General features: G+C 70.4%; 101 protein-coding genes, 1 tRNA gene, 4 pseudogenes and 1 riboswitch (1 of these 107 only partly in view). Of the genes and pseudogenes, 66 read left to right on the top strand and 40 right to left on the bottom strand.

The genetic code is table 11. The annotated features are described in order from the left end of the window. Positions 1-154: 154 nt before the first annotated feature. Positions 155-1,564, bottom strand: coding sequence for a phosphomannomutase/phosphoglucomutase (locus ABD264_RS06235; protein ID WP_344204993.1), 1,410 nt, complete (start codon positions 1,562-1,564; stop codon positions 155-157). Between the two features lie 116 nt (positions 1,565-1,680). Between ABD264_RS06235 and ABD264_RS06240 the strand changes: the two genes are divergently transcribed. The 8 genes and pseudogenes from ABD264_RS06240 to ABD264_RS06275 all read left to right on the top strand — a co-directional run bounded on the left by ABD264_RS06240 (position 1,681) and on the right by ABD264_RS06275 (position 8,192). Further along, complete coding sequence (locus tag ABD264_RS06240; RefSeq protein WP_145010199.1) at positions 1,681-2,964, top strand: type I phosphomannose isomerase catalytic subunit; 1,284 nt, start codon at positions 1,681-1,683, stop codon at positions 2,962-2,964. A gap of 87 nt (positions 2,965-3,051) precedes the next feature. Next, positions 3,052-3,672: a TetR/AcrR family transcriptional regulator gene (locus tag ABD264_RS06245; protein WP_344204995.1), complete on the top strand. Its 621-nt coding sequence runs from the start codon at positions 3,052-3,054 to the stop codon at positions 3,670-3,672. Positions 3,673-3,849: 177 nt separating this feature from the next. Beyond that, entirely contained in the window at positions 3,850-4,512 is a 663-nt protein-coding gene (locus tag ABD264_RS06250) for an SDR family oxidoreductase (protein WP_144941091.1), read from the top strand. Between the two features lie 93 nt (positions 4,513-4,605). Next, entirely contained in the window at positions 4,606-4,944 is a 339-nt protein-coding gene (locus ABD264_RS06255; protein ID WP_144941089.1) for an acylphosphatase, read from the top strand. A 312-nt stretch (positions 4,945-5,256) separates the two neighbouring features. Then, positions 5,257-5,373 (top strand): annotated as a pseudogene (locus ABD264_RS06260) (hypothetical protein); the annotation flags it as partial. Positions 5,374-5,657: 284 nt separating this feature from the next. Continuing rightward, a pseudogene (locus tag ABD264_RS06265) lies at positions 5,658-6,371 on the top strand (pyruvate kinase). A 76-nt stretch (positions 6,372-6,447) separates the two neighbouring features. Beyond that, on the top strand, positions 6,448-7,287 hold the full coding sequence (locus ABD264_RS06270; RefSeq protein WP_290500035.1) for a di- and tripeptidase: 840 nt from the start codon (positions 6,448-6,450) through the stop codon (positions 7,285-7,287). A gap of 236 nt (positions 7,288-7,523) precedes the next feature. Then, positions 7,524-8,192 carry a glycerophosphodiester phosphodiesterase gene (locus ABD264_RS06275; RefSeq protein ID WP_344205000.1) on the top strand — a complete coding sequence of 223 codons (669 nt, stop codon included), beginning with the start codon at positions 7,524-7,526 and terminating at the stop codon, positions 8,190-8,192. 134 nt (positions 8,193-8,326) lie between these two features. Here ABD264_RS06275 and purB read toward each other — a convergent pair whose 3' ends face one another. Beyond that, a complete protein-coding gene (gene purB / locus ABD264_RS06280; RefSeq protein WP_425554294.1) occupies positions 8,327-9,760 on the bottom strand; it encodes an adenylosuccinate lyase in 1,434 nt (477 codons plus the stop codon). A gap of 189 nt (positions 9,761-9,949) precedes the next feature. Between purB and ABD264_RS06285 the strand changes: the two genes are divergently transcribed. The 6 genes from ABD264_RS06285 to ABD264_RS06310 all read left to right on the top strand — a co-directional run bounded on the left by ABD264_RS06285 (position 9,950) and on the right by ABD264_RS06310 (position 17,807). Beyond that, positions 9,950-10,399 (top strand): WXG100-like domain-containing protein, encoded by a 450-nt coding sequence (locus ABD264_RS06285; RefSeq protein ID WP_144941078.1) that lies wholly within the window; start codon positions 9,950-9,952, stop codon positions 10,397-10,399. 206 nt (positions 10,400-10,605) lie between these two features. Beyond that, positions 10,606-12,651, top strand: coding sequence for an alpha/beta hydrolase family protein (locus tag ABD264_RS06290; RefSeq protein ID WP_144941076.1), 2,046 nt, complete (start codon positions 10,606-10,608; stop codon positions 12,649-12,651). A gap of 42 nt (positions 12,652-12,693) precedes the next feature. After that, positions 12,694-13,863, top strand: coding sequence for a histidinol-phosphate transaminase (locus tag ABD264_RS06295; protein ID WP_303104595.1), 1,170 nt, complete (start codon positions 12,694-12,696; stop codon positions 13,861-13,863). A gap of 171 nt (positions 13,864-14,034) precedes the next feature. Then, complete coding sequence (locus ABD264_RS06300; protein WP_303104593.1) at positions 14,035-15,207, top strand: thiamine pyrophosphate-dependent enzyme; 1,173 nt, start codon at positions 14,035-14,037, stop codon at positions 15,205-15,207. Further along, a complete protein-coding gene (locus ABD264_RS06305) occupies positions 15,204-16,178 on the top strand; it encodes an alpha-ketoacid dehydrogenase subunit beta (protein ID WP_144941071.1) in 975 nt (324 codons plus the stop codon). The genes ABD264_RS06300 and ABD264_RS06305 overlap by 4 nt, the downstream gene beginning before the upstream one ends. Before the next feature lie 54 nt (positions 16,179-16,232). Then, a complete protein-coding gene (locus ABD264_RS06310) occupies positions 16,233-17,807 on the top strand; it encodes a dihydrolipoamide acetyltransferase family protein (RefSeq protein WP_303104590.1) in 1,575 nt (524 codons plus the stop codon). Positions 17,808-17,816: 9 nt separating this feature from the next. On the opposite strand, the gene ABD264_RS06315 is transcribed toward ABD264_RS06310, so the two are convergent. The 5 genes from ABD264_RS06315 to ABD264_RS06335 all read right to left on the bottom strand — a co-directional run bounded on the left by ABD264_RS06315 (position 17,817) and on the right by ABD264_RS06335 (position 22,832). Further along, entirely contained in the window at positions 17,817-18,533 is a 717-nt protein-coding gene (locus ABD264_RS06315) for a DNA-3-methyladenine glycosylase I (RefSeq protein WP_145010184.1), read from the bottom strand. A gap of 107 nt (positions 18,534-18,640) precedes the next feature. Then, a complete protein-coding gene (locus ABD264_RS06320; protein WP_145010181.1) occupies positions 18,641-19,669 on the bottom strand; it encodes a hypothetical protein in 1,029 nt (342 codons plus the stop codon). After that, complete coding sequence (locus ABD264_RS06325; protein WP_145010178.1) at positions 19,666-20,973, bottom strand: sensor histidine kinase; 1,308 nt, start codon at positions 20,971-20,973, stop codon at positions 19,666-19,668. The genes ABD264_RS06320 and ABD264_RS06325 overlap by 4 nt, the downstream gene beginning before the upstream one ends. Positions 20,974-20,992: 19 nt before the next feature. Continuing rightward, the gene (locus tag ABD264_RS06330; protein ID WP_144941061.1) at positions 20,993-21,709 is read right to left on the bottom strand and encodes a LuxR C-terminal-related transcriptional regulator; all 717 of its coding nucleotides are present in this window, start codon (positions 21,707-21,709) and stop codon (positions 20,993-20,995) included. A gap of 58 nt (positions 21,710-21,767) precedes the next feature. Then, the gene (locus ABD264_RS06335; RefSeq protein ID WP_344205007.1) at positions 21,768-22,832 is read right to left on the bottom strand and encodes a hypothetical protein; all 1,065 of its coding nucleotides are present in this window, start codon (positions 22,830-22,832) and stop codon (positions 21,768-21,770) included. Positions 22,833-23,006: 174 nt separating this feature from the next. Between ABD264_RS06335 and ABD264_RS06340 the strand changes: the two genes are divergently transcribed. Continuing rightward, positions 23,007-24,716, top strand: coding sequence for a long-chain-fatty-acid--CoA ligase (locus ABD264_RS06340; RefSeq protein ID WP_295108355.1), 1,710 nt, complete (start codon positions 23,007-23,009; stop codon positions 24,714-24,716). A 146-nt stretch (positions 24,717-24,862) separates the two neighbouring features. After that, positions 24,863-25,744, top strand: coding sequence for a LysR family transcriptional regulator (locus ABD264_RS06345; protein ID WP_344205010.1), 882 nt, complete (start codon positions 24,863-24,865; stop codon positions 25,742-25,744). Positions 25,745-26,113: 369 nt separating this feature from the next. On the opposite strand, the gene ABD264_RS06350 is transcribed toward ABD264_RS06345, so the two are convergent. Both ABD264_RS06350 and ABD264_RS06355 read right to left on the bottom strand, forming a co-directional pair. Beyond that, positions 26,114-26,599, bottom strand: coding sequence for a MarR family winged helix-turn-helix transcriptional regulator (locus ABD264_RS06350; RefSeq protein WP_055082744.1), 486 nt, complete (start codon positions 26,597-26,599; stop codon positions 26,114-26,116). Between the two features lie 56 nt (positions 26,600-26,655). Beyond that, on the bottom strand, positions 26,656-27,435 hold the full coding sequence (locus ABD264_RS06355; protein ID WP_055082746.1) for a hypothetical protein: 780 nt from the start codon (positions 27,433-27,435) through the stop codon (positions 26,656-26,658). 153 nt (positions 27,436-27,588) lie between these two features. Here ABD264_RS06355 and ABD264_RS06360 point away from each other — a divergent pair, with 153 nt between their 5' ends. Both ABD264_RS06360 and ABD264_RS06365 read left to right on the top strand, forming a co-directional pair. Then, positions 27,589-28,683: a glutathione S-transferase family protein gene (locus ABD264_RS06360; protein ID WP_344205014.1), complete on the top strand. Its 1,095-nt coding sequence runs from the start codon at positions 27,589-27,591 to the stop codon at positions 28,681-28,683. A gap of 266 nt (positions 28,684-28,949) precedes the next feature. Next, positions 28,950-29,795 carry an HpcH/HpaI aldolase/citrate lyase family protein gene (locus tag ABD264_RS06365; RefSeq protein WP_055082748.1) on the top strand — a complete coding sequence of 282 codons (846 nt, stop codon included), beginning with the start codon at positions 28,950-28,952 and terminating at the stop codon, positions 29,793-29,795. A gap of 21 nt (positions 29,796-29,816) precedes the next feature. On the opposite strand, the gene ABD264_RS06370 is transcribed toward ABD264_RS06365, so the two are convergent. Continuing rightward, a complete protein-coding gene (locus ABD264_RS06370) occupies positions 29,817-30,527 on the bottom strand; it encodes an HAD family hydrolase (RefSeq protein WP_094395167.1) in 711 nt (236 codons plus the stop codon). 123 nt (positions 30,528-30,650) lie between these two features. On the opposite strand from ABD264_RS06370, the gene malQ reads away from it, so the two are divergent. The 11 genes from malQ to ABD264_RS06425 all read left to right on the top strand — a co-directional run bounded on the left by malQ (position 30,651) and on the right by ABD264_RS06425 (position 42,897). Then, a complete protein-coding gene (malQ, locus tag ABD264_RS06375; protein ID WP_344205017.1) occupies positions 30,651-32,897 on the top strand; it encodes a 4-alpha-glucanotransferase in 2,247 nt (748 codons plus the stop codon). Between the two features lie 563 nt (positions 32,898-33,460). After that, positions 33,461-33,697, top strand: a complete 237-nt coding sequence (rpmB, locus tag ABD264_RS06380) for a 50S ribosomal protein L28 (RefSeq protein ID WP_012397434.1) — start codon at positions 33,461-33,463, stop codon at positions 33,695-33,697. 1 nt (position 33,698) lies between these two features. Next, on the top strand, positions 33,699-33,866 hold the full coding sequence (gene rpmG / locus ABD264_RS06385) for a 50S ribosomal protein L33 (RefSeq protein WP_012397435.1): 168 nt from the start codon (positions 33,699-33,701) through the stop codon (positions 33,864-33,866). Between the two features lie 4 nt (positions 33,867-33,870). Further along, on the top strand, positions 33,871-34,176 hold the full coding sequence (gene rpsN, locus ABD264_RS06390) for a 30S ribosomal protein S14 (protein ID WP_012397436.1): 306 nt from the start codon (positions 33,871-33,873) through the stop codon (positions 34,174-34,176). Between the two features lie 78 nt (positions 34,177-34,254). Next, a complete protein-coding gene (locus tag ABD264_RS06395; RefSeq protein WP_055082754.1) occupies positions 34,255-34,539 on the top strand; it encodes an HU family DNA-binding protein in 285 nt (94 codons plus the stop codon). Between the two features lie 208 nt (positions 34,540-34,747). Further along, the gene (locus ABD264_RS06400; protein ID WP_144941047.1) at positions 34,748-35,344 is read left to right on the top strand and encodes a hypothetical protein; all 597 of its coding nucleotides are present in this window, start codon (positions 34,748-34,750) and stop codon (positions 35,342-35,344) included. A gap of 111 nt (positions 35,345-35,455) precedes the next feature. Continuing rightward, the gene (locus ABD264_RS06405) at positions 35,456-36,181 is read left to right on the top strand and encodes a copper resistance CopC family protein (protein ID WP_244944735.1); all 726 of its coding nucleotides are present in this window, start codon (positions 35,456-35,458) and stop codon (positions 36,179-36,181) included. 263 nt (positions 36,182-36,444) lie between these two features. Continuing rightward, positions 36,445-37,236: a copper chaperone PCu(A)C gene (locus tag ABD264_RS06410; RefSeq protein ID WP_344205021.1), complete on the top strand. Its 792-nt coding sequence runs from the start codon at positions 36,445-36,447 to the stop codon at positions 37,234-37,236. After that, positions 37,226-38,497 (top strand): Dyp-type peroxidase, encoded by a 1,272-nt coding sequence (locus ABD264_RS06415; protein ID WP_344205023.1) that lies wholly within the window; start codon positions 37,226-37,228, stop codon positions 38,495-38,497. The genes ABD264_RS06410 and ABD264_RS06415 overlap by 11 nt, the downstream gene beginning before the upstream one ends. A 97-nt stretch (positions 38,498-38,594) precedes the next feature. Then, the gene (locus tag ABD264_RS06420) at positions 38,595-40,766 is read left to right on the top strand and encodes a bifunctional copper resistance protein CopD/cytochrome c oxidase assembly protein (protein WP_344205025.1); all 2,172 of its coding nucleotides are present in this window, start codon (positions 38,595-38,597) and stop codon (positions 40,764-40,766) included. Positions 40,767-41,007: 241 nt separating this feature from the next. Beyond that, entirely contained in the window at positions 41,008-42,897 is a 1,890-nt protein-coding gene (locus ABD264_RS06425) for an NHL domain-containing thioredoxin family protein (protein WP_344205164.1), read from the top strand. Positions 42,898-43,015: 118 nt separating this feature from the next. On the opposite strand, the gene ABD264_RS06430 is transcribed toward ABD264_RS06425, so the two are convergent. Next, a complete protein-coding gene (locus ABD264_RS06430; RefSeq protein ID WP_290500072.1) occupies positions 43,016-43,996 on the bottom strand; it encodes a hypothetical protein in 981 nt (326 codons plus the stop codon). A gap of 292 nt (positions 43,997-44,288) precedes the next feature. Here ABD264_RS06430 and ABD264_RS06435 point away from each other — a divergent pair, with 292 nt between their 5' ends. Beyond that, entirely contained in the window at positions 44,289-44,948 is a 660-nt protein-coding gene (locus tag ABD264_RS06435) for a hypothetical protein (RefSeq protein WP_144941037.1), read from the top strand. Positions 44,949-45,137: 189 nt separating this feature from the next. Here ABD264_RS06435 and ABD264_RS06440 read toward each other — a convergent pair whose 3' ends face one another. The 7 genes from ABD264_RS06440 to ABD264_RS06470 form a co-directional block, all read right to left on the bottom strand. After that, entirely contained in the window at positions 45,138-46,475 is a 1,338-nt protein-coding gene (locus ABD264_RS06440; protein WP_290500074.1) for an ABC transporter ATP-binding protein, read from the bottom strand. 46 nt (positions 46,476-46,521) lie between these two features. Beyond that, entirely contained in the window at positions 46,522-47,358 is an 837-nt protein-coding gene (locus ABD264_RS06445; protein ID WP_145010142.1) for a carbohydrate ABC transporter permease, read from the bottom strand. Positions 47,359-47,363: 5 nt separating this feature from the next. Then, positions 47,364-48,332: a carbohydrate ABC transporter permease gene (locus tag ABD264_RS06450; RefSeq protein WP_144941033.1), complete on the bottom strand. Its 969-nt coding sequence runs from the start codon at positions 48,330-48,332 to the stop codon at positions 47,364-47,366. Then, a complete protein-coding gene (locus tag ABD264_RS06455) occupies positions 48,329-49,645 on the bottom strand; it encodes an extracellular solute-binding protein (RefSeq protein WP_303104559.1) in 1,317 nt (438 codons plus the stop codon). Before ABD264_RS06455 ends, ABD264_RS06450 begins: the two co-directional genes overlap by 4 nt. 147 nt (positions 49,646-49,792) lie before the next feature. Further along, positions 49,793-50,713 carry an AEC family transporter gene (locus ABD264_RS06460; RefSeq protein ID WP_344205031.1) on the bottom strand — a complete coding sequence of 307 codons (921 nt, stop codon included), beginning with the start codon at positions 50,711-50,713 and terminating at the stop codon, positions 49,793-49,795. Positions 50,714-50,816: 103 nt separating this feature from the next. Beyond that, entirely contained in the window at positions 50,817-51,269 is a 453-nt protein-coding gene (gene panD / locus ABD264_RS06465; RefSeq protein WP_290500082.1) for an aspartate 1-decarboxylase, read from the bottom strand. Positions 51,270-51,419: 150 nt separating this feature from the next. Continuing rightward, positions 51,420-51,490: transfer RNA gene (locus ABD264_RS06470), tRNA-Gly, on the bottom strand. A gap of 114 nt (positions 51,491-51,604) precedes the next feature. On the opposite strand from ABD264_RS06470, the gene dcd reads away from it, so the two are divergent. Continuing rightward, complete coding sequence (gene dcd / locus ABD264_RS06475) at positions 51,605-52,183, top strand: dCTP deaminase (protein ID WP_344205033.1); 579 nt, start codon at positions 51,605-51,607, stop codon at positions 52,181-52,183. Positions 52,184-52,202: 19 nt separating this feature from the next. Here the strand turns inward: dcd and ABD264_RS06480 are convergent, their stop codons facing one another. Beyond that, entirely contained in the window at positions 52,203-53,612 is a 1,410-nt protein-coding gene (locus ABD264_RS06480) for an MFS transporter (protein WP_344205035.1), read from the bottom strand. Positions 53,613-53,863: 251 nt separating this feature from the next. Between ABD264_RS06480 and ABD264_RS06485 the strand changes: the two genes are divergently transcribed. The 10 genes from ABD264_RS06485 (at position 53,864) to ABD264_RS06530 (ending at position 64,187) form a co-directional block, all read left to right on the top strand. Next, positions 53,864-56,965, top strand: coding sequence for a Na+/H+ antiporter subunit A (locus ABD264_RS06485; RefSeq protein ID WP_344205037.1), 3,102 nt, complete (start codon positions 53,864-53,866; stop codon positions 56,963-56,965). Next, positions 56,962-57,492 (top strand): Na(+)/H(+) antiporter subunit C, encoded by a 531-nt coding sequence (locus ABD264_RS06490; protein ID WP_126875084.1) that lies wholly within the window; start codon positions 56,962-56,964, stop codon positions 57,490-57,492. The genes ABD264_RS06485 and ABD264_RS06490 overlap by 4 nt, the downstream gene beginning before the upstream one ends. After that, a complete protein-coding gene (locus tag ABD264_RS06495; protein ID WP_344205041.1) occupies positions 57,482-59,119 on the top strand; it encodes a Na+/H+ antiporter subunit D in 1,638 nt (545 codons plus the stop codon). The genes ABD264_RS06490 and ABD264_RS06495 overlap by 11 nt, the downstream gene beginning before the upstream one ends. Continuing rightward, complete coding sequence (locus ABD264_RS06500) at positions 59,116-59,763, top strand: Na+/H+ antiporter subunit E (RefSeq protein WP_344205043.1); 648 nt, start codon at positions 59,116-59,118, stop codon at positions 59,761-59,763. Before ABD264_RS06495 ends, ABD264_RS06500 begins: the two co-directional genes overlap by 4 nt. Next, positions 59,760-60,029, top strand: a complete 270-nt coding sequence (locus ABD264_RS06505) for an MrpF/PhaF family protein (protein ID WP_145010127.1) — start codon at positions 59,760-59,762, stop codon at positions 60,027-60,029. Before ABD264_RS06500 ends, ABD264_RS06505 begins: the two co-directional genes overlap by 4 nt. After that, positions 60,026-60,391 (top strand): monovalent cation/H(+) antiporter subunit G, encoded by a 366-nt coding sequence (mnhG, locus tag ABD264_RS06510; protein ID WP_145010124.1) that lies wholly within the window; start codon positions 60,026-60,028, stop codon positions 60,389-60,391. Before ABD264_RS06505 ends, mnhG begins: the two co-directional genes overlap by 4 nt. Before the next feature lie 130 nt (positions 60,392-60,521). Further along, complete coding sequence (locus tag ABD264_RS06515; protein ID WP_144941014.1) at positions 60,522-60,794, top strand: DUF4235 domain-containing protein; 273 nt, start codon at positions 60,522-60,524, stop codon at positions 60,792-60,794. Positions 60,795-60,890: 96 nt separating this feature from the next. After that, positions 60,891-60,997: riboswitch (TPP riboswitch) on the top strand. 57 nt (positions 60,998-61,054) lie between these two features. Further along, the gene (locus tag ABD264_RS06520; protein ID WP_290500101.1) at positions 61,055-61,681 is read left to right on the top strand and encodes an ECF transporter S component; all 627 of its coding nucleotides are present in this window, start codon (positions 61,055-61,057) and stop codon (positions 61,679-61,681) included. Then, positions 61,678-63,387, top strand: coding sequence for an ABC transporter ATP-binding protein (locus tag ABD264_RS06525; RefSeq protein WP_344205045.1), 1,710 nt, complete (start codon positions 61,678-61,680; stop codon positions 63,385-63,387). The genes ABD264_RS06520 and ABD264_RS06525 overlap by 4 nt, the downstream gene beginning before the upstream one ends. Beyond that, positions 63,384-64,187, top strand: coding sequence for an energy-coupling factor transporter transmembrane component T family protein (locus ABD264_RS06530; RefSeq protein WP_144941005.1), 804 nt, complete (start codon positions 63,384-63,386; stop codon positions 64,185-64,187). The genes ABD264_RS06525 and ABD264_RS06530 overlap by 4 nt, the downstream gene beginning before the upstream one ends. A gap of 27 nt (positions 64,188-64,214) precedes the next feature. Here ABD264_RS06530 and ABD264_RS06535 read toward each other — a convergent pair whose 3' ends face one another. From ABD264_RS06535 to ABD264_RS06550, 4 genes are all read right to left on the bottom strand, one after another. Next, the gene (locus ABD264_RS06535) at positions 64,215-65,129 is read right to left on the bottom strand and encodes an aminotransferase class IV (RefSeq protein ID WP_344205048.1); all 915 of its coding nucleotides are present in this window, start codon (positions 65,127-65,129) and stop codon (positions 64,215-64,217) included. Further along, entirely contained in the window at positions 65,126-65,758 is a 633-nt protein-coding gene (locus tag ABD264_RS06540) for a uridine kinase family protein (RefSeq protein ID WP_144941000.1), read from the bottom strand. The genes ABD264_RS06535 and ABD264_RS06540 overlap by 4 nt, the downstream gene beginning before the upstream one ends. Beyond that, positions 65,755-66,246, bottom strand: coding sequence for a low molecular weight protein-tyrosine-phosphatase (locus tag ABD264_RS06545; protein WP_094395141.1), 492 nt, complete (start codon positions 66,244-66,246; stop codon positions 65,755-65,757). The genes ABD264_RS06540 and ABD264_RS06545 overlap by 4 nt, the downstream gene beginning before the upstream one ends. 233 nt (positions 66,247-66,479) lie before the next feature. Beyond that, positions 66,480-68,465 (bottom strand): BCCT family transporter, encoded by a 1,986-nt coding sequence (locus ABD264_RS06550; protein ID WP_344205051.1) that lies wholly within the window; start codon positions 68,463-68,465, stop codon positions 66,480-66,482. 335 nt (positions 68,466-68,800) lie between these two features. Here ABD264_RS06550 and dnaK point away from each other — a divergent pair, with 335 nt between their 5' ends. The 6 genes from dnaK (at position 68,801) to ABD264_RS06580 (ending at position 75,140) form a co-directional block, all read left to right on the top strand. Further along, positions 68,801-70,672, top strand: coding sequence for a molecular chaperone DnaK (dnaK, locus tag ABD264_RS06555; RefSeq protein WP_144940994.1), 1,872 nt, complete (start codon positions 68,801-68,803; stop codon positions 70,670-70,672). Between the two features lie 2 nt (positions 70,673-70,674). After that, on the top strand, positions 70,675-71,319 hold the full coding sequence (locus ABD264_RS06560) for a nucleotide exchange factor GrpE (RefSeq protein ID WP_425554296.1): 645 nt from the start codon (positions 70,675-70,677) through the stop codon (positions 71,317-71,319). A gap of 83 nt (positions 71,320-71,402) precedes the next feature. Beyond that, complete coding sequence (locus tag ABD264_RS06565; protein WP_144940988.1) at positions 71,403-72,428, top strand: DnaJ C-terminal domain-containing protein; 1,026 nt, start codon at positions 71,403-71,405, stop codon at positions 72,426-72,428. 1 nt (position 72,429) lies between these two features. Continuing rightward, positions 72,430-72,939: a heat shock protein transcriptional repressor HspR gene (locus ABD264_RS06570; RefSeq protein WP_144941587.1), complete on the top strand. Its 510-nt coding sequence runs from the start codon at positions 72,430-72,432 to the stop codon at positions 72,937-72,939. A gap of 141 nt (positions 72,940-73,080) precedes the next feature. Beyond that, on the top strand, positions 73,081-73,362 hold the full coding sequence (locus ABD264_RS06575; RefSeq protein ID WP_313960143.1) for a hypothetical protein: 282 nt from the start codon (positions 73,081-73,083) through the stop codon (positions 73,360-73,362). A 26-nt stretch (positions 73,363-73,388) separates the two neighbouring features. Then, a complete protein-coding gene (locus ABD264_RS06580; RefSeq protein ID WP_344205057.1) occupies positions 73,389-75,140 on the top strand; it encodes a BCCT family transporter in 1,752 nt (583 codons plus the stop codon). 35 nt (positions 75,141-75,175) lie between these two features. Here the strand turns inward: ABD264_RS06580 and trmB are convergent, their stop codons facing one another. Next, on the bottom strand, positions 75,176-76,126 hold the full coding sequence (gene trmB / locus ABD264_RS06585; RefSeq protein WP_238694045.1) for a tRNA (guanosine(46)-N7)-methyltransferase TrmB: 951 nt from the start codon (positions 76,124-76,126) through the stop codon (positions 75,176-75,178). Between the two features lie 146 nt (positions 76,127-76,272). On the opposite strand from trmB, the gene ABD264_RS06590 reads away from it, so the two are divergent. The 4 genes from ABD264_RS06590 (at position 76,273) to ABD264_RS06605 (ending at position 81,888) form a co-directional block, all read left to right on the top strand. Then, the gene (locus ABD264_RS06590) at positions 76,273-77,523 is read left to right on the top strand and encodes a multidrug effflux MFS transporter (RefSeq protein WP_290499207.1); all 1,251 of its coding nucleotides are present in this window, start codon (positions 76,273-76,275) and stop codon (positions 77,521-77,523) included. Positions 77,524-77,770: 247 nt separating this feature from the next. Further along, entirely contained in the window at positions 77,771-79,237 is a 1,467-nt protein-coding gene (locus ABD264_RS06595) for an alanine/glycine:cation symporter family protein (RefSeq protein ID WP_145010104.1), read from the top strand. A gap of 141 nt (positions 79,238-79,378) precedes the next feature. Next, a complete protein-coding gene (locus ABD264_RS06600; protein ID WP_344205062.1) occupies positions 79,379-80,839 on the top strand; it encodes an amino acid permease in 1,461 nt (486 codons plus the stop codon). A gap of 176 nt (positions 80,840-81,015) precedes the next feature. Beyond that, a complete protein-coding gene (locus tag ABD264_RS06605) occupies positions 81,016-81,888 on the top strand; it encodes a D-hexose-6-phosphate mutarotase (protein WP_144940977.1) in 873 nt (290 codons plus the stop codon). Between the two features lie 161 nt (positions 81,889-82,049). Here the strand turns inward: ABD264_RS06605 and ABD264_RS06610 are convergent, their stop codons facing one another. Continuing rightward, positions 82,050-83,582: an alanine/glycine:cation symporter family protein gene (locus ABD264_RS06610; RefSeq protein WP_344205064.1), complete on the bottom strand. Its 1,533-nt coding sequence runs from the start codon at positions 83,580-83,582 to the stop codon at positions 82,050-82,052. Positions 83,583-83,731: 149 nt separating this feature from the next. Beyond that, entirely contained in the window at positions 83,732-84,127 is a 396-nt protein-coding gene (locus ABD264_RS06615) for a hypothetical protein (protein WP_144940972.1), read from the bottom strand. A 212-nt stretch (positions 84,128-84,339) separates the two neighbouring features. On the opposite strand from ABD264_RS06615, the gene ABD264_RS06620 reads away from it, so the two are divergent. The 4 genes and pseudogenes from ABD264_RS06620 (at position 84,340) to ABD264_RS06635 (ending at position 88,637) form a co-directional block, all read left to right on the top strand. Further along, a complete protein-coding gene (locus ABD264_RS06620) occupies positions 84,340-85,122 on the top strand; it encodes a type 1 glutamine amidotransferase domain-containing protein (protein ID WP_344205067.1) in 783 nt (260 codons plus the stop codon). Then, positions 85,119-85,931 (top strand): SDR family NAD(P)-dependent oxidoreductase, encoded by an 813-nt coding sequence (locus ABD264_RS06625; protein ID WP_344205069.1) that lies wholly within the window; start codon positions 85,119-85,121, stop codon positions 85,929-85,931. Before ABD264_RS06620 ends, ABD264_RS06625 begins: the two co-directional genes overlap by 4 nt. Positions 85,932-86,118: 187 nt before the next feature. Beyond that, positions 86,119-86,867 (top strand): annotated as a pseudogene (locus ABD264_RS06630) (SDR family NAD(P)-dependent oxidoreductase). Positions 86,868-87,047: 180 nt separating this feature from the next. Beyond that, positions 87,048-88,637, top strand: a complete 1,590-nt coding sequence (locus ABD264_RS06635; RefSeq protein WP_144940964.1) for a DEAD/DEAH box helicase — start codon at positions 87,048-87,050, stop codon at positions 88,635-88,637. Positions 88,638-88,859: 222 nt separating this feature from the next. Here ABD264_RS06635 and ABD264_RS06640 read toward each other — a convergent pair whose 3' ends face one another. Together ABD264_RS06640 and ABD264_RS06645 are read right to left on the bottom strand one after the other, a co-directional pair. Further along, positions 88,860-89,510, bottom strand: coding sequence for an HAD family hydrolase (locus tag ABD264_RS06640; RefSeq protein WP_144940961.1), 651 nt, complete (start codon positions 89,508-89,510; stop codon positions 88,860-88,862). Positions 89,511-89,679: 169 nt separating this feature from the next. Next, positions 89,680-90,354 carry an HAD family hydrolase gene (locus ABD264_RS06645; RefSeq protein WP_144940957.1) on the bottom strand — a complete coding sequence of 225 codons (675 nt, stop codon included), beginning with the start codon at positions 90,352-90,354 and terminating at the stop codon, positions 89,680-89,682. Between the two features lie 88 nt (positions 90,355-90,442). Between ABD264_RS06645 and ABD264_RS06650 the strand changes: the two genes are divergently transcribed. The 3 genes and pseudogenes from ABD264_RS06650 (at position 90,443) to ABD264_RS06660 (ending at position 92,121) form a co-directional block, all read left to right on the top strand. Next, complete coding sequence (locus ABD264_RS06650; protein ID WP_144940953.1) at positions 90,443-91,009, top strand: hypothetical protein; 567 nt, start codon at positions 90,443-90,445, stop codon at positions 91,007-91,009. Further along, positions 91,006-91,452: pseudogene (locus ABD264_RS06655) on the top strand (GNAT family N-acetyltransferase); the annotation flags it as partial. The gene ABD264_RS06650 and the pseudogene ABD264_RS06655, both read left to right, overlap by 4 nt. A 66-nt stretch (positions 91,453-91,518) precedes the next feature. Then, positions 91,519-92,121 carry a DNA-3-methyladenine glycosylase I gene (locus ABD264_RS06660; protein WP_344205166.1) on the top strand — a complete coding sequence of 201 codons (603 nt, stop codon included), beginning with the start codon at positions 91,519-91,521 and terminating at the stop codon, positions 92,119-92,121. A 116-nt stretch (positions 92,122-92,237) separates the two neighbouring features. Here the strand turns inward: ABD264_RS06660 and ABD264_RS06665 are convergent, their stop codons facing one another. Then, complete coding sequence (locus tag ABD264_RS06665; protein WP_144940950.1) at positions 92,238-92,462, bottom strand: hypothetical protein; 225 nt, start codon at positions 92,460-92,462, stop codon at positions 92,238-92,240. A gap of 178 nt (positions 92,463-92,640) precedes the next feature. On the opposite strand from ABD264_RS06665, the gene clpB reads away from it, so the two are divergent. Next, on the top strand, positions 92,641-95,304 hold the full coding sequence (gene clpB, locus ABD264_RS06670; RefSeq protein WP_144940948.1) for an ATP-dependent chaperone ClpB: 2,664 nt from the start codon (positions 92,641-92,643) through the stop codon (positions 95,302-95,304). A gap of 103 nt (positions 95,305-95,407) precedes the next feature. Here clpB and ABD264_RS06675 read toward each other — a convergent pair whose 3' ends face one another. After that, the gene (locus ABD264_RS06675; protein ID WP_344205072.1) at positions 95,408-97,240 is read right to left on the bottom strand and encodes a BCCT family transporter; all 1,833 of its coding nucleotides are present in this window, start codon (positions 97,238-97,240) and stop codon (positions 95,408-95,410) included. Positions 97,241-97,489: 249 nt separating this feature from the next. Here ABD264_RS06675 and ABD264_RS06680 point away from each other — a divergent pair, with 249 nt between their 5' ends. After that, positions 97,490-97,690: a DUF3073 domain-containing protein gene (locus ABD264_RS06680; RefSeq protein WP_068471186.1), complete on the top strand. Its 201-nt coding sequence runs from the start codon at positions 97,490-97,492 to the stop codon at positions 97,688-97,690. A gap of 215 nt (positions 97,691-97,905) precedes the next feature. On the opposite strand, the gene purM is transcribed toward ABD264_RS06680, so the two are convergent. From purM to ABD264_RS06705, 5 genes are all read right to left on the bottom strand, one after another. Beyond that, positions 97,906-99,066, bottom strand: coding sequence for a phosphoribosylformylglycinamidine cyclo-ligase (gene purM / locus ABD264_RS06685; RefSeq protein ID WP_144940942.1), 1,161 nt, complete (start codon positions 99,064-99,066; stop codon positions 97,906-97,908). Next, positions 99,063-100,604 carry an amidophosphoribosyltransferase gene (gene purF, locus ABD264_RS06690; RefSeq protein ID WP_145010092.1) on the bottom strand — a complete coding sequence of 514 codons (1,542 nt, stop codon included), beginning with the start codon at positions 100,602-100,604 and terminating at the stop codon, positions 99,063-99,065. Before purF ends, purM begins: the two co-directional genes overlap by 4 nt. A gap of 12 nt (positions 100,605-100,616) precedes the next feature. Then, positions 100,617-100,958, bottom strand: a complete 342-nt coding sequence (locus ABD264_RS06695; RefSeq protein ID WP_144940936.1) for a hypothetical protein — start codon at positions 100,956-100,958, stop codon at positions 100,617-100,619. A gap of 223 nt (positions 100,959-101,181) precedes the next feature. Beyond that, entirely contained in the window at positions 101,182-101,541 is a 360-nt protein-coding gene (locus ABD264_RS06700; RefSeq protein WP_145010089.1) for a sterol carrier family protein, read from the bottom strand. Between the two features lie 11 nt (positions 101,542-101,552). After that, positions 101,553-102,554 (bottom strand): asparaginase, encoded by a 1,002-nt coding sequence (locus ABD264_RS06705; RefSeq protein WP_344205077.1) that lies wholly within the window; start codon positions 102,552-102,554, stop codon positions 101,553-101,555. A gap of 71 nt (positions 102,555-102,625) precedes the next feature. Between ABD264_RS06705 and purD the strand changes: the two genes are divergently transcribed. Both purD and ABD264_RS06715 read left to right on the top strand, forming a co-directional pair. Further along, positions 102,626-103,990, top strand: a complete 1,365-nt coding sequence (gene purD, locus ABD264_RS06710) for a phosphoribosylamine--glycine ligase (RefSeq protein ID WP_094395111.1) — start codon at positions 102,626-102,628, stop codon at positions 103,988-103,990. Then, positions 103,987-104,958 carry a phosphoribosylaminoimidazolesuccinocarboxamide synthase gene (locus ABD264_RS06715; RefSeq protein ID WP_055082280.1) on the top strand — a complete coding sequence of 324 codons (972 nt, stop codon included), beginning with the start codon at positions 103,987-103,989 and terminating at the stop codon, positions 104,956-104,958. Before purD ends, ABD264_RS06715 begins: the two co-directional genes overlap by 4 nt. A gap of 52 nt (positions 104,959-105,010) precedes the next feature. On the opposite strand, the gene ABD264_RS06720 is transcribed toward ABD264_RS06715, so the two are convergent. Genes ABD264_RS06720 through ABD264_RS06730 form a run of 3 tightly spaced genes read right to left on the bottom strand, consistent with a single transcriptional unit; the run spans position 105,011 to position 106,823 of the window. Continuing rightward, positions 105,011-105,412: an MGMT family protein gene (locus tag ABD264_RS06720; RefSeq protein ID WP_244944733.1), complete on the bottom strand. Its 402-nt coding sequence runs from the start codon at positions 105,410-105,412 to the stop codon at positions 105,011-105,013. Beyond that, a complete protein-coding gene (locus ABD264_RS06725) occupies positions 105,409-106,563 on the bottom strand; it encodes a sensor histidine kinase (protein ID WP_344205081.1) in 1,155 nt (384 codons plus the stop codon). Before ABD264_RS06725 ends, ABD264_RS06720 begins: the two co-directional genes overlap by 4 nt. A gap of 50 nt (positions 106,564-106,613) precedes the next feature. Beyond that, the gene (locus ABD264_RS06730; RefSeq protein WP_055082287.1) at positions 106,614-106,823 is read right to left on the bottom strand and encodes a hypothetical protein; all 210 of its coding nucleotides are present in this window, start codon (positions 106,821-106,823) and stop codon (positions 106,614-106,616) included. A 22-nt stretch (positions 106,824-106,845) separates the two neighbouring features. Between ABD264_RS06730 and ABD264_RS06735 the strand changes: the two genes are divergently transcribed. Continuing rightward, on the top strand, positions 106,846-107,589 hold the full coding sequence (locus ABD264_RS06735; protein ID WP_055082289.1) for a response regulator transcription factor: 744 nt from the start codon (positions 106,846-106,848) through the stop codon (positions 107,587-107,589). Positions 107,590-107,913: 324 nt separating this feature from the next. Here ABD264_RS06735 and ABD264_RS06740 read toward each other — a convergent pair whose 3' ends face one another. Together ABD264_RS06740 and ABD264_RS06745 are read right to left on the bottom strand one after the other, a co-directional pair. After that, on the bottom strand, positions 107,914-108,642 hold the full coding sequence (locus tag ABD264_RS06740; protein ID WP_295108820.1) for a FadR/GntR family transcriptional regulator: 729 nt from the start codon (positions 108,640-108,642) through the stop codon (positions 107,914-107,916). A gap of 84 nt (positions 108,643-108,726) precedes the next feature. Continuing rightward, entirely contained in the window at positions 108,727-110,397 is a 1,671-nt protein-coding gene (locus tag ABD264_RS06745) for an L-lactate permease (RefSeq protein ID WP_144940918.1), read from the bottom strand. Positions 110,398-110,720: 323 nt separating this feature from the next. Between ABD264_RS06745 and ABD264_RS06750 the strand changes: the two genes are divergently transcribed. The 3 genes in view from ABD264_RS06750 to ABD264_RS06760 are tightly spaced (each overlapping or abutting the next) and all read left to right on the top strand, a layout consistent with a single transcriptional unit that may run on beyond the window. After that, on the top strand, positions 110,721-111,554 hold the full coding sequence (locus ABD264_RS06750) for a (Fe-S)-binding protein (RefSeq protein ID WP_055082335.1): 834 nt from the start codon (positions 110,721-110,723) through the stop codon (positions 111,552-111,554). Next, positions 111,551-113,530 carry a lactate utilization protein B gene (locus ABD264_RS06755; RefSeq protein WP_055082295.1) on the top strand — a complete coding sequence of 660 codons (1,980 nt, stop codon included), beginning with the start codon at positions 111,551-111,553 and terminating at the stop codon, positions 113,528-113,530. The genes ABD264_RS06750 and ABD264_RS06755 overlap by 4 nt, the downstream gene beginning before the upstream one ends. Further along, positions 113,527-113,601, top strand: partial view of a LutC/YkgG family protein gene (locus ABD264_RS06760; protein WP_055082296.1) — the beginning only. It continues 570 nt past the right edge of the window; the window shows 75 of its 645 coding nt (coding positions 1-75); it begins with the start codon at positions 113,527-113,529; its stop codon lies beyond the right edge, outside the window. Before ABD264_RS06755 ends, ABD264_RS06760 begins: the two co-directional genes overlap by 4 nt.

The following is a 113,601-nucleotide window of genomic DNA, read 5'->3' on the forward strand; positions in this document are numbered from 1 at the left end:
CGACCACGCAAAACGCTGGACTGGAAGAACCCAGCCCAGCGTCTGCGTGATCTACTAATCACTGACTAAACAACCAGGTGTTGCGAGGACCCCTGGAACCTGCCATCTGGTGGCGCGGCGTCGTCGTACCCGCGGAGCGGTGTGTGCTCGGGTCTCAGCCCTCGCGCACGATGCGCAGGACGGTGTCCCGCACGGTCTCCATGGTGGCGGCGTCTGGGGCCTCGACGTTCAGGCGCAGGAACGGCTCCGTGTTGGAGGGGCGCAGGTTGAACCACCAGCCCTGCTCGGGGTGGGTGAACGTGGTGCCGTCCATGTCCTCGACCGTGACGGCCGGGTCCTCGGCGGCGAAGTGCGCGCGCACGCGGTCCACCGCGGCGGCCTTGTCCTCGATCTCCGAGTTGATCTCCCCGGAGGCCGTGTACGGGTCGTAGCGGTCCATGAGCTCGCTCAGGGGCGCGTCCTGCTCGCCCAGGGCGGCGAGGACGTGCATGGCCGCGAGCATCCCGGTGTCCGCGTTGAAGAAGTCCTTGAAGTAGTAGTGGGCGGAGTGCTCCCCGCCGAACACGGCGTGCTCGGAGGCCATGACGGCCTTGATGAACGAGTGCCCCACGCGGGTGCGCACGGCCCGACCGCCGTTGGCCTCGATCAGCTCCGGGACGGCCTTGGAGGTGATGAGGTTGTGGATCACCACGGGGTGCTCCTCACCCCCGGCCTGGGCGCGGGCGATCTCGCGCTCGGCCACGATGGCCGCCACGGCGGACGGCGAGACCGGATCCCCGTTCTGGTCCACCACGAAGCAGCGGTCTGCGTCCCCGTCGAATGCGAGTCCGATGTCCGCCCCGTGCTCGCGGACCGCGTTCTGCAGGTCCACCAGGTTGGCGGGCTCAAGGGGGTTGGCCGGGTGGTTGGGGAACGTGCCGTCCAGCTCGAAGTACAGGGGCTCGATCTCCAGGGGCAGCGCCGGGAGCAAGGTGTCGCCGAGCACTGCGGGGGTGGTCAGGCCGGCCATCCCGTTGCCGGCGTCCACCACGACCTTCAGCGGACGGATGCCGCTGAGGTCCACGAGGGATCGCAGGTAGCGGGCGTAGTCGCCGAGCACGTCCCGCTCGGACGCGGTGCCCTGGTGCTCCGCGGCGGGGATCTCGCCGGAGTCCAGGTAGCCCTGGGCGGTGTCACGGATTTCGTACAGCCCGGTGTCCGAGGACACGGGAACGGCACCGGCCTTGGCCATCTTGATGCCGTTGTACGCGGCGGGGTTGTGGCTCGCGGTGAACGTGGCACCGGCGCAGTCCAGCGTGCCGCAGGCGAAGTACAGCTCGTCCGTGGAGATGCTGCCGATCACGGTCACGTTCGCACCGCGGCGCGTGGCGCCCTCGGCAAACGCCGCCACGAACTCCGGGGAGGAGGGGCGCATGTCCCCGCCGACCACCACGCCCGAGCCCGCGAGGCCCAGGACGTCCACGAACGCCGCACCGGTGGCACGCACACTCTCGGCGGTGATGCTCTCACCCACGATGCCGCGGACGTCGTAGGCCTTGAATGATGATGAAAGATCTGTGGTCACCGTTCGGATTCTACGGGAGGCGCCCCCACGCGCTCCTCAGGCGGGGCGTCCCCACTTGCGTCCCTGTGCCGCGCACCGCACGGTTTTTCCCCGGGCGCTGTGGTTACATGTGCGACATGGCCGAGTTCCTGAGGATGAGCAACCCGATCCAGCACTACGCCTGGGGGTCCTGCTCGGTGCTCGCGACCATGCAGGGTCGCCCCGCACCCACCGCGGACCCGGAGGCCGAGATGTGGATGGGGGCCCACCCGAGCGCGCCGTCCCACGTGGAGGTGCAGGGCGCTCGCCGCGGGTTGCACGAGGTGCTCCCGCACCTGCCGTTCCTGCTCAAGATCCTCGCCATCGCCGCGCCCCTGTCCATCCAGGTCCACCCCTCCACCGAGCAGGCGCAGGAGGGCTTCGCGCGCGAGAACGCGGCCGGGGTCCCGCTCGACGCGCCCCACCGCAACTACAAGGACGACCGGGCCAAGCCCGAGACCGTGGTGGCACTGTCCGAGATGTGGCTGCTCGTGGGCCAGCAGGACCGCGCCCGCCTCGCGCGGCTGGCCGAGCACCTCGACCTGGCCTGGCTCGAGCTCGCGGTGCAGACGCCGTGCCCCGTGCAGCACGTCCTCGAACTGCCGGACGACGACGCCGCAGCGGCCGTCCGCGCGAGCGTCGCCGCGGCCTCACGGACCTCAGAGCCCGACAAGGCGGAGTCCGCCGCTGCGGGGCAGTCCGGCCCCGGTTCACAGTCTGAGGCCTCCGCGACGTCTGGGCCGTCGGTGCACTCCGCCCCGTCCACCGGCCCGGAGGCGGAGAGCACAGGCGCCGCACCCCGTGCCCTCTCTCCGGAGATGGACCCGGTGCAGCGCGCCGTCGCCCTGATCCGGCTGCTGGCCCACCACTACCCGGGAGACCGGGGGCTGCTGGTGGCGCTGTGCATGAATGTGGTGCACCTTGCCCCGGGGCAGGCGCTGTTCACCCCGGCCCAGCAGGTGCACGCCTACCTCAGCGGCACGGCCGTGGAGATCATGGGATGCTCCGACAACGTGCTGCGCGCGGGGCTTACCCCCAAGCACGTTGACGTGGCAGAGCTGCTGCGCGTGATGTCCAGGACATCCGAGCCCGTGGCAGTGATGGAGCCGCGCGCGGAGCCCGGCGGCACCGTGAGCTACCCCCTGTGGGATCCTGCGGTCTCGCTCGTCTCTGCGCGCGTGTCCCCCGGGAACCCCGTGCGCCGGGAGCTCGCGGGAACCTGCATGGTGCTGGTGACGGAGGGTGAGGTCACCGTGGTCCCGGGGAACGTGCGGGCCTCCGCCGGGCAGTCCCTGATCTGTCTGGAGGGACCGGGCACCGCCACGATCGAGGGCGAGGGACAGGTCTTCCTGGTGGAGGCGGTGGCCGTCAGCGGCCAGTGAGCCTCCCGCCCGATCTCACCCCTAGGGCTGTCGCGACGATCCGGTCGGACGCGTTAAATGACAAGGCCACTTATTCTCGACCTCGTCATGGGAGGACGCATGGACCGGCGGATCGAACGGACCCGCACCGCGGTGGTCGAAGCCGCCGTGGCGCTGGCTGCGCGCGGCGCCCCGGCCGTGGGCATGACCGAGATCGCCACTGCCGCCGGTGTCAGCCGCAAGGCCGTCTACGAGAACTTCGGCTCCCGGGACGAGGTGCTGCGCAGTGCCACCGAGTGGCTGCTGCGCGACGCCGTGCCGTCCGTGGAGCCCGCCGGCACCCGTGAAACCACCGTGTGGGTGGCCGTCCTCGCACCGGTCGTGGCGCACATGACAAGCCACCGCGACTACTACCGCAACGTCCTCTCGGGTCCGGCGGGCACGGCGGCCCGTGACGCCGTGGTGGACCACGCCGTGGCCGGGCTGCGCGCCGAACGAGCCCGGCGCAACGAGTCTGGGGCGGACGGTGTCGGGAGGGTGGTGGGCGGCGTCGGCACCGTTGCACGGGACGGGGCGGTGGCTGCCGTGCAGTGCCGGCGGGACCGCTTCGCCGTGCACGGTCTCGTGGGCTTGGTCGCGGATGCGCTGCTGCAGCGCTCCGACGCCGATCTGGGGGGTCTGTTCCGCGAGCTCACGGAGGGTCTGTCCACCCTCGCGCCCGGCGGGTGAGGTCGAGTCCGGCGCAGGCGGAGGCGGCCCGTCCCCTGGGCTCCACCTGGGCCTCACTGAGGAGCAGCGTCCGGGGAAAGCACGGGGTGCCGGAATATCCACCCGCCCGTGATTGCTGTACTGGTCCCGGGGACGCAGCCGTTTCCCGCGGCATCGTTGCGACAGGAAGGACCAGCAATGTCTGAGATCACGATCATCGGCGGCCACGGCAAGGTGGCGCTGCAGCTGAGCCGTCTGCTCTCGACCCAGGGGGACACAGTGCGCTCCGTCATCCGCAAGGAGGAGCAGAGCGAGGACGTGGAGAACACGGGTGCCACACCCGTGGTCGCTGACGTCCAGAGCCTGGACGTGGCAGCGCTGACCGAGCTGCTCTCCGGCCAGGACGCCGTCGTGTGGTCCGCGGGTGCCGGCGGCGGGTCCCCCGAGCGCACCTACGCTGTGGACCGCGATGCCGCGATCCGCAGCATGGACGCCGCCGAGGCGGCCGGCGTGAAGCACTACGTGATGGTGTCCTACATGGGCGCGGGCCAGGACCACGGGGTGCCCGAGGACAACGACTTCTACGCCTACGCCCAGTCCAAGGCGGACGCGGACGACCACCTGCGCGCCAGCTCCCTGAACTGGACCATCCTGGGCCCGGGCATGCTCACGGACGACGACCCCTCGGGATCGATCGCCCTGGGCCGCGCCGGGGAGGACGAGAACCGGGACACCTCCCGCGGCAACGTGGCCCTCGTGGCAGCCCGGACACTCACGGACCCCAAGGGCACCACCGGTGCGTTCATCGAGTTCGCGGACGGGGAAACCCCGATCGCCGAGGCGATCGACGGTCTCGCCTGATCCCCTGAGCGAGCGGTCAGCCAAGCGGCCCGGCCCGTGCCCGTGCCCGTCACCGTGACGTGCACGGGCCGGGCCGTCTTCTAGGCTGGGAGCATGGAGATGCCCTCGATCCACCAGAACCCCGCGTCCGGGCGCCCTTCCGAACCCCTCGACCTCAACGAGACCATCGGGCTCAGCGCAGTGGTGCACGGCACCGTCCAGGGCGTTGGCTTCCGCCACTGGTGCTGGCAGCAGGCCCAGGAGCTCGGTCTCGTGGGCTCCGCGACGAACAACGACGACGGCACGGTGACCGTCGTCGCCGAGGGGCCCCGGTGGGCCGCCGGGGAGTTCCTGCAGGCGCTGATCTCCCGGGACACCCCGGGCGCCGTGATCACGGTGGACGAGCACTTCGGCCCCGCAACCCACTCCTACACCGAGTTCAGCACGCACTGACGGGCAGTCTCCCCTTCACCCGCCGTTGGCCCGGGTGAGCTGCCGTGGACGTGGCCGCGCGCCGTCGTGCCGGGGCCACGGCCGGAAGGGGAGCCCCATGACGGCAGCGAAAACCGGACAACAGAGGCAGCCGGTGCAGCGCCGACACCCGGCACAGCACAGGCACGCGCCGAACGGGCCGCCGCGTTCCTGTCGCGCGTGGTCGGGCTGCTCGGACCGACGCCGGAGGGACACGGAACCCGCACCATGGTCACGTTGCCCTGTGAGGTGGCCACGGACACCGGCCTCGTCCGTTGCCTGGTGGCCGCCGGAATGGACGTGGCACGGATCAACTGCGCGCACGACGGCCCGGCACGGTGTACGCGCATGGTCGAGCACCTGCGGGCAGCGGCCGCGGAGCAGGGACGGGACCTGCGCATTGCGATGGACCTCGCCGGGCCCAAAGTCCGTACAGGTCCGCTGCAGCCAGGTCCCCGCGTGGCCGGGATCAAGCCGCAGCGCAAGGCCACCGGTCACGTGCTGAGCCCGGTTCGGCTGTGGCTCGGCTCGTCCGCACCCGGGGACGACGGTGTCGCCTGCGTTCCTGTGGGCCCCGCACGGTGGCTCGCGCGGCACCGCCCGGGGGACCGCCTCCACCTGCGGGACGCCAGGGGCCCGCGAGCATTGGCCGCACCGTGCCCGAAGCCTTCCGCGACGCCCGGGTGGGGCACCGGGTGCTGCTCGACGACGGCAGGCTGGGCAGTGTCGCCACCGCCGTGGGCCCCGGGACGATGGACGTGGAGACCACCCGGGCGGCGCCCGGCGGCAGCAGACTCTCGGCGGAGAAGGGCATCGACTTCCTGGACACCGACCTCCTCATCCCCTCCTTGACGGCGCGGGACCGGGAGGACCTGCGCTTCGTGGCCCGTCATGCGGACATCGTGAACATGTCGTTCGTGCGCCGGGCACGGGACGTCGCAGACCTCCTGGCCGAACTGGAGGCGCTGGAGGCCCACGGCCTGGACGTGACCCCGAGGAACGAAACCGTGGGCGGTTTCGAGCAGCTGCCCATGATGCTGCTGGAGGCCAGGCACTGCTAGGACTGCGGGGTGATGACCGCGCGCGGGGACCTCGCGGTCGACACCGGATTTGAGCAGATGGCAGAGGTCCAGGAGGAGATCCTGTGGCTGTGCCAGGCCGTGCACGTGCCGATCGTGTGGGCCACCCAGGTGCTCGAAAGCCTGGCGAAGAACGGGATCCCCTCCCGTGCAGAGATCGCCGACGCCGCCCAGGGCCAGCGCACGGAGTGCGTGATGCTCAACAAGGGCACCTGCGTCGTCGAGGCCGTCCGGACGCTCTCCGTCGTGCTGGAGCGGGTGTGCGGGAACGCGTTTAAGAAGACGGACCTGCTGAGGGCGCCGCACGCGTGGGCCGATTTCGTGCGCTGAGCGAACCGCGCCCCGCGCAACGCTCAGGGCGCTGTGGAATAGTGGACGTGATGTTCTCGGCGGGATCCGCCGGGCAATGACTACCCGTGTCGAGGAGTGGACGTCGATGGGCCAGAATCCCCTGAACAAAGCATTTGACAAGGACGGAAAGCCCAAACCCGGGGTGAACAAGTTCCTGGACCATGCACTGCGCATCCAGCAGCCCTGGGTGGTCAAAATGCTCAAGCACGAGCGTCGGCAGCACCCGGACGCGACCCCCGAGGAGATCGCCCGACGCGCCCAGAAGATCTACGTCCGATCGGTGACCGTGGGCGGTGGGGCCGTGGGTGCGACCGCCGCCGTCCCCGGGATCGGAACCATCGCCTCCGTCGGGCTCTCCTCGGCGGCCGTGGCCGGGTACCTCGAGGCCACCGCACTCTACGCGCAGGCCGTCGCCGAGCTGCACGGCATCGAGCCCAGCGACGAGCAGCAGAACCGGACCATGATCATGGCGCTGATGCTCGGAGAGGACGGCAACGCTCTGATGGGCCAGCTGCTCGCCAACTCCTCCACGAGCAAGAACCTCACGGGCAAGTGGGGGCTGATGCTGGGCAAGTCGCCCGCCGACTCCAAGAAGTTCGACGTGGGCCGCACCATCCGCAGCATGTTTGTCAAGCGGTTCCTGGCCCGTCAGACCGGCGCAGTACTGGGCCGCGCCCTCCCCTTCGGCCTCGGCGCCGTGGTGGGTGGCGGTGCCAACCTCGCGATGGCCCGCCAGGTGGTCAAGGCCACCGACGAGGCCTTCGGGGGGTTCCCCGCCACGTTCCCGGCAAACCTGGAGGTGCAGGAGCGCGCCGAGAAGTTCAGGGACGGTGCCACGGCGTCCGATCAGCAGGCTCTGGACTCCGGGCCAACGGACCGCAAGAAGCGCAAGTAGTGCGGAGTTGAGCCTGTACGGCTGGCTCTGCGCGGCCTGCTGAACGTGCACGGTGCCCCGGGGCGGTCTCGACCTCCCGGGGCACCGTGCTGTCCGGGGCGGGGGTGTCTCCGTGGCTCGGTTCCTCCGGGGCCGCGAGCTGGGGACCGGGATCCGGCCCCGGGGCACCCGCTCGGGGCAACGGCGTCGTCGACCCGTTCGACACGGCACCCCGTGCGGCTCGTACGCTGGGACGCGTGGCACACGCACCTCTCCCGTCTTCCGCACCCCCGCTCCTGTACGCGCACCGCGGCTCCTCCGCCAGCTATCCCGAACTGACCCGGGCCGCCTTCGTCGAGGCGCTGGCGGACGGAGCGGACGGCGTGGAGTGCGACGTCCACCTCACGCGCGACGGGTACCTCGTCCTGCACCACGACGACCAGCTGGGGCGCACCTCGGACGGCAGCGGCGCGCTCGCCGAGCACACGCTCGAGCAGCTGCGGGCGCTGGACTACACGTCCTGGAAGGGAGTGGGGATCCCGGCCACCCACGGCCTCGCCCACGAGCAGCTGATGTCCCTGGATGAGCTGCTGGACCTCCTGCTCGCCGCCGGCCGACCAGTGGGGCTCGCCGTGGAGACGAAGCACCCCAGCCCCCGCGGGCAGGGTCTCGAGGAGGCGTTGCTCGTGCTCCTCGAACGCCGGGGCTGGGATCCAGACAGCGGCTGGCTCGGCAGCGTCCGTGTCTCGATCATGAGCTTCAACGCCGACGTAGTGCGTCACCTCCTGGAGAGGGTCGCACCGCAGAACGTGTGCCAGCTGCTGGACGAGGACTCCGGTGCGCAGGCGCGGGAGAACCTCGTGGCTGGGCCGCTCGTCGGGCCTGGAATCGCCTTCGTGCGGTCCCACCTCTCCGAGGTGGAGTAGTGGTTGCGCGACGGAGCGGTGCTGCGCGTGTGGACCGTCGACACCGTCGAGGACACGCGGGCGTGCCTGGGCCTGGGGGTCCAGCAGATCACCACGAACGTGCCGCGCACCATGAGGGCGCGGCTCACGGGGGATCAGTCGCCGAACTCGTCCACGAGCTCCTCTGCCAGGCCTGTGTAGCCGCCGGGGGTGAGCTCGCTCAGACGCCGAGCGGTCGCCTCGGAGAGGCCCAGTCCCGCGATGAACCCGCGCATGCGCGCTGCGTCCACGCGGTGTCCCCGGGTGAGCTCCTTGAGCCGCTCGTAGGGGTTGTCCATGCCCTCGCGACCCGCGATGGCCTCGGCGCGCATGGCGGTCTGAACAGCCTCGCCGAGCACCTCCCAGTTGCCGTCGAGGTCCGCGGCCAGGGTCTCCTCGGCCACGTCCAGGCGGTCCAGGCCCTTCACCACGTTGGAGATGGCCAGCAGGGAGTGGCCGAACGCCACCCCGATGTTGCGCTGGGAGGACGAGTCCGTGAGGTCACGCTGCCACCGTGAGGTCACGAGCGTGGCGGCGAGGGTGTCCAGCAGCGAGCACGAGATCTCGGCGTTGGCCTCGGCGTTCTCGAAGCGGATGGGGTTGACCTTGTGCGGCATGGTCGAGGAGCCGGTGGCGCCCTCCACCGGGATCTGCTGGAAGTAGCCGATCGAGATGTAGGACCACACGTCCGTGCACAGGTTGTGCAGGATCCTGTTGAACCGGGAGAGGTCCGCGTAGAGCTCGGCCTGCCAGTCGTGGGACTCGATCTGCGTGGTCAGCGGGTTCCACGTGAGCCCGAGGCCCCTGACGAAGGTCCGGGAGATCTGCGGCCAGTCGGTGTCCGGCGCGGCGGCGGTGTGGGCCGCAAAGGTTCCCGTGGCGCCGTTGATCTTCCCCAGGAACGTGGTGCCCTCGATGCGCCGCAACTGCCGCTCGAAGCGGTGGGCGAAGACGGCGAGCTCCTTGCCCAGGGTGGTGGGTGTGGCCGGCTGGCCGTGCGTGTGGGAGAGCATGGGAGTGGCCTTCGTCTCTCGGGCCATCTGCCAGACCGCCGCCACGAGACTGCGGGCGGCGGGCAGCCACGCCTGCTCGACGGCGTCCTTCACACCCAGTGCGTAGGAGAGGTTGTTGATGTCCTCGGAGGTGCACGCGAAGTGCACGAGCGGGGTCAGGTGCTCCAGGCCGAGCTCCGGCAGCCGGCGGCCGATGTAGTACTCCACGGCCTTCACATCGTGCACGGTCACGGCCTCGAGCTCGGCGAGCTCGGCCACGGAGGCGGCGTCGAAGGAAGTGACCAGAGCGCGCAGGCCTGCCTTCTGCTCCTCGCTCAGGGGCTCCAGGCCCGGCAGGGCGCGCTGCTCGCACAGGTGGATGAACCACTCGACCTCCACGTGCACCCGCTCGCGGTTCAGCGCCGCCTCCGAGAGGAAGTCCACCAGCACGGCGGTCTGCGGACGGTAGCGGCCGTCCAGCGGCCCCAGCGCGATGGCGGGTTCCTGCTGGCCCAGGGCCACTCGTCCGGACGGGAGGGTCTGCGCGGTGTTCGACATGGCCCTCATTCTTCCATGCCGGTTCCGCGCACGGCGGCGGCGATCGCCCTCCACAGCCACGTTCCACGGCCGCCGGGCTCCGTGCCCGTGCACACGCACCGGTCGCCGCCCAGGCCGTCCCGGCACGCTTCCTAGCCTGGGTCCTTGACGCCGTCCGGATCCGCGGCCGGTGCCGGAAAGGAACCGCTCATGACACCCCTCGCGAGCTCGGCGCCGCCCGGTGCGAGCCCCTGGACCCTCGCCGGTCTGGTCCACGAACGGCTCAGCAGTCTCGCCGCCCGGTACGAGGCCGCCGCGGAGCACCTCGACGCCCTCGCCGCCCGGCTCGCGGAACTTGCACGGGCGGACGGTTGGGCCGGTCCGGGTTCGCGTGCCTTCACGGCGTGGGTGCAGCGCCACGGTCAGGACACCCGGGGGAAGGCGGAGCAGTGCCGGGAAGTTGCCGATCTCGTGCGGCAGACGGCGAGCATGCTCGGGCAGCGGATCCAGGACGTGGAGTCGGTCCTGGATCTCGGCGGGCCCCTGACCGGTGCACTCACCGCGGTGCTCGGTCCCGTGGCTCTGGGCGCGGGACTGGGCTCGGGACTGGGCTCGGGAATGAACGTGGGAATGGGCGCTGGCCTCGGAGCGTCGACGTGAGCGCGCCTCAGCCCACCCGCGTGCCCGGGGAGGATGACACACGCCCGGGCACCTCGGCGGACACGGAAAGAGGCGCCGAGACGGGCACTGACACCAGCAATGAGTCCGGCGTCGGTACGGGCCATGAGCCGGGCACTGAAACCGGCGCTGCGGCCACCTCCGAACACCGCTCCACCCCGCTTCCCGCGCCGGACATGGCGGCGGGCGTGACCGAGGTGCACGGAACGGCCGAGGACCTCCAGGGCGTGCTCTTCGCCGAGGGCACGGGGCCACGTCCCGCGGCGGAGGGCTTCGAGGACGCCGACGCCGTGGCGGCGGCCGTGGAGGGGGCGGCCACGAGCATGGAGGTCTCCGGCGGGGTCGTCGGGACCGGAACCGACGGCGCGGGCGGTGTGCGGGTGGACACCACCGCGATCGCGGCGCTCGCCAGTGCCCTCTCCGGTGTTGCCACGGACCTGTGCTTCGCGCTCGCGGGCATGGCGCCCCTGGCCGCCGAACTGGAGCTGTGGTCGCTGAGCGGACAGCCCCAGGCAGTGCACGCCGCCGCGCTCGCGGGGCTGGTGGCGGTGGACCTGCTGGGCGTGGGCGAGGGCGTCGCCGCAACCGGGGGCAGGCTGCTGCTCGCCCAGCTGCGGTACGCGGCCCTGGAGGACGTCCTCACCGGGGCGTTCTCGCGTGCCGCGCTGGATACGCCGCTGGGTGCCGTGGGCAGCTCCGTGGTGCGCGAGGTGTGCCGCACCGCGGAGGACGTGGACGTCGCACTCGCCCGGGCGGGCATCGGCTCACCCGAGGAGTTCGGCCGCAAGGTCGAGTTCACAGCATTCGGAGTCGTCGTGCGGGGCGGTGGCCCCCGCGGTACGGATGCCCTGATCCGGGGAATCGGGCTGGACGACATCGCGGACGCCGCGTTGCGCGTCCCCCTCGGCGGGACAGGATCAGGGGTGGCGGACGACGCCCCGGACGGCACCGCCCCGGGCCCCCACCCACCCGCAACGGGAGCGGCGGACACTGGCGCCGCGGGCACGGAAGCCGGCCGGGCGACGTCGTCGGGCGGCCTGACACTGGGCCAGTACCTTCGGTTCCGGGCCGTCGAGATGCTGAGTGGGTACGGTCGCCCCGAAGGTGGTGCCCACCACGCAGCGGGCGGGGCAGTGGAAGGAACGGCAGGCGGGGCGGCGGGCGCGGGGGAGAAGGACGTCCTCGCGGCCGTCGGTGGGATCCTGGCGCCGGTGGTGGCCGCCTTGATGCTGGATGCCCCGGGCATCCCGCGCTGGTACACCGCGTGGCGCACGGGGCGGCGGCTGCGCCCCGCAGAGGTCGCGGAGCGCGCGGTCACGGACAACCTACGGCCCTGGCTCACCGCACAGGCGCTGAAGCCCGCCACCCGGGAGGTATTCACCGCGCTCACCCCGGCCAACGCGGCGGCGCACCGCATGACGGGCATGGACCGGCGGGCCCTGCCTGCCGGCATCGAGAACCCCGGGACGATCCCCACTACAGTCGCCGGAACGGCCGCAGCCCTCAAGGACGCGAAGAACATCGTCTCCGGCGCCGGTCCGGACGGGACGCCCGTGGAGAACAGCACCGTGATGGTGCAGAAGGCCGTCGACGAGCAGGGCCGCCGTACGTTCTCGGTGGTGCTCACGGGCACGGAGGAGTGGGTGGACAGCCCGGGCGTGCACGATCTCAAGGGGATTGCGGAGGGGATGACGGCCCGGGTGGACGCCCCGCTCACCGAGCTGCCGCAGGCTCAGCGGATGGCGGTGCAGGCCCTGCAGGACGCCGGGATCCAGGAGGGGGACGCCGTGGTGCTCTCCGGCCACAGCCTCGGCGGGATCGACGCCGCCGGGCTCGCCGCGAACACGCAGTTCCGGGAGCGCTACTACGTCGAAGCCGTGACCACATATGGCGCGCCGGTGGGGGACTTCGCGATCCCGGAGTCCACGTCCGTGATGGCGGTGGAGCACGTGGACGACGTCGTGCCCGCACTGGACGGGGTGGCGAACCCGGACTCGGGGCACCGCGCCACAGTGCGGCTCAGCACTGCCTACCCCTTGGCGCTGACCGGGGAGGCCGGATTCACCGGCGTGGGGGCGCACGACATGAACCTCTACGCCGTGGGGTCCCAGGGGATCTCGCAGTCCCACCACCCGGCGGTCGCCGCCCACGAGCAGCGGCTCGCGGACGTGGTCCCCCACGGGCCGGGCACGCGCACCGAGACCTACGTCTACGAGGGCTGGGAGGAGCACTGAGCACACCGGTTCCCGGCAGGGGCGGGCGCTAGCATGACAGCTATGGAACATTCCACGTCCGCCCAGGTACCGTCGGATCTCCCGCGGGACACCACGTGCATCACCCCGCGCGCGGCACTCGGCAGACTCCCCGCGTACGCGGCCGGCAAGCCGGCCAGCGAGGTGCCGGGGCTCGTGGCCTACAAGCTCGCGTCCAACGAGAACCCCTTCGGCGCCGTGCCCGCCGTGCGTGAGGCGCTCGCCTCGTTCGCGGACGTCAACCGCTACCCGGACCCCACCGCCACAGCGCTGAGGGAGGCGCTGGCCGAGCACCTGGACGTCCCGGCGGAGGACGTGGTGGCCGGAGCGGGCAGCCTCGGTGCCCTGAACCAGCTCCTCGCGGCGTTCGCCGGCACGGGGGAGGATGGTCAGCCGGATGAGGTCGTCTACGCGTGGCGCTCGTTCGAGGCCTACCCCATCTCGGTCGGGCTCGCCGGGGCCGCCAGCGTGCAGGTCCCCAACCTGCCGGACGGCTCTCACGACCTCGACGCCATGGCCGCCGCCGTGACCGAGCGGACCCGCGTGATCCTGCTGTGCACGCCCAACAACCCCACAGGCCCCAGCCTGCGCGACGAGGCCGTGCGGGAATTCCTGGCTAAGGTGCCCCCGCACGTGGTGGTGGTGGTCGACGAGGCCTACACCGAGTTCCAGCGCCTGGTCGGTCTCGCCAACGGGATCGACCTCTACCGTGAGCATCCCAACGTCGTGTCCCTGCGCACCTTCTCCAAGGCCCACGGGCTGGCCGGGCTGCGCGTGGGCTACACCGTGGCCCAGCAGAACGTCACGCGCCACCTGCGTCAGAGCGCGCCCGCGTTCTCCGTCACCGAGGTGGCGCAGCTGGCCGCTGTGGCGTCGTTGAAGAGCATCGAGCAGGTGGATGAGCGCGTCGAGCAGCTCGTGGCCGAGCGGGAAAGGGTGCTGCGCGGGCTCACGGAGCTGGGATGGCAGTACCCTGAGACGCAGGCGAACTTCGTGTGGCTGCCGCTCGGGGAGCACAGCGAGCAGTTCTCACGGGCGTGCGACGAGAAAGCCCTGTCCGTGCGCAGGTTCGGCGCGGAGGGGGTGCGGGTGAGTTTCGGGGAGCCGGAGGCCAACACACGGTTCCTGGAACTGTGCGCCTCGTTCCCGCACCTCAGCACCATGCCAGCCCCGCAGCAGACGGCGGACTGCTGAGGGCTGCGGCCCGCGAGGACCCCATGACCACGAAGACGCCGAGACCGTGACGAGCACCGAGTGCCCCCGGACCACCACGGGCGCCGGGACGGACGCGCACCGCGGCCACCCGCAGCCGTGGCCGGAACGGAAGGGCCGGGCGTGACGACAGCAGAAGGATCGAGACCCCAGATGGCACCACCCACCCCCACAAGCGAGGCGCAGGCCACGCTGCCGCGCCACCAGCTGCTGGATGAGCGCGGCGTCGTCCGCGAGGACCCGAAGCTCTCCCCGTACGCGGCGGACCTCTCGCTCGAGGACCTGCACCACCTGTACCGGTCCATGACCCTTGCCCGCCGTGTGGACGAGGAGGGCACCTCGCTGCAGCGCCAGGGGCAGCTGGTGCTCTGGGTCCCGCTGCGGGGCCAGGAGGCGGCGCAGGTCGGTTCGGTGTGGCCCACACGGCCCACCGACCGGCTCTTTCCTTCCTACCGCGAGCACGCGGCGGCCTTTGAGCGGGGGATCCGCCCAGCGGACCTGATGCGGCTGTTCCGCGGCATCACGGCCGGGGGCTGGGACCCGGAGGAGTACCAGATGAACCTCTACACCATGGTCCTCGCCGCCCAGGTTCCCCACGCGGTGGGCTACGCCATGGGGACCGCGCTGGACCGCAGGGCCGCGGGGAGCGCGGGAAATCCGCCCACCACGGCGCCGGAAGCGGTCGTCGCGTACTTCGGGGACGGCGCAAGCACCGAGGGCGAGATCCACGAGTCCATGGTCTTCGCGGCCTCCTACGACGCCCCGGTACTCTTCTTCATCCAGAACAACCAGTGGGCCATCTCGGTGCCCTTCACCACGCAGTCGCGCGTCCCCCTGGCCACGCGCGCCGCGGGCTACGGCTTCGAGGGGTTACGCGTGGACGGCAACGATGTCCTGGGGGTCGTGGCGGCCACGCGCTACGCGCTCGAGAAGATCCGCGCAGGGGAGGGCCCCGTGCTGATCGAGGCCGAGACCTACAGGATGGGAGCCCACACCACGGCGGACGACCCCACCAAGTACAGGGAGCGGGACGAGGAGGACGAATGGGGCCACCTCGATCCCATCGACCGGCTGCGGTCCCACCTCCGCACCCACCACGGGGTCGAGGACGAGTTCTTCGAGGCCGTGGCGCGGGAGAACGACGACGCCGCGCAGCAGCTGCGTGCCGAGGTCCTCGCCATGGAGCCGCCCACCTTCGAGGAGTCGTTCGGCAAGGCCTACGCCGAACCGCACTCGCTCGTGAGCGCCGAACGGGCCGAGTACCTGGACTACCAGGCCGGCTTCACCCCGGCGCAGGACACCGAGACCGGAGGGACCGGCGCATGACACAGCTGACCGTGGCCAAGGCCATCAACGCCGGGCTCGCACGGGCCATGGAGGAGAACACCAAGGTCATGCTCATGGGGGAGGACATCGGCTCCCTGGGTGGCGTGTACCGCGTGACGGAGGGGCTGAAGACCCGTTTCGGCGCCCACCGCGTGCTCGACACCCCGCTCGGCGAGGCCGGGATCGTGGGCACCGCCGTGGGGCTCGCGGAGCGCGGCTACCGCCCTGTGTGCGAGATCCAGTTCGACGGGTTCACGTTCCCGGCGTTCAACCAGATCACCACCCAGCTGGCCAAGATCCACGCTCGCTCGGACGGCAGGCTCACGGTGCCCGTGACCATCCGCATCCCCTACGGAGGGGTCATCGGCTCTGTGGAGCACCACTCGGAGTCCCCGGAGGCGCTGTTCGCGCACACTGCCGGGCTGCGGATCCTCGCCCCCTCCAACGCGCAGGACGCCTACTGGATGTCCCAGCAGGCCATCCAGTGCGACGACCCCGTGATCATCTTCGAGCCAAAGCGCCGCTACTGGCTCAAGGGCGATGTGGACGAGACGACCTCCCCGGGGGACCCGTTCAGCGCCGCCGTGATCCGTGAGGGCCACGAGGCCACGGTGGTCGCGTGGGGCCCGCTCGTGCCGGTGGCGCTCGCCGCGGCGCAGGCGGCCCAGGAGGACGGACGCAGCGTGGAGGTCATCGACCTGCGCAGCCTCTCGCCGGTGGACTTCGACACCGTGACGGCTTCCGTGCGCAAGACGGGCCGCCTGGTGATCGCCCACGAGGCCCCGACCTTCGGGGGGCTGGGCGGGGAGATCGCCGCGCGCGTCACCGAGCGGGCCTTCTACTCGCTCGAAGCACCCGTGCTGCGAGTGGGCTCCTACCACCTTCCGTATCCTCCCGCCGCTGTGGAGGACCACTACGTCCCGGACCTGGACCGAGTGCTCGAGGCACTCGACCGGTCCTTCGCCTACTAGAGCAGTCGCGCCGCCGGTTCCCGGGAGGGGGCCGCAGCGCACGAGGGAGAACTCATGTCACAGGTTTTCACGCTTCCGGACGTGGGCGAGGGGCTGACCGAGGCGGACATCCTCGCCTGGAAGGTCTCCGAGGGGGACCAGGTCACGGTCAACCAGGTGCTGGTGGAGATCGAGACCGCCAAGTCCGTGGTGGAGCTGCCCTCCCCGTTCGCGGGGACCGTGCAGGAGATCATGGTGGCCGAGGGGGAGACCGTGCAGGTGGGCACCCCCATCATCGCGGTCGCCACGAGTGACGACGCCCCCGCAGGCGCGACCGATCCCGGCTACACCGGCTCGGCACCGGAGGACGGGCTCGCGGACGAGCCGGTCCCCGAGGTGCAGCACGCGGAGGAGGACATCACCTCTGGCTCCGGCACGAGCCTGGACTCCGCCGGGGGCAAGGCGCTTGTGGGCTCCGGGCCGAAGGCGGACCCGGTGCGGCGGCGGCGTCGTACCCGCGTGGGAATGCGCACGGACGCCGAGGCGCCGCAGGGACTGAGCCAGAGCGGTGCAGCGGCCCAGAAGGCCGAGGCGGACACCAGTGTCGTGCGGAAGCAGGGCTGGGCGGACCGGCTCTCCCGCACGGGCATCGGCAGCGCCGCGGTGGACTTCGCGGAGAAGGCTGGGAAGATCCGGGACCGCAGCGAGACGTGGTGGAAGTCCCTGGACGAGCCCGCGGCGCAGCCCCCGGCCACCGCGTCCATCCCGCGGCGCCCCAACCTCGCCAAGCCCCCCGTGCGCAAGGCGGCGAAGGAGATGGGCATCGACCTCGCGGACGTGCGGGCCACCGGCGACGGCGGCCAGGTCACCAAGAGGGACCTGCTCGCCTACGCCGCCCACGAGCGGGAGGTGGAGGGCGGCCCGGACACGTTCTGGAGCGCGACCGCCCAGCCCGCGGACGCCCGTGAGGAGCGCATCCCCGTCAAGGGGGTCCGCAAGGCCACCGCGCGGAACATGGTGAAGTCCGCGTTCAGCGCCCCGCACGTGTCGATCTTCGTGGACGTGGACGCCACCCGGACCATGGAGTTCGTCAAGCGGCTCAAGGAATCCCCGCACTTCGAGGGAGTAAAGGTCACGCCCCTGCTGATCCTGGCGAGGGCCGTGATCTGGGCCGCCGCGCGCAACCCGCAGGTCAATGCCACGTGGACCGACACCGAGATCGTCATCAAGCGCTACATGAACCTCGGGATCGCCGCGGCCACGCCGCGGGGGCTGCTGGTGCCCAACATCAAGGAGGCCCAGGACCTCAGCCTGCGCGAACTGGCCATCGCGCTGCACGAACTGACGCAGACAGCTCGCGCGGGACGCACCCAGCCCGGGGACATGCAGGGCGGAACCCTGTCGATCACGAACATCGGCGCCCTGGGCATCGACACCGGCACTCCCATCATCAATCCGGGAGAGGCGGCGATCGTGGCCTTCGGGACCATCAAGCAGAAGCCGTGGGTCGTCGACGGGGACGTCGTCCCGCGCTGGATCACCACCCTGGGCGGCTCTTTCGACCACCGCGTGGTGGACGGGGACCTCTCCGCGCGCTTCATGGCGGACGTGGCCCGCATTCTGGAGGAGCCCGCGCTGCTGCTCGACTGAGCCCGGGCCTCAGCCCGTGGGCGCCTCCGGCACCGCTCGGAAGCACCCCAGCACATGACCGGGTGCGCGGCCCGTGCGCTCGAGCCACCGGTGTGCCGTCACCGGCCCCACCAGCCCGATGCCGTGTCCGCGCAGCACCAGTGCGAGACGTCGCGACGCCGCGGTGCTGTCCGGGAGGTCCAGCGCGGTCTCGGGTGCCGGGCCCGGCGCGGGGACCTCGGCCTCCTCGAGCACGTCCTGCCAGTCGGAGAACTCCCAGTCCTGGCACGCGCGGGCGTTGCGGACCACTGCCTCGATCTTGGCGCGGTTGCGGATGAGCTCTGGGACGTCGAGGAGGTCGTCCACGTCGTCGTCGTCGAACAGCGCCACTCGGCGCGGGTCCAGGCCGGCCATGTTCAGGTGCCACGCGTCGTGCCGGGCGGCCTGGGACCAGCGGGCGAGGCCCGAATCCACGAGTTCCAGGGTGAGGGCGGCGAAGTATCCCCTGGCGCTCGTGGGAGTGGTGCCCCAGCCCTGGTCGTGGTCGATCAGGGCGCCCACGGTGGCCGGTGACCACGGGCACCGGCTCACCCCGTCCCCGCACAGGACGGCTCGCAGCGCCGTCCGCGCCAGGCCCGCGGGCGCGAGGAGGTCCCCGAGTGCGGGGGGCTCCCCGGACGGGGGCAGGCCCACGTCCTGCGGCGGCAGGGACAGAGGATCGAGGGAGTCAGGCTGCGAAGTCGTCATGGCGCAACGCTAGGGTCGGCGCGCCCGCCAGCGGGCAGGGAGCGGGGCGCCTGTGGATCCAGCGCCCCGCGGAGGATGCCGCGGCGCCGCTGTGCAGTGCGCCCGCATCAGAAGACGGAGACCGTCCCGGTGCCGTCCGCGATCTCCACCGCCACGGGGTCGTCGTCCGGGTTCTCGGAGTCGTGCACGATGAACACCGCGGTCGGATCGCCTTCCGGCAGCGCGCGCACCGTGATGATGCCCGTCCGCGCCTGGGCGATGATCTCGGCGAGCTGCCGAGCAGTGGCCTCCATGACGGCGGGAGACGGTGCGCAGCCCCGCTCGTCCAGGATGTCCACGGTGAGACCGCGAGCACGGGCCGCACGGGTCATCTCGAGGACGTGGGGGGAGGCGATCGAACGGCCGCGGATGCTGTCGCGCAGCTGGGCCTCGGTGAGCCGGAACTGCTGGGCATCGTAGTCGGTGACGGGGGAGGTGTCCTGGGCGATCCGCTCCAGCAGCCCGCCGGCGAGCCTGCGGACCTCGTCCACACGCCTGCTGGAGGCCTGGCGCATCCCCGTCTCGGCCTCGTCGCGCGAGCGCGCGGTCTCGAGGATTCTGCGGGTGTCCTCCTGGCGGAGCATGAACTCGTTGTACTGCCGTTCCACCATCCAGGTCACGAGCAGCACGGCGGCACCAACCACGTGGTAGGCCTCCACGGGGCGAAGCACGCCGTCCGTCACGGGCCAGCGCAGCACCGAGAGGACCGTGACACCGAGCCACACGGTCCACGCCCATCCCGGGCGCAGGCGCATCCCCAGGGCGAAGAGGACCGCGATGAACCCCAGGTGGAACCAGGGGGCCTGCCCGGCGTCGAGCGTCACGGGGGTGGCCGCATACCCCTGCTGCGCCGCCAGCAGGAACAGGCCGCTCACGAGGGCGGTGGGCACCAGGGGGAAGCGGTGGCCGTTCCACGGGGGCAGGGCCACCAGCAGGCCGGAGAGGGTGTAGGCGAGCATCGAGACCACGAACGCCCCCTGACGTCCCGCGGAGGCCTCGAAGTGCCCCAGTGCGGCCACGAAGGGCGCGGAGAACGCGGCCAGGACGATGAGCCGCATGTAGCGGTGCGCGAAGGCCTCGCGCTTCACCGTGCTCATGCCGTGGCGTCCTTTGGCCACGTCAGTGTCACCCGCGTGCCCCGCCCGGGCGCGGTGTCGAGGTCCACGGCGCCGCCGATCGCCTCGATGTTCTCCACGATGGACACGCGCACGCCCAGCCTGCGGCCGGGGATGTCGTGGTAGTTGAAGCCCCGGCCGTCGTCGCTGATGGTGAAGCGCAGGTAGAAGCCTTCGGGGTTGATCCTGGTGGGCTCGCACAGCGCGCCCTCCATGGACACCGTGGTCAGTTCGCTGCCCGAGTGGCGGGCGCTGTTGGACACGGCCTCGGTGACCGCCTGGGTGAGCCCGTGCGCCACGTACGCGGGGACGAAAACCCGGGGCTCGCCCACCGGGCGCATGGGTCCTCGGAGGTTGGTGAACCGCACCCGGGAGCGCCAGGGGGCCAGAGCGTCCATGAGCTCGTCCATGAGCACGTGCACCATCACGGTGTGCGAACCGGTGGAGCGGCTGGACTCCTCCGCCAGCACGTCCAGCGCCCGGGAGGCGAGCTGGCGGGTCTGCCGGGACAGCGGGCCCCGGGACCGGGAGGCGTCGAGCAGGGCGGCCATGACGTTGTCGTGGATGAGCCGGTCGATGCGCTCCTGGTCCGCGGTCTCCGAGCGGTTGCGGCGCATGGCCAGGGTCTGGGAGAGGGCTTCCGCGTAGTCGATGTCCAACTTCTCCACACCCCGCTTGCCCACGGCAAGCACCACGACGAGCATGAACCCGAAGACCATCCGGGAGAGCCCTGCGGCGAGCCAGGGCTCCGCGCTGTCCTCCACGGTGATCACGCGTGAGGCGATCACCGCGTAGACGGACTCGAGCAGCACCATGTACAGCACCGCGGCTCTGGGGCTCCACAGCACCGCGGCGGCGCCCACGGCCAGGATGATGAAGCCGGAGATCCACGGGTTCTGCGGCATGGACCTGCCGGTCCATGCGAGCGGCAGCGCGAAGATCCCCGCCGCCACTACCGCGGTGTAGGCCACGAAAACCCAGGGACGCACCGAGTGCCGCAGGCCGTAGAGCAGGGTGAACCCGGTGAGCACCGCGAGCGCCAGCACGAACACCGCGTACCAGTCCCGCAGCGACTGCTGCTGCTGGGCGTAGATCGGCAGCACCTCGATGAGGTGGGCCACTCCGAAGACGCCGAACCCGATCATCGCGAGATAGTGGGCGCGGTACGTGTAAAGACCCAGCTCCCCCGGCGCGATGGTGGCGAAGAACCGCTTCCACCGCAGCCGGACGTTGACCCGCCGGTACGAGAGCGCCCTGCGCGTGACAGACCTCTCGCGTGCACTCATGCGGGGGGCCGGGCTCGGGTCACAGCTTCTTCTCGGCGCTGGTGACGTCGTCCTCCGGGTCCACCAGCCCGTCCTCGATCGCGCGGATGCGCAGGTCGATCTTGGTGGGTGCGGGCCGCCCGATGCGGGCGTACTTCTCCCGGATGCGGTCGATGTTGGTCTTCACCGCGGACTGCTTGATGCCCATCCGCCGGGCCACCTGGACCTGGGCGAACCCTGAGGCGTAGAGCCGCAGAGTCTCGCGCTCGCGCGGGGACAGCGCCGCCCTGGAGAACTCGACGTCGCCGTCGATCGCGGCGGCGAGCTCCTTGGTGATCACCGGTTTGCCGTCCGCGATGGCGCGCGCCTCCTCGATCGCGTGCTCGAGGGGGTCCGACTTGCGGACCAGCCCCAGCGCACCCGCGCGCAGCGCCTCGCGGATCAGACCGGCGTTCTCCCCGATGCTGAAGATCAGCACCTTCATGCCCGCGCTGCGCAGCCGCTCCACGTTGGTGGCGGGGCGCGACTTGTCCGCGAGCGAGAGGTCCAGCAGGACGACGTCGCACTCGATCCGCTTGGCCCCCTGTGCCGTGAGCGCGGGATTCTCCGGGTCTCTCCCCAGCTGGTCCAGCAGCGTGGACACGGAATCCGAGGACCCCACGAGTTTGACGTCCGCGAGTGATGTCATGGACACCAGCCGAACACCTTCGCGAACCACTTCATGATCGTCGACAACCGCGACGAGTGTTGAAGGCATAGCAAGTTCCTCCGTACTCCCCTGTGAGGACCCAGCCCAGGCCCTCGACAGGCAAAGTCTACTCGCTCAGTGCATTCGAAACCGTCCACGCGTCCACTTTGCGGTGGTACCGCATTCCCCAGATTCCGCCCAGGAGAGCGGCCACGAGACCGAGCACGAGCAGCCCCGCGACGGCCACGAGACCAACCCCCGGATCACTGCCGAGCAGCTCCTGGACCGTCCACCAGCCTGCACCGAGACCAGCGGTCCCCGCGCCGAGCAGGACAGCCACGGACACCACGGCGCGCGCGAGCAGCGCCCACAGCCACACGCCCATGCCCTGGGCCACCCCGGAGAACCTGCCCATGCGCCCGGCCGTGTATCCCCCGGCGAGCATGGAGAGGAACTCGACTCCTCCCGCCACGGCCACGGCGGCCCACAGGAGGCCCGTCCCAGGTTCGCGCCAGGCGCGGGAGAGTGCGTCCCCGGCGCCAGCGGTGGTGTCGACGCCGAAGCCGGGTGCCGTCAGCGCGGCGACGGCCAGGAGAACGGCCGCCAGGCCGACGGCCACGAGCAACCCCATGAGCCCCGGCAGCACCTGCAGGCCGCCGAAGCGCCGCTTCTGCCTTCCGCGCAGCTCCTCCGCACTCGGCCGGCGCAGCGCGGTGACACCGTCCGGGCGCACCGCCGGGCGCATAGTGTCCCACGCGGCCTCGGCCGAGATCCGCTCCTGCGGACGGGTCAGGTGGTCGTCGCCCACGGGCCCGGCCGCCGCGGAGTCGGCGTCCCGGGGGTGCAGCCTGCCGGAAGCCACGCCAGTGCGTCCGGTGCGCGGCGCGGTGGCCGACGTCGACGACGACGTCGCGCGGGCGGCGTCGTCGGCCACGGCCGGGACCGCCGCGGTGGGGGCGGTGTGCGCACCCGGCGCGTGCTGCTGCGTCCTCCGGGGTCGGGAGCTCGCAACGTCCTCACCAGCGGTTCCGCCGCCGGGGATCCCGGACCGTCCTGCGGCGGTGGGGCGGGGCAGGGGTCGAGTGGTGTCGTCCTCCGGGGACCGCCCCGCGGCGGGCGTCCGGTCCGTCCAGGGCGCCGCGCCGTCGTCGAACGGGTCGCGGGCTGAGGGGCGGGCTGAGGAGGGGGACATGCGGGGGCCTCGTTTCGGCGGGAGATCCGGTGGCGGGTTCCCCGAAGTCTACCGAGGTGGCCCCATCCTCGTGGGCCCACAGCGGAGCCCCGTGCGGCGGGAGCGGGCCGTCACGGAGGAGGACGCAACGCGGGTTCCATGCGCCCGAAAAGACGGACGGGTAACCTCGCACACATGTCTGTTGCGAATTCCCGAGACTTCCTGGCAGCCCGACCGTGGACAGCGAGCTACGACTCGGGGGTGCCCCGTGACCTGGACCTGCCCGAGACGTCGCTGGTGCACATGCTCGAGAAGTCCGTGGCCCGCCACGGGGCCAAGACCGCCGTGGAGTTCTTCGGCGCCGGGATGACCTACGCGCAACTAGGCGAGCAGGTCCAGCGGGCGGCCGAGGGTCTGCGGATCATGGGGGTCCAGGCGGGGGATCGCGTGGCACTCGTGCTGCCCAACTGCCCCCAGCACATCGTGGCGTTCTACGCGGTGCTGCGCCTGGGGGCGATCGTGGTGGAGCACAACCCCCTCTACACGGCACCGGAGCTGCGCCATCAGTTCGAGGACCACGGTGCACGCGTGGTGATTGCGTGGGACAAGATCGCCACCTCGATCACCCGGATGCCCAAGGACCTCGCCGTGGAGCACGTGGTGGCCGTGGACATCACCGAGAGCATGTCGACCCTGATGCGGCTCGGGCTGCGGCTGCCGCTGAAGAAGCTCGCGGAGCAGCGCCGGGAGCTGACCCAGCCTGCGCCGGGGGCGATCCCGTGGCGGACGCTGGCTTCCCACGAACCGCTGCGCGCGGACCACCCCCGTCCCGTGGCGCAGGACATCGCCCTGCTGCAGTACACCTCCGGCACCACCGGCACGCCCAAGGGCGCCATGCTGAGTCACCGCAACCTCGAGTCCAACGCGCTCATGGGCCAGCACTGGCTGGAGAGCTCCTCGGACGAGGTCGTCTACGGCGTGCTGCCCCTCTTCCATGCCTTCGGTCTCACGCTCGGTCTCACGTTCGCCATGTCCCTGGGCGCCAAGCTCGTGCTGTTCCCCACCGTGCGCGGAGACCTCATCCTGCGTGCGATGAGGAAGAGCATGCCCACGGTGCTGCCCGCCGTGCCGCCCGTGTACCAGAAGGTGCTCGACGCCGCCGCGGAGAAGGGTGCGGACCTCACCGGGATCCGCGTGGCCGTCTCCGGCGCCATGACGCTGCCCGTTCCCCTCGTGGACACCTGGGAAGATGCCACGGGCGGCATGCTCATCGAGGGCTACGGACTCACCGAGTGCTCGCCCCTGGTGGCGTGCAACCCCCTCAACGAGCACCGCCGCGCAGGCTCGATCGGCATCCCCTTCCCGAGCACCGACATCCGCATGGTCGACCCCGGCACCGGCGTGGACGTCCCGCTGGATGCGGAGGGCGAGCTTCTGGTCAAGGGCCCGCAGGTCACCCGCGGCTACTGGAAGCGCCCCCAGGAGACGGCCGAGCTGTTCACAGAGGACGGCTGGCTGCGCACGGGGGATATCGTCATGGTGGACGAGGACGGCTTCCTGCGCGTGGTGGACCGCATCAAGGAGGTCATCATCACCGGAGGCTTCAACGTGGCACCCACCGAGGTGGAGACGGCCCTGAAGCTGCACGACGCCGTGGCCGACGCCGCGGTGGTGGGCATCCCCGGTTCGGACGGCAACGAGGCCGTGGTGGCCGCGGTGGTTCTGGAGCCCGGTGTGGAGCTGGACGAGGCGGCTCTGCGGCAGCACTGCTACGACAAGGTGACCCGCTACAAGGTCCCCCGCCGCATCGTCGCCATGGAGGACCTCCCGCGCACGATGCTCGGCAAGACCCTGCGCCGGGCGGTCAAGGAAGAGATCCTGGAGAAGAAGCTCCTCGACTCCTGACACGAGGTCCGCGGGGGCGGGCGCACGCGCACCGGAGCGGTGCCGAACCTGCCGCTCGCGGCGGCGTTGACAGCGGGGAGCGCGGCCTCCTCGAGGCTATTCCCGCCTCGAGGGCCCCCTCACGACCAGGCAGGAAGGCGGCACCCGTGGAGCTACGACAGCTGCGCCACTTCATCGCGGTCGCCGAGGAGCGGCACTTCGGCCGTGCGGCGCAGCGGCTGGGCATGGCCCAGCCCCCTCTCTCGCAGCAGATCCGGCAGCTCGAGGATCAGCTGGGCGTCACCCTGCTGGAGCGCACCACCCGGCGCGTGGACCTGACCCCCGCCGGGCAGGAGCTGCTGGAGCGGGGCAGAGCGGTGCTCGCTGAGATCGCGACGCTGGAGGCGGACGTGCACCGCGTGGGCGCAGGGGCCACCGGCGTGCTGAGGATGGGGTGCTGCGGTGCCGCGACCTACGTGAGCATGCCCCGGGTGCTGCGAGGAGTGGGGGAGCGGCTGCCGGGGGTGGCCCTCACCGTCCAGGGGGAGATGTCCGGTGCTGCCGTCGAGTCCGGGCTGCGCGAACGAACCCTGGACGTCGGGTTCCTGCACCCGCCAGTGGCAACACCGGGCATCGAGCACCGGGTCGTCGGGCGGGAACGGCTCGTCGTCGCCGTGCAGCAGGGCAGCCCGCTCGTCTCGGGGCGGGGGCTCGCGGTCGGGGACCTGCGGGAGCAGGTCTTCGTCGGCCACCCGGAGGGATCACCCCTGCAGCGTGCCGTGGACGAGCTGTGCCGCGGTGGCGGGTTCCAGCCGCGCGTCGCGCAGAGCACCCCGGAGATCTCCGTGATGCTGTCGCTGGTGGCGGCAGGCCAGGGGGTTGCCGTGCTCCCGGAGCAGGTGCGTGCCCTGCGGCTCGACGGCGTGGCCTACGAGGACCTTGCGGACGGCGCCCACGTGGAGCTTGTGCTCGCGTGGCGCGGGGAGGACCGCTCGGCCGTCCTGCGTAGTGTCCTGGAGCTCGTGGTGGAGCTCGCGGAGCAGCGGTGACCGCTCGCGGCGGCCGTCGGTGCTCCGGGGGACAGGGGTCGCTCGGATGCAAGCTCAGTGAAAATCATGAATATGACGATTGTGACGTGCGTTGCACCCGGTCCCGGCGGGGTGCGGAGATCATTCCCGGCATTGTGTGTGCCTCGCCACGCTTTACTTGCGTCTCGATGGAGTTGCCACATAAAGTGTTAATGTCGGCCGAAGTGGCCCGGGCGCATCCCCCCAAATGAGCGCCCGGATGATCCCCCGGCTGGCCGGCGTCCCGATCTCCCCCAGATTCGGGATGTCCGACGGGTCCTGCCGATCCCCCAAGTGGCAGGACCCGTCCCCTGTTAACAGGCTCTTTTCCCCGGCCCCTCGGCGCCGGTCTCAGCGCAGCCCCAGCGCCACGAGGCGGGGGAGCACCTTGTGGGCGATGCCCACAAGAGTGGCCTGCTCCTCCTCGTCGAGCACGTCGATGAACGTCTCACGCACCAGGTGCAGGTGTCCCGGGGCGGCGTTCTCGATTGCCTCCCGGCCGCGGCCGGTGATCCCCACCATGAGTCCGCGGGCGTCCGAGGGGTTGGGGGAGCGGGTGATCATTTCCCGGCGCTCCATGCGGGAGAGCATGTGGGACAGCCGCGAACGCTCCCACCCCAGCAGCGTCAGCAGCTCGCGGGACGCCATCCCCTCCGAGGGACCCTCGGACAGGGGCACCAGGACTTCGTACTCGGAGCTGGAGAGCTCGCTGTCGCGCTGCAGCTGGCGGTCCACTGCGCGCTCCATTCCGCGGCTGAGCTCCAGGAAGCCACGCCAGGCGGCCTGTTCCTCCGGGGTGAGCCACTGGACGGGCACGTCCGTGGGTGTGGTGTCCATGCTTCCTCGCGCTCTCTGTGACGGCCCGCGCGTGGTCGCGCGGATGGTGGGTGGGCTCAGCCGCGGTGCTCGCGGGTGATCCAGTCGGAGTCGTAGTGGCCCGGGTCCTCGTGGCGATCCCGGCGGCGCACGCGTTCGGCGTAGTCGGTGGGGCGCAGGGGGGAGTCGTCGTCGTCCGGGCGCGTGAGCCGTGCGGTGGCGACCAGGCCGAAGCCGAGACCGGCGCCCACCACCATCGTCATGCCCCCCACCACGAACGCCAGGATGTAGTCGTCCAGCAGGTCTGGGGGCACGGACGGACCGAGCCAGGAGGGGACGACGAACGCGGTGGCGAAGCAGCCCAGCCCGAGCAGCAGCAGGGCGGCGGGGATGAGCCACAGCCTGGACCACGGGCGGCGCTGCGGGCCTCCCGTCTCCCAGGGCTCCCGGAACACGGCGAGCGCGCGGGTCTGCACGAGCGCGTAGCCCGCGAGCCCCGCCACCACGAGGGCACCGCCCACGAGCCAGCCGAGCCAGGTGCCCGCTGCGAGCAGCCCCAGACCGGCGAGCAGCCCCAGCAGGATGACGGTGAAGGACAGCCCCCGGCCCATGCGCCGGGCGGCCTGTGCAGAAGCGGTCCGCGTGGAGGGCTCAGAGGGCTGACCGGGTGCGGAGGGCGACGTGGCCGTCGGCCGGGGCGTCTCCTCGGCCGGCTGCGCGCGGATACCGTAGCGCGGGCGCTCGTCCTCGTGGCAGGTGCCCTGGTCTCCAGGCACTGCGGCCCCGGACGCGCTGGGGCCCCGGCGCGGGGTGTCGTCGGTATCGTGGCGGTCGCGGGGGTGCTGGGCGGGAGTCATGGCTGATCCAGTGTGGTCGAGCAGCGGTGCCGCGCGGCGGCTCTGCCGCGCACGGCCTCAAACAAGGCCACTGTAGCCCGCCGCGGTGACGTGAGATGGGGACCCGTGGCACGCTGGACGTATCATCCGCAAGACGTTCACAGGAGGTGGTACATGTCGGATCTGACGGCGGACAACGGCGAGCAGGACCACGAGAAGTACTCCACGGTGGGGTCCTACGTCCGCGAGGGCGAGGAGTACGACCGTGACACCACGTACATCGAGGACCGCATCGTCGCGGATCCCGAGCACGCGCAGCTGTCCCCGGGGGCGCAGGCATGGCCCGTGGAGCCCGGGCGGTACCGCCTGGTCGCGGCCCGGGCCTGCCCCTGGGCGAACCGCACGCTGATCGTGCGCCGGCTGCTGGGGCTGGAGGACGCCATCTCCCTGGGCCTTGCCGGCCCCACCCACGACGCCCGGTCCTGGCGCTTCGACCTCGACCCGGACGGCCGCGACCCCGTGCTGGGCACCCAGCGGCTGCAGGAGAACTACTTCGCGCGCTTCCCAGGCTACCCGCGCGGCATCACCGTGCCGGCCATGGTGGACGCGCCCACGGGTCAGGTGGTGACCAACGACTTCGCGCAGATGACCGAGGACTTCGCCACCGAGTGGCGCGAGTACCAGCGCGATGGCGCCCCGGACCTGTGGCCCGCCGAGCTGGTGGAGGAGATGCGCCCGGTCATGCGCCGCGTCTACACCGAGATCAACAACGGCGTGTACCGCTGCGGCTTCGCGGGCTCGCAGGAGGCCTACGACGCCGCGTACGAGCGCTTGTGGGCGGGGTTGGACTGGGTCGAGGAGCGGCTGGCGACCCGCCGCTACCTGATGGGCGAGTACATCACCGAGGCGGATGTCCGCCTGTTCACCACCCTGGTGCGCTTCGACCCGGTGTACGTGAGCCACTTCAAGGCGTCCCGGAACAAGCTCACCGAGATGCCGAACCTGTGGGGCTACGCGCGGGACCTGTTCCAAACCCCCGGCTTCGGGGACACAGTGGACTTCCAGCAGATCAAGGACCACTACTTCGTGGTCCACCGCGACATCAACCCCTCCGGCATCGTCCCGCTGGGTCCGGACCTCACCAACTGGACCACGCCGCACGGCCGGCAGGCTCTCGGCGGGTCCCCGTTCGCACCGGGGGCCACGCCCCCTGGCCCGGTTCGCCCGCAGGAGCGGGTGCTCGCAGAGCACACCCCGCTCACTGACTGAGGAGGGAGCGGGGGACGACGACGCCGCGCGGCCGACTCCGGCAGCCCGGGCCGGTTCCGCGCGGCTGGCGGAGTGCTCGTGGGAACCCCACAAGTGCGCCCCGGGTGCTTTTGTGCGCCGTGCCCGGGACGCACCCGGTGCCCGAGTAATAGGGTTTATGTGGCTTCCGCCCCGGATCCGGTCCTCCTGCGTACTCTCTCCTGGCGAGGAGCGGTCCAGGGCCCGCCCGTCCCCCGGACACCGTCCGACGACTCCCGAGGAGATTCATGGTCCCGTACCGCAATGAGCGCGCCGCAGCACTTCCCGCACGGCTGTCCCGGTCGTGGCTGCTCACGTCCGCGGCGGATCCCGCCCTCTTCGCCCCGGCGCTGGCCTCGGAGGCGGACTCGGTGGTGCTCGACATCGAGGACGCCGTGCCGGAGGAGGACAAGGATCGCGCGCGAACGGAGATGGTGCGGGCCATGCAGGACGGCGTCAGCGCGTGGGTGCGGATCAACGACATCAGCACCCCGCACTGGGAGAAGGACCTTGCGGCACTGAGCGAGGTAGGCAACCTGCGGGGGATCGTGCTTGCCAAGACCGAGCACCCTGACCACATCACCAAGACGGCGATGATGAGCCGCGCGGGTACTCCCGTGGTCGCGCTCATCGAGTCCGCGGTGGGTCTGATGAACGCGTACGACATCGCCCGCGCCCCGGGCGTCTTCCGCCTGGCCTTCGGCGTGGGTGACTTCCGCAAGGACACCGGCGCCTCCGGGGACCCCATGGCGCTGGCCTTCGCACGCTCCACGCTCGTCACCGCGTCCCGCGTGGGCGAGTTGCCCGGCCCGGTCGACGGGCCGAGCAACGGCATGTATGGCGAGGAGCTCGCCGCCGCGTGCAAGGTCACCCAGTCCATGGGCATGACCGGAAAGCTGTGCCTGGACCCCGCCCAGGCGGACGGCATCAACCACGCCCTGGCTCCGAGCGACCAGGAGATCCGCTGGGCACGGGAGATGATCGAGCAGGCGAACTCCGGCCACGCCGGGGCAGACGGCTCCTACCTGCCGCGGCTCGCCCGCGCCAGGAAGGTCTCCGAGCTGGCTGAGACCTACGGCCTCTGGAACAGCTGAGACCCGCGGCCCGCAGCGGGTTCAGCCCTCCAGGCCCCATCCCCGCAGCAGTTGCGTGAGCGCAGGGTCGGCGAGGGAGTCCACGAGGTAGTGGGAGCGCAGCGGCTCGTCGTGGCCGTGGGGCGCGCCCAGTACGACCATCCCGGCGGCCTCTGCGGCGGAGCTCCCGGCGGGGGAGTCCTCCACGGCGAGGGCCTGCTCCGGTGCCACGCCGAGCCGACGGACGGCCTCCTCGTATATGTCCGGGGCGGGCTTTCCCTCGGCCACGTCGTTCGCGCTGACCCAGGTCTGCAGGACGTCGCCCAGACCGATGGCGGCCATCTTGCGGTCGAGGATCGCGCGGGTCGAGTTGCTCGCCACGGCCACCGGCACGTGTCCGGCGACGGCCCGCACCGTCTCCACCGCGCCGGGCAGCGGTTTCAGCACCTGGCTGACCACGTCCTGCTCGGTGCGCAGCAGGTCCTGGAGCACCTCGTCGACGGACGGGGCGCTCCCGCCGCCGGTCTTCGCCGCGGCCTCCGCCTCGCGTGCGATGTGCCGTGCCACATCCCTCGCCGCCAGGCCCATCAGGTCCGTTCCCGTGCGCTCGTCGAGCGGCACGCCGAAACGCTTGGCCACCTGCTGCTGCACGTCCGACCAGGCTCGTTCGGTGTCCATGAGCACCCCGTCGCAGTCGAAGACGACGGCGCGGGGTCGCCACTGCGGGTCCGGGGCGGGGAGGCTGGGTTCCATGCACCCAGTCAACCACGCGGAGGCGGCGCGGCCCGCGGACGGTGCGGGCGGCGGCGTCGTCCCCGGGGCTGTCGCAGAGGGGCACCCGCCCGCTGACCAGGGCCCGCTGACTAGAGTGGGACCATGCCGGAGAACGCAGGACATTCAGGGGAAACCACAATGCAGCGCCTGGCCACGCAGTACCGGGTGGCCACGCACTATGAGGGCTTTGACGGGGAGACGGTGAGCGTCCCGGAGAAGACGCTGCGCAGCGTGCTCACGGCGCTCGGAGCGGACGTCACGGACGACGACGCCGCGCGGCGCAGCCTGGCCGAGCGCGAGACCGCGCCGTGGCGCACCCTGTTGCCGCCCGTCCTCGTAACCGAGGCGGGTGCCGCGGCCTCGGTCCCGGTGACGTTCGACGACGGGGACACCGTGCGCGTGCGGCTGTGGCACGAGGACGATCCGGACGAGGTCTGGGAACTGCGGCCCGCGCAGGGGACGGCTCCCGAGATGCGCCGCGTCGACGGGACGAGCCGGCAGCGGGTGGCCCACGCGCTGCCGGGGGGCCTGCCGCTGGGCTGGTACCGGCTGGAGGCCACCACTGGCTCGGGCGAGTCCGCGGAGATCGACGTCGCCGTGACCCCGCAGCGCCTCAGCACCACGGACCGGCTGCGCCGAAGCCGACACTGGGGCTACATGGCCCAGCTGTACTCCGTGGTCTCCTCGCGCTCCTGGGGCGTGGGGGACCTCTCGGACCTCGCGTCCCTGGCAGCCGTGAGCGGCGTCCAGGGCGCCGACTACGTGCTGATCAACCCGCTGCACGCCGCCGAGCCCGTCCCGCCCGTGGAGCCCTCCCCGTACCTGCCCTCGAGCCGCCGCTTCTTCAACCCCCTCTACCTGCGCGTGGCGGACGTGGCCGAGTTCCCGTACCTGCGCCCGGCGGACCGGGAGGTCGTGGACCGGCTCGCGGCCATCGAGCGCAAGGCGGTCCTGGACCCCTCCACGATCGACCGCGACTCCGCGTTCGCCGCCAAGCTCAAGACGCTCGAGCTGCTCTACACGGTGCGTCGCTCCCCCCACCGTCAGCAGCAGCTCGAGGCCTTCGTGGCCCAGGGCGGGCAGCCGCTGCAGGACTTCGCCCTGTGGTGTGCGCTGCGCGAGGAGCTGGGGGAGGACAGCCCCCTGTGGGAGGGCGACGCCGCCTCGCCCGAGTCTCCGTACGCCCGGGAGGCGCGCTCCCGGCTGCGCCACCGCATCAACTTCCACGTCTGGCTGCAGTGGCTGCTCGACAACCAGCTGGAGGCCGCCCAGCGCGCCGCCCACCGGGCGGGCATGGACATCGGCGTGGTGCACGACCTCGCCGTGGGCGTCCACAAGCACGGCGCGGACGCCTGGGCCCTGCAGGATGTCATGGCCCAGGGTGTGAGCGTGGGTGCCCCCGCGGACATGTACAACCAGCTCGGCCAGGACTGGAGCCAGCCGCCGTGGGACCCGCAGAAGCTCGCGGAGGCCGGCTACCGGCCGTGGCGGCAGATGATGGGCAGCATCTTCCGCCACTCCGGCGGAGTGAGGATCGACCACGTTGCCGGACTGTTCCGGCTGTGGTGGATCCCGGACGGCAACAAGGCCTCGGACGGCACATACGTCTACTACGACCACGAGGCCATGGTGGGGGTGCTGGCTCTCGAGGCCGAGCTCGCCGGCGTGATCGTGGTGGGCGAGGACCTGGGCACCGTCGAGGACAGTGTGCGCGAGTACCTGGAAGGCAAGGGTGTGCTGGGGACATCCATCCTGTGGTTCGAGATGGACGGGGACATGCCCCTGGACCCCTCCCGCTACCGGGAGCTGTGCATGGCCTCGGTCAACACCCACGACCTGCCGCCCACGGCCGGCTACCTCGAGGGAGTGCAGCTGGAGCTGCGCGAAAAGCTGGGCCTGCTCGCCCGCTCCCCGGAGGAGGAGCGGGAGGACGCCCGGCGCCAGCTCGAGACGTTCTTCACCGCGGTGGCGGACGCTGGCTACCTCCCGCACGGTGAGGAGTCCGGGCAGGAGGAGAAGATCGAGGCGCTCTACCGCTACCTGTGCGATGCCCCCTCGCTGCTGCTCAACGTCTCCCTGGTGGACGCCGTGGGGGAGAAGCGGATCCAGAACCAGCCCGGTACGAGCGACGAGTACCCGAACTGGCGGGTGCCGCTCGCGGACTCGGACGGCCGGCCCGTGATGCTCGAGAACCTGCCACGGATGGAGCGCGTGAACAAGCTCGTGGACGTGGTCAACGAGGCTCTCGGCACGCACCGGAGGGACCCCAAGGTCACCTCTCGGGCCCCCAAGCAGCCCGAGCACCGCGACATCGCGGACCCGTTCCGTGCTGCCACCCCGGAGTCCTGATGCAAGGGCGGGTGGCAGGGAGGGTTGCCCCCCTGGATGAATTAGGTAAGATAAGTCTTCCCTAATCTCCTGGGTGAGGAGATGGGCCGAAGAAGGTGTGTCGGGGTGGTGAGCCGGGTCATGGACGGGTCGCCACCCCACACTCGTCTCTGCGCCCCGGGCCACCCGAGGGTGAGCCCCCCCCCGGGGGGGGGCGGATTCTGTGCCAGACTCCGCTGCGAGGCCCGCGAATTGGCGCATCGCGGCGCACCGGCTAGAATCGAGGGGCGCTCAATCGCACTGTTTCCGTTTCAAATTTGCGAGAGAGTCTGTAGAAGCCTAGAATCTAAGGCTGTCGTGTGGTGGAGTCCATCTACCGGCGCCTAGATCTTCACCGTCTTCGTCGTAGCGAGTGCCCTGACCGGTACTGCCGCGGGGTAAGAGCACATCACGCCCGGCGCGCGAACGGTGGCATTTTCTTGAGGTGACGGACCACTCGTGGCCACGGCCGTTGGCGGAACACCGCCCGGCGGCCGCCATGCGTGCCGTCATTTCGTCGACATTGGACATTGGAGGAGAACACTATGGCAGCGCACTGCCAGGTGACCGGGGCCCAGCCGGGCTTTGGCCACAGCATCTCGCACTCGCACCGCCGCACGAAGCGCCGGTGGAACCCGAACATCCAGAAGAAGCGTTACTGGGTGCCCTCGCTGCGTCGCAACGTCACGCTCAACCTGAGCGCGAAGGGCATCAAGGTCATCGATGCCCGCGGCATCGACGCCGTGGTCAACGAACTCATCGCACGTGGGGAGAAGATCTGAGATGGCTAAGGACAAGGATGTACGTCCCATCATCAAGCTCAAGTCCACGGCCGGCACCGGGTTCACCTACGTCACCCGCAAGAACCGCCGTAACAACCCCGACCGCCTCGTCATGAAGAAGTACGACCCGGTGGTCCGCAAGCACGTCGATTTCCGCGAGGAGCGCTGAATCCATGGCCAAGAAGTCCAAAATCGCCAAGAACGAGCAGCGCAAGGTCATCGTTGAGCGCTACGCCGCCAAGCGCGCAGAGCTGAAGAAGACCCTCGTGGACGAGAACGCGTCCCCCGAGGCCCGTGAAGAGGCCCGTCTGGGCCTGCAGAAGCTGCCCCGCGACGCCTCCCCGATCCGTGTGCGCAACCGCGACCAGATCGACGGCCGTCCCCGCGGCACCTTCCAGCGCTTCGGGATCTCCCGTGTGCGCTTCCGCGACATGGCTCACCGCGGCGAACTGCCCGGCATCTACAAGTCAAGCTGGTAATTTCTCACCGTGAGGGGCCTCCCGCCCCTCGGTAGTCCCTTCCGAGAGATCGCCAACCCAGTCCAGGAGGACAAGCACATGGCTATGAACCGCAGTGAACTCGTCGCCGAGGTTGCCGAGAAGTCCGGCAACACCCAGGCCGCCGTCAACGGCGTGCTGGATTCCCTCTTCGAGGTCTTCGAGAGCTCCGTCTCCAAGGGCGAGAAGATCACGATCCCGGGGTGGCTCTCCGTCGAGCGCACGGACCGTGCCGCTCGCCAGGGCCGCAACCCGCAGACCGGCGAGGCTATCCAGATTCCCGCCGGCCACGGTGTGAAGCTCACCGCCGGCTCCAAGCTGAAGGCTGCCGTCTCCTCCAAGTGAGACAGGCTGGCACGGGTCCCGTACCCGTGACTGTTCAAGGGACCGTTCGCGCATCCGCGCGGACGGTCCCTTTGCGTGCGCCATGACGCGGCACATTTCCGGTACGGCACGGACCGCGCCACACCCCGGGAAGGTTCGTACCGCGCGCCTGGAGTGGCGCATAATGGGAGTCCCTGTCCTGTCCCGCAGCCAGTCCCGGAGGTGTTCGGTGTCCCCTCGCGCACGCCGACTTGCCCGCGGCTGGAGCGCGGCGCTGCTGGGCACCACGCTGGCCGCGGGCTCCCACGCCGCCCTGGATGGAACCTGGCCCCCACCGCTGGTGATCGCCCTGTCCACGTGTCTCGCGGCCCCGGTGTGCATGCTGCTCTCCGGGCGGGCGCTGTCCCGCGCGGGCGTGGCGGCCAGCGTGGCTGTCAGCCAGCTGCTGCTGCACCTGCTCTTCGCCCAGTCCGGGGCCATGGTGCACGCGGCGACGCGCACGCACCACCACGGCACGGCCGCACTGGAGGAGCCGCAGCAGCTGCTCACCTCCGTGCCACCGGTCACCCACCACAGCGGTGCCATGCTCGCGGCGCACGTGCTCGCCGCACTCGCGACCTACGCGCTGCTGCGCCACGGCGAGGTGGCTGTCGTGCGCCTGCTCGCCGCCTGCTCGCTGCGGGTGCTGCGGCTGCTCAACCTGCTCCCGCGGCCCGTGCTCCCGCCGGTTCCCCGGCGGACATCCTGGAGCTCCCCTCGGGCCCTGTCGGACCAGTTGCTGCTCTCCAGCCTGTGCGGGTACCGCGGGCCGCCGGCCGCCGCGTAGGCGTCCGGCGCAGCCCGTCGTGCAGCGTCGATGCCATCCGGAGCATCTAATTGCAGCCCCGCCGCCCCGCGCGGCACACTCGCGCCTCCCGGCGCAGGAGAGACACATCCCATGGAACACATGAACTCCCGCCACACACCCCCGGTCCACACCGCCCATGCCCGTCGCACCCGAGCAGCCCGCACCACACCGGTGACGGGCGTCGATGGGGCTTCCACGCCCGTCCCTGTCAGCTCGCAGGCGGCGGCAGGTGCCGCCGCCGCGCCCGGGGGGCCCCGCGCCGTCGTGCCCGTGCTCCTCGCAGGCCTCGTGGCGATCTTCCTCGTGCTGGCCACGGCCGCTCCGGCGAGCGCCCACGACGAGCTCGTGAGCACGAACCCCGCGGCGGGCTCGAGCATCGAGAAGGCCCCGACCACGCTGGAGCTGACGTTCTCCGGCGACATCCAGGACATCGGCAGCGAGGTCCGGGTCACGGACTCGCACGGGACGGACATCACCCGCGGCACGCTGGCCGTGCAGAAGACGAAGGTCTCGCAGCCGCTGCGCGAGGGCGGGGACGGGGACGAGACCTACACCGTCACGTGGCGGGTCGTCTCCCGGGACGGCCACCCGATCGAGGGAACCTTCACGTACGACGTTGGCGAGGGCGCCGGTTCCACGGCGTCCCCCGCCCCAGTGGCCTCGGCGTCCGGGCAGGCGGGGGGGTCCGACGACTCGCAGCAGCCTGTGAGCGGCACGGGCGTGCCGGGTTGGGTGCTGCCGGTCATCGGGGGCGTCGTGGCCCTGGTGCTGCTGCTGGTGGTGCTGGCCTTCGCCACCCGCCCCCGGCAGCGCTGATCCGCCGGCCGCGCTGCTCCGGCGCTCGGCTGATCCCGGAGCTCAGCTGATCCTGGAGCGCGGCCGTGCCGCGGCTCCGGCCACCATCCACCCCTCCCCGGTTCGCACACCGCCGGGCACGCGCGCACCGCGCACCCCGCGTCCGCCGCCCGCCCGGCCCACGCCGGCCCGGTTGGCCGACGCCGCACGGCAGGCCCCGACGGGTCGCTCGCACCGCCGTTGTGCCGCGTCCGAACCGGACCCCAACTTCCACGAGGAACACCATGAACCTGGACAACAACACGACAACCACCTCCACAGCCGGGCGTCGCGCGGGAGCCACCCCGCCGCTCGCCCACCGCGCGTTCGCTGCGGTGGCGGCACTCGGGATCGGTCTCGCGACACTGACCGGCTGCTCGGCCTCCGGCGGCGGCGCGGAGTCGTCCCCGTCCGCCTCCCAGAGCGCCTCGGACGCGCCGCTGACGCTCGACAACGGCTGGGCGAAGGCCTCGGACTCGGGAACGACCGCCGCCTTCGGCACGCTCACCAACACCTCGGACAAGGACGTGACCGTCACCGGGGCCAGCGCGGACGGAACGGCCGGTTCCGTCCAGCTGCACGAGACGGTCACAGACAGCACGAGCGGTTCCACCACCATGCGCCAGAAGGATGGCGGCTTCACGATTCCCGCGGGCAAGAGCACCGCCCTGGAACCTGGTGGGAACCACATCATGCTCATGGACCTCACCTGCTCGCTGAAGGCGGGGGCAGACCTCACGCTGCAGCTGCACTCGGACGCCGGGACCAAGACGGTCACGGTCCCGGTGCGCGACTACTCGGGTGCCAAGGAGGAGTACGCACCGGGCGAGGACGCGAGCGGCTCCTCGAATTCCCACGAGGGCATGGACATGTCCTCAGCGAGCCCGGAGGCGTCCGCAGGGAGCTCCGAGTACGCGGAGCACTCCGGCCACGAACACTCGTCCGGTGGCAGCACGGAGGGCTCCGGCTCCTCGCACGCGGGCATGGACATGAGCTCGCCGTCCTCCTCCGCGCTCCCGGAATGCCATGCCGGCTGATCGGGTGCCAGTGAAGCCCTCGGGCTGGAGCCGGCGGTCGCTGCTCACGGGCGCGGTCGCCGGTGCCGGTGCGACCGGCATCGGCGCCGTCTCCGCGGCCGTCGTGGGTGGGCAGGCCCCCTGGTCTGCGGCTGCGCGGGACGAGACCCGCCCCGGGCAGCGCGTCGAGCCGTTCCACGGTGCCCGGCAGGCGGGAGTGGCCACGCTGCCGCAGGCGTTCTGCGCGTTCGTGGCCCTGGACCTCGACGCCGCGGCCACCCGCGAGTCGATGCGACGGCTGCTGCGCGTGCTCACGGACGACGCCTCGGCGCTCACGCAGGGACAGGCGCCCGTCAACGACCAGGAGCCGTGGCTCGCGGAGAACCCGTCACGCCTCACCGTGACCGTGGGTTTCGGCCCGCGCGCGGTCTCGCTGGTCGACCGCTCCCGCGCCCCGGGGTGGCTGCGGCCCCTGCCCGCCTTCGGGGTGGACAGGCTGCAGGACGCCTGGAACCAGGGGGACCTGCTGCTGCAGCTGTGCTGCGACGACCGCCTGACCATGGCCCACGCCCAGCGCGTGCTGCTCAAGGACGTCCGCTCGTTCGCGAGCGTGCGGTGGGTGCAGGACGGTTTCCGCAACACGGTGGGCGCCACCCCGGACGGGCAGAGCATGCGCAACCTCTTCGGCCAGGTGGACGGCACCTCCAACCCCTACCCGGGGGAGGAGGACCACGAGCAGGTGGTCTACGGCCGGGACGGTTTCACGCCCTGGATCGAGAACGGCACCTCGCTGGTGCTACGGCGGATCCACATGAACCTGGACACGTGGGACGAGGCCGACACCCCGGCGCGGGAGGACGCGGTGGGGCGCAGGCTCACGGACGGCGCCCCCCTCACCGGGCAGAAGGAGCACGACGAACCGGACCTCGACGCGAAGGGGCCCCTGGGCTTCCCTGTGATCTCCTCCTACAGCCATGTGCGGCGCTCGCGCAGCCCGAACCCGGACGAGAAGATCTTCCGCAGGGTGTACAACTACGACCTGGCGGTGCAAGACGCCTCCGGGCGCAGCGGCTCAGGGGACGTCAGCGGGGGAGTCTCTGCCACGGGGCTGATCTTCGCCTCCTACCAGGCGGATCCGCTGAAGCAGTTCGTCCCCATCCAGAAGCGGCTGGACGAGCTGGACATGCTGAACACGTGGACCGTTCCCATCGGCTCGGCCGTGTTCGCCATCCCGCCCGGGTGCGAGTCGGGTGGTTTCATCGGGGACGTGCTGTTCACGTGACGCACGCCGCGACCACGGCGGAGCCGACGGCGCCCCCGGGACCGGAAGCCGCGGGGCAACAGACATCGGACGAGCAACGGGCCGGAGGGTCACGAGCATGAGCAGCAGGGCACGAACCACGAGCAAGGACCCGCGCGGTGGAAGCCGCGCGGGCGGCACCCCCGGTGGCGCGGCGTCGTCGTCCGGGGCGGGTGTGAGCGTGAGCCCCTGGACCATCGCGGTGGTCCTCGTGGCGGCGATGATCGGGATGAGTGCCGCGCTGGTCTTCGGCGGGGCGGCGGCCCCCCGGCAGGTCGCCGATCCCGGCACGCTCGTGCGCTGGGGTCTGCCCACCGTTAAGGTGGTCCACAACATCGCGATGACCGTGGTCATGGGCGGGCTGCTCTTCGCCATCGGGGTGGTGCCGCGCTTCGCGGACCGCACCCGCAAGCGCCCGCCGCGCAACAGCCGGGACCAGGCGGGGGAGCCGGAGCACCCCGCGTTCCGCTCGGTCCTGCAGCTCGTGGAGGCGGCGTCCGTGGTGTGGACGGTGGCCGCCGTGGCGGTGCTGATCTTCACCTACTCGGACGTCTCCGGATCCTCGATCGGCGGCGGCGAGAACTACACGCAGCAGCTGCTGCACTACGTCACCGGGATCTCCACGGGGCAGTCGCAGGCGGTCATCGTGATGGTCGCTGCGGTGGTGACCACCCTGGTCTTCGGAGTGCGGGCGCTGCTGGGCCTGTTCTGCACGCTCGCGCTGTCCTTCGTGGCGCTCGTGGCCATGGCCCTCAACGGCCACGCCTCCGGCGGCGCGGACCACATGGGCGCGGTCAACTCCCTGGGCCTGCACCTGCTGGGCGTGTGCCTGTGGGTGGGCGGGATCCTCGTGCTGGTCTGGGTGGGTCCCCTGCTCTCCCGGGAGTCCTCGGTGGTCAGCCGTCGGGGCGGAACCACCCACACCGAGCCGCTGCTCGCGGTGGTGCTGCGGCGCTACTCCGCGGTGGCCCTGGGCTGCTACGCGCTGGTGCTGCTCTCCGGCATCGTCAACGCGGCGGTGCGCATCGGCTCGTGGGAGCAGCTGGGCTCCTCCTACGGGGTACTCGCGCTGACCAAGCTCGTGCTGACCCTGCTGCTGGGGCTGGCCGGCTTCGCCCACCGCCAGTGGCTGATCCCGGGTGTGGTGGACGGCTCGCGCTCGCGCACGGTCACGATGTGGCGCGTGATCGTGGTGGAGGTCGTACTCATGGGCCTGCTCATGGGCATCGCCACGGCCCTGGGGCGCACAGCCCCTCCCGTGCCCGAGGAGCTGCAGCCGGACGCCTCGCCCGCCCGCATCCTCACGTGGTACGAGCTGCCCCCGGAACCCACCCCGGCGAGCTGGTTCACCACCTGGCGCCTGGACTGGTTCTGGGTGGCCGTGGTGGTCTTCATGGCCGTGGTCTACCTGTGGGCCGCGGTCAAGGTGTGGCGGCGCGGGGACACGTGGTCGGTCCTGCGCACGGCGTCCTGGTTCGTGGGTCTCGCCGCACTGATGTACGCGACGAGCGGCGGCGTGGCCGTCTACGCCCGCGTGCTGTTCTCCGCGCACATGGTGGAGCACATGAGCCTCACGATGGTCGTGCCGCTCTTCCTGGTCTGCGGCGCACCGGTCACCGTGATCCTCAAGGCACTGGAGCCGCGCCGGGACGGCACCCGCGGTCCCCGCGAGTGGATCCTGCGGCTCGTGCACTCCACGTGGGGCAAGGTGGTCACCCACCCGATCTTCGCGGCGGCGAACTTCGCGTTCTCGATCGTGCTGTTCTACTTCACGGACCTGTTCCGCTTCACGCTGCGCTACCACGTGGGCCACGAGTTCATGATGGTGCACTTCCTGTTCACCGGGTACATGTTCGCGCTCGTGCTGATCGGCATCGACCCCATCCCGCGGCGTCCCACCTACCCGATGCGCCTGCTGCTGCTGCTCGCCACCATGGCCGCCCACGCGTTCATCGGCATCAGCATCATGAGCCTGACCACGGTGCTGCAGGCGTCCTGGTTCGGGAACATGGGCCGCCCCTGGGGGCCCAGCGCCCTGGACGACCAGGAGCTCGGAGGCATGCTCATGTGGGGCATCGGGGAGTTCCCCACGTTCCTGCTCGCGGTCATCGTGGCCGTGATGTGGGCCATGGAGGGCTCCAAGGAGAACCGCCGCGTGGACCGGCAGGCGGACCGCACGGACGACGCCGAGCTGCGCGCCTACAACCAGATGATGGCCGAGCTCGCCGAACGGGACGAGCGCGGCCGCTGAGCCGGGCGGCGTCGTCGTCGCGTGAAGAACAGCGCGACGGCGCCGCGCAGGCCAGCACGACGACGCCGTGCCCGCGGCCTCCCCGCCCGGCGCCACCGCGCAGGGAGACCACAGTGCGGGGAGACCGCCGTGCGCGGGGCGTCACGCGGGGCCCGGGAAGCAGGGCCGCGCGGATAACGTTGTCCCCGGTAGACAACTCTCCCCGTCCCGGAAGGATCCATCCGACGTGACAGCCGCACGCATGACCACCCCCGTCCGCGCCTCCGAGCTCGAGGGCCGGGCCTGGCTGAACACCGGTGGTGAGCAGCTGGACCTGAACGCCCTGCGGGGGAAGATCGTGGTCCTGGACTTCTGGTCCTTCTGCTGCATCAACTGCCTCCACGTGCTCGACGAGCTGCGTCCCCTCGAGGAGCAGTACTCGGACGTGCTCGTGACGGTGGGCGTGCACTCGCCCAAGTTCGAGCACGAGGCGGACCCGGACGCGCTCGCCGCCGCCGTGGACCGCTACGAGATCACCCACCCCGTGCTGGACGACCCCGGCCTGCAGACCTGGGACGCCTACACCGCACGTGCGTGGCCCACCCTGGTGGTGCTGGACCCGGAGGGCTACATTGTGGCCCACCTCTCCGGCGAGGGGCACGTCCAGGGGCTCGAGTCCCTGGTGGCGGAGCTCGTGGCCGAGCACGAGGCCAAGGGCACGCTGCACCGCGGCGACGGGCCGTACGTGCCCCGCCCGCGCCCCGAGGGCGATCTGCGCTTCCCGGGCAAGGTCGTGGCCCTGCCGGACGGCTCGTTCATGGTGAGCGACACCGGCCACCACCGTCTGGTGCAGCTCGAGGCGGACCTCGCCACCGTGCGCGGCACCATCGGCTCCGGCACCCGGGGCTGGGCGGACGGACCGCGGGACGCGGCCCGGTTCAACGAGCCCCAGGGCATCGCGGTGCTTCCGCAGCAGCTGCGCTCGCAGCTCGGCTACGACCTCGTGGTCGCGGACACCGTGAACCACCGGCTGCGCGGGGTGGACCTCGGCTCGGGGTCGGTGCGCACCATCGCCGGCAACGGCGTCCAGCGACTGCTCGACGACGCGCGCGCCCGCGGCGTGGACCCGAACGCGATCACGGAGGGGGACCCCCTGTCCGTGGCGCTGTCCTCCCCCTGGGACGTCGTGTGGTCGCAGACCGCGGACGCGCTCGTGATCGCAATGGCCGGCACCCACCAGCTCTTCTCCTTCGACCCGCGCACCGGTGCGCTCGCCGTGCTGGCCGGTACCGGGGACGAGGGTCTGCGCGACGGCGCGGCGGACGGTTCCTGGTTCGCCCAGCCCTCCGGCCTGGCGCAGGCTGAGGACGGCTCCGTGTGGGTCGCGGACTCCGAGTCCTCCGCGCTGCGCCGCGTGCGCTTCACCGACGACGGCGCCGTGGCTGCGGTGGACTCCGCCGTGGGCCTGGGCCTGTTCGATTTCGGCTTCCGCGACGGCCCCGCGGAGCAGGCCCGGCTGCAGCACTGCCTGGGCGTCACGGTGCTGCCGGACGGCTCCGTGGCCGTGGCCGACACCTACAACGGTGCTGTGCGCCGCTTCGACCCCGCCACGGGCGAGGTCTCCACCCTCACTCGGGGACTCGCCGAGCCCTCGGACGTGCTCCTGGACACGAGCCAGGACGAGCCCGTCCTCGTGGTGGTCGAGACCAACGCCCACCGCGTGGTGCGGGTGGCCGTCCCCAAGCAGGCGCAGACCGTGGACGAGGGCGCGGCGCAGATGCAGCGCAAGCGCACCCCCGTGGCCCCCGGTGAGCTTGAGCTCACCGTCCGCTTCGCGGCCCCGAGCGGGCAGAAGCTCGACACCCGGTGGGGGGACCCCACGCAGCTGAAGGTCTCCTCCTCCCCGGAGGACGCGCTCGTTGCGGGGGACGGCACCGCCCGGGGACTCACCCGCACCCTGCGGCTCGCCGACGGCGTCACGGAGGGCGTCCTGCACATCACCGCCCGGGCCGCGGCGTGCGATGGCTCCCCGGACGGCGAGATCCCCGAGCACGCGGCCTGCCACCTCTACCAGCAGGACTGGGGGATCCCCTTCACCGTGGACCCCGCCGCGGACTCCTCCCTCACGCTGGAGCTGCGCGGGCTGGACTGAGTAGGCCGGGCTGAGCGGGCCGGGCTGGTTGGACGACGACGGCGCGTGACGGGCGCGGGGGAGCGCGCGTGCGGCGTCGTCGTCCGTGGCCGCCTGCGAGCCGCAGCGGTGGGGTGCGTCAGCGGGGCGTGACCGTGGCCTTGTCCTGCGTGACCTTCAGGCTCGCCGAGAAGGTGAAGGGGACGTCCGCCGAGACCTTGGACGTGGTGCCGTCGTAGAGGTTCACCGCGGTGAACTCGATGTGCGCGGTCCCCCTGCTGTCCGGCAGGGACCACTGGTCCGCGTGCGCGCCGCCCAGCTCGACCGTGGAGCGCGGGTAGTCCTTGATGCTCCAGCTGACCTTGTCCTGGATCCGTCCGTCGAACTCGTAGCTGAACGGGCAGTCCTCGGGGTAGAGGCTGTCCTTGGCCGCGCATGCGTCGAGATGCTCGTGGACCTGCTGCTCCACCTGCTGCTGGAGCTGCTCCGACGGGACGGCGGTGAGCTTCATCGTCGTATCCTTGGACGAGTCGCTCACGGCTACCTCCTGCGGCTGGGCGGTGACCATGGGGGAGGTGTAGGACCCCGTGTAGACGCCGGGGTAGAAGACGGCGAACTCGCGCGAGGAGTCCCGCAGCGCCACGGACACCCCGTTGATGTCCACCGCGGTGGAGCCGGGCATGGACACGGACATGGTGGGCAGCGTGGTGGGGTCGAAGTCCCACACTGTGAAGAACCCCCACTGAGTCTCCGCCGGGTGCAGCCTGAACTCCGAGGACGCCTGCTTCCCGTCCAGGAGGTAGTCTGCTCGGACCGTGGTGGTGTCCCCGTCCGAGTCGACCGTGGAGACCGCCACATCCTGCAGGTGCTTGCCCGCCTCCGCGAGCGGATCCCCGTCCAGCAGCGCGGCGTTGGAGTCCGGAACCTCGGCGTTGAGCAGACCCAGGGCCTTGGCGCCGTCCCCGTCCTGCAGCGCCTGGAAGTACTCCCGGACCTCGGTCTCAGGGCCGTACTGGTACTTGTTCACGAGCGCAATGGCCACCGCGGCGGCGGCCACGGCCAGCACGATCAGGAAGAACCAGGCACCCAGGGCCCTGATGATGCGATCACTGCGTTCCATGGCTCCTCACGGTAGTTCATGCGCGCCCCGCCTGCGCCGTGTCACCCGGTTCGCCGCGCGGCGTCACGCTCGCGGGGTCCGGCTCCGGCGCGGCCCCTGGAACGGCCAGTAGGCTGGGGCGAGCCCGGCCGGGAGCAGGACCAGGGATCGTGCTTCACGCACGGAGCTGCGCAGGCAACGGTTCACGAGGCCCGCACCCTGGGGACCGAACTCCCGATGCGTCCGGGGGCACCAGGCACCCCGCGACCGACAGCGGCCGTGACCAGAGACCCGAGGAGCGCGAGCGCACAACATGGCAGAGACCGTCCGGCAGGTGCCCCAGAAGTACGGCGTGCCCGAGCACGTGTTCCACCCCCGGCTCGGTTCCTACGGGCGGCGGCTCGCGGCCTCCGCCGCGCCCCTGCTCCTGGTGGTGCTGGCGGTCGGGGCAATCTTCTACCGGCGGCCGGCCGGGCCCGTGACCGGCGTGCTCGCCTTGACCGCCCTCGCCGGTCTCGTGGGCGCCTACGTGAACCTGCGCCCGGCGCTCGCGGTGCTGACACCCGGGTTCGTGCTCGTCTCACGGTGGGTCGGGTTCCACGCCGTGGCCCGGGAACGGATCACGCAGGTGGTCACCGTCGAGAAGCTGCTGGCGCCCCGTTCCGGTTCGGGCCGTTCCCGGGGCAGGCCGTACCTGTGGTTCGTCACGGCCTCCGGGCGCCGCGCCCTCGGGCTCGACGGTACCGTCTGGGACGCCCGGACCCTCGACGAGCTCGCCCGGGCCAGCGGTGCGCAGCACGTGAACTTTCGGCAGGCCACCCCCGCGCAGGTGAGTGAGAACTGGCGCCGGCTGGTCCCGTGGCACGTGCGCCACCCGAGATTGCGCTATGCGGCGTCCTCGCTCGCGCTGCTCACCGTGATCGCCCTGCTGGGCTGGTGGGCGCTGGCCAGCACGGCGGGCTCGGTCGGCTGAGACGGGGCCCCGGGAGGGGCCAGAGTCGGGAGCAGAGGAGGTGCCGGGGTTGGCCGAGGGGCCGGGGACTGAGGGGCGACCGGGACCGCCCGCGGGACCGGGACCGCGCCAGGCGCCAGGAGCTGACGACGACGGCCGGTTCCCGTGGTGGAGAACCGGCCGTCGTCGTGCGGCGAGGGGCGCTGGGGATCAGCGTGCGGCGCTGCTGCCCGCCCCGCCGTCGTGCTCGGCCCCACCGGCGGGGGAGGTCCCCGCGGCGCCGGCCTGATCCGCGCGCGCACTGTCACGCCGGCGGGCACGCTCGATCTCGTTCTTGCGCTCCTCGTTGGCCTCGCGGGTCAGCTCCGCACCGGCCTCCGCGTCACGCGTGAGGTTCTCGCCCGTCTCCGGGTTGAACACGGGCATCTTGCGGCTGTCCAACCAGATCTTTGCCGTGGAGCCACCGCGGATGCGGGAGGAGGCGTCCAGGGAGACGACCACCTGGGCGGGCATCTCGTCCGCGTCCAGCTCTTGAGCCAGCTCGTTGAGCTTGTGCTGCACGGCGGCATCCTGCTGGTAGTGGATGTAGCCGTACTGCTGGTTGCCCAGCCACTCGGTGTGCGTGAACTCGGAGTCGAAGACGGTCCCGTGGGGGATCTTCGTCTCGTCCACGAACTTCGCGTCCTCGAAGTGCTCCGGGCGCAGGCCCAGCAGCACGATCTCGGGGGCGTTCGTGAGCTTGCCCTGCACGCGCTCCGGAATCTCGATGTCCCCGATCGGGGTGTGGAACACCGAGCCGTTCACGCGCGCCGGGATGAAGTTCATGGACGGAGCGCCGATGAACCCCGCCACGAACAGGTTGACGGGCTGTTCGTAGAGCTCCCTCGGGGACGCGATCTGCTGGAGCTGACCACGCTTGAGCACGGCCACGCGGTCACCGAGGGTCATGGCCTCGGTCTGGTCGTGAGTCACGTACAGCGACGTGATGCCCATGCGGCGCTGCAGCTGCGCGATCTCCGTGCGCATCTGGCCGCGCAGCTTGGCGTCCAGGTTGGACAGGGGTTCGTCGAAGAGGAACGCGTCCGCGTCACGCACGATCGCGCGCCCCATGGCCACGCGCTGGCGCTGACCGCCGGAGAGGTTCGCCGGCTTGCGCTCGAGGTGCTCGTTGAGGTCCAGGGTGTCCGCCGCCTCGCGCACCTTGCGGTCGATCTCCTCCTCGCTGAACTGCCCCTTGGACAGGCGCAGCGGGAAGGCGATGTTCTCGTACACCGACAGGTGCGGGTACAGCGCGTAGTTCTGGAACACCATCGAGAGGTTGCGATCACGCGGCTGCTTGTCGTTGACGCGCACCCCGTTGATGCTCAGGTCCCCGGAGGTGATGTCCTCGAGGCCCACGACCATGCGCAGGAGCGTGGACTTGCCGCAGCCGGAGGGGCCCACGAGGATCAGGAACTCGCCGTCGGCGACGTCGATGGAGATGTCGTTGACCGCGGGGAAACCGTCGTCGTACTTCTTGACGAGGTGTTCCATGGTGATTGCTGCCATGTCTACTCAGTCCTATCTGTGTAAAAGCGTGGATGGTGCGGCGGGCTCAGCCCTTGACCGCGCCCTGGGTCAGGCCGGAGACGATCTGGCGCTGGAACGCCAGAACGAGCAGCACCACAGGGATGGTCACGATGATCGCCGCCGCGGAAATCGCGCCCGCAGGGGCCTCGAACTGCGAGGCGCCGGTGAAGAACGCGAGTGCCGCCGGGACGGGACGCGCCGCGGCGGTCGAGGTCAGGCCGATGCCGTACACGAAGTCGTTCCACGCGATGAAGAACGCGATGATCGCCGTGGTGAAGACACCCGGCAGCGTGAGCGGCACGATCACCTTGCGGAACGCCTGCCACGTGGTGGCGCCGTCCACCTGCGCCGCGCGGTCCAGGTCCCAGGGGATCTGCTGGAAGAACGCCGCCAGGGTCCAGATGGAGATCGGCAGGGTCAGGGACAGGTAGGGGATGATCAGGCCGAGCCAGGTGTCGTAGAGCCCCACCTGGCGCCACAGGTTGAACAACGGCGTGACGATGGAGACCACTGGGAACATCGAGACCATCAGCGCGGTGGTCAGCACGATCTTCTTGCCCGGGAAGTCCAGGCGTGCGATCGCGTAGGCGCACAGTGTCGCGAGCACGACGGCCACGAACGTGGAGATCAGTGAGATGCCGATCGAGTTCCACAGGGCCGGCAGGAACAGGTCCTTGGCCTCGCCCACGAAGATCTGCTCGTAGTTGCTCGTGACGAACTTCGTGGGGATGAACTTGCCCGAGTTCAGGTCCGAGGAGGACTTGAAGGACGTCATCAGGATGGACAGGACGGGGAACAGCGCGTAGACCAGCACCGCGATGCTGATGACGGTCCAGCCGATTTTCTGCTTGGTGCTCAACATGACGGTTACTTCCCCTTCCCAGAGCCACCGGTGAGGTCCACCTTGAAGACCTTTATGGCCACCAGCGCGATGAGCATCACGCAGATGAACAGGATCACCGAGATGGCCGAACCAAGGCCGATTTCCAGACGACCGATGGACGTGCGGTACGCGAGCAGCGAGAGCGTCTCGGTGCCGTACTGGCCCTTGGTCATGATGAAGACGTTGTCGAAGATGCGGAAGGCGTCCAGGGCGCGGAACACCACGGCCACCATGATGGCGGCCTTCATGTTCGGCAGGACCACCTTGCTCAGGCGTTGCCATGCCGAGGCGCCGTCCACACGGGCGGCCTCGGTGAGCTCACCGGGGACCTGTGCGAGCCCGGAGAGCAGCAGCAGCGAGATGAACGGGGTGGTCTTCCAGATCTCCGAGGCCATGATCACGAACAGAGACGGGCCCGCGGAGGCAAACCAGTTGAAGTCCGGACCGATCATGGGCAGCCACGAGAGCCAGTTGTTCACGTAGCCGGTGGTGATGTCGAAGGCGTAGAACCACGCGAACGCGGAGACCACAGTGATGATGCCGTAGGGCACCAGGATGGCGGTGCGCAGCAGGCCGCGCGTGGCCTTGATGGCGCTGTGCATCACGAGCGCGAGGGCGAGGCCCAGGACGAGTTCCACGACCACCGTGACCACCGTGATCAGCAGGGTCACGCCCAGGTCCCGCCAGAACACGATGTCCGACAGTGCCGTGGCGTAGTTGCCCAGGAACACGAACTCCTTGTCACCGGGCGCGGTGAGGCGGAAGGAGAACAGGGAGTCCCACAAGGCCTGGACGATCGGGTACAGCGTGACCAGGAGCATGATCACGAACGCCGGTCCAGCGAGCAGCCAGCCCAGCTTGCGCTCAGCGCGGGCGCGGTCCGAGAGATGACGCCTGGTGCGGGTCTTCTCCGGCGCCGCGGCGGGAGCGGAGGAATTGACGGTGGTGCTCACAGCAACGCATCTCCCTTCAGGACTTCCTGGATGAATTCGGTGGTCTCACGCGGGGTGTCCTCGGTGACGTCCGCCGGCGGGGTCCAGTTCTGCTGGATGGCCGTGGAGATCTCGTTGTAGTACGGGGTCTGCGCGCGAGGCTTCGCGGCGTCGAGGGACTTGCGGATGGTGTTGGCCATGGGGTACGCCTTCTTGACCTCGGGGTCGTCGAAGGCCTTCGTGGACGACGGCGGGTTGCCGTTGGTCGCGAAGTACTGGGCCTGGTGCTCGGGGGAGACGATGCACTGCACGGCCTCCCACGCGAGGTCCTGGTTCTTGGACGTGGCGCCCACGCCCAGGTTGATGCCGCCCAGCGGCGGGTGCGCCTCGGTGTCCGCGTCGACACGGGGCCACGTGGTCCACTTGATGTCGTCCAGCACCGACTTGTCGAGGGTGCCCTCGTCCACGGAGGCCTTGGTGGCCGAGTAGATGAACGGCCAGTTGACCATGAACGAGCCCTTGTCCCCCTGGAACTGGATCATGGAGGCGTTCTCGTCCTGGGTGGCCAGGCCGGGTCCGCCGAGGCCCTCCTTGCCGATGGTCCCGATGATCTCCGCGGCCTTCTTGCCGGCGTCGGAGTCCAGCGTGATCTTGGCGTCCTGACCGTCCTGGCCGTCCGAGACCACCTGGCCGCCGGCCGACTCCACGAGGCCGTTGACCCACACAGACATGGCCTCACCGCGCACGCCCTGCACACCCAGGTACTTGTCCTGGGACTTGGCCGCCTTGATGAGCTGGTCCCACGTGACGGGCTTGGACATGTCCAGACCCGCCGCCTTGGCCGCGGACTCGCGGTACCACAGCAGCTGCGTGTTGGCCCAGAACGGGATGGCCACGAGCTCGTCGTTCCACGTGGCGCCCTGCAGCGGGCCCTCGAGCGTGTCCGTGGTGGTGGCCTTTGCCACGTCCTCGGGGGGCTTCGCGAGGAAGCCGGGCTCCGCGAGCTCGGGCACGAAGGGCGGGTCGAGACTCATGATGTCCATGGACGTGTCCCCGGCCGCGAGGCGGCGTGCCAGCTGCTCGCGCTGCGACGAGGCGTCACGGGGCAGCAGGGAGGTCTGGATCTTGTACTTGCCGCCGGACGCGTCCGAGCACTGCTGGGCGAGGACGTCCTGGCCGCCGTCGTCCGGGTTGATGTACCAGGTGAGCGTGGGCGGGCCTGATTCCCCGTTGCCGCACCCCGTGAGCAGCATGGCGGACACGGCGGCGACGGCCGCAACGCTGCGGACGGCACGCGGTTTCCCGGCCCTGTGCGAGTGGTGAGTGGACTTCACGATGTTTCCTCTCCTGACGAGCTCATGAGCTGACGCACCGGGCCTGACGCTCCCCGAGGGGCGCAGACCGATTCAGCATCTGTACAGTCTAAGGGTGGTGTGTGTCACAGAAGTCGTGTGACTCGGCATCGGCAGGGAAATTTGGCGTCAGGAAAGAAATACTGCGGCGACCGCCATCGAGACCATCGAGACCACGGTGGTGAGCAGCACCGTGTCACGGCACACCGTGGTCGCGCGGTCGTAGCGCACCGCGGCCACGTAGAGGTTCTGGGCCGTGGGCAGCGCCGCCATGATCACGGCGGAGTACAGCATCGGACCGCTCAGCCCGAGGGCCCACGCGAGCAGCAGGGCCAGTGCCGGGTGCACGAGCACCTTCGCGCCCGAGGCGAGCAGCGTGTCGGCGCGCGTTCCGGGCTCGGAGAGCGGACGCGAGCCCACCAGGGAGATCCCGAACGCCAGCAGCATGGCCGGCACCGCGGCACCGGCCACGATCTCCACGGGCTGCATCACGAGGTCCGGGAGGGTGGTGCCCGTCAGCGAGGACGCGATCCCGAGCCCCGAGCCCACGATCAGCGGGTTCGTGACCACGGTCTTGAGCACGGAGCCCACGGTGGGGCGCTCCCCGCCGGTGAGGGTGTCCATGACCGTGAGGTACAGCGGGGTGTTCAGGGCCAGCTGGAACAGCATCACCGGGGCCACCTGGGAGGCGTCGCCCAGCACGAACAGGGCGATCGGGATCCCCAGGTTCGCGGAGTTGACCTGGCCCGCGGCCTGGGCTCCCATCACCACGGTCGAGGCGTCCCTGTGCAGCACGAGGCGTGAGACCGCCGCGTAGGCCAGCATGGTCAGCCACGCGGAGACCCCGGCGACCACGAGCGGGGCCGAGAAGATGTGGCTGACGTCCGCCTTCGCGACCGTGGTGAACAGCAGCGGCGGGGACGCCACGTAGAAGGCGAGCTTGGACAGCACCGGCTGCCCGTGCGGACCGAGCAGCCCCAGGCGTCCGATCACGTAGCCCGTGCCGATCACGGCCCACACGATGAAGAACCCGGAGGCCACTCCGCTCACGGGCACGTCTCCTCGGCTCGTCGTTCGTGGTGATCCGCCCCTGCGGGCGCGGTGGGGTGGGCACGACGTCGCCGGCCCGGCAGGCGCGCACGTGCCCGCGGGGTCACGGACCGGGAACCGCGGCGTCCTCCTGCGCCAGCAGGTGCTCGCGCGCGTGCGGCGGGCGGACCACGTTCCCCACGACCGCGTCCGCGGGGTCCGAGCCCAGTGCCACGATCCGGTTGTGCTCGTCCACGTGGACCACACGGGGCTCGTACGACGTGGCCTCGGCGGTGTCCATGAGGCCGTAGGCGATCAGGATCACGAGGTCGCCGGGGTGCACGAGGTGTGCCGCCGCCCCGTTGATGCCGATGACGCCGCTGCCGCGCTCGCCGGCGATCGTGTACGTCTCCAGCCGGGCGCCGTTGGTGATGTCCACGATGGCCACGAGCTCGCCGGGGAGGATGTTGGCGGCGTCCAGCAGGTCCTGGTCCACGGTCACGGACCCCACGTAGTGCAGGTCTGCCTGGGTCACGGTGGCGCGGTGGATCTTGCCGGTGAACATGGTGCGCAGCATGATCGCTCCTCATGCGGTGGGTGACGGTGCCCCTGCCGGCCGGGGTCCTCGGACCGCCCCGTCCGGCAGGCCCGCGGGCTGTGGGCACCCTGGGAATGCAACACCCCGGGGACCGTGACGGTGACCCGGGGCGTCGTGCGAGGTGTACGGAGCGGCTGACGGGAATCGAACCCGCGTATCAGGCTTGGGAAGCGTGCGCTCTACCATTGAGCTACAGCCGCACTGTTCCGCCGGTGCATGACGCACGCGGATGAACGCCCACCACTGTACAACACGTTTGCGGGCTGCGGTGTTCCACACGGTTCCTTCAGCGAGGTGTCGACTACCGTGGAGCCGTGCTCATCTCCGATCGCGACATCTGCCGTCAGCTGGGCTCCGGGCGTGTGCGCCTGGAGCCCTACGATCCCGCCATGGTCCAGCCCGCGAGCGTTGACGTGCGCCTTGACCGGTGGTTCCGGCTGTTCGACAACCACAAGTACGCGCACATCGACCCGGCCCAGGAGCAGCCCGAGCTCACGCGGCTGGTGGAGGTGGCGCCGGACGAGCCCTTCGTGCTGCACCCGGGGGAGTTCGTGCTGGGCGCCACGTACGAGAAGGTCACCCTGCCGGCGGACGTCGCCGCGCGCCTGGAGGGCAAGTCCTCCCTGGGGCGCCTCGGCCTGCTGACGCACTCGACCGCCGGATTCATCGACCCCGGGTTCTCGGGCCACGTGACGCTGGAGCTGTCCAACATGGCCACGCTGCCCATCAAGTTGTGGCCCGGTTCCAAGGTGGGGCAGCTGTGCTTCTTCCAGCTCTCCTCGCCCACGGAGCACCCCTACGGCAGCGGCGCCTACGGCAACCGCTACCAGGGCCAGCGCGGGCCCACGGCCTCGCGCAGCCACCTGAACTTCGACCGGACCGTCATCGAGTGAGCCGCGCCCGCCGCCGCGCTCAGACCTGGGCGGTGGTGAAGCCCTCCGGCGGGCGCGGGGTGAGCAGCAGCAGGACGAGTCCGGCGGCCACCACCACGAGGATCCCGAGGATTCCCCAGATCTGCGCACCCAGCACGCTGACGAACAGTCCGAAGAGCCCGGGTGCCATGAAGCTCACGGCCCGCCCGGTGGTCGCGTACAGACCGTAGATCTCGCCGTCGCGCCCGGGCGGGATCAGCCGCCCCAGGTACGTGCGCGACGCCGCCTGGGCCGGTCCCACGAACAGGCACAGGGCCAGCCCGCAGACCCAGAAGGCTGGTTTGCCCGTCCAGAACAGCAGTGCGGTGCCGGCGAGCATGACGCCCACAAGGGAGCCGGTGATCACGGTGCGCGGGCCCAGGGCATCGTCAAGGGAGCCGCCCACGAACGCGCCGAGGGCGGCGATCAGGTTCGCCGCGACCGCGAACATGATGACCTCGGTCAGGGAGAAGCCGAAGGTGCCCGCCGCGAGGACCCCGCCGAACGTGAACACACCCGCCAGTCCGTCCCGGTAGACGGCGGAGGAGATCAGGAAGAAGACGGTGGCCCGGGAGACCCGCCACAGTCCGGCGATGGTGTGGAACAGCTCGCGGTACGCGCCGAGGATGCCGCGGCGGCGCGGCGCAGGGGGCACCATAGGCAGGGCGTCGGTGCGCACGAGCGGCGGGGTGCCGGGTTCCTCCAGGATGGCACCGCTGTATTCCCGGAACGGCATGGAAGGGGCCTTGAGCATCAGGGGCAGGCAGAAGATGAGGATCCACGCCGCACTGAACAGGGCCACGGCGCGGTAGTTCAGGGCGTCATCGGTGGGGATCCCCAGGAAGCCGGGGGTCACGAACCCGAAGAGCACGAAGGCCAGTGCGAAGATCCCGCCCACGTAGCCCGCGCCCCAGCCCCAGCCGGAGACCTTGCCCATGCGGTGCGGGCCGGCCAGCGCGGGGAGCATGGCGTTGTAGCTCACGGTGGCAAACTCCTGCGCCACGCTGCCCAGCGCCACCAGTGTGACGCCGAAGACCAGGAACGCCGGCTCCGGCCGGGCAAAGAACGCCAGGGCGGTGCACGCGATCAGGACCACCGAGTTGACGGTGAGGAAGCCCGCCCGGGAGCGCGGGGTGTCGCTGCGCTGACCGATGATCGGGGCGGTGGCCGCGATCGCGAAGCCAGCGACCGTCATGGCCACGGAGAGCACGGTGGAGGTGTGCTCCGGGGAGCCGAAGGACTCGCTCGTGAGGTACACCGTGAACACGAACGTGAGCATCACCGCGTTGTAGGCGGAGGTGCCGGTGTCCCACAGGCACCACATCAGCACGCGGGCACGGGAAGCGCCCCCCGGCGCGGGGGCGAGCGGCTCGGGGGTGCCGCCCGTGGTGGTCGTGTGCTCGCCTGTCATGGGGCTCACCCTACGGGCCGCGGAGTGTTGCGGGCCGACGGTGTCGGCCGCGGGGGGGGGGGGGCGCCGGTGGGCGTTCACACGCGGGGCCGGTCAGTGCATGTCCGGGCGGTTCTGGTGACGCGTCAACAGTCAATCTTGTTACGATGGAGCCCGCAAACTACCGCCTCATGCTCCGGGTGGCCCTGTGCCTCCGCGGCCTGTTCGCCGAGCACCTCGCCGAGCGCATGGGGCCCGAAAGGTGAGGTCCCATGATCGCGGTGCTGCTGGTCCACGGGATCGCCGCCCTGCTGGCACCCGCGGTCCTCAGACGCGCCGGTCGCTCCGGTTTCTACCTGGTGGCACTCGTTCCGTTCGCTGGCTTCCTCTGGCTGCTCGCGCAGACCTCCCGGACCTACGGGGACCCCACCGGCTGGAGCGTGTCGCTGCCCTGGATCCCGCAGTTGGGCATCTCCCTGACCTTCCGCATGGATGCGCTCGCGTACATGATGTCCCTGCTCGTGCTGGGCGTGGGCGCGCTCGTGCTCGCCTACTGCGCGCGGTACTTCAAGGCCGACGCCCGCAACACGGGCTCCTTCGCCGCGCAGCTCGTTGCCTTTGCCGGCGCCATGTTCGGCCTGGTGACCGCGGACGACCTCATGGTGCTGTTCGTGTTCTGGGAGATCACCTCGGTGCTCTCCTTCCTGCTGATCTCCTACTCCCGCACCAAGCTCGCGGCGCGCCGTGCGGCGCTGCAGGCGCTGATCATCACGACCGCCGGCGGGCTCGCGATGCTCGTGGGGCTGCTGATGCTGGCCCACGCCGCGGGGACCATGCGCATCGCCGGCGTCCTGGCCGCGGCTCCCGGGCTGCTGGGTTCGCCCACCGTCGACGTCGCCCTCGCCCTGATCCTTGCCGGTGCCGTCTCGAAGTCCGCCCTGTTCCCCACGCACTTCTGGCTGCCCGCCGCCATGGCGGCGCCCACCCCGGTCTCCGCGTACCTGCACGCCGCGGCCATGGTCAAGGCCGGGATCTACCTGGTGGCGCGCCTGGCGCCGGGTTTCGCCGGAACCACGTGGTGGCTTCCCATCACCCTCACCCTGGGCCTGGGGACCATGGTCTTCGGCGGGTGGGTGGCACTGCGCCAGTACGACCTCAAGCTCATCCTGGCCTACGGCACAGTGAGCCAGCTGGGGTTCATCACCGCGGTGGTCTCCTTCGGCACCGCAGACACCGCCATGGCCGGGCTCGCCATGGTGATGGCCCACGGCCTGTTCAAGGCCACCCTGTTCCTCACCGTGGGCATCATCGACCACCAGGCCGGCACGCGCGACATCCGGCGGCTGTCGGGAGTCGCGGGCAAGGCGCCCCAGCTGCTCGTCGTGGCGGTCATCGGTGCCGCCTCCATGGCGGGTGTTCCACCCCTGCTGGGTTTCGTGACCAAAGAGGCGGTGCTCACCGCGTTCGTGGACGCGCTGCCGGAACCGCTCGCGGTCACGGCGCTCGTGTGCGTGGTGGTCGGATCCGTTCTGACGTTCGCGTACAGCGCCCGTTTCGTGTGGGGCGGCTTCGCGCGCAAGCCCGGGCGCTTCTCCGGGCTCGAGACCTCCCCGGACGGGCAGTCGGTGGTCGGCGCCTTCACCCCCGTGCGCTGGGACTTTCTGGCCGCCCCCGCAGTGCTGGCCCTCGTCACTGTGGTGCTCGGACTGTGGCCCGCCCCGCTCGAGGCGGGGATCACGCCCTACCAGGAGCTCTTCCCCGGGGCCGCGCAATCGCACGTGCACCTGGAGCTGTGGCACGGCTTCACCCCGGCGCTGGGCCTCTCCGCGCTCGTGATCGCCGCAGGCGCGGCGCTCTACGCGGCACGGCGCTCCGTGGGCCAGTTCCAGAGCAGGCTTCCGGAGGTGCCCAGTGGCGACTTCGTGTACCGCAAGGTCATCAACGTCCTGGACCTGCTCGCCGTGTGGCTGACCGGGCGCACACAGCGCGGCTCCCTGATGTTCTACCTCTCCGTCATCCTGGTCACCGCCATCGTGGTGCCCCTCGTGGCACTGTTCTGGTACGAGACGCCCCCACTGGCCGGGTTCCGCTACGGGGACTCCCCCGCCCAAGTGGTCACGGGCCTCGCCATGCTCGTGGCGGCGCTGCTCGTCCTCACGGCGCGCAAGCGCTTTCTCGCGGTGCTGCTCGTCTCGGTCACCGGGTACGGCCTGGCGCTGATCTTCGCCCTGCACGGCGCACCGGACCTCGCCCTGACCCAGACGCTGGTGGAGACCATCTCCCTGGTGGCCTTCGTGCTGGCCCTGCGTTCGCTGCCAGGACCGCTGTGGAACCGGAGGCCGGCCGGGCACCGCGTGTTCCGCGCCGTGTTCGCCGTGGTCTTCGGCGTGTTCATGATGGCCCTGGCGATGTTCTCCATCTCCTCGCGCAGCGCCGCACGGACCTCTTTGGACCTGCCGAAAATGGCCTACGACCTCGGGCACGGGGCGAACGTGGTCAACGTGATCCTCGTGGACATCCGGGCGTGGGACACCATGGGTGAGATCACGGTGCTGACCGTTGCCGCCACGGGCATCGCGTCCCTGATCTTCGTCAAGGGCCGCGGTGACCGGCTGCGCAGCGAGCGCCAGCAGCTGGACCCGGCGGAGCTGAAGGCCATCCGCGGTGCTGACGCCGCGGCGCACTCACCTCACGCGAACACCCAGCAGCTCAAGGTGGCCCGCCGCTTCTCCTCCCGCCCGGACGCGGATCCCTTCCTGCTGGCCGGGCGTACCCTGGCACCCGAACGCCGTTCCATCGTCTTCGAGGTGGTCGCGCGTCTGCTGTTCCACACGTTCATGATTGTGTCCCTCTACCTGCTCGTGGCCGGGCACAACCTGCCGGGCGGCGGCTTCGCGGGCGGGCTGATGGCATCCCTCGCGCTGACCCTGCGCTACCTGGCCGGCGGCCGCTACGAGCTCGAGCGCGCCACGCCCGTCAACGCCGGGTGGATGCTCGGCGCGGGTCTGGCGATCTCCTCGCTCTACGCGATCGTCCCGGTGTTCTTCGGCGGGGCCGTGATGGAGAGCTACACGTTCGAGTGGGACATGTGGGTCTTCGGGCACGTCAAGTTCGTCACCGCGCTGGTCTTCGACATCGGGGTCTACCTGATCGTGGTGGGTCTGGTCCTGGACATCCTGCGCTCCCTGGGCGGGCGCATCGACGAGAGGATCGAGCGCACGGCCATGGAGTCGGAGAAGAAGCCCGCGGGCGGCGGGTCCAGGATCCGGCTGACCCGCAACGGCCCGGGCGTCTCGACCACGCGCGTGGACGACCCGGACGCCCCCCGCGGATCGATGGTCAGCGCGGACGAGACCTCGGAGGTGCAGCGATGACCGTGAACGTCACGCTCCTGGTGGTCATGGGGGTGCTGTTCTCCGTGGGGGTCTACCTCCTGCTCGAGCGCTCGCTCACCCGTGTGCTGCTGGGCCTGATGCTGCTGACCAACGGCGCGAACCTGCTGATCCTGCACACGAGCGGCGAGCGGGGAGTGGCCCCGCTCTACGACTCCTCGCTGGACCCGGCCGAGTACTCGGACCCGCTGCCGCAGGCGATGGTCCTGACGTCCATCGTGATCTCCCTGGCCACCACGGCCTTCATCCTGAGCATGATCTGGCGCTCGTGGATCCTGGCCCGCCGGGACGAGATCCAGGACGACCTCGAGGACCGTCGCGTGGCCACGCAGTCCTCCTACGACGCCGAGGACGACGACGCCATGCCGCAGGACACCTCCGAGTTCAACCACGCGGACGCGCGGTTCGCCCCGGCACGGCACAACGAGGAAGAGGCGGCGGAATCACCGGGTCACCACAGGGCCGAGAAGCTCACGGACGGAAAGGAGCGGGACACGCATGAGTACTGATCCGGCGCAGCTCGCCCCTCTCGCGGTCCTGATCCCCTTCCTAGGGGCGGCCCTGAACTTCCTGATCGTCCACCGCAACGGCCTGCAGCGCGCCGTGACCATCGGCTCCATGTCGCTGACGCTGGTGCTCAACGCGGTCATCCTCGCGAACGTGTGGAACAGGGGTCCGCAAGTGGTGCACCTGGGGGACTGGGCGGCACCGTTCGGCATCGTGATGGTGGTGGACCAGCTCTCCGCGCTGATGCTCGTGGTCTCGGTGGTCGTCTCCCTCGCGGTGCTCGTCTACGCGGTGAGCGAGGGCGTGGCCAACGGCGACGACGAGGGCCCCATCTCGATCTTCTACCCCACCTACCTGATCCTGGTGGCGGGCGTGTCCAACGCGTTCCTCGCGGGGGACCTTTTCAATCTGTACGTGGGCTTCGAGATCCTGCTGACCGCGTCCTACGTGCTGCTGACCATGGGGGGCACCGCGCAGCGCATCCGCGCGGGCGTCACGTACGTCGTCGTCTCCGTGATCTCCTCGATCCTGTTCCTGATCTCCCTGGGCATGATCTACGGCGCCACGGGCACCGTGAACATGGCGGACCTCTCGGGCAAGCTCTCGGACCTGCCGGTGGGTATGCAGATGCAGCTGCACCTCATGCTGCTGGTCGCGTTCGGGGTCAAGGCGGCCATCTTCCCGCTCTCGTTCTGGCTGCCCGACTCCTACCCCACGGCGTCCGCGCCGGTGACCGCCGTGTTCGCCGGGCTGCTGACCAAGGTGGGCGTGTACTCGATCATCCGCACGGAGACGCTGCTGTTCCCGGGGACGCAGATCAACGGCCTGCTGATGTGGGTGGCACTGCTCACCATGCTGGTGGGCATCCTGGGTGCGCTCGCGCAGATCGACATCAAGCGCATGCTCTCGTTCACCCTGATCTCCCACATCGGGTACATGATCTTCGGCATCGCCATGGGCACCCAGGCCGCGCTGGTCGCCGTCGTCTACTACATCGCGCACCACATCGTGATCCAGACCAGCCTGTTCCTGGTCGCGGGGCTCATCGAGCGCCGCGGTGGGTCCACCAACGTGGACCGCCTGGCCGGGATGCTCAAGATCTCCCCGCTGCTGGGTGTGCTCTACATGATCCCGGCGCTGAACCTGGGCGGCATTCCGCCGTTCTCCGGCTTCCTGGGCAAGGTGGGGCTGATCGAGGCCGGCGTGAGCACCGGAACGTGGTTGAGCTACCTGCTGGTGGGCGTGTCCGTGTTCGTCTCGCTGCTCACGCTGATGGCCCTGATCCGGGTGTGGAACCGCGTGTTCCTGCGCAGCGTCGACGACGCCGAGTACCCGGACCCCGTACTGCGCGCCACGACGCCGCAGGGCAGGCGTCCCCGCACCTCGCGCGCGGTCGTGAGGAAGCCCGGCAGCCGGTTCTCGGGGCGGTCGCCGGTGGTGCTGCTGCCGCGGACCATGGTGGGTGCCACCTCGGCCCTGGTGGTGGTAGGCGTGGCTCTCACCGTCTTCGCGGGGCCGCTGTTCGACCTCGCGGACAACTCCGCGGAGAACCTGGTGCACCCGGACCGCTACGTCAATGCCGTCCTGCACCCCGAGGGTCACAGCGGCGCAAGTGAGGAGAGCCGATGAGCACGTCCGCCGTGCGACGCCGTTCGCGCAACTCCCTGCGCGCCGAGCTGCCGCTGATCCTGTGGCTCGTGGTGGTGTGGGGTGCGCTGTGGGGTGACTGGAGCATCGGGAACCTGGTTTTCGGGCTGTTGCTCGCGCTGCTCGTCACCCGCCTGCTGACCCTGCCGCCCGTGCGCCTGTCCGGGCGCTTCAACGTGGTGCACTTCGCGCTGTTCGTGCCCACGTTTATCTGGCAGGTGGCCAAGGCCAGCTTCCACGTCTCCTGGCTTGCGGTCACGCAGGGCCCGAGGGTGTGCAACGCCGTGCTGGGGGTGCCCCTGCGCCAGAACAACGACCTGCTCATGACGGCCGTGGGCCACACGATGGCGTTGATCCCCGGGTCCCTGGTGGTGGAGGTGGACCGCGGCAACGGGATCCTCTACTTCCACGTGCTGGACATCTCCACGCCCGAGCAGGCGGAGGCGTTCCGGCGCTCCGCACTGGACATCGAGGCCGCCTGGATCCGCATCATGGGCACCCGGGAGGACCTGAAGCTGCTGACCGTGGTCGGGGATTCCGACGACACGGAGGCCACCGGGGCGCTCGAGTCGCCCACGCACGAGATGGACGAGGCCGACACCGGCCACGGGGAGGAGCGCTCATGACAATGCTCGACGTCGCCGTGTGGCTGTGCGGGGCGATCCTCGCCCTGGCCGCCGCCGGGACCATCTACCGACTGGCGAAGGGGCCCTCCCTGCTGGACCGCGTGATCGCCTCGGACGTGCTGCTTGCCATCGTGGGGGCGTGCCTGGCCGTGGACATGGTCTACAACCACCACACCAACAACATCATCCTGCTCGTGATCGTCTCCCTGGTGGGCTTCCTGGGCTCCGTCACGGTGGCGCGCAACGTGGGGCTGGAGCGTTCATGAGCTGGCACACCGTCCTGGACGTGATCGCCCTGCTGTGCCTGGTGCTGGGTGCCCTGATGTCCTTGTCCGCCGCGATCGGCCTGGTGCGCTTCCCGGACCTGCTCTCGCGCATGCACGCGGGCACCAAGCCGCAGGTCTTCGGCCTGTTCCTCATGCTCACGGCCGTGGCCATCGAGAGCGGGGAGCCGCGCATGATCCCGCTGCTGATCCTCGCGTGGGTCTTCCAGCTGCTCACCGCACCGGTCTCCGCGCACATGGTGGGCCGGGCCGCATACCGCTCCAAGCACCTGCACGAGGAGAACCTCATGCAGGACGAGCTGCGGGACGTTGTAGCCCGCGCCGGGCACGAGGAATCACGCTGAGGACATAATTTCCGGGTGAACCGCGCCCCGCACCGCCCAGCCACGCGCCGAGTTTCGTATGCTGAGGGAGGAAGCAGCACGCCGTCGGCCCCCGAGCGCCGGCGGCACTCGCGACGAGAAGGAGCACCTCATGAACAAGGCGATGGACATCCTCGGCACCGTGGCGTCCCTGGGCGGCGTGGCACTCGCGAACAAGGGCCTGTCCGCGGTGTGGAAGCAGGTCACCGGCAACGAACCCCCCGCCAAGAACCCGGATGAGGACGAGGCCTGGCGGGACATCATCCTGTGGGCCATGATCACCGGCGTGGTGGGCACCGTCATTAAGGTGGGAATCGCCCGCCAGATGTCCAAGATGGAGTCCGAGAAGAAGGACTCTGGCAAGACCTCGCAGTCCGAGATCTGAGGTACCCCACCGGGCCGAGCGCCCGGGAGGTCCTGCACACGAGGGCCGGGTGCGCGACGCACCCGGCCCTCGTGCGTGCCGTGGTCTAGACTGGCGACTCAACGACAGGGGAGCGCCACCGCGGCGCTGAGAGTGCGTGTGAGCGCAGACCCTCGAACCTGATCCGGTTCATACCGGCGCTAGGGAGTCGAGCATCTCAGGGACCCGTCCGCACCCGTGGACGCGAGCCTTCCCCTCCTGGAATCTTCAGGAGGATTCACATGACACAGGTCGGCACCAGATCCACGCGAACGCCCCAGGGACGCAATTCCCGGCGGCACTCGTGGCGGGTGGTGGACATCGTGGTCGCCTCCGTTCTCGCGGCGGTGTGCGCCGTGGTCTTCTGGCTGTGGTCCAACCTGCTCGCCCCGGCCGTCTCTGCGGGGTCCGTGGCGTATCCGCCCGCGGGCGGGCTCATCGTGGGCGGCTGGCTCGTGGCCGGCACGCTCGGTGCACTGATCATCCGCAAGCCGGGTGCCGCGATCTTCTGTGAGCTGCTCGCGGCCGTGCTGGAGATGTTCCTGGGCACCCACGCGGGATGGCTCGTGGTCCTCTCCGGGGTGATCCAGGGCCTGGGGGTGGAGATCGTCTTCCTGCTGACCCGCTACCGCAGCTTCGGGCTCCTCACGGCCACAGCGGGCGGCGCGGTCTCCGGGCTCTTCCTCGCCGTGAGCGAGAACATCTTGTACAACTACGAGTGGGCCACGGACCAGAAACTTGTCTACGCCGTGTTCACCACGCTCTCCGGCGCCGTGATCGCCGGCGCCCTGATGTGGCTCGTGGTGCGTGCGCTGCAGGCCACGGGCGTCCTCAGCGCCCTCGCATCCGGCGCCGCGCGCCGGCGATGACAGCCGCGTCGGCCACCATCCCGGTGGGCGCGTCGGTCTGTCTCGAGAACTTCGGCTGGCACTACCCCGGGCGCCAGAACCCGAGCCTCGCGGGGGTGGATGCGCAGATCGGTGCAGGGGAGCGCGTTCTGCTCCTGGGTCCTTCCGGTGCCGGCAAGTCCACCCTGCTGCAGGCCCTGGCGGGTGTGGAGCAGGATCCGGACGGGCAGTCCCGATCGGGTGAACTGACGGTCGACGGCGCCGACCCGCGCGACGCGCGGGGGGCCGTGGGCTTCATGCACCAGGATCCGGAGACGCAGGTGGTTCTCTCGCGGATCGGGGACGACGTCGCGTTCGGTCTCGAGAACCTGGCCGTTCCCCGTGAGCAGATCTGGCCGCGCGTCCACGAGGCGCTGGACAGGGTCGGTCTCCACCTCCCCCTGGAGCACTCCACCACGGCGCTGTCCGGTGGTCAGAAGCAGCGCCTGGCGCTCGCGGGTGTCATGGCCATGCGGCCCCGCCTGCTGCTGCTCGACGAGCCGACGGCCAGCGTGGACCACGAGGGAGCGGTGGAACTCTGCCGGGCCGTGTCCCGGGCCGTCCGGCAGGACGGCACTACCCTGGTGGTCGTGGAGCACCGTGTTGCACTGTGGGAACCGGTGGTGCACCGGGTGATCGTGCTCGACGACAACGGCTCGGTGGCCTTCGACGGCCCCACTCGGGAGACGCTCCACGATGCCCGGAAGCTGCTGCAGGCGCAGGGCACGTGGGTTCCGGACTGGGTTCCGACGACGCGTCCGCCCGCCCACCGCAGAGCTGTCGAGGTCGACGCGGCGGCCGAGGGTCCCGACGGCGGGGACGAGTGCCCACGCGGTGCGGGCACCGCGCGCTCCGGTCGAGACCGTCCCCCGCACGCCGCGGGGAGCCCTGCGCCCCGGGACGGTGCGGTCCTCCTCAGCGCCCGGGAGCTGGGAGTCTCCCGCATCCAGCCGTCGCGTCGAGTGGTGGCGCGCGAGCGGCGTCGGGCCCGCAGGTCGTGGCGGCGTGGCGAAACTCGCGAGGCGCCGGCACGCAGAGTGGTGGACTTCCCGCCCGCGGCCGAGCACATCACGCTGGACGTCCGCGCGGGCCGCGCCCTGGCCGTCACCGGACCCAACGGGGCCGGGAAGTCGACGCTCGCCCTCACACTGGCCGGTCTCCTGGTGCCCGTGCGCGGCACGGTGCGAGCCTCCGCCGTCCTGGCAGATGACGCGCCACCGGATCCTGGCCTGTGGGACGGCAGCGAGCTGATCTCGAGGGTGGGCACCGTGTTCCAGCACCCCGAGCACCAGTTCCTGCGCTCAACGGTGCGGGAGGAGCTCGAATTCGGTCCGGAGCAGCTGCGCCGCCACTCGGAGCGCTCAAAGCCGCGGCGGGACGTGACGGCCGACGACGCCCGGGTCGCGGACCTGCTGCGGCGGCTGCGCCTGGAGGACCTGGCCGGGGCCAACCCCTTCACGCTCTCCGGGGGCCAGAAGCGTCGGCTCTCCGTAGCCACGGTGCTCGCAGCGGCACCCGCAGTGGTGATCCTCGACGAGCCCACGTTCGGCCAGGACGCCCGCACCTGGAAGGAACTCGTGGATCTCCTGGTGGAAGAGATGGACAGGGGTACGGCCGTGGTGGCAGTGACGCACGACCGGGACCTCATGACCGCGCTCGACGCGGAGGAAGTGGGGCTGGGCTCATGAGCACCACGGCAACACCGGGCATCTTCGGCCCCCGGAGCGGGCTGCTGGCCCGGGCGAATCCCGTGGTGAAGCTGCTCGGTGCGCTGCTGATCACCGTGGTGATCGTGCTCAGCGCCGATCCCGTGACGAACGCGGTGGCCCTGGGGGGTCAGTTGCTCCTGCTCGCGGGGGTGGGCATGCGACCGCTGCGGCTGCTCACGCGGCTGTGGCCGATCCTCGTGGCAGCCCTGATCAGTGGCTGGGGAACGGCGATGCTCTCCGACGCCGGTGGCCCCGTTCTGCTGCAGCTCGGATGGATCACCGTGACCACCGGATCTCTCGCGGCTGGCGGGGCAATCGCGCTGCGCGGGCTGGCCATCGCCCTGCCTGGGATCACGGTGCTGCTGACCACCGACCCCACGGACCTCGCGGACGGTCTCGCCCAGACGCTCAAGCTGCCCGCACGCTTCGTCCTGGCTGCCCTGGCTGCGATGCGTCTCGTGGAGGTCATGATCACCGAGTGGAGCGTCCTGACGGCTGCTCGCCGCGCCCGCGGGGCCGGAGGATCCCACACGCCGTGGGGTGCGGCCGGAGAATTCGGCGGTCAGGCGTTCACCCTGCTCGTCCAGTCCCTGCGCCGCGCGACCCGGCTGGCCATGACCATGGAGGCGCGAGGGTTCGGGGCGGGACCGCGCACCTGGGCCCGTCCCCTGCACTACAGCCGGGTGGACGTGCTCGTGGGGGTGGCGGTCGTCGTGACGGCAGTCGGTGCTCTTGTCCTGTCGATGGGAATGGGGACGCACCGCTACATCTGGCAGTGATCACGGATCGGCCCTCGCCCGCCTGCATCAGCCGTCTGCGCGCCCCAGCAGGAAGTCGGTCAGGGTGCGGGTCAGGGCGGGGTCCGAGCGGACGGGGTGGCCGTCCACCCTGGTCACGGGCACCGCGAGTCGCACCGAGGACGTGAGCCACACGGCGTCCGCCTCCAGGAGGTCCCGGGGATGCAGGGGCCCGTAGTCCACGCCCCAGCCGTGACGGCGCGCGGCGTCGAAGATCCTGGCCTGTGACGTCCCCGGCAGGATGCCGCGTGACGGTTCGGGCGTCACCAGGGTGGGTGGTTGCCCGGGCGAGGTGCGGGCGCACACCACCGACGACGTTGCCCCCTCAAGGATCCTGCGGTCCGTGGACGTGGTGAACACGACGTCCTGCGCGCCGTTCGCCCGGGCGTGGCGGACGGCGGCCATGTTGACCGCGTAGGAAAGCGTCTTCACACCGGGAAGCAGCCAGGGCATCCCGGAGTCCTCGGCCGGGTCGTGGCCGCGTTCCAGCAGCAGCACGGACACGCCGTCCTGGCGGGCCTCGAAGGTCTGCGGGGGCACCGGCGACACGGTGAGCCACGCCCACGGCTCACCACCCGGCACGCCCCGGCTCACGCTCAGCTTGACCGAGTGCTCGGCTCCGAGATCACGGGACGGGTCGTGGGAACCCGGCCCGGCGGCGTCGAGCCCCATGGCCAGGGCCGCGCGGCAGACGTCCTGCGGGGGCGCGGGAAGGTCCGCGGTGCGGGCGGAGGCGGCGAGCCGGGCTTGGTGCGCGTCGAACTTGTAGGCGGTGCCGTCCAGCACGTGCAGCGTCTCGAAGATCCCGTCACCGCGGGTGAGCGCCTGGTCCTCCAGGCGCACCATGGGCTCGCGCGGATCAACCGGGCGGGGCGGACCCGTCACGGGGGACAGCAGCACCGCGGCGCCCGGTCCGGAGCTCACGAGCCGCCCCGCTCCTCGGCGGTCGGTGCGGGAAGCTGGGGCGCGGGGCCAGGGTGGATGATGTCCGCGGCCTCCCACACGGGGTCCTCCGCGAGGTAGTGCTCCTCCTGCTCGGCCCACACGTCCCAGTAGTTCTCGTACGTGGCACCGTCGCGGGCGAGGGCCCGCTGCTTGCGCTGCCACGTGGGCAGCTCCACCCACACGGACGTGTCGAGCAGCGCCCGGGCCTCGCGGTGGCAGGCTCCCACGCCCTCCACCAGGACGATCTCGGCGGCGCGCGTGAGCCGGGGCGTGCCCGGTTCGCTGGTCAGCCAGTCCCAGGCGGTCCAGTGCGCGTCCTCGCCGCGCCGCAGCGGTTCGAGGATGCGTGTGCGGTACTCGCTCATGCCCTCGGCCAGTCCGTTCCAGCCCGGGTACAGGTCCTCCAGGCGGAAGGTCACGACGTCGTACGAGCGCCGCAGCACCGCCACAAGCTGATCCGTGAGGGTGGTCTTGCCCGCGCCGGAGCGGCCATCGATGCCCACAACGAACGGGCGGCGCGTGGCTGGCGGCAGCAGCCGCGCGAGGTTGACGCCGTCCGGGAACTGGGCGATCTCATCGTCGTGGAATCCTTCGTCCGGTGCGATCACGGGGCCTCGACCCGTTCGCGCACCCAGGTCACGACGCCGGGGGTGGCCGCCGCGATCTGCTCCCAGGCTGTGTCGAAGTCCTCCGAACCTCCGTACCACGGGTCCGCGATGTCGAGGTCCGTGCCGGAGGCCTCGGCCTGCGGGTCGAAGCTGCGCATCAGACGCACGGTGTCGGCGCGGTCCGGGGGCAGGCGGCGCCGCAACTGTTCGCGTTGGGAGTTCGTCATGGCGAGCAGCATGTCTGCGTCCGCGAGCTCGGCGTCGGTGATTCTGTGCGCGCAGTGGTCGGGGAGGTCGAGGTGGTGGTGCGCGATCACGGCCCGGGCGCGCGGGTCCACGGGATTGCCGTGCTCCTCGTCGCTCACCCCGGCGGAGCCGACCGCCACTCGCCCGCAGAGCCCTGCGCGGTCGAGCTCGGCGCGCAGGAGCGCCTCGGCCATGGGGGAGCGGCAGATGTTGCCGGTGCACACCGTGACGATGTTGAACATGGTCTCCACTGTACGAAAAATCCGCGCCGGGTGAGCGGCCCTGGGGTCCGTGCACCCCGCCGCCACGCCAGCGGCGAAATCCGCGGGGTTCGGCCGGGGTGACGACGGTGCTCCGGGCTGGGCGGCGACGGCGCTGCGGAGCCGGGAACACACACGGAACGGGGTGCACGTCCGTGGACGTGCACCCCGTTCGCATCACTACCGGGTGGCGGCTCCGCAGGGGAGCGCCGGAGTCACTTCTCGTCGAGGTGCTTGGGGGTCGTCTGGTCCCAGGGGGCCTCGCCCTCCGGGGTGTCCTTGGCGATGTCGTCCACGGCGGAGGTGACCCACTCGGACTTGTACTGGAAGTCCGTCTCGTCACCGTTCTCGTCCGTCTGGCGGTACCACTCGGTGATCGCCGGATCGTGCGAGTCGAACGCGTCGCCGGCGGCGCGATGGCCCTCGGCGCGCTCCACCTGCAGGGCGAAGTTGTCACCGTGCTCGGCGAGCCCGGAGGCCACGGCCTTCTGGACGGCCGAGTACGCGAACTTGGTGCGCAGCGTGGCCGGGTCGTAGCGCAGGTCCCGGTACAGGGCGACCATCATCATGGCCACGACCACCGCGAACGGCAGCGCCGAGACGATCACCAGGCGCTGCATGCCAGCCAGGGCGTCGTTGCCCGCCACCAGGAGCATGACGATCGCGATGCCGGCGAGGCACGCGCCCCAGAAGATGACGATCCACTTGCTGGGGTCCGGGCGTCCGCGCTGGGTCATGGTGCCCATGACCACGGAGGCGGAGTCCGCACTCGTCACGAAGAAGATGCCGATGACGACCATGGCCAGCACCGAGGTGACGGCCGTGAGCGGGAGCTGGTCGAAGAGTCCGAAGAGCATGGACTCGGCGCCGTTTTCCACGGAAAGGTCCGCCCCGTTCTTCGCGAAGAACATGGCGGAGCCGCCGAAGACGATGAACCACAGGATGCTCACCGAGGCCGGGACCACGAGCACGACGGTCACGAACTGGCGGATGGTGCGGCCACGGGAGATCTTGGCGATGAACATGCCCACGAACGGGGACCACGAGAGCCACCAGGCCCAGTAGTACACGGTCCACGTGTTGGAGAACTCGGCGCTCTGCGGGCCCCACGCGGCCGACTGACCGGTCATGAAGAGGTACTCGGACACGTATGTGGAGAACGTGGAGGGGATCAGCGTCAGCAGGAAGACGGTGGGCCCCACGAGGAACACGAACAGCGCCAGCACGAAGGCGAGTGAGAGGTTGATGTTCGACAGGTAGCGGATGCCGCGCGAGACGCCCGACACGGCGGAGATGATGAAGCCCACGGAGAGCAGCACGATGATCACGATCAGCGCGTTGTTGCTGAGCTTGTCGATGCCGCCCACGATCGAGATGCCGGAGCCGATCTGCATGGCTCCCACGCCCAGGGACGCGGCGGTGCCGAAGAGGGTTGCGAAGATCGCGAAGACGTCGATCAGCTTGCCCAGGGTGCCGTCCACGCGCTTGTGGCCGAGCAGCGCCGTGAACACACGCGAGATCAGCGGCGCACGGCCGCGGCGGTAGGCGCCGTAGGCCACGGAGACGCCGACGACGGCGTAGATGGCCCACGGGTTCAGGGCCCAGTGGAAGGCGGACTGCACGAGGGCGTAGACGATCATGGAGTCGCTGCCGGCCTCGGCCGCGTGCGCGAAGCCGGGGATCCCGCCCTCGTAGTAGGTCATCGGCTCGAACGCGCCGTAGAAGACCAGGCCGATGCCCATGCCCGCAGCGAAGAGCATCGCGAGCCAGGAGAAGAAGGAGTACTCGGGCTCCTCGTCGTCACGGCCCAGCTTGATTCTTCCGGTGGGGGTGAAGCCGATGAAGATCATGAAGACCACGGCCGCCGTGGAGAGCAGGATGAAGAACCAGCCGGTGTTGTCCGTGACCCACGCGAGCGCGGTGGCCGAGACCGTGGAGAGGCTGTCCGTGCCGAGGACACCCCATGCGATGAAGCCCACCACGAGGACCGCGGTGATGGCGAAGACCACCTTGTCGGTGCCGAACTTGACCTTGCGGTCCTCCACGCCGACGCCCGGCACCAGTGCCGGGTGGATGCCGTGGGGGTAGGTGAGCTCGTCGATGATCTTCCGGGGGCGGCTGCGGGTGGGGGTGCCCGTGGAGCCGAAGGAGGGCGTCGAGTCCGACGGTCGTCGGTCCTCGGAGTGGGGTGGGGTGCTCAAGACAGTTCTCCTGACTGTGGCGGTGTGTGATCGGGGGCGGGTGGAGGCGTGGTGGAACTCCCGTGTCGGTGACGTGTGGACTGCGCCGCGGGCAAACGATGTCGCTCTGGGTGCACAAACCTTCAGTGTAACCCGGAACCGCGCGGAGGGTAACCGGAGAGTAGCAGCCACGTGGGGAGCAGCCGGAAAAAAGTTGAGTGAATCCTGCTCAACTCTGTTGACACGGATGGTACGAGGTGTAAACTTGAGTCTCGAAAGCTCAAGTCTTCACGGTTCGAGAGACACGAGGATCCGGTCCTCGTGCGGACCGCATGGCATCAACGAAAGGATCGACAATGTCCCGTGCAGTAGGAATCGACCTCGGCACCACCAACTCTGTGGTGGCGGTTCTCGAGGGTGGCGAGCCCGTCGTCATCGCGAACGCCGAGGGCAACCGCACCACCCCGTCCGTCGTGGCGTTCTCCAAGGACGGCGAGACCCTCGTGGGTGACGTGGCCAAGCGCCAGGCCGTGACGAACGTGGACCGCACCGTGGCCTCCGTGAAGCGCCACATGGGCACCGACTGGACCACCGAGATCGACGGCAAGAAGTACACCCCGCAGGAGATCTCCGCCCGCATTCTCATGAAGCTCAAGGCGGATGCCGAGTCCTACCTGGGCGACACGGTCACGGACGCCGTGATCACTGTTCCCGCGTACTTCAACGACGCCGAGCGCCAGGCCACCAAGGAGGCCGGTGAGATCGCCGGCATGAACGTGCTGCGCATCGTCAACGAGCCCACCGCCGCGGCCCTGGCCTACGGTCTGGAGAAGGGCAAGGAGGACGAGCTCATCCTGGTCTTCGACCTCGGTGGCGGCACGTTCGACGTCTCCCTGCTGGAGGTCGGCAAGGACGAGGACGACTTCTCCACCATCCAGGTGCGCGCCACCGCCGGTGACAACCGCCTCGGTGGCGACGACTGGGACCAGCGCATCGTGGACTGGCTGCTGGAGCAGGTGAAGTCCAAGACCGGTGCGGACCTGTCCAAGGACAAGATCGCCCTGCAGCGCCTGAAGGAGGCGGCCGAGCAGGCCAAGAAGGAGCTGTCCTCCGCCACCTCCACCACCATCTCCCTGCAGTACCTGTCCGTGACTCCCGAGGGTCCGGTGCACCTGGACGAGAAGCTGTCCCGCGCCAAGTTCGAGGACCTCACCAAGGATCTGCTGGCCCGCACCGAGAAGCCGTTCAAGGACGTCATCGCGGAGGCCGGGATCAAGGTCTCGGACATCGACCACGTGGTGCTCGTGGGTGGCTCCACCCGCATGCCCGCCGTGGTCGAGAAGGTCACGCAGCTGGCCGGCAAGGCCCCGAACAAGGGCGTGAACCCGGACGAGGTCGTGGCCGTGGGTGCCGCCATCCAGGCCGGCGTGCTCAAGGGTGACCGCAAGGACGTCCTGCTGATCGACGTGACCCCGCTGTCGCTGGGCATCGAGACCAAGGGCGGCGTGATGACCAAGCTCATCGAGCGCAACACGGCCATCCCCACGAAGCGCTCCGAGACCTTCACGACCGCCGAGGACAACCAGCCCTCCGTGTCCATCCAGGTCTTCCAGGGTGAGCGCGAGTTCACCCGGGACAACAAGAACCTGGGCACGTTCGAGCTGACCGGCATCGCGCCGGCCCCGCGCGGCATGCCGCAGATCGAGGTCACCTTCGATATCGACGCCAACGGCATCGTGCACGTGTCCGCCAAGGACAAGGGCACGGGCAAGGAGCAGTCGATGACCATCACGGGCGGCACCTCGCTGTCCAAGGAGGACATCGACCGCATGGTGAAGGACGCCGAGGCCAACGCGGACGCCGACAAGCAGCGCCGTGAGGCCGCGGACCGCCGCAACAACGCGGAGCAGACCGCGTACTCGGTGGAGAAGCTGATCAAGGACGACGAGGGCGCCATCCCCGAGGACGTCAAGACCGAGGTCCAGGCGGACGTGGATGCCGTCAAGGCCGCGCTCGAGGGCGATGACGACGACGCTGTGAAGACCGCGTTCGAGAAGCTGCAGACCTCACAGACCAAGATCGGCGAGGCGCTGTACGCGCAGTCCCAGAACGAGGGTGCCGAGGGTGCCCAGACGGGTGCTGCCGGTGCCGAGGGCGCCCAGGCCAAGGACGACGACGACATCGTCGACGCCGAGGTCGTGGACGACGACAACGACGGGAAGAAGTGAGCATGAGCGATTCCGAGAACCCGACGGGCAACGGCCAGTCCGTGCCGCAGGACCCGGACCACTCGGCTGAGCACGCCCAGCAGGCCGACGGCGCACAGGGACAGGAGGGGCTGACCGTGGACGACATCCTCGACACCCCCCAGTCCCAGGACGCCGGGGCCGCGGACGCGGCGTCGCTCCAGGGCGACGCCGCCCCGGCGGGCGGATCGGAGGCCCAGGGCTCTGGGGCGCAGAAGCTCGCGGACGAGCGGTTGGAGGACCTCCGCCGGCTGCAGGCGGAGTTCGTGAACTTCAGGAACCGCACCGTGCGTGAGAAGGACCAGTTGCGGGACTTCGTGTCCGGCGAGATGGTTGCCGCGCTGCTGCCGGTCCTCGACGACGTCGACGCCGCCCGCAAGGCGGGGGACCTCGAGGAGGGCCCGTTCGCGGCGATCGCCGCGAAGCTCGAGGAGGCCCTCACCAAGAAGGGGCTCACGCGGATCGGCGAGGTGGGTGAGGTGTTCGACCCGAACATCCACGAGGCCGTTCTGCAGCAGCCCACCCAGGACGTGGCACCGGATCATGTGTCCATGGTGCTGCGCTCGGGCTTCAAGGTGGGCAACAAGGTCGTCCGAGCGGCCCAGGTGGCCGTGGCGACGCAGCCGTAGCGACACCGTGAACTCGGGGCGGGTCCACATGACGGGACCCGCCCCGAGCCGTATCACAGCACATCGAAGAGAAAGGAGGCGTCATGGCCAGTCAGGACTGGATTGACAAGGACTTCTACAGCGTCCTGGGCGTCTCCAAGGACGCATCCCAAGCTGACGTCAAGAAGGCGTACCGCAAGCTGGCCCGTAAGTACCACCCGGACCAGAACCCCGGGGATGCGGCTGCGGAGAAACGGTTCAAGGACATCACCGAGGCGAACTCGGTGCTCTCGGACCCCGAGGAGCGTGAGCAGTACGACGCGATCCGGGCCATGGGCTCCGGCGCGCGCTTCACGGCCGGCGGTCCGGAGGGTGCCGGCGGCGCCGGCGGAGCGGGCTTCGAGGACATCTTCGGAGACATCTTCAACGGCGGTGGTGGCCGACGGCGCTACACCACCTCCAGCGGCGGTGGCGGGGGTTTCGAGGACATCTTCGCCCAGTTCGGCGGGGGCCAGGGCGGCGGCTTCGGCGGCCAGTCCGGGTTCGGCGCTCAGGGTGGCTTCAGCGGCTACCAGGCCCCGCCCGCCAAGGGCGAGGACATCCACACGACCACCACCATCCCGCTGCGCTCGGCGTACAACGGCACCACGGTGAAGCTGCGCCGAGGCAACGGCCAGACCACCACGGTGCGCGTGCCCAAGGGCGTCAAGGACGGTCAGCGGCTGAAGATCGCGGGCAAGGGCCACACCGGCCCGGGCGGCAACGGGGACCTCTTCGTGACCGTCAAGGTCAAGGAGCACCCGTTCTTCACCCGCGAGGGCCAGGACGTGCACGTCACCGTTCCGGTCTCCGTGGCGGAGGCGGGTCTCGGCGCGACCGTCCAGGTCCCCACCTTGGACGGGGGCCACGTGAACGTGAAGGTTCCCGCCGGCACCTCCTCGGGGCGCCGGATGCGCGTCAAGGGCAAGGGTTTCACGTCCGGGTCCAGCACCGGGAACATGATCGTCACCGTGCAGATCGTGCTGCCCGCCACGATCAACGACGCCGCACGGCAGGCACTCGAGGACTTCGCCGCCGCCACGGAGGACTTCGACCCGCGTGCGGACCTGGGTGCGCAAGCGGCCGTCTGAGATGGCGGTGGACTTCACGAAGCCCGGGTTCGTGATCTCGGTGGCGGCCGAGCTCGCGGACATGCACCCGCAGACCCTGCGCCAGTACGACCGCCTGGGGCTTGTGACGCCGTCGCGGGCCTCCGGGCGGGCACGGCGCTACTCGCAGCTGGACGTGCAGAAGCTGCGCCAGATCCAGGAGCTCTCCCAGGCGGGCGTGTCCCTCGAGGGGATCAAGCGGATCATGCAGCTGGAGAACCAGGTGCAGGCGCTGCAGTCGCGCGTCACCGAGCTCTCGGAGGAGCTGGAGAACGAGCGCCAGGCCCGCAGCGAGCGGGAGAAGATCTTCATCGCGGGCTCCGGCGGGGAGGTGGTGCGCATTGCCCGCGGGGGACGCCGCGCCCCCCGCAAGGTCTCCCAGGCGCTGATGCTCTACCGCCCGGCGCGGTCCGGCGGCACCGCGGACCGGGAACCCGCCACGGCGGCGTCGGGCGCCCCACGGCGTTCGGCCCGGGGCAGCGGCCCGGGCTGAGAACCCGCCACCACGGTCCCCGCACTGTCTCCGGACGGTGCGGGGACCGTGGTCGTCCGGGGGGGGGGCACCCGGGTGTGCGCGGGGACACGGGCGGGGACATACCCTGGGAAGGCCCCGCCCCGATCCCAGGAGCCGTCCGTGTCAGAATCCCGCCCACCCCACGAGAAACGCGCTGCAGCGCACGGACCCTCCGCCGCCCACGAACCCTCCGCCGCCCAAAGACCCGCCGGGAGCCGCTCCGGACAGGCCCGCCGGGAGCCGGTGGCTCAGCGCGGGGTGCGCGGCGCGAAGTCCTTCCTCTCCGAGATCAGCTACCCCCACAACATCCACCCGGCCGTGGTGCCCGGCGTCTCGGTGGAGGACCAGAGGGTCCGCTACGGCGTGGACAAGCTGGTGGTGGGCGTGGCCCCGGCGGCCTGATCGTCGGGTTCATCGTGTGGGGTCTCGTGGACACGGACTCGCTGACCGCGGCGTCCGGGGCTGCACTGAACTGGGCCATGCTGAACATGGGCTGGTCCTTCAACCTGCTGGCGATCGGACTGCTGGTCTACCTGCTGTACCTCGCGTTCTCGCACTACGGCAGAATCCCCCTCGGCCTCGACGGGGACACCCCCGCATACTCCACAGCGTCGTGGGCGGCCATGCTGTTCGCCGCGGGGATCGGGATCGGCATCATCTTCTTCGGCCCGTTCGAGCCGATGACCTACTTCCTCTCACCGCGCCCTGGCTCCGCGGAGCCAGGGACCATGAAGGCCATGAAGAAGGCCTCCGCGCAGGCCGCCCTGCACTGGGGGCTCAACGCGTGGGCCATCTACGGTCTCGTGGGCGTGGCGGTGGGCTACACCTCCTACCGGCGCGGCCGGGTTCCGCTCATGAGCTCCGTGTTCGCGCCGTTCTTCCGGCAGGGGCGCACGGACAACGTGGTGGGGCGGGTCATCGACATCCTCGCGATCCTGGCCACCCTGTTCGGCACGGCGGCCGCGCTGGGCATCGGTGCACTGCAGATCAGCCGCGGGGTGGACATCTTCACGGGCATGGGGTCCACGGGCAACGCCGGTGCGCTCACCATCATCTCGGTACTGACAGCCGGGTTCATCGCCTCCGCAGTCTCCGGGGTGGCCAAGGGCATCCGGTGGCTGTCCAACATCAACATGGTGCTGGCCATCGGCCTCGCGCTGTTCTTCTTCGTCCTGGGGCCCACGGCGTTCCTGCTCAACTACGTGCCCGCGGTGATCGTCACGTACTTCGCCGAGCTGCCGGACATGCTCTCGGCGTCCCTGTCCGACGGTCCGCAGATGCAGAAGTTCCTCTCCACCTGGACCACGTTCTACTGGGCCTGGTGGGTCTCCTGGGCGCCGTTCGTGGGGATCTTCGTGGCCAAGATCTCCCGGGGGCGTACCATCCGCCAGTTCGTGCTGGGGGTGCTGTTCATCCCCTCGACCATCGTGGTCATGGCCTTCACCGTGCTGGGCGGCACCGCCATCTGGCAGCAGCTGCAGACCCGCGCGATCGCCCCGGACAACACGGTGGACACCCTGCCCCCGCCGGAGGAGATCTTCTTCACCGTCCTGGACGGGCTGCCGGGCGCCGGGATCATGGCGGGTGTGGTGGTGGTCATGCTCGCGGTCTTCTTCGTGACCACCGCGGACTCGGCCTCCGTGGTGACCTCGCAGATGTCCCAGCGGGGCAACCCCAACCCCAAGCGGCGGGTGACGGTGTTCTGGGGCCTGTGCATGGCCGGGATCGCCGTGGTGATGCTGCTGATCGGCGGGCAGAACGCGCTGACCGGGCTGCAGAACCTCATCACGATCACCGCCCTGCCGTTCACGCTCATCATGTTCGCGATGGCCGTGGCCCTGCACAAGGACCTGCGGCGGGACCCGATGATCATCCGCGAGCAGTACTCGCGCTGGGCGGTGGACAAGTCCGTGCGCCACGGGATCGACGAGTACGGCGACGACTTCACGTTCGCCGTGGAGCACGCCCCGGACAGCAAGTGGGCCACGGGCGCGGACTTCGACTCCTCCGCGCCGGAGGTCACCGACTGGTACCAGCGCACGGACGAGGACGGCAACCCCGTGGACTACGACTACGAGACGGGCGAGTTCACGGGGGTCCCGGAAGAGGTGGGACACGATGACACAGGGGAGCCCTCGCAGGGCCATGCTGGGGATTCGGCGGGGAGCGGACGGCGGTAGGCCCCGGGCGGGAGCGAACCCGGGGCCGGTCGCCGTCAGCGACGCCGGTAGGCCAGGTCCCGCGGCACGCGACCGGCCTCGGTGGCCTTGCGCTCGAAGCTCGTGAGGATCCTGCCCTCCCAGCGGGGTGCCCAGCCGGTGTCCGGGTGCTCGTCGTCCGCGAGAGGGCCCGGGTGGAGGTTCTCGAAGTCTGCAGCCGCGGCGTCGAGGACCTCGCGCATCACCACGGCGTACTCCTGCCAGTCCGTGGCCAGGTGCCAGATCCCGCCCGGCTCCAGGACGCGGGCGGCGAGCTCGGCGAAGGCGGGGGAGACCAGCCGGCGCTTGTGGTGGCGGGTCTTGTGCCAGGGGTCCGGGAAGAACACCCACAGCTCGTGCACGGAGCCGGGCTCGAGCATGTGCTCCAGGACCTCCGGGGCGTTGGCCTGGGCCACGCGCACGTTGGTGACTCCGGCCTGTGCCGCCTTCATGAGCAGGTCCGCGATCCCGGGCTTGTAGACCTCCACGGCCAGGTGGTCGAGCTCCGGGTGCGCGGCGGCGTGGGCCACGATCGCCTCGCCGAGCCCCGAGCCGATCTCCACCACGAGCGGCGCCACCCGCCCAAAGGCTGCCTCGTGGTCCAGGCGGTAGGAGGGGTCCACGGAGGTGTCGGTCATGACGCGCGGGATCTCCAGGACCCATTCGCCCGCGTGCTCGTCCCACGCCTTCTGGCGCTTGGGGGACAGCCGGTCCCCGCGGCGCACGAAGGAGTAGGGCTGGCGGTGGAACGCCGGGTTCGACGGCGCTGCCGCCGCCGGGGTCTCACCCGCCCCGGTTCCCTGCTCGGCGCCGGGGGCCTGTCCTGCAGCGGCCGCGGGGCCGCCGGAGGTGGGGCCCGCGGGGGTGCGCTCGGCACCAGCACCCGGAAGGGCGGCGTCGTGCTCGGAGCGTTCGGAGACAGGGCGTTCGGGGACGGGGTGCTGTGGGGTGCGGTCGCTGGATTCCATCGTGGAACATCCTAGGTGGGGCGCGCGAGGTGTGGCGGATCCCGCGGGCCTGCGCGCGGACCCCCACGATCCGCCACCGCGCGTGCGACTAGCATGGGGGCATCCCACCCCCGTTGCCGCGTCGTCGCGCGCCCAGGAGATCCCGCATGTCCCAGAGCTCCGAAGCACCCGAGCCAGTTCGCAGCAGACTGGGGTTGAACCCGCGCCTGGACCGAGTGGTGTTCGTGGGCGCGCTGGGCGTCCTCTCCGCCGTGAGCCCCATGGCCACGGACATGTACCTGGCGTCCATGCCGGAGATGTCCCAGTGGTTCGACACCACGGCCAGCATGGTTCAGCTGAGCCTCACCGCCTACATGGTGGGCATGGCGATCGGGCAGTTCGTGCTCGGCCCGCTCTCGGACGTCCTGGGGCGCCACAAGCTCATGGTCGCGGGCACGGCACTGTTTCTTCTCTCCTCGGTGGTCATCATCTTCACCACGGACATCCGCGTGGTGCTGGCCCTGCGGTTCGTCCAGGGCGTCGCGGGCGCGGCCGGGGTGGTGATCGCCCGCGCGGTGGTCTCGGACATCGCCCGTGGCCACCGCGCCGCCCAGCTCTACTCGGTGCTCTCGCTCATCACGTCCCTCGCACCCGTGGTTGCACCGCTGGCCGGCGGGGTGATCGCCACCGTGGCGGACTGGCGTGTGGTGTTCTGGGTGCTCACCGGCTTCGGCGTGGTCATGCTCGCGTGCTCCGTGTTCGTCATCCCGGAGACGCTGCCGCGCGAGGCGCGCTCGGGCGGCGGGCTGGGACGGATCTTCCGCAATGCCGAGGAGGTGCTCCGCGACCGCGTGTTCCGCCGCTACGCGCTGAGCTTCGCGTTCGCCTTCGGCGCCCTGTTCTCCTACATCTCCGCGTCCTCGTTCGTGATCCAGAACGTGCTGGGCTACAGCGCGCTGGCGTACTCCGCGATCTTCGCGCTCAACGCGTGCGGGTCCATCGCCACGGGCGTGGTCAACACCAAGCTCGTGGGAAGCCGGTCCTCTGAGTCCCTGCTGCTGGTGGGCGTGGTGGGTCTGACAGTGTTCGCGGTTCTGAACGTGGTGCTCGTGCTGCTGGGTGTCCTGGGCACGGTCACCCTGGTGCTGATCTTCCTGGCCCAGGCATGCATGGGCTTCGTGCTGGGCAACGCCGTGGCCCTGGCGCAGCAGCGCGCCCAGCACAAGAAGCTCTCCGGGACCGGCTCGGCGGTCGTGGGCATGGGCCAGTTCGTGATGGCAGGGATCGTCACGCCCCTGACGGGGCTCGCGGGGGAGGGCAGCGCCGTCCCCATGGCGGTGTGCATGGCGGTGTGCGCGGCGGTCTCCGTGGTGACTGTGCGGCTGGCGAACTCCCACCACGCGCAGAGCGGTGCCTGAACGCGGCGCGGCACCCGCGTCCGGCACGACGCCGGGCAGCCCCAGTTCTGCGCGACGGCGCCGCGCTGGCCCCGGCCGACGACGCGAGCCCGACGACGTCGTCGGCCGCACCCGCCGCGCGACATGGCCCGCAATGAAGCGCAGAGTCCCCGGGCAGGGTCCGTGGTGTGGTTCACTTTCCGAAATGGTGACGGTTCCCGCGGGAAATTCACCGCTTCCGGCCCCCACACGACCGAGGGAGACTTCCATGCTCGACGCGCTGCAATCCATCCTCGACACCCTGGACGGGTTCGTCTGGGGACCGTTCCTGCTGATCCCCCTGCTGCTGGGTACGGGCATCTACCTGACCATCCGGCTCGCGGGACTGCAGCTCACCAAGCTGATCCCCGCGCTGCGGCTCGCGCTGTTCGAGCGCAAGGACCACGACGCCCCCGGCGGTGACGTCTCCCAGTTCCAGGCCCTGACCACGGCGCTCGCGGCCACGGTGGGCACCGGTAACATCGTGGGCGTGGCCACCGCGCTGTCCATCGGCGGGCCCGGCGCGCTGTTCTGGATGTGGGTCACCGGTGTGCTGGGCATGGCGTCCAAGTACTCGGAGGCGTTCCTGGGCGTGCGCTTCCGCACCCGGGACGCCAAGGGTGAGATCTCCGGCGGACCCCAGTACTACCTGTTCCGCGGCATTCCCAACGGCTTCGGCAAGTTCCTGTCCCTGTTCTTCGCGGTCGCCGCAGTGCTGGCCTCCTTCGGCATCGGCAACATGACCCAGGGCAACTCGATCTCCGCGAACATGGAGTCCTCGTTCGGCGTGCCCGTGTGGATCACCGGCCTCGTGCTGGCCGTGCTCACACTGCTCGTGCTCGTGGGCGGCATCAAGTCCATCGGCAAGGTCACCGCGGGTCTCGTGCCCGTGATGATCGTCTTCTACGTGCTGGGCGCCCTGTTCATCCTGGTCGTGAACATCGAGGCCGTGCCCGCCGCGTTCGGCACCATCTTCGCCTCGGCGTTCACCGGCCACTCCGCCGTGGGCGGCTTCGCCGGCTCGGCGATCATCGTCGTGGTTCAGATGGGCGTGGCCCGAGGCATCTTCTCCAACGAGTCCGGCATGGGCTCGGCAGCCATCGCCGCGGCCGCAGCCCAGACCACGCACCCCGTGCGCCAGGGCCTGGTGTCCATGACCCAGACGTTCATCGACACGATCATCGTGGTCACCTGCACGGGCCTGGTCATCGTGACCACCGGCGTGTGGGAGCAGGGCAAGGACTTCGCCGCCACCATGACCGGTGACGCGTTCAGCCACGGCCTGCCCGGCGGCTGGGGCCACCTGATCGTGACGCTCGGCCTGGTGCTCTTCGCGTACTCCACCATCCTGGGCTGGGCCTACTACGGCGAGCGCTGCATGGAGCGGCTCTTCGGCCGCGCTTCGGTGATGCCCTACCGCGTGTTCTTCTCGGTCATCGTGTTCGTGGGCTGCAGCGTGCCCCTGGCCATCGTGTGGTCCTTCGCGGACCTGATGAACGGGCTCATGGCGATCCCCAACCTGATCGGCCTGCTCATCCTCTCGGGCCTGGTGGCGCGGGAGACCAAGCACTACCTGCGCAACGACCCCCAGCTGCGGGCCGGCAAGGTGCAGGTGGACGGCTTCATGGAGGGCCGCCCCGGCGCGATCGACAGCTACGTGGCCCCGGAACGAGCGGGGGCACCCCGCACGCCCTGACCTGCGGTCCGGACGGCGCGACGTCGTCCCCTGCCCGGTCCGCAGGCCCCGCTGCCCGCCTCCCCGCTCCCGGGAAGGCGGGCAGCGCCCGTGTGCGCCACACCACGGGGACGGGAGTTCGGAGGTGTAATCTCAGCACACATGACCAACAGCTCCTCCGCCGTGTCCCCGCCCCACGCCCACTCCGGGCCCCCGCGGGGTCTGAGCAACCGGCACATCCAGCTCATTGCGATCGGCGGCGCCATCGGCACCGGCCTGTTCATGGGCTCCGGGCGCACCATCTCCCTGGCGGGGCCCTCGGTGGTCTTCGTCTACATGGTGATCGGGTTCTTCCTCTACTTCATGATGCGGGCCATGGGGGAGCTGCTTCTGTCCAACCTGCACTACAAGACGTTCGCGGACTTCGCGGCTGACCTGATCGGGCCGTGGGCCGGGTTCTTCGTGGGCTGGTCCTACTGGTTCTGCTGGATCGTGACAGCGATCGCGGAGCTCGTGGCCATCACCGGCTACATGCAGTTCTGGTGGCCCTCGGTCCCACTGTGGCTGCCCACGGTGGTGGTGCTCGCCGTGGTCTTCCTGCTCAACGCGGTGAGCGTGAAGAACTTCGGGGAGATGGAGTTCTGGTTCGCGCTCATCAAGATTGTGGCCATCCTGGCGCTGATCGTCACGGGTGTGGTCATGGCGCTGACGCACTTCACGTCCCCAGACGGCCACGTGGCGCAGATTGCGAACCTGTGGAACGACGGCGGGTGGTTCCCGCACGGCGCCATGGGTGTGGTCGCGGGGTTCCAGATCGCGGTCTTCGCGTTCGTGGGTGTGGAGCTCGTCGGCACCACCGCCGCCGAGGCGCGCGATCCCCGCAAGACCCTGCCGCGCGCGATCAACTCGGTGCCCGTGCGCATCCTCATCTTCTACGTGGGCTCCCTGCTGGCCATCCTGGTGGTCATGCCGTGGCGGGCGATCGATCCGGAGCAGTCCCCGTTCGTGGCCATGTTCGCGCTGGCCGGGCTGGCTGGCGCGGCCTCCGTGGTGAACTTCGTGGTGCTGACCTCCGCGATGTCCTCCTCGAACTCCGGTGTCTTCTCCACCTCGCGCATGCTCTTCGGCCTCGCGGCGGAGGGCAGCGCACCGCGGCTGTTCACCGGACTGAACAAGGTGGGTGTTCCGGTGCGGGCCCTCTACGTCACCGCCCTTGTGCTGCTGCTGACCATCCCCGTGCTCTACGCCGGGGACTCGATCATGGAGGCGTTCACCCTCATCACCTCGGTGGCCTCGCTGCTGTTCATGTTCGTGTGGTCCATGATCCTGGTCTCCTACATGCGCTACCGCCACAAGTTTCCGGAGCGCCACCGCTCCTCCGAGTACAAGATGCCGGGTGGTGTGGTGGCGTGCATCGCCGTGCTGCTGTTCTTCGCGTTCGTGGTGTGGGCGCTGAGCCTCGAACCGGAGACGGAAACGAGCCTCGTTGCACTGCCCGTGTGGCTCGGACTGCTGGGCGTCGCGTGGGTCTTCGTGCGCCGCACCGAGTCCCACCGCCAGGCGTTCGCGTGGTTCAAGAAGGAGATGGAACGCCCCGTGGAGAACGAGCACTCGGAGGGCTGAACCGCCCCTCGAGGGGCCGTCCCCGCCGAGGAGACGTCGCCGCCCCAGCCGAGTGGGCGACGTCGCCCCGGCCGAGGACTCGGGCGTCCCCTTGCGCGCCCGCTCGTCGGACCACCGTTCCGGACCAGCGTCCCGGGCTCCTGCCCACGGGCCGTGCCCCCGCCTATGGTGGGGGCATGACACGACTGCCCGAACCCCTGACCCTGACCGCGCCGCACGGCGAGGGATCCGTGCTGAGCTACGGTGCCCACGCGATGTCCTGGGCCCCGGGGGGCCACGAGCCCGTCCTGTGGGTCTCCTCCCGCGCCGCCACCGAGACCGGGCGTGCGATCCGCGGCGGCGTGCCCGTGTGCTTCCCGTGGTTCGGTCCCGGTCGCACCGGTGAGATGACCCCCGCCCACGGCTTCGCCCGGATCACCGAGTGGCACCTGGACGAGCAGGGCCAGGACGACGCCGGCAACGCGTTCGCGAGCTTCTCCCTCACGCCGCAGGACGTCTCCGAGCAGCTGCGCGAGTCCTTCCCGTACGAGTTCTCCGCCACCCTGCGCATGACCGTCGGTTCAGCACTGTGCCTGGACCTGCGCGTCACCAACACCGGCGACGAGACCTTCGAGATCGAGGAGGCCCTGCACACCTACCTCAGCGTGGGCGATGCCACCCGCGTGCGGGTCCACGGGCTCGACGGCGTGACCTACCACGACAAGGTCACAGGTGAGCAGCGCACCCAGTCTGGGGACCTCACGATCACGGGTGAGACCGACGCCGTCTTCGCCCACCGCGGCGAGGTCCGGGTTCTGGACCCGGCCCTCGGGCGCACGCTCGTGGTCTCCAAGGAGGGCTCGGACAGCACCGTGGTCTGGAACCCCTGGCAGGACAAGGCCGTGGGCATGTCCGACTTCGCGGACGACGAGTGGCAGCGGATGCTGTGCGTCGAGGCAGGCAACGTGATGGGATCGCCCGTGCGGCTGGCCGCCGGCGAGTCCCACGTGCTCGTTCAGAGCATCGAGGTGGAGCCGCTCGCCGAGGACGACGCCGCCCCGCAGGGCTGAACCGCCCGGCTCGGGCGGGCGCGGGGTTGCGGACCCCGTGCCTGCCGACTCGCGGTCACCGCGCATCCGGACCGCTCGTGGCGGGCGACGCCGCACTGCAGAGTTGGGCCCTTCCGCTGCGGGCGACCCGTGGAACCGCCTGCGAGCGACCCCCGGAACTGTCAGGCGCTCGCGCGGGGCCCAGCTGCAGTGTCGGCGTCGGAACGCGGTGCGGGCGCCGAGCCCGTCTCCGAGAGGGCGGGCTTCGGGGAGGTGAGGTCCACTGTGTGGTGGATCTGGGCGTCCAGGGCGCCGGGGCGGGTGCCCATGAAGTTGTCCACCTCCTGCGCGGTGGCGTTGAACTTGGGGTCGTGCTTCAGGTAGAGGTTCGTCTCGCGCACCACCAGACCGGAGAGCAGGACCAGGCCGATCAGGTTGGGGATGGCCATGAATCCGTTCATGATGTCCGAGAACGTCCACACGAGGGTCAGCGGCGCCAGCGCGCCCAGGCCGGCTGCGATCGAGAAGACCACGCGGTAGACGATCGCCGCCCGGGCACCGGCCAGGCGCTCTACGTTGCGCTCGCCGTAGTAGGCCCAGCCGAGCACCGTGGAGTAGCCCAGCAGCACCAGGCAGATGGTCACGATCGTGCCGCCCCAGGAGCCGGGCAGGCCGGTGGAGAACGCCACCGAGGTCATGGTGGCCGTGTCCGTGCCGCTCCACACGCCCGTGGAGAGGATCACGAAGCCCGTGATGGAGATGACCACCAGGGTGTCCACGAAGGTCTGGGTCATGGACACCAGGCCCTGTCGCACGGGGTGGCTGGTCTGGGCGATCGAGGCCGCGATGGATGCGGTGCCCATGCCGGACTCGTTGGAGAACAGGGAGCGCGCCGCGCCCATCTGGATGGCCATCAGCACGGTGGAGCCCACGAAGCCGCCGGTCGCTCCCATGGGGGTGAAGGCGCCCTCGAAGATCAGGCGCAGGGCTTCGGGGATGCCCCGGTAGTTCACGCCGATGATGTAGAGCCCGGAGCCGATGTAGAGCACGATCATCAGGGGCACCAGGTAGGTGGTGACCTTCGCGATGGACTGGATGCCGCCCAGCAGGGCGACGCCCGTGCCCACGGCCAGGACGGCGGCCGTCAGGAGCGGTGGGACGTTGAAGGAGTGCTCCAGGTTCGAGGCGATCGCGTTGCCCTGGGTCATGTTGCCGATCCCGAACGTGGCCACAACGCAGCACACTGCGAACATCACGGAGAGGAAGCGCCCGAACTTGTTGGGGATCCCGCGCGCCAGGTAGACCTGCGGGCCGCCCGTGAGCTGCCCGGCAGTATCCCTCGTGCGGAAGCGCACGCCCAGGAAGCACTCCGCATACTTGGACGCCATGCCCACCAGCGCGGTGAGCCACATCCAGAACAGGGCCCCGGGTCCGCCCACGGAGATCGCCGCGGCCACGCCCACGATGTTGCCCGTGCCCACGGTGGCGGCCAGCGCGGTGGACATCGCGGCGAACGAGGTGATGTCCCCCTTCTCCCCGGTGCCCCGGGAGCGGCGCCCGAAGCCCAGGCTCATGGCCTTGGTGAACAGCCGGAACTGGATGCCGCGCAGCCGGATGGTGAGGAAGACACCGGTGCCGAAGAGCAGGGGCAGCAGGAGCCAGGGCCCCCAGACGAGGTCGCGGACGAAGTCCAGGGTGTTCTGCAGCGTGTCCATGGGGGAGCTTTCGTGAGAGCCGGACGTGCGGTGCTGTCCAACCTAGCGCACAGGGGCGGCGGGGGACGGGGTTCGCTCCCGCCCCCTGACATACGGCGACGCCGCAGTGGTCACCACTGCGGCGTCGCCGTCGTTAGGGCGTGGGGAGGCTACTTCTGGACCATCAGGCCCGCACCGATGGCGGCCAAGAAGAAGTCCTTGGACAGCGAGATGCCCTGCTCGGAGGGGCGGATGCCGTCGTCCTTGGTCATCTCCGAGTTGCGGAAGTACATGGTCAGCAGCCCGGCGCTGAACGCGAGCAGCCCCGCGCCGGCGAGGCGCTTGGAGACGAACGGGGTGACCAGCGCGGCGCCCACGGCCAGCTCGCTGCCGGCGATGAACGTGGCGAAGGTCTTGGAGTCCCACTCGGCGAACTGGGGGACGCCGGTGGCGGCGAACTGCTTGAGGCCCTCGGCCGCCTGGGCGTCCATGCCGAGCTTGCCGTAGCCGGACTGCAGCAGGTAGGCGCCTGAGACGCCGCGGAGGATGGCGTTGGAGATGCGCATGGGTGAACCTTTCATCGGGGTGGAGCGGGGTCGGGCAGAGGCCCGAGGTGCCCGCCGAGGATCGATGCTCATGCTAACAGCGGCCCGTTTTGAACCCCTCCCTGGCGCCCCATGCCGTGAGCGAACGGCTCGCGCACCCCGGCGGGGCCCTACCTAGGGTGGTGGCACACGGCGGGCGCCGCGCCCGCACGACCCGTTCGAGAAGGGAAGTCATGGACATCACCACCATGAAGAAGATCCTGCTGGTGCTCACGAGCCAGGACACGCTGGGCGAGACGGGCGAGCCCACCGGTTACAACGTGACCGAGGCGTCGCACCCGTGGAAGGTGTTCCGGGATGCGGGGTACTTCGTGGACTTCGCCTCCATCGAGGGCGGGCGGCCCCCGCGGGACGAGGTCCAGGAGGAGGACCCGGTGCAGGTGGAGTTCACCCAGGACGAGACCGCGAAGGCCTCCCTCTACAACACCCCGAAGGTCTCCGTGGTGGACCCTGCGCAGTACGACGCCGTGTACCTCGTGGGCGGGCACGGCACCATGTGGGACTTCACGGGCAGCGCGGCCCTGCAGAAGCTCGTGGCCGCGGTCTACGACGCCGGTGGCATCGTCGGTGCCGTGTGCCACGGCCCCTCCGGGCTGGTGGACGTGGAGCTGTCCAACGGGGTGCGTCTGCTGTCCGGGCGCAAGGTGGCCGCGTTCACCAACGCGGAGGAGGAGGCCGTGGGCAAGCGGCACACCGTGCCCTACCTGCTCCAGGACCGGCTCGAGGAGCAGGGCGCCACCGTCAAGGCGGCGGAGAACTGGGAGGAGAACGTCCAGGTGGACGAGCGTCTCGTCACGGGCCAGAACCCCCAGTCCGCGGCCGGCGTGGCCAAGGAGATGACCAAGCTGCTCACCGAGGTGGTGCGCGGGCAGAAGGCCGAGGAGGAGCAGGCGGCGCAGGCGCTGCGCGAGGAGCACGACGCCGGGAAGGCCGAGGGCGAGGACGAGCGGGAGTGAGGCCTCTCGCGCTGGTCACCGGGGCCTCCTCCGGCATCGGGTTCGAGATCGCCGCCCAGCTCAGCGCCCGCGGCTACGACATCGTGGGTGTGGGTGCGAGCGGGCGGATCGGCACCCTGCAGAGCGAGCTCGAGAAGGCTGCGGACGCCGCGACCCCGGTGGGCACGGTGGTCTCCGTGCGCGCGGACCTCAGTACCGCCGAGGGGGTGGAGCACGTCTGGGACCAGGTCGAGTCGCTTGGCCGGCACCTCGACGTCGCCGTGCTCAACGCCGGGAAGTCCCTGGGTGGGTCCTTCGTGGACACGGATCTCGAGGACGAGCTGCGCATGCTGGACCTCAACGTCACCGGACAGGTGCGCCTGGCCAAGCACGTCGTGCAGACGATGGCACGGCAGCGTTCCGGGCGGATCCTCATCACGGCCTCGCTCTCCGCACTGACCCCCACGCCGTACGAGTCCATCTACGGGCCAACGCGGGCGTTCACCTACGCGTTCGCCCAGGGGTTGCGAGAGGAGATGAAGGAGTACGGGGTGGTCGTGACGGCGCTGCTGCCGGGTGCCACGGCCACCGGCTTCCACCACACGGCGGGGATGGACAACACGGTCTTCGGGTCCAACGAGTGGAAGAACGACCCCTCGCAGGTCGCCCGACAGGGTGTCGAGGCGCTGTTCGCGGACAGGGACCACATGGTCGGCGGCAACCTCGCCACGCGCCGGGCCGCGCCGCTCAACAGGGTGCTGCCCGAGCGGGTCAAGGCCCGGCGCTTCGCGAAGGACAGCAGGCCTACGCCCTTGCACGGGACCCACTGAGAGGACCCGCGGGGGGGGCGGCGCGGGTTCACCGCGCGGGGTCCCCGATGGGGTCGCCACGGACACCGGACCGGGGCGGCCCCGCTGACTCGTTTCCACGAGACTCATTTCCGCGACTCCTGGAGGTGAGCTGCACCACACGCGAGACTGAACGTGTTCACGAACCGCCCCACGCCCAGGAGATGCCATGTCAGAGTTCACGTCCCGTGTAGCACTGGTCACCGGAGGTGCCTCCGGAATCGGGGAGGCGGTCGCCAAGGACCTCGCACGCCGCGGCGCAAAGCTGGTGGTCACGGACATCGACCCCACGGGCATCGACAACGTGGTGCAGGCCATCATGGCGGCCGGGGGTGACGCCGCGGGAATCCGTCAGGATGTCGCCAGCAGGTCCGACGCCGTGGCCGCCGTGGACTTCGCCGTGCAGACCTACGGCGGGCTGCACTACGCGGTCAACAACGCCGGTGTGGGCGGCCAGATGGAGGCCCTCGGGGAGACGGACCTGGACGCGTGGGAGCGCACCGTGGCGATCGACCTCAACGGGGTGGCCTACGGGATGCACGCCCAGCTGCCGGTGATCGAGCAGTACGGGGGAGGAGCAGTCGTCAACATCGGCTCCATCCACTCCACGGTGGCCACCACTTTCGGCCACAGCGCCTACACCGCGGCGAAGCACGGCCTCATGGGCCTCACCAGACAGGTGTGGACTACGCCCAGCGCGGGGTCCGGGTCAACGCGGTGGGCCCGGCGTACATCGACACCCCGCTGCTGCGCAGCGTGCCCCCGCAGGTCCTCGCGGGCCTGATTGCCAAGCACCCCATGGGCCGCCTCGGCACGGCGGAAGAGGTTGCGCAGCTGACCGCTTTCCTGCTCTCGGACCAGGCCTCGTTCATCACGGGAGGGTACTACCTGGTGGACGGCGGGTACGCCGCGGTGTGAGGCGCTGAGACGAGGGCCGCCCCCTGGTGGGGTCCACCGGGCAGGAGGTGTAGACTGGACCGGTTCCCCCGTACATATTGCGGGGTAGAGGCGCGCCGGTCCGAGGCGCGCAGTTCGCGCCCGACTCACGGCGCGTGCGCGCGAAATCGTTTCGCGCGGACCAACCCTGAAAGACGTTCCTTGTCTCATTCTTTCGAAGACCTCGGTGTGCCCGAGGCGCTCTCCGCTGACCTCGCCCGCGTGGGCATCACGGAAGCTTTCCCCATCCAAGAGAAGACTCTCCCCGATTCCCTCGCCGGCCGTGACGTGCTCGGCCGCGGTCGCACGGGCTCCGGCAAGACGGTGGCGTTCGCTCTGCCGCTCGTGACCCGCCTGGCCGGACTGGCCCCGGGTACTGCCCGGACGCGGCGTCGTGCCCACCGGCCCACGGGGCTGGTGCTGGCCCCCACCCGGGAGCTCGCCACCCAGATCGACCGCACCGTGGCCCCGCTGGCGAAGGCCGCCGGGCTGAACACCACCGTGATCTTCGGCGGTGTCTCCCAGAAGCGCCAGGAGAAGGCGCTCGCGGACGGCGTGGACATCGTGGTGGCCTGCCCCGGCCGTCTCGAGGATCTCATCAAGCAGGGCCTGCTGACGCTCGACGACATCCAGGTCACCGTTCTGGACGAGGCGGACCACATGGCGGACATGGGCTTCCTGCCCGTGGTCACCCGGATCCTCGCCAAGACCCCCAAGGGCTCGCAGCGTCTGCTGTTCTCCGCCACGCTGGACAATGGCGTGGACGTGCTGGTCAAGAAGTTCCTGAAGGATCCGGTCCTGCACTCGGCGGACAACGCCCAGGCTGCGGTGACCACCATGGACCACCAGGTCCTGGTCACCCACGCGGACGACAAGCAGGCACTCATCGAGGCGCTGGCCTCCGGTACGGGCCGTCGAATGATGTTCACGCGCACCAAGTACCGCGCCAAGAAGATGGCCAAGAAGCTCAGCCAGGCCGGCATCCCCGCCGTGGACCTGCAGGGCAACCTCTCGCAGGGCGCGCGCGACCGCAACCTCGGCGCGTTCTCGGACGGCGACGTGCGCGTGCTCGTGGCCACGGACGTCGCCGCGCGCGGCGTGCACGTTGACGACGTCGAGCTGGTCGTGCACATCGACCCGCCCGCCGAGCACAAGTCCTACCTGCACCGCTCGGGCCGCACCGCCCGCGCCGGTGCCTCAGGTTCGGTCATCACGATCGCGACCACCGAGGAGCGCTCGGACGTCAACAAGCTCATGAAGAAGGCGGGTGTCACTCCGCAGGTGGACGAGGTCGGCCCCAACTCCGAGGTCGTGAAGGAGCTCGTGGGCGAGCGCGCCGAGCGCGTCGCTCCCCAGGCGGCCCCGGCAGCCACGCAGTCCGGTGACGGCAACCGTTCGGGCGGTCGCTCCGGTGGCCGTTCCGGCGGCCAGCGCGGTGGTTCCGGCCGCAATGGTTCCAAGCGCGGTGGCCAGGGCTCCGGCCAGCGCCAGAACCAGGGGCGCGGCCAGGGCCAGGGCGGCGGCCGTTCCGAGCGTTCGGACTCCGGGCGATCCTCCCGCGGCGGGCGTTCGACGTCGCGCCGCGGTCAGGGCGGCGACGCCGCCGGGTCCGGTTCGGCGCGCACGTCCTCCCCGCGGGGCGCCCGCGTGGGCTCGTCGCAGCGCGGCGGCGTCGGCCAGGTGCCGGACCGCGCCACGGCGGCGGCGCAGCGTCGTCGGCAGAACAACCGCTCGGGTCAGCCCTCGCGCTGAGTCCAGTCCCGGGAGGCTGCCCCGCCCGCGTGACCGCGCGGTGGGTGCTGCCCCCTGAACCACCGAACCCCCGGTCCGCATTGCGCGGGCCGGGGGCTCGTCGTACCGGGGGCCGCTCCAAAGGTGTCGAACCGCTCAGGTGCCGTGTTCGTGCGGCCGAATCACCGTGGTCTCGCCCACCGGCGGTGTGGCCGCCTCGGGAGTCGGCACCCGCCCAGGGGCTCAGGCCGGCGGGGTGAGCGAGCGCAGGAAGTCGAGCGTGACGTCCTCGTGGGAACTGACGAACACACGGTGCGGTCCCTCGGGAACGGGCTTGTCTCCCGGGACCACCACCACGGTCATGCCCGCGGCCACGGCGCTCTCCACACCCGGCTCGGAGTCCTCCACGGCCACGCAGTCGCGCGGGGGGACGCCAAGCAGGCGAGCGCCCGCGAGGTAGGGCTCCGGGTCCGGCTTGGCGCGGGACACGTCGTCGTGCGAGACGATCCGGGTGAGGACGTCCGGGGCGCCCGCTGAGGTGGTCCGGGCGACGGAGCCGAGCGCGTTGGTCACGATCGCCGCGGGAATCCCCGCTTCCTTCAGCTCGCGCAGCAGGGAGGGGATGCCCGGCAGGAACGGGATCTCGTGGTCCACGCTGCCGATCACGTGCTCCGCCAGCTGCCGGGTGATCTCTTCCACTGAGTCGGTGGCGCCGCGCTCGACCATGAGCCGGGCGGCGTCCTGCACCGTACCGCCCAGGGTGGCGTGGTCGTCCTCGGTGTCCCAGCTCTGCTGGTGGGTGCCGGCCACGTGGCGCTTGGCGGCAGCCCAGTGCGGCTCGGTGTCGACGAGCGTGCCGTCGTGGTCGAAGAGGACTGCTCGGGGGTAGGTCATGGTCACCTTTCGGCAGGGAACGACGGAGAAGAACGGAACCAGGCGGGCGCCGTTGGAACCCGTGAAGGCACGGTGCCGTGGGGTTCGCGGCCGGAGGGCCCAGCTCCGAGGAGGTCAGGAACCGGGGGCTGCTCGGCCCGTCCCAGCATGTGTCGGCTCAGAGCGCAGCTCAGTCCCGTGGCGCGAGCGAGCGCAGGAAGTCCAGTGTGAGGCTCGCGTGCTCGGGCACGTGAACGATCCGCGGCCCCGGTTCCACAGCCTGCTCACCGGGGACAACCACGGTCGCCATGCCCGCGGCCACGCCGGCGGCTGCTCCGGAGGGGGAGTCCTCCACGACCACGCAGTCCTCGGGCGCGACCCCCAGGCGGCGTGCAGCCTCGAGGTAGGCGTCCGGATCCGGCTTGGGGGTGACGCCCTGGGCCACCTCCTCGTCCCCGATGACCACCCGGAACAGGTTGTCCGGGGCGCGGCCGGCGGTGTGACGGGCCACCTCCGAGGTGGCGTTGGTGACGATCGCGGCGGGGATCCCGGCCCGGTCCAGCTCGTGGAGCAGGGGCTCGATCCCCGGGATGAACGTGGGCGTGTCCTCGGCCAGGACCTCCCGGAGGATCCCGTGGAACTCACGCTGGATCTCCTCCTGGCTGCCGGGAACTCCCAGTTCCCCGAGGCGGCGGATGGTGTGAGACAGCGGCATCCCCAGGGTGTCCCGGGTGTCCTTCTCGGACCACTTCCCGCCGTGCGCGGCCGTGATCCGCTGCTTGCCCCGTTCCCACAGCGGCTCGGTGTCCACAAGGGTGCCGTCGTGGTCGAAGAGGACGGCCCGGGGGAACTGTGAGGTGCACATGGGCCCAGGTTACGTCCCCGCTCCGACACGGCCCGGCACCCGCCACCTGCCACCGGCCACCATCCGGAGGACACCTATCATGGGGGCCATGAGCTCCCCGGCCCCGATCCTCCCCGCGAGACCCGGTTCGGCTCTCGCCCGCAGCTTCCCCGTGGTCATGGTGGTCGTGGCCGCCGCGCTGGCACTGTGGGTCGGCTTCGGGCGGGGCCTGGCCGGGCTGCTGGGCAGCCTCGCACCGGTCTACGCCCTGGCGATCGCCCTGCCCGTGCTCGCGCTGCACGTGGTGGCCGCCGCGCTCTTCCGCCGGGACAGCCTGGACCACCCCTCCCGCTCCGTGACCCGCCGGACCATGGCCACCGCTGCAGCGGCGTGGGTCGTCACCGCGTGCTTCGGGTTCTTCCTCCCGGACGCCACTCCCGAGGGGATGCGCTCCCTGTTCACCCACGTGGCCGGGGCCGAGTTCCTGGAGCTCGGTTACGGCTTCGTCAACATCTTCGGAGTGCTGACCGTGGCGCTCGCCGTGGCCCTCGTGCTGCTGGCCGTCACGGAGCAGCGTGTCACGGCCCGTCGTCTGCGCGGGGATCCGCTCACCGAGGACGAGCGCCTGGACCGGCTGGAGCGGGAGCAGCAGCAATGGTCGGGCCCCCGGTCATGACGGTGCCCCTGCGCTCCGCGCGGCTTCTGCTGCGGACCTACGACGCCGACGACGCCGCGTTCGTCCGCGACCTCTACTCGCGCGAGGCGGTGCAGCGCTTCCTCGGGAACGGCACCGCGCGCACCACCACGCTCGAGGCGGCGAGGGAGAAGATCGCCGGGTGGCAGGCCGCCTGGGACACGGATCCGGTGCTCGGCGTGTGGGCGGTGTGCGAGCCGGATGGTTCTCCTCTCGGCACCGTGCTGCTCAAACCCATCCCGGACTCAGGCACGGACACCGCGCATGACGTCGAGGTCGGGTGGCACCTGCACCCGGACGCGTGGGGTCGCGGCTGGGCCACCGAGGCGGCGCGCACCGTGCTCGACCACGCGTTCACCGCGGGCCTCGACCGGGTGGTCGCGGTGACCCATCCCGACAACACTGCTTCGCAGGCGGTCTGCCGACGGCTGGGGATGACGCACCGGGGCCGCACCCGCGCCTACTACGACGCCGAGTGCGAGCTCTTCGAGCTGGCGGCGGAGAATCCGGACCTGGTGGTGGGCGAGGACGGTCTGGCGCGCCCCCTCTGGGCCGCTGGCGACCCCCTGCTGCGCGAGTACTACGACCACGAGTGGGGCATGCCCGTGCGGGACGAGGCGGGGCTGTACGAGCGGATCGTGCTCGAGGGCTTCCAGTCCGGGCTCTCGTGGCGCACGGTGCTCGCCAAGCGGCCGGCGTTCCGCGAGGTCTTCCACGACTTCGACCCGGACGCCGTGGCCGCGATGGGCGAGGCTGACGTGCAGCGGCTCATGGGTGACGTGCGGATCATCCGCAACGAGCGCAAGATCCGCGCCGCAGTCACCAACGCGCGGGCCACGGTGGCGCTGCGCGAGCAGGAGGGCCTCGTGGACCTCGTGTGGTCCTTCCGCCCGGAGGAGACGCCCGAGCCGGTGCGCTTCGCGGAGGTCCCCACCGTCTCCGAGCGGAGCACCGCGCTGTCAAAGGAGCTGAAGCGACGCGGGTTCGCATTCGTGGGGCCCACCACCATGTACGCGCTCATGGAGGCGATCGGCATGGTGGACACGCACCTGGTGGGCAGCCACCGGCGCGGCAGCTCGGGTGAGTGGACGTGAGGCGGGCCGGGCCTCAGGAAACGGGGCCAGCGGCGTCGTGCCCTGACGCCGCCTGCTGACGACGAGGGGTGACGAGGGGGTCAACGACGCCGCCGGGCCGGGGTGCCCGGCCGGGATCAGCTCCCGCGGCGGCGCAGGTAACTCTGGCCGTGGGCGTCCTTCACCATCTCGTACTCGGACTGCAGGTTGCTATACCACTGCTGGGTCTGCTCGCTCATCTGCTCGTTGCCGCGCAGGTCCGCGGGGCTGCGGTCGGCGGGTCCCACGAACTTCATGACGAAGTCGTCGAAGCGCTTGAAGAGGCTGTGGCGCGGGCGGTCGGGGTCGCGGCGGCGGGACATGGGAGATCCTTTTCACGGGACGGACGGGGTGGTCTCACCCCGACGATTAGGGCACTAATCATAGCCTGTCCACCCCCGAATTCCCCCAGAATTCCGGCGCCGAGGGCTTCACAAAGCAGGTTGAGTGGACTAGACTCAAGATAATTGACAATCCGTTAGCCAAGCAGAAGGAGATGCTGTGGACACCAAGTTCACCACCAAGTCTCAGGAGGCCCTGAGTTCTGCGGCGTCGAACGCCGCGACCGCGGGCAACCCCAACATCGAGCCCGCCCACACCCTCAAGGCCCTCATGGACCAGCGGGACGGTGTGGCGGTCGCGGTCCTGAAGGCCACCGGCGCCAACGCCGACGCCGTGTCCCTCAAGGCCAGCACCATCATCCACGAGCTGCCGAGCGCGTCCGGCAGCTCCACGGCCCAGCCCCAGCTGAGCCGCACCGCGCTGCAGGCGCTGCAGGCCGCCGAGACCTATGCGCGCGAGCTGCAGGACGAGTACGTCTCCACGGAGCACATCCTTTACGGCCTGGCCGCGGGCCACGACAAGACCGCGGAGGCTCTGAAGAACGCCGGTGTCACCACCGAGGCGCTCGCCGAGGCCATTCCGCAGGTCCGCGGTGACCGCCGCGTCACCAGCCCGGACCCGGAGGGGACCTTTCAGTCCCTGGAGAAGTTCGGCACGGACCTCACCGCCATTGCGCGTGAGGGCAAGCTCGACCCGGTGATCGGCCGCGACTCGGAGATCCGCCGCGTGGTCCAGGTGCTCTCCCGGCGCACCAAGAACAATCCCGTGCTGATCGGCGAGCCCGGCGTGGGCAAGACCGCCGTGGTGGAAGGCCTCGCGCAGCGCATGGTCGCAGGGGACGTCCCCGAGTCCCTGCGCGGGAAGACGCTGATCTCCCTGGACCTCGGGTCCATGGTGGCCGGCGCGAAGTACCGCGGCGAGTTCGAGGAGCGACTGAAGGCCGTCCTGGACGAGATCAAGAAGTCCGAGGGTCAGATCGTCACGTTCATCGACGAGATCCACACCGTGGTGGGCGCGGGTGCGTCCGAGGGCTCCATGGACGCGGGCAACATGCTCAAGCCCATGCTGGCCCGCGGCGAGCTGCGCCTGATCGGCGCCACCACGCTGGACGAGTACCGCGAGAACATCGAGAAGGACGCCGCCCTGGAGCGTCGTTTCCAACAGGTCTACGTGGGAGAGCCCTCGGTGGAGGACACCGTGGCCATCCTGCGCGGGCTCAAGGAGCGCTACGAGGCGCACCACAAGGTGCAGATCGCGGACTCCGCTCTCGTGGCCGCGGCCCAGCTGTCCCACCGGTACATCCCCAGCCGTCAGTTGCCGGACAAGGCCATCGACCTGATCGATGAGGCCGCGTCCCGGTTGCGCATGGAGATCGACTCCGCCCCGGAGGAGATCGACGAGCTGCGCCGCTCGGTGGACCGTCTGACCATGGAGGAGCTCGCCCTGGACGGCGAGACCGATCCCGCCTCGGTGGAGCGCCTGGCCGCGCTGCGTCGTGACAAGGCGGACAAGCAGGCGGAGCTGGACGCGCTCAACGCCCGGTGGGAGTCCGAGAAGGCTGGCCTGAACCAGGTCGGCGAGCTCAAGGCGCGGATCGACGAACTGCGCTCGCAGGCCGAGCGCGCCCAGCGCAACGGGGACCTCGGCGAGGCCTCCCGGTTGCTGTACGGCGAGATCCCCGCCGCGCAGAAGCAGCTCGACGCCGCCCAGGCACAGGAGGACGCCAGCGGCGTCCCCGAGGACACCATGGTCTCGGAGGAGGTCACTGCGGACGACATCGCCGAAGTCATCTCCGCCTGGACGGGCATCCCCGCCGGCAAGATGCTGCAGGGCGAGTCCGAGAAGCTGCTGCACATGGAGGAGGTTCTGGGCAAGCGGCTGATCGGCCAGCGCAAGGCCGTGACCGCCGTGGCGGACGCGGTGCGCCGCTCCCGCGCGGGGATCTCGGACCCGGACCGGCCCATCGGCTCGTTCATGTTCCTCGGCCCCACAGGCGTGGGCAAGACCGAGCTGGCCAAGTCCCTCGCGGACTTCCAGTTCGACGACGAGCGCGCCCTGATCCGCATCGACATGTCCGAGTACTCGGAGAAGCACTCCGTCTCCCGCCTGGTCGGTGCCCCTCCGGGGTATGTGGGCTACGACGAGGGCGGGCAGCTGACCGAGGCCGTGCGCCGTCGCCCGTACTCCGTGGTGCTGCTGGACGAGGTGGAGAAGGCCCACCCGGAGGTCTTCGACATCCTGCTGCAGGTGCTTGACGACGGCCGGCTCACCGACGGGCAGGGCCGCACCGTGGACTTCCGCAACGTGATCCTGATCCTCACGTCCAACATGGGCAGCCAGTTCCTGGTGGACCCCACGATGGACGAGCAGGCCAAGAAAGACGCCGTGATGGGCGTGGTGAACGCGTCCTTCAAGCCGGAGTTCCTGAACCGGCTGGACGACATCATCATATTCGAGCCGCTGAGCACCGAGGACCTCGCGAAGATCGTGGACATCCAGGTTGCCCAGCTGGCTCGCCGCCTCGCGCAGCGCCGCCTGACCCTGGTGGTCACGCCCGCGGCGAGCGAGTGGCTCGGCGTGACCGGCTACGACCCCGCCTACGGCGCCCGTCCGCTGCGCCGACTGGTGCAGCGCGAGATCGGCGACCGCCTGGCGAAGGGGCTGCTGTCCGGAGCCATCCTGGACGGTGACACCGTGGTGGTGGACGTGAACCCGGACGTCGCCGAGGACGGGCTCACGGTCACGGCCGAGCGCAGCGAGTCCGACGCCTCCCGTGACAGGGATGACGACGACGTCGTGGACGCGGAGGTCGTGGAGGACTGACCCCGCGCGCCGCTGGCCACGCGCCAGCACAGCGCGAAGCGCCGGGACAGAGGTGATCCGTCCCGGCGCTTCGTCGTGCGCACCCGCCGCTCGCCGTCGTGGCTCAGCGTCGCGCGGGAGGCTTCGGATCCACGTAGCTGTCCCGCGCGTAGTCGTAGTCGACGGGGCGCCCGTCCTCGTCCGTGCGCTGGTACCAGGAGCTCATGCGCTCGCCGGTGGAGTCGACGTCGGCTCCGGCGGCAGAGGGCCCCTCCTGGTGACGGACCTCCAGAGCGAAGTCGTCACCGTGGTCTCCCATGCCCTGGCGCACGGCGTTGTCCAGGGCGGTGCGGGCGTAGCGGTAGCGCAGGCTCAAGGGGTCCGTGGAGAGGTCCCGCAGGAAGGCGGGGATGAGGGCCAGCAGGATGATCGCGAAGGGCAGGGCCGCAACGGTCACGAGATCCTGAAGCCCCTGCAGGGCGTCGGAGCCTCCGACCGCGAGCATCACGGCGGCGACCCCGGCCAGGGCCACTCCCCAGAAGATCACGATCTTGCGGTCCGGCTCCGGCTTGCCCTGCTGAGACATCGAGGCCATCACGAGCGTCGCGGAGTCCGCGGAGGTGATGAAGAAGACGGCGAGCAGCACCATGATGGCGATCGGCGTGACCTGGGAGAACGGCAGGGCGTCCAGGACCCGGAACAGCATGTCCTCGGGGGACGCGGCGCCGGCAACGTCCGTGCCGGAGCGCTGCAACCAGATGGCGGTGCCGCCGAAGATCGAGAACGCGAGCACACAGATCACCGTGGGGGCCAGCAGCACCACGCTCACGTACTGGCGCAGGGTGCGACCGCGCGAGATGCGGGCCACGAAGACCCCCACGAAAGGCGCCCAGGACACCCACCACGCCCAGTAGAACAGGGTCCACGAGCGCATGAAGTCCTCGGCCTCGGGGCCCCACGAGGCGGAGAGGGCGAGCATCTGGAACATCTCCGCGAAGTAGGTGCCCACCACGGAGGGGATGAAGTTGAGCAGGAACACGGTGGGCCCGGCCACGAAGAGGAAGAACGCCACCACGGCCGCGAGCACCATGTTGAAGTTGGACAGCAGGCGGATGCCCTTGGCCACCCCGGAGACCGCGGAGACCAGGAACACGCAGGTCAGCACGGCGATGATCGCGATCAGCACACCGTTGCCCACCCGGCCCATCCCCGTGACGATCTGCAGCCCGCTGCCGATCTGCAGCGTGCCGAGCCCCAGGGAGGCGGAGGTGGCGAAGAGGATGCCCACGATCGCGAACATGTCGATGAGCCGCCCGCCCACGGTGAGGTGGGCCCGCTGGCCGAAGATGGCCGACATCAGCAGCGGCCGTCCGCGCCGGTAGGCGGCATAACCCACCGCGGCGCCCACGAGCGCGTAGATGGCCCACGCCTGCAGGCCCCAGTGGAAGATGGTCTGGGCCATGGCGGAGTGCATTGCGTGGAAGCTCTCGGCCTCGGCGCGCCCCGGGGGAGGGGTCATGTAGTAGGTCACCGGTTCGTACACACCGAAGAAGATGAGGCCCACGCCCATGCCCGCGGCGAAGAGCATCGCGATCCACGAGCCCATGGAGTATGCGGGCTCCTCGCCGTCCTTGCCGAGCGGGATGCGTCCGTAGCGGGAGAAGCCCACGTAGAGCAGGAACAGCAGCACGATGGCCGCCAGCAGGGTGAAGATCCACCCGCCGTACGTCACCACCGTGTTCAGGGCGGCCGTCGAGACCGTGGTCAGGGACTCCGTGGACACCGCGCCCCAGATCACGAACCCCACGATGAGTGCACCGGCGACACCGAACGTGATCTTGTCGGTGCGGTAGCGCACCCGCTGCTCCTCCACGGACACGCCGGGCACCAGGCCCGGGTGGGTGTCGTGGGGGTACTGGCCGGTGGGCCGGGGGCTGTCGTCAGGGGACGAGCTCATGGGAAACCTGCGTTCTGGTGCGGGGAAACGCGGGCGACGCCGCCCGGGCCGTCCCACTGTACCGGCCCCTTGCGGAGGCGACGGGGATCCGCGGATCGGCCCGGGGTGAACGGGGCCACGGGCGGTGCGCGAGACGCGGTCAAAACATGTACCCTGGACTCACGAAAAACTGACAAGACACTCCGGGGCCGTACTGTGTGCTCAACACGGCACCGCCCACCGGACACGAGACGCAGAGGGGGTCACGCCATGGGGCGCGGCCGTCAAAAGGCGAAGGCGACACGACAGGCGCGGGAGATCAAGTACTTCAGCCCGCAGACCGACTACTCGGCCCTGCAGCGCGAGCTGCGCGGCACGAAACCGTCCTCCCGAGCCGCTGACCACGAGGAAAGCTCCGACGAGGAGGACAACTATTCGTCCTACGCGGAGAAGTACTCCGACTACGACTGACCCGGCCCCGGTGCGTTCCCTTTCGTTGCTGCGCGAGCCGGAGGCCGTGGTCGCTCCGGGGGACAGCGGCACGACACCTCTGCAGCAGGCGCCGCAGACCTGATGGTCACCGCAACCGTGGTGCCACACGAAGAACCGCCCGCACAGACGTGTGGGCGGTTCTTCGTGTGGGCGGGGTATCCGTGTGGGGCTCTCTGGGAGCCCCACGTTCAGCCTCAGCTCGCGTAGGAACCCGTCATGAGCACGCCGCCACCGGCCACGCCCTTGGCGCCCTGCACCCAGTCGCTGCCGTGGCGGGCCGCGTCCGGATCCACGGGACCGATGCGTCCCATGATCCAGGCGGGCAGGCCACGGGCCTCGAGGTGGGCCACGGCGGCGTCGGCGACCTCGGGGTCGACGATGGCTACCATGCCCACGCCCAGGTTCAGGGTGCGCTCCAGGTCGGAGAGCGGCACGCGGCCGAGCTCGGAGACCAGCCGGAACACCGGGGGCAGGGACCACGTGGCGCGCTCCACCGTGGCCTGCAGGTTCTCGGGCAGCACGCGGGCGAGGTTCGCCGCGAGTCCGCCGCCGGTCACGTGGGAGAAACCGCGCACGCCGTGGCCCGTGGCGCCGTCGGCCCCGTTGACCGGGAAGGCGCGCGCGAGGTCCAGCACGTCCGCGGCGTACACGCGCGTGGGCTCGAGCAGCTCCTCGCCCAGGCTGCGTCCCAGCTCGTCCACCTGGCGGTCCAGCTGCCAGCCGGCCATCTCGACCACGCGGCGCACCAGGGAGTAGCCGTTGGAGTGCAGGCCCGAGGACGCCATCGCGATGACCACGTCACCGTCGCGCACCCGCTGCGGGCCGAGCAGCTCGTCCGCCTCGACGACGCCGGTGGCGGCGCCGGCGACGTCGTACTCGTCCACGCCCAGCAGACCGGGGTGCTCAGCGGTCTCCCCGCCCACCAGGGCGGTGCCGGCCGCCTCGCAGGCCGACGCGATGCCGCGCACGATGTCCGCCACGCGCTCGGGGACCACCTTGCCGGTGGCGATGTAGTCGGTCATGAACAGGGGCTTGGCACCCACCACCACGATGTCGTCCACGACCATGCCCACGAGGTCCCACCCGATGGTGTCGTGGACGTCCAGCGCCTGGGCCACGGCCACCTTGGTGCCCACGCCGTCCGTGGACGTGGCCAGGTATGGCTTGCGGTAGGTCGTGAGCTCGGAGACGTCGAAGAGCCCGGCGAAGCCGCCCACGCCGCCCACGACGCCGGAGGTGTGGGTCGCCTTGACCGCGGCCTTCATGAGCTCAACGGCGCGGTCCCCGGCTTCCACGTCCACCCCCGCGCTCGCGTAGGTCACGGACCGGGAGTCCTGGGGCTGCTCGGGGCTCATGCGGTGGTCTCCTCGTGCTCGGGTGCGGTGCTCGTGACGGTTGTCACGAGGTCCTCGGAGGGCTCGGCATGGGCACCGGGTGCTTCCAGCACGGCCTTGCCGAGCCGGTCCGCCTTGGGCAGCGCGGTGGGGTAGTCCCCGGAGAAGCACGCGGTGCACAGGTTCCCGCGGGACTGCTTGGTGGCCTCGATCATGCCGTCCTCGGAGATGTAGCCGAGCGTGTCGGCGCCGAGCGAGGCGCGCACACCCTCCACCGAAATGCCGTTGGCGATCAGCTCGGCGGGGGAGGCGAAGTCGATTCCGTAGAAGCACGGCCACTTGATGGGCGGGGAGGAGATCCGCACGTGGATCTCCGCGGCACCGGCCTCGCGCAGCATCCGCACGAGTGCGCGCTGGGTGTTGCCGCGCACGATCGAGTCGTCCACGACCACCAGGCGCTTGCCCGCCACGATGGAGCGCAGTGGGTTGAGCTTGAGTCGGATGCCGAGCTGGCGGATGGTGTCCGAAGGTTCGATGAACGTGCGGCCCACGTAGGAGTTCTTCACGAGACCGTGCCCGAACGGGATGCCAGCGGCCTCGGCGTAGCCGATCGCGGCGGGCGTGCCGGACTCGGGCGTGGGCATCACGAGGTCCGCCTCCACGGCGTGCTCGCGGGCCAGCTGACGGCCCATCTCCACCCGGGACTCGTAGACCGAGCGCCCGTTGATGGTGGTGTCCGGGCGGGCCAGGTACACGTACTCGAACACGCAGCCCGCAGGGGTGGCCTCCGCGAAACGGCGCGAGCGCAGGCCGTTCTCGTCGATCGCGATGAATTCCCCGGGCTCCACCTCACGCACCAGGGAGGCGCCCACGATGTCCAGGGCGGCGGTCTCGGAGGCGACCACCCAGCCACGCTCCAGGCGGCCCAGCACGAGGGGGCGAACCCCCAGCGGGTCTCGCGCGGCGTAGAGCGTGGTCTCGTCCATGAACGTGAGGCAGAACGAGCCGACGAGCTGCGGCAGCAGCTTCATGGCCGCTTCCTCGAGTGAGTTCAGGGGATGCTCGGCGAGCAGGGCGGTGATCAGCGCGGTGTCCGTGGTGTTGCCCCGGGCCATCTCGCCGCGGGACGGGAAGCCGGACTTGTCCAGCAGCAGGTCGTAGAGCTCCGCGGAGTTCGTGAGGTTGCCGTTGTGGGCCAGGGCGAGCGTGCCGTGCGGTGTGGCGCCGAGCGTGGGCTGCGCGTTCGCCCAGTGGGACGCTCCAGTCGTGGAGTAGCGCGCGTGGCCCACGGCCAGGTAGCCCTTGAGCGTGTTGAGCGTGGTCTCGTCGAAGACCTGGGACACGAGTCCCATGTCCTTGTAGACAGAGATCCGCTCGCCGTCCGAGGTGGCGATACCCGCGGACTCCTGCCCGCGGTGCTGCAGCGCGTACAGCCCGTAGTAGGTCAGTTTGGAGACGTCCTCGCCCGGGGCCCACACACCGAACACGCCGCACGCGTCCTGGGGGCCCTTCTCGCCGGGGAGAAGGTCATGGGAGAGTTTTCCGTCAGCACGAGCCACGGGTCAAGTGTCTCACGCCCCGGGGTGCTCGCCACCCCCGCGGACATCCTGGACCTCGGCGGCCCCGGTGCGGGCTCGTTTTACGGAGATCCGGTCCAGCACGAGCCCCACGATCGCGCCCACGGCACCGCCGATGATCAGGAACGTCATGAGGAAGAACCCGATGATCGCCGCGCGGGTGTACGCGATCGATCCGGGGCCGAGCGCGCCGATCAGCAGCCCGGCGATCGCCCCGATCGCCGCTCCGGCGGCCAGGAACGCGGTCACGTTGGGTGCACGGCGCACCGTGACCTCCTGGGTGGTGGTTCCGGGACGGGGTGCGCTCTCGGGGGACTCGCGGTGGACGGACGTCATGGTCTCCACGGTATCGCGCGTGCGGGGGTGGTGTGTCCGGCGGGCGGGCGGGGGCACTTGCGATCTGCTGGGAGTTTTCGGCGCGTTGGCCGGACGCTGCCGAGTCCGCGGTCCGGGGCCGGTCCCCGCCGTCTCCGCACCGGTCCGTTCCGCGTGTTGGTCTCCTTCGGGGTCCGCCCGGCAGATTCGCCCGCACCCACTCGGCGGTCTGCGCCCGGTGGCGTCAGCGGAAAAGCGGCATCCACCCGCTGAGGTCGGTGCGGGTTCCCGACGCCGCCACGCTCCCGGCGGCGACGGCGCCGGCCCAGGTCTCGGCGCCCGTGGCCAGGGACAACCACGTGGCGGCATCCGTCTCCACCACGTTGGGCGGGGTGCCCCTGGTGTGCCGGGGCCCGGCCACACACTGGGTGACACCGAACGGCGGGACACGCACCTCCACGGAGTTGCCCTCCGCGCGGGTGCCGAGCTCCTCGAGGCAGTAGCGCACGGCGGTGGCCACGGTGCGGCGGTCGGCGGCCTCCGGGTCCTCCCGCCAGCGGGCGAGGGCCAGGATGCCGTCAGCGGGGTCGATCCTGCGTCGCATCACGGCGGGCCTCAGACCAGCAGGTCCTGCAGGGCCGGCGCGAGCTCAACGGCGCCCACGGGCTTTCCCGCCCCCGTGATCGGCTGTGTGACGAGATCAAGGACGCGGGCGGCGTCGGCCTCGGAGATCGCCCCGGTGTGGGCGAGCAGGGTGAGGCCCACGAGGGAGTTGGCGCGCGAGGAGCCGTCGAGCATCTTGATGGCCACGGACCATCCGGCCCGGGTGCCGAGGCCGAGCACGCCCTCCGCGCCGAGCTTGGTGATCACGTCCAGCTCCTGCATGATCACCGTGTTGGAGCGCCCCGGTCCCTGCACGTACTCCGGGTAGTCGAGCATCGAGGTGGCCACGGTCGCGGCGCGGGCGTCTGCCTGGATGTTGCGGGCCGCCCGGCCGAGCGTGGAGTACATACGTGCGAGTCCCTTGAGGCTGATGGCCGGCAGCGGTGCGCCGCAGCCGTCCACCCCCACGTGGGCGGGGGCCTCGCCGGCGAACTCCTCGACCGTCTCCAGCACGAGCCGCTGCAGCGGGTGCTCGGGGTCCAGGTAGGTGTCCGTCGGCCAGCCGTTGGTCACGCAGGCGAGCAGGAACGCGGCGTGCTTGCCGGAGCAGTTCATGCACATGCGGTTCTGGCCGCGCGCCGTGCGGACCAGCCACGCGCGGGTGTCCTCGTCCTGGGGCCAGTCCGACGGGCACTGCAGGGCCTCGGGGCCGAGCCCGGCGGCCTTGAGGATCGAGCTGACGGCATCGAGGTGGTCGAAGGTCCCGGTGTGGGACGCCGCGGCGATGGCCACCTGCTCGCCGCGCAGCGCGGCCCCCGCCTTCATGGCGGCGACCGCCTGGAACGGCTTGAGCGTGGAGCGCGGGAAGATCAGCTCCTCGGGTGCGCCCACGGAGAGGGCCACGGAGCCGTCCGGGGCGAGCACCACGGCCGAGCCGCGGTGGCGGGACTCCACGAAGCCGCTGCGCTGCACCACGGCGAGATCCACGGCCTGATCCGAGCTGAAAGTCTGCATGGGCCCAGTATGTCAGCGTCGTGGGGTGCAATCGTTGCCCGCCCGGGCCCGGTGGCCGATACGCTGAGCCGGTGAAGGTTTTGGTGGTGGGCCCCGGCGGCCGCGAGCACGCGATGATCACGTCCCTCCTGCGGGACCCGCACGTCAGCGAGGTCCACGCGGCCCCCGGCAACGCCGGGATCGCGCAGGACGTTCCGGTGCACCCGCTCAACGCACAGGATCCGGAGGCAGTGGTGGCCCTGGCCCGCGAGCTCTCGGCGGACCTCGTGGTCGTGGGCCCAGAGGCGCCACTCGTGGCGGGGGTTGCGGATGCGCTCGACGCCGCTGGGATCCCCGTCTTCGGCCCGTCCCGCGAGGCAGCCCGGATCGAGGGCTCCAAGTCGTTCGCCAAGGAGATCATGGCCGCGGCGGGTGTTCCCACGGCGCGCGCCGTCGCCACGTCGGACATGATGCAGGTGCGCGAGGCGCTCGAGCTCTTCGGCGCCCCCCACGTGGTCAAGGACGACGGCCTGGCGGCGGGCAAGGGAGTGGTGGTCACCCAGGATCGCGACCGCGCGGAGGCACACGCCCGGGAGTGCCTCGACGCCGGCGGCTCCGTGGTTGTCGAGGAGTTCCTGGACGGCCCCGAGGTCTCGCTGTTCGTGCTCAGCGACGGCGAGCACGTGGTGCCTCTGCAGCCCGCGCAGGACTTCAAGCGCGTGCGCGACGGGGACGAGGGCCCGAACACCGGCGGCATGGGTGCCTACACCCCGCTGGACTGGCTGCCCGAGGACTTCACCCGGGAGGTCGTGGAGCGCGTGGCCCGGCCCGTGGTGAACGAGCTGCGCCGCAGGGGCACCCCGTTCACGGGCGTGCTCTACTGCGGTCTGGCGCTCACGCCCCGGGGCGTGCAGGTGATCGAGTTCAACGCGCGCTTCGGGGACCCGGAGACGCAGTCCGTGCTGGCCATGCTGGAGACCCCGCTCGGGGAGCTGCTGCTCGACGCCGCCCGCGGCAGGCTGGACGAGGAGCGTCCGCTGCAGTGGCGGCCCGGGGCCTCCGTGACGATCGTGCTCGCGGCCCACAACTATCCGGGGGCGCCGCGCAGGGGGGACGTGATCTCCGGTCTGGAGGAGGTCAACGAGGTTCCCGAGACCCGGGTGATCCACGCGGGCACTGAGCGCAACGACGCCGGGGAGCTGGTTTCGGCGGGCGGGCGCGTGCTCGCCGTCGTGTCGCTGGGCGCGGATCTGCGGGAGGCCCGCGAGCGTGGCTATCGTGGGGTCCAGCGCATCACGCTGAACGGATCCCACCACCGCACGGACATCGCGCTGGCCGCGGCTGAGGGGCGGATCGAGGTCCCGACACCGGGTGCCGCGCAGCACACTGCAACCCGGGGCACGGCCACCTCCATGGACGGGCGCCCCGCGGCGAGCACAGCAGAGGAGCAGGCATGAGCGAGCACGGCACACCCCCGGAGATCCCGGGCTGGAAGCACATCTACTCCGGGAAGGTGCGCGAGCTCTACGTTCCGGACGAGTCCCGGCTCAGCGCCACGGGCGTGGCCATCCACAACGACGCCGAGTACCGCGCGGGTGCCGTGCTGGTGGTGGCGAGCGACCGGATCTCCGCGTTCGACCAGGTCCTGCCCACCGAGATCCCGGGCAAGGGCACCATCCTCACCCAGCTGTCCCTGTGGTGGTTCCAGCAGCTGGACGGGATCCCCAACCACATCCTCACCACGGACGTGCACGAGTCCGTGCGCGGGCGGGCCGTGGTGTGCAAGAACCTCTCGATGTTCCCCGTGGAGAACATCGTGCGCGGCTATCTCACGGGCTCGGGCCTGAAGGACTACCGCGCCACGGGTGCGGTGTGCGGCATCGAGCTGCCGGACGGACTGCGGGACGGGGACCGCCTGGAGCAGCCCATCTTCACCCCCACGGGCAAGGCCGAGCTGGGGGAGCACGACGAGCCCATCACCTACCGGGAGATGGCGGACGTGGTGGGCAACTCCGTGGCGGACCGGCTGCGCGAGCTGTCCCTGAAGATCTACACGCGAGCCGAGCGGATCGCCCGGGAGCGCGGGATCATCGTGGCGGACACCAAGGTGGAGTTCGGGCTGGACTCCTACCGCGGGGCCATCACGCTGGGGGACGAGGTCCTGACCCCGGACTCCTCGCGGTTCTGGGACCTGGAGACCTACAAACCCGGCCAGCCCCAGCCGTCCTTCGACAAGCAGTACGTGCGGGACTGGCTGCGCTCCGACGAGTCCGGCTGGGACGGGCAGGGGCCTGTCCCCGAGCTTCCCGAGGACGTGGTGGCGAAGACGCGTGAGCGCTACGTGGAGGCCTACGAGCGGCTCACCGGCCGTGCGTTCGACCCCCGCGGACCGTTCATCGAGGTGGCCGGGCCGCCGGAGTACTGATCCCGCGCCAGCCGGCGGACGACTGTCCCGGGGAACGCCACCCTGCGGAAGATCACCCCGCGCGAGGCTGCCCTGGGGGAGGACCGCCCTCCGGGAGCACGTCCGGCGGGAGGTCGTCAGGCGGAGCGTCCCAACGGGCTCGGCGCACGTCCACCTGGACCCAGTGCGCCCTCGTGTCCCGCAGGGGCGTGCCCTCGCGCTCGTAGTGTTCCCGCGCGGTGATCTGCAGGTAGTTCGGCAGGGTGCCGTCCGCGCGCACCACCCGCCACCAGGCGGCGCCCCGGCCGAGCTTCCCCGAGGCCATGATGCGCGCCGCGAGCCGCGGGGTCCCGAGCCGGGCGAGCTCGGCCACGTCCCCGTAGCTGAGCACCCTGCCCGGCGGGATACTGGCGACGACGCCCCGCACCGCCTCGACCGGGTCCTCACCGCCGCGCCCCTCCGGGTCCCGGCTCACGCGAACGGGATCCGCACGTCCAGGCACCACGCGGCGTCGTGCGCCCCGTACTCCACGCTGCCGTCGAGCAGGGCCACACGCTCGCGGATTCCCGGCAGCCCAAAGCCGGAGGTCAGCTCCGCGCCGGGGGCCTCGGCTTCGCCCGCGGGCCGGGCACCGCGGCGGACCGGGTTCTGCGCGTGGACGTGCACGCAGGAACCGCTCGTGGACACCTGCATCTCGCAGTGAGAACCGGCGGGGGCGTACTTGATCATGTTGGTCGTGGCCTCCTGCATCACCCGGGCCGCGGTGCCACGGACGGTTGTGGGAAGGCGTGTCGCGCCGTCGTCGAGCGTGAACTCCGGGTGGAGCCCCGAGTGCTCGAGGTTCGAGGCGAGCGTGCGGGCGATGTCGCCCAGCGATCCCGTGGTCAACCCCGAGGTGCCACCGGCCTGGGGGCGTGCGGGGCCGGCGGGACCGGGGGAGTCGCGCAGCACCTGCAGCAGGATGCGCAGCTCCTGCAGGCCCGAGCGTGCGGCGGTGTCCATTGCGTCGATCGTGCGGTGCAGTGCGGCCGGGTCCTGTTCGCGCTGGGAGCCGGCGGCCTGCATGGTGACGAGCGTGAGCTCGTGGGCCACGACGTCGTGCAGGTCCCGGGCCAGGGCCAGCCGCTCCTGCTCCCGCAGCTGCTGGTGCGTGACCTCGAGCACCGCGAGCCGCCGGGCATTGAGACGGTACTGGGTGAGGAAGAAGCGCAGGGCCACACCGAACAGCGCGCACACGCCGAGGGGCAGGCCGAGCGCCCACACGAAGCGGGTGTCGTGGGAGACGGCGGAGACCACGACGATCCACGCCGCGGAAGTCGCGACGAAGAGGGCGACGGTGCGGCGAGGCACCATGGCAACGACGCCGACCATGACCACGCACGCCCCGAGCAGCATTGCGGCGTATTCATCGGGCACCACCGATGCCGCGTAGCCCACGACGATGACGACGGTGCTCGCCTTGGGCGACCAGGCGAGGAGGGCCACCGCGCCGTAGCTGAGGACGGAGGTCCCGGCCGTCAGAATCGCCGTGAGGGGTGTCAGCGTCTGCCAATCGACGGAACGCAGGTCGTCGAGCAGTGCGAGTGCCGCGAAGAGCAGGACGACGATTCGCAACCAGTTCGGCATGGAGCGAGTGAGCGCCGTCGGCTGGTCGTCGCGGGATGTGGGTGCCGGGATCAGTGGCCGCCCTTGCAGAGCAGCGGCAGGTACCCGCAGATCACGGAGGAAGGCCCGGTGCGCACGGAGGCACCGGTATCGGCGGCGGCGGGCGCCATGGCGCCGAAGGACAGGCCGCACACGAGGGCCGCGGTGACGGCGGTGCGCACCATACGGGTGCGGCGGGTGCGGGTGGCGGAGGCGTGCGGGAGTGTCGAGATCTGTTTCATGGTGCCAGCTTATGATCGCCTCATGGATTTGTGCAGACTCCTCCTCGTCGACGACCACCCGCTCATGAGGGATGCACTGGCCAACCTGTTCCGCGCCGAGCCGGGCTTCGAAGTGGTCGGCGAAGCGGGGGAGGGCGCCGAGGCCGTCGAGAAGTGCCTCGCGCTGCAGCCGGACGTGGTCCTGATGGACATCCGCATGCCGGGGATGGACGGGATCGAGGCCACGGAGCAGATCGTGCGGCAGTGCCCGAGCACCAAGGTGCTCGCCCTCACCACGTTCTCGACCCTGGAGTACGTGGTGCCCGCGCTGCGTGCCGGGGCCTCCGGCTACCTGGTGAAGGATGCGCGGCACAACGAGATTGTCTCGGCCGCGAGCCTGGTGCGGGAGGACGAGCTTGCGCTGTCTCCGTCCGTGGCGAGCTCGCTGGCGAACAACGTGCTGGGGGACGTGCCTGTGCCGTCCGTGCGGCGCAGGAGCCGGCGGGAGGCGGTCGCGCACGCCTCGGGGCTGTGGGCCACCGGCCCGCTTCCCGGTGCGCCGCAGCTCGCGCCGCGGGAGCTCGAGACCCTGGAGTCGATAGCGCGGGGGCTGAACAACGCCGAGATCGCCGAGCGGATGTCCGTCTCGCACGGCAGCGTGAAGGCCTACGTCTCCCGACTGTGCGAGAAGCTGGCCGTGCGGGACCGGGTCCAGGTGCTGATCGCGGGGATCGAGTGGGGCCTCGTGAAGCCCGCTCTCGACGACGACGACGCGGGCCGCCCCTGATTCCCAGGTTCTGCCCAGTTTCAAGGCCCAGGTCTGGCCGGATGGCCATAGCCCTTCGAACGCCGCGTGCGGCACAGTGGATGGTGGACGCCCTGACCCGGTGTCCACCGCTCCCGGGGGATGGGCGACTGTACGGCGCACCGAGCTCCCGGGGAGTGGACCGCTGGATTCGCGGCGGGGCCCTTGTACCCCACCCCCGGACGAGTTCCGCGAGGCCTGGATCACCTCGCGCGCAGCTCCGAGGGCTCCCGCCGCGTCAGCAGCCCGAGCGTGGGCGGATCTGGCCCCGGTGCCCTCCGACCAGGGGGTGCCGGGGCAACCCGCTCACTCGGAGCCGGTGCTCCCGGCCTCGTCCGGGACGAGCGCGTAGAACCACAGGATGTGCTCGCGCAGCAGCCGCGCCGCCAGTTCACCCTCCCGATCGAGCGTGGCCCGCAGGATCTCCCGGTGCTGGTGCTGCAGTCCCGCACGCACCCCGGGCCAGTCGGAGGTGGCCGCCACGGTCTCCTGCACGTAGCCGATGGTCGCCTCGCGCAGCGACGCCATGATCGTCTCCAGCACCACGTTGCCGCCCAGGGACGCCAGCTGGAAGTGGAACTGCGCGTCCAGGCAGTGGAACTCGGCGTCGGCCACGTCCGGGCGGTCCATGCGGTCCAGCAGCGCCGTCGCCTGCTCCAGGACGGCGGTGCGCTCCGGCACGTCCGAGCGCGCGGCGTCGAGACTCGACTGGGTCTCCAGCAGCACACGGGTGCTCACCACGTCCGCTACGGGCAGGGACCTGGTGGCGATGTGCATGCGCAGCGCCCACCCCAGTGCTGCCGAGGGGTCCGAGATGACCGTGGCACCGGAGTGCGGCCCGGACCCGGTGGCGGAGCGCACCAGCCCCATGGCCGCGAGGATCCGCACCGCTTCGCGGACCGAGGCACGGGAGATGCCGAAGTCCTCCGCGAGGGTGCGCTCGGCCGGCAGCTTGTCGCCCACCCGCAGCTCACCCGAGCGCAGCTGCCGTTCGAGCCAGTCCAGCACCACGGTGTAGGCGGGGGCGGTGCTCATGGTTCCTCCCAGGGGATTGCACGCGATGGCCCGCCACCGCGAGCAGCGGTGACGGGCCGGGACGCCTCACTGTACCGATGCGGCTCAGGCTGCTGGCAGCATCCAGGCGAGGACGTTGGACTGCAGGAACACCAGGCAGCACAGCACCAGGAGCATGCCGAGCGACCACGGCACGACCGCCCTGAAGATGCTGGACTCCTTGCCCTGCATGCCCACGGAGGTGGACGCGATGGCCAGCGACTGCGGGGAGATCATCTTGCCCACCACGCCACCGGACGTGTTGGCCGCCGTCATCAGGTGGGGATCCAGCCCGGAGCCCAGCGCCGCTGTCTTCTGCAGGTTGGCGAACAGGGCGTTGGCCGAGGTGTCCGATCCCGTGACCGCGGTACCCACCCAGCCCAGGACGGGTGAGAAGAAGGCGAAGGCCGCGCCGAGACCCGCTACGAACGTGCCGATGGCGATGGTCTGGCCCGAGAAGTTCATCACGTAGGCCAGGGCGAGCACGGCCATGATGGTCAGCGCGGAGAAGCGCATCTTCCAGAAGCAGCGCCCGATCTCCGCGATAGCGTTGCCCACGGAGAGGCGGAACATGCCGTTGTGGTTGAACAGGCAGTACACGATGGTGACCAGCAGCCCCGTGATCAGCAACAGGGTTCCGGGGCTGGAGAGCCACTGGAAGTTGTAGACGGTCCCCGTGATGGCCTCACCCTTGGCGTTGAGCAGGTGGCCGTGCAGACCGGGCCAGGGGATCTTCACGTCCGTGGTGGCCAGGGCCTTGGGGACGTTGACGCCGGCGGTCCACAGCTTGGCGATGCCGAAGATCACGACCACCAGGACGTAGGGGAGCACGGCCATCCAGATGCGGCCCGGGGTGAGCACCGCGGCGCTCTCGGGCTTCTCCACGCCCAGGTCCGCGCGCACAGCCTCGGCACCCTTGGGGCGCCAGAACCGCATGAGGACCACGGCCGCCGCGAGGCCTACAAGGGACGCCACGACGTCCGTGAGCTCGTAGGAGAAGTGCGTGGCGCACCACCACTGCGCGATCGCGAAGCTGCCGCCCACCACGAGCGCGGCGGGCCAGGCCTGCTTGAGGCCGCGGGCGCCGTCGACGATGAGCAGCAGGAAGAAGGGGACCACGAACGCGAACAGAGGCGCCTGGTGGCCCACGACGGCACCGATGTGCGCGGGGTCCAGATCCGTGAGCGCGCCCGCGGTGGTGATGGGGATGGCGATGGCGCCGAAGGCCACCGGGGCGGTGTTGGCGATCAGCACCAGGGTGGCGGCCTTGAGGGGCTTCAGGCCCAAGGCCAGGATCATGGTCGCGGTGATGGCCACGGGCGCGCCGAAGCCGGCCAGTGCCTCCAGCAGGCCGCCGAAGCAGAACGCGATCAGCATGGCCTGGATCCTCAGGTCACCGCCGCCGATGGTGTCGAAGATGGTGCGGAGGTCCTCGAAGCGCCCCGAGAGCACGGTCACCTGGTAGAACCACAGGGCCATGACCACGATCCACACGATCGGGAAGAGGCCGTAGACGGCACCCTGCGTGGCGGTGAGCAGGGCGAGCTGGGTGGGCATGCCGAAGCCCAGGATCGCCACGGCCAGGGCGACCACCAGGGAGGTCAGCCCGGCCACGTACGCGCTGGCGCGGAAGGCCAGCAGCATCACGAAGAAGGTCAGCAGGGGGAGGCAGCCCACCAGGGCGGAGAGGCCGATGCTGCCTCCCACGGCATCGGTCACGGCGGTGAAGGTGGTCACAGGATCTCCAAGGGGTGAGGGGTGGATCGGAACCGCAGTTCTCGGGGTGGGGCGGTTCTGGCCGGGGCGGTGTGCACCGTGTCCGGAACCGGTCGTAGGATAAATGGTCAGGCCACAGTGGTCCGACCACACAGCGTACATGATCCAGGTCACACGATTAAGGCGTGGCGCCCGGTGATTCGTGAGATGACGAGCGCGTCCGGCGGATGTCCGCGGCCGCGTGCGCGCATTGTTGTGATCCGGTTCACGGGCGTAGCCTGGCCTGGACGCAGAGATGGACCGAGGCAGACGATGACCAGAGCAGACGGTTGGGAGACCACAACATGAGAATCGCGCTCTTCGCCACGTGCATTGTGGATGCCATGTATCCCAAGGTGGCACTGGCCACCGTGCGGATCCTGGAGCGGCTGGGACACGAGGTGGTGTTTCCCCAGGGGCAGGGCTGCTGCTCCCAGATGCACATCAACAGCGGGTACTTCGAGGACGCCGTTCCCGTGATCCGCAACCATGTCCGGGCCTTCACCAGCACGGACTACGACGTCGCCGTGGCGCCCTCCGGCTCGTGCGTCGCCTCCCTGGGCCACCAGCAGCCGCTGGTCGCGCGGCAGTGCGGGGACGCCGCGCTCGCCGAGGACGCGGCCATGGTTGCGGAGAACACCTACGAGCTCTCGGAGCTGCTCGTGGACGTGCTCGGCGTGACCGACTCGGCCGCCCAGCTGGGCTCCTGGTTCCCCCACCCCGTCACCTACCACCCGTCCTGCCACGGCATGCGCCTGCTCGGGCTCGGGGACCGCCAGAAGGACCTCGTGCGCTCCGTGGAGGAGATCGAGTTCCACGAGTTGCCGGACGCCGAGGAGTGCTGCGGTTTCGGCGGCACCTTCTCCTTCAAGAACCCGGACGTCTCCGGCGCCATGGCGGATGCCAAGCTGCGCAACATCGTGGACTCCGGTGCCTCCCTGTGCACCGGCGGGGACGCCTCCTGTCTCATGCACCTGGGCGGAGCCGCCTCCAAGCGGAAGCTGGACGTGCAGACGGTCCACTTCGCGGAGATCCTCGCGTCCACCCGCGCCAACCCGTTGATCGTGGACGGGCCCGTGGAACTGTCCATCCCCCAGCCCGGCCGCCGGTCGGCAGCCCCGGTAGGAGCCACCCGATGAGTATCACGTCCCTGGGCATGCCCGCCGTGCGCCCCGTCCACGGCCAGGGCAACCTTCACGCTCAGGTGGCCTTCCCACAGGCCGCCAAGAAAGAGCTGCAGAACGAGCAGATGCGCGCCAACATCCGGCACGCCACCCACTCCATCCGCGCCAAGCGCGCGAGCGTGGTGGGCGAGGTCCCCGACTGGCAGGCGCTACGCGACACAGGGTCCGCGACCAAGGAAATGGTCATGGCGCACCTTCCCGAGCTGCTCGAGGAGTTCGAGCGCAACTTCACCGCGCAGGGCGGCGTCGTCCACTGGGCGCGGGATGCGGACGAGGCCAACGCCATCGTGACGAGCCTGATCCAGGAGCAGGAGGTCACGGACGTCATCAAGGTCAAGTCCATGGCCACCCAGGAGATCGGGCTGGACGAGCACCTGCAGGAGCACGGCATCTCCGCCACGGAGACGGACCTCGCCGAGCTGATCGTGCAGCTGGGCAAGGACAAGCCCTCTCACATCCTGGTCCCCGCCATCCACAAGAACCGCGAGGAGATCCGCGAGATCTTCCGCAACGAGATGACCGAGACCACGGACGAGCTCACGAGCGAGCCGCGCGTGCTGGCCGAGGCGGCCCGAAAGCACCTGCGCGAGAAGTTCCTGACCTCCAAGGTCGCGATCTCCGGAGCGAACTTCGGCATCGCGGACACGGGAACGCTGTCCGTGGTGGAGTCCGAGGGCAACGGCCGCATGTGCCTCACCCTGCCCGAGACGCTGATCACGGTGATGGGTATCGAGAAGCTGCTGCCCAGCTACGAGGACCTCGAGGTCTTCTTCCAGCTGCTTCCGCGCTCCTCCACCGGTGAGCGCATGAATCCGTACACCTCCCTGTGGACCGGTGTCACACCCGGCGACGGGCCCCAGAACGTGCACGTGGTGCTGCTGGACAACGGCCGCTCGGCGGTGCTCTCGGATCCCGAGGGACGCTCCGCGCTGCACTGCATCCGCTGCTCGGCGTGCCTGAACGTGTGCCCGGTGTACGAGCAGGTCGGCGGCCACGCCTACGGCTCCACCTACCCGGGGCCCATCGGCGCGATCCTCTCCCCGCAGCTCACCGGCATCACCTCCGAGGAGAACGCCTCCCTGCCCTATGCCTCCTCCTTGTGCGGGGCCTGCTACCAGGTGTGTCCCGTGAAGATCAACATCCCCGAGATTCTCGTGCACCTGCGGGACGAGGACGTCCGCACGCAGCACGGGGAGCGCACGGACGTGGCCGCCCCAGCGCCCACCTCGACGGATCCCGCGATCACCGCGGGGGACGAGTGGCGCGAGGAGAAGTCCCTCACCGCGGACGAGGGCAACGGCGGACAGGACGGCGCGCCCGAAGAAGGGACGCTCAAGGACCTCTCCACGAAAGCGCGGCGCGTCGGCCGCCGGATGCGCGATGCCGTTCCCACGCGCGGGCTTCCCACGCAGATGGACGCGATGATGAAGGGTGCGTCCTTCGTGATGTCCTCGGGTCAGCGCATGTCCCTGGCCGAACGCGCCCTGCCTCTGGGCCGCGTGGTAGCGGGACGGGACCACGCGATCGGCTGGCTCCCCGGCATGGTGGGTGGCTGGACCCAGCAGCGTGACGTCCCCGAGCCGCCCAAGGAGTCCTTCCGCAACTGGTGGAAGAAGCACGAGGACGAGACGGCCCAGCGTCTGGATCGGGACGGCGCGACGCTTGACGCCCGGGCGGAGGTGCCCGGGTCGGATCGCTCCGCGCCCGCGGATGGCAGTGCAGCCGGCCAGGGCGTTGCGTCCAGCCGGGGCAGTGCCGCCGGTAAGAGCAGTGCCGCTGGTGGTGGGTCCGCCGGTGGGGAGTCCTCCGGGGTTTCCGGAGCGAGAGCGGACGACGTCGCCGGGGGAGTCTCGGAGGCGAACGCCGACCCCACCGAGCACAACGACCGGAACGCCGGGCGACGCACGGAAGAGAACGGGGAGCAGGCATGAGCACGGACGCCAAGACCGAGATCCTGGAGCGGCTCGCGGGCGCGCTCTCGGACCATCCGCAGGCACCCGAA

The organism is Kocuria salsicia (genome assembly GCF_039532055.1).
GTDB classification, from domain to species: domain Bacteria; phylum Actinomycetota; class Actinomycetes; order Actinomycetales; family Micrococcaceae; genus Kocuria; species Kocuria salsicia.

Excerpts from the sequence above, each read along its gene's own strand:
- ABD264_RS06615 (WP_144940972.1), bottom strand. The coding sequence starts at position 84,127 with ATGCGCATCTCCAACGCCATCCTCCGCGGCGTCTCAGGCGCCTACCTG.
- ABD264_RS06645 (WP_144940957.1), bottom strand. The coding sequence starts at position 90,354 with ATGTGCACCTCACAGTTCCCCCGGGCCGTCCTCTTCGACCACGACGGC.
- ABD264_RS06730 (WP_055082287.1), bottom strand. The coding sequence starts at position 106,823 with ATGAAACAGATCTCGACACTCCCGCACGCCTCCGCCACCCGCACCCGC.
- ABD264_RS06245 (WP_344204995.1), top strand. The coding sequence starts at position 3,052 with ATGGGAGGACGCATGGACCGGCGGATCGAACGGACCCGCACCGCGGTG.
- ABD264_RS06530 (WP_144941005.1), top strand. The coding sequence starts at position 63,384 with ATGAGCACCACGGCAACACCGGGCATCTTCGGCCCCCGGAGCGGGCTG.
- ABD264_RS06410 (WP_344205021.1), top strand. The coding sequence starts at position 36,445 with ATGAACCTGGACAACAACACGACAACCACCTCCACAGCCGGGCGTCGC.
- ABD264_RS06735 (WP_055082289.1), top strand. The coding sequence starts at position 106,846 with ATGGATTTGTGCAGACTCCTCCTCGTCGACGACCACCCGCTCATGAGG.
- ABD264_RS06650 (WP_144940953.1), top strand. The coding sequence starts at position 90,443 with ATGAGCTCCCCGGCCCCGATCCTCCCCGCGAGACCCGGTTCGGCTCTC.
- ABD264_RS06255 (WP_144941089.1), top strand. The coding sequence starts at position 4,606 with ATGGAGATGCCCTCGATCCACCAGAACCCCGCGTCCGGGCGCCCTTCC.
- dnaK (WP_144940994.1), top strand. The coding sequence starts at position 68,801 with ATGTCCCGTGCAGTAGGAATCGACCTCGGCACCACCAACTCTGTGGTG.
- ABD264_RS06595 (WP_145010104.1), top strand. The coding sequence starts at position 77,771 with ATGCTCGACGCGCTGCAATCCATCCTCGACACCCTGGACGGGTTCGTC.
- ABD264_RS06430 (WP_290500072.1), bottom strand. The coding sequence starts at position 43,996 with ATGGAACGCAGTGATCGCATCATCAGGGCCCTGGGTGCCTGGTTCTTC.
- ABD264_RS06355 (WP_055082746.1), bottom strand. The coding sequence starts at position 27,435 with ATGACTCCCGCCCAGCACCCCCGCGACCGCCACGATACCGACGACACC.
- rpsN (WP_012397436.1), top strand. The coding sequence starts at position 33,871 with ATGGCCAAGAAGTCCAAAATCGCCAAGAACGAGCAGCGCAAGGTCATC.
- ABD264_RS06305 (WP_144941071.1), top strand. The coding sequence starts at position 15,204 with ATGACACAGCTGACCGTGGCCAAGGCCATCAACGCCGGGCTCGCACGG.
- ABD264_RS06725 (WP_344205081.1), bottom strand. The coding sequence starts at position 106,563 with ATGCCGAACTGGTTGCGAATCGTCGTCCTGCTCTTCGCGGCACTCGCA.
- ABD264_RS06340 (WP_295108355.1), top strand. The coding sequence starts at position 23,007 with ATGTCTGTTGCGAATTCCCGAGACTTCCTGGCAGCCCGACCGTGGACA.
- ABD264_RS06605 (WP_144940977.1), top strand. The coding sequence starts at position 81,016 with ATGACACGACTGCCCGAACCCCTGACCCTGACCGCGCCGCACGGCGAG.
- ABD264_RS06270 (WP_290500035.1), top strand. The coding sequence starts at position 6,448 with ATGACTACCCGTGTCGAGGAGTGGACGTCGATGGGCCAGAATCCCCTG.
- ABD264_RS06570 (WP_144941587.1), top strand. The coding sequence starts at position 72,430 with ATGGCGGTGGACTTCACGAAGCCCGGGTTCGTGATCTCGGTGGCGGCC.
- ABD264_RS06395 (WP_055082754.1), top strand. The coding sequence starts at position 34,255 with ATGGCTATGAACCGCAGTGAACTCGTCGCCGAGGTTGCCGAGAAGTCC.
- ABD264_RS06665 (WP_144940950.1), bottom strand. The coding sequence starts at position 92,462 with ATGTCCCGCCGCCGCGACCCCGACCGCCCGCGCCACAGCCTCTTCAAG.
- ABD264_RS06350 (WP_055082744.1), bottom strand. The coding sequence starts at position 26,599 with ATGGACACCACACCCACGGACGTGCCCGTCCAGTGGCTCACCCCGGAG.
- ABD264_RS06295 (WP_303104595.1), top strand. The coding sequence starts at position 12,694 with ATGGAACATTCCACGTCCGCCCAGGTACCGTCGGATCTCCCGCGGGAC.
- ABD264_RS06370 (WP_094395167.1), bottom strand. The coding sequence starts at position 30,527 with ATGGAACCCAGCCTCCCCGCCCCGGACCCGCAGTGGCGACCCCGCGCC.
- ABD264_RS06425 (WP_344205164.1), top strand. The coding sequence starts at position 41,008 with ATGACCACCCCCGTCCGCGCCTCCGAGCTCGAGGGCCGGGCCTGGCTG.
- ABD264_RS06675 (WP_344205072.1), bottom strand. The coding sequence starts at position 97,240 with ATGAGCTCGTCCCCTGACGACAGCCCCCGGCCCACCGGCCAGTACCCC.
- panD (WP_290500082.1), bottom strand. The coding sequence starts at position 51,269 with ATGCTGCGCACCATGTTCACCGGCAAGATCCACCGCGCCACCGTGACC.
- ABD264_RS06500 (WP_344205043.1), top strand. The coding sequence starts at position 59,116 with ATGAGCACGTCCGCCGTGCGACGCCGTTCGCGCAACTCCCTGCGCGCC.
- ABD264_RS06700 (WP_145010089.1), bottom strand. The coding sequence starts at position 101,541 with ATGCGACGCAGGATCGACCCCGCTGACGGCATCCTGGCCCTCGCCCGC.
- trmB (WP_238694045.1), bottom strand. The coding sequence starts at position 76,126 with ATGGAATCCAGCGACCGCACCCCACAGCACCCCGTCCCCGAACGCCCT.
- ABD264_RS06285 (WP_144941078.1), top strand. The coding sequence starts at position 9,950 with ATGACACCCCTCGCGAGCTCGGCGCCGCCCGGTGCGAGCCCCTGGACC.
- ABD264_RS06360 (WP_344205014.1), top strand. The coding sequence starts at position 27,589 with ATGTCGGATCTGACGGCGGACAACGGCGAGCAGGACCACGAGAAGTAC.
- ABD264_RS06485 (WP_344205037.1), top strand. The coding sequence starts at position 53,864 with ATGATCGCGGTGCTGCTGGTCCACGGGATCGCCGCCCTGCTGGCACCC.
- mnhG (WP_145010124.1), top strand. The coding sequence starts at position 60,026 with ATGAGCTGGCACACCGTCCTGGACGTGATCGCCCTGCTGTGCCTGGTG.
- ABD264_RS06435 (WP_144941037.1), top strand. The coding sequence starts at position 44,289 with ATGGCAGAGACCGTCCGGCAGGTGCCCCAGAAGTACGGCGTGCCCGAG.
- ABD264_RS06590 (WP_290499207.1), top strand. The coding sequence starts at position 76,273 with ATGTCCCAGAGCTCCGAAGCACCCGAGCCAGTTCGCAGCAGACTGGGG.
- ABD264_RS06715 (WP_055082280.1), top strand. The coding sequence starts at position 103,987 with ATGAGCGAGCACGGCACACCCCCGGAGATCCCGGGCTGGAAGCACATC.
- ABD264_RS06525 (WP_344205045.1), top strand. The coding sequence starts at position 61,678 with ATGACAGCCGCGTCGGCCACCATCCCGGTGGGCGCGTCGGTCTGTCTC.
- ABD264_RS06740 (WP_295108820.1), bottom strand. The coding sequence starts at position 108,642 with ATGAGCACCGCCCCCGCCTACACCGTGGTGCTGGACTGGCTCGAACGG.
- ABD264_RS06560 (WP_425554296.1), top strand. The coding sequence starts at position 70,675 with ATGAGCGATTCCGAGAACCCGACGGGCAACGGCCAGTCCGTGCCGCAG.
- ABD264_RS06320 (WP_145010181.1), bottom strand. The coding sequence starts at position 19,669 with ATGAGCACGGTGAAGCGCGAGGCCTTCGCGCACCGCTACATGCGGCTC.
- ABD264_RS06440 (WP_290500074.1), bottom strand. The coding sequence starts at position 46,475 with ATGGCAGCAATCACCATGGAACACCTCGTCAAGAAGTACGACGACGGT.
- malQ (WP_344205017.1), top strand. The coding sequence starts at position 30,651 with ATGCCGGAGAACGCAGGACATTCAGGGGAAACCACAATGCAGCGCCTG.
- ABD264_RS06545 (WP_094395141.1), bottom strand. The coding sequence starts at position 66,246 with ATGTTCAACATCGTCACGGTGTGCACCGGCAACATCTGCCGCTCCCCC.
- ABD264_RS06365 (WP_055082748.1), top strand. The coding sequence starts at position 28,950 with ATGGTCCCGTACCGCAATGAGCGCGCCGCAGCACTTCCCGCACGGCTG.
- ABD264_RS06610 (WP_344205064.1), bottom strand. The coding sequence starts at position 83,582 with ATGGACACGCTGCAGAACACCCTGGACTTCGTCCGCGACCTCGTCTGG.
- rpmG (WP_012397435.1), top strand. The coding sequence starts at position 33,699 with ATGGCTAAGGACAAGGATGTACGTCCCATCATCAAGCTCAAGTCCACG.
- ABD264_RS06640 (WP_144940961.1), bottom strand. The coding sequence starts at position 89,510 with ATGACCTACCCCCGAGCAGTCCTCTTCGACCACGACGGCACGCTCGTC.
- ABD264_RS06445 (WP_145010142.1), bottom strand. The coding sequence starts at position 47,358 with ATGTTGAGCACCAAGCAGAAAATCGGCTGGACCGTCATCAGCATCGCG.
- ABD264_RS06480 (WP_344205035.1), bottom strand. The coding sequence starts at position 53,612 with ATGACAGGCGAGCACACGACCACCACGGGCGGCACCCCCGAGCCGCTC.
- ABD264_RS06750 (WP_055082335.1), top strand. The coding sequence starts at position 110,721 with ATGAGAATCGCGCTCTTCGCCACGTGCATTGTGGATGCCATGTATCCC.
- ABD264_RS06755 (WP_055082295.1), top strand. The coding sequence starts at position 111,551 with ATGAGTATCACGTCCCTGGGCATGCCCGCCGTGCGCCCCGTCCACGGC.
- ABD264_RS06490 (WP_126875084.1), top strand. The coding sequence starts at position 56,962 with ATGACCGTGAACGTCACGCTCCTGGTGGTCATGGGGGTGCTGTTCTCC.
- ABD264_RS06300 (WP_303104593.1), top strand. The coding sequence starts at position 14,035 with ATGGCACCACCCACCCCCACAAGCGAGGCGCAGGCCACGCTGCCGCGC.
- purB (WP_425554294.1), bottom strand. The coding sequence starts at position 9,760 with ATGTCGAACACCGCGCAGACCCTCCCGTCCGGACGAGTGGCCCTGGGC.
- ABD264_RS06335 (WP_344205007.1), bottom strand. The coding sequence starts at position 22,832 with ATGTCCCCCTCCTCAGCCCGCCCCTCAGCCCGCGACCCGTTCGACGAC.
- rpmB (WP_012397434.1), top strand. The coding sequence starts at position 33,461 with ATGGCAGCGCACTGCCAGGTGACCGGGGCCCAGCCGGGCTTTGGCCAC.
- ABD264_RS06705 (WP_344205077.1), bottom strand. The coding sequence starts at position 102,554 with ATGCAGACTTTCAGCTCGGATCAGGCCGTGGATCTCGCCGTGGTGCAG.
- ABD264_RS06310 (WP_303104590.1), top strand. The coding sequence starts at position 16,233 with ATGTCACAGGTTTTCACGCTTCCGGACGTGGGCGAGGGGCTGACCGAG.
- ABD264_RS06620 (WP_344205067.1), top strand. The coding sequence starts at position 84,340 with ATGGACATCACCACCATGAAGAAGATCCTGCTGGTGCTCACGAGCCAG.
- ABD264_RS06515 (WP_144941014.1), top strand. The coding sequence starts at position 60,522 with ATGAACAAGGCGATGGACATCCTCGGCACCGTGGCGTCCCTGGGCGGC.
- ABD264_RS06420 (WP_344205025.1), top strand. The coding sequence starts at position 38,595 with ATGAGCAGCAGGGCACGAACCACGAGCAAGGACCCGCGCGGTGGAAGC.
- ABD264_RS06325 (WP_145010178.1), bottom strand. The coding sequence starts at position 20,973 with ATGAGTGCACGCGAGAGGTCTGTCACGCGCAGGGCGCTCTCGTACCGG.
- ABD264_RS06600 (WP_344205062.1), top strand. The coding sequence starts at position 79,379 with ATGACCAACAGCTCCTCCGCCGTGTCCCCGCCCCACGCCCACTCCGGG.
- ABD264_RS06250 (WP_144941091.1), top strand. The coding sequence starts at position 3,850 with ATGTCTGAGATCACGATCATCGGCGGCCACGGCAAGGTGGCGCTGCAG.
- ABD264_RS06315 (WP_145010184.1), bottom strand. The coding sequence starts at position 18,533 with ATGACGACTTCGCAGCCTGACTCCCTCGATCCTCTGTCCCTGCCGCCG.
- ABD264_RS06240 (WP_145010199.1), top strand. The coding sequence starts at position 1,681 with ATGGCCGAGTTCCTGAGGATGAGCAACCCGATCCAGCACTACGCCTGG.
- ABD264_RS06565 (WP_144940988.1), top strand. The coding sequence starts at position 71,403 with ATGGCCAGTCAGGACTGGATTGACAAGGACTTCTACAGCGTCCTGGGC.
- ABD264_RS06415 (WP_344205023.1), top strand. The coding sequence starts at position 37,226 with ATGCCGGCTGATCGGGTGCCAGTGAAGCCCTCGGGCTGGAGCCGGCGG.
- ABD264_RS06330 (WP_144941061.1), bottom strand. The coding sequence starts at position 21,709 with ATGCCTTCAACACTCGTCGCGGTTGTCGACGATCATGAAGTGGTTCGC.
- ABD264_RS06695 (WP_144940936.1), bottom strand. The coding sequence starts at position 100,958 with ATGACGTCCGTCCACCGCGAGTCCCCCGAGAGCGCACCCCGTCCCGGA.
- ABD264_RS06505 (WP_145010127.1), top strand. The coding sequence starts at position 59,760 with ATGACAATGCTCGACGTCGCCGTGTGGCTGTGCGGGGCGATCCTCGCC.
- ABD264_RS06405 (WP_244944735.1), top strand. The coding sequence starts at position 35,456 with ATGGAACACATGAACTCCCGCCACACACCCCCGGTCCACACCGCCCAT.
- ABD264_RS06520 (WP_290500101.1), top strand. The coding sequence starts at position 61,055 with ATGACACAGGTCGGCACCAGATCCACGCGAACGCCCCAGGGACGCAAT.
- ABD264_RS06495 (WP_344205041.1), top strand. The coding sequence starts at position 57,482 with ATGAGTACTGATCCGGCGCAGCTCGCCCCTCTCGCGGTCCTGATCCCC.
- purM (WP_144940942.1), bottom strand. The coding sequence starts at position 99,066 with ATGAGCCCCGAGCAGCCCCAGGACTCCCGGTCCGTGACCTACGCGAGC.
- ABD264_RS06680 (WP_068471186.1), top strand. The coding sequence starts at position 97,490 with ATGGGGCGCGGCCGTCAAAAGGCGAAGGCGACACGACAGGCGCGGGAG.